Raw genomic sequence first — 114723 nt, forward strand, 5'->3', positions numbered from 1 at the left:
AGCGCAGCACCAGCGCGCTCATGATGCTCGCCTGCTGCCGGTACACGCGGCGCACATGCCGCAGATGGCGGTCGTAGCCGTCCTGACGCAAATAATCGGCGACCGCGACCTGGGGCACCGACGGCGTCGTCAGCGTATTGAGGAACTTGAGCTTCTCGACCTGCGCGCGATAGCGCCCCGGCAGTGCCCAGCCGATCCGGTATGACGCCGTCAGGCTTTTCGAAAACGACGCACAGTGCAGCACGAGCCCTTGGGTGTCAAAGGTCTTCAGCGTCGACGGCCGCGTGTCGCCGAAATACAGCTCCTGGTAGACATCGTTCTCGATCGCCGGAATCTCGTGCGCGGCCAGCAGTTCGACCAATTGCCGCTTGCGCTCGTCGGACATGCAGAAACCAAGCGGATTCTGGAAATTCGGCATCACCATGCACGCGGCGATCTTCTGCCGCGCGATCGCCTTTGCGAGCGCGTCGATGTCGATGCCGTGGACCGGATGCGTCGCCACCTCGATCGCGCGCATGCCGAGGCGCTCGATGGCGTGCAGCATCGCGTAGTAGGTCGGCGACTCGACCGCGACGGTGTCGCCCGGCTTGGCGACCGCCTGCAGGCTCAGGTTGATCGCCTCGGTCGCGCCGAGCGTGATCACGATTTCGCCCGGATCGACCGGCAGACCGTTTTCCGCATAGCGCCGCGCGATCTGCCGGATCAGCTCGGGGTTGCCCGGCGGCAGATCGTCGATCAGATTCCAGCTCGCGTGCCGCCGCGCGATCGCGTTGGCGTACTGGTTGATGCGCCGCCACGGGAACAGCGACGGATCGGGATACGGCGAGCCGAACGGCACGGCGTCGTGCGCGCGGATGCTGCGTAGGGTCGACAGCACGAGCCGGCTCACGTCGACCGTCGCGGGCACTGGCGGCAGCGCGGACTTGCGGCCCGCGCGGGCCGCGGCGGGCGCCGGCGCGAGCGCCCGCGCGGCTGCGTCGCGCACGAAATAGCCCGACTGCGGCCGGCTCTCGACGATGCCGCGGCTCTCCAGCAGCGCATACGCGTGCAGCACCGTCTTGATGCTGACGCCGTGCTGCTGGCTCGCCTGACGCACCGACGCAATCCGCTCGCCGGCCGCGAACACGCCGCGGCGCACGGTTTCGGTAATTTCGTCGGCGAGTTTTTCGTAGAGCTTCATGCGATTCGGGTAGATTCGGGCGGCTTCAGGCATCGTCGCGCAACTGTACTCCTATTCTTTCCGGTTTTCTGTATCCGATGCGGGTTGTGGAACACAGTAGGCTCCTCGGCATTGGTCTGCAAAGCCTGTCGAATCTATCCACTGCCACGTCATGAAGAAGAACGAAACACAAGCCGAAGCCCGCATCGAGCCGTACAAGCACCCCGCCGCTGGCTGGGGCGCGCTGAAGTATGTCGCCATCAACCTGCTCAAGGAAAAGGTCGCGGGCGGCAACTACCGCACGCTGCTCAGGCAGAACCAGCCTGACGGCTTCGACTGCCCCGGCTGCGCGTGGCCGGATCGCGAGCACGCGTCGACATTCGAGTTCTGCGAAAACGGCGTGAAGGCCGTGGCCGCCGAGGCGACCGGCAAGCGCGTGACGCCCGCGTTCTTCGAGCGGCACAGCGTCACGGAGCTGATGACGCAATCCGACTTCGAACTCGAGCAGCACGGCCGCCTGACCGATCCGCTCGTCTACGACGCCGCGCGCGACCGCTATGTGCCGATCGGCTGGGACGACGCGTTCGCGCTGATCGCGAGCCATCTGAAGCGTCTCGACGATCCTGACCGCGCCGCGTTCTATACCTCGGGCCGCGCGAGCAACGAAGCCGCGTTCCTGTACCAGCTGTTCGTGCGCATGTACGGCACCAACAATTTTCCCGATTGCTCGAACATGTGCCACGAGGCGACGAGCCGTGGCCTGCCGCACACGGTCGGTATCGGCAAGGGCACGGTCACGCTCGATGACTTCGAACACGCGGATACGCTGCTGATCTTCGGCCAGAATCCGGCCACCAACCATCCGCGCATGCTCGGCGAGCTGCGCGAATGCGCGAAGCGCGGCGCCACGATCGTGTCGATCAATCCGCTGAAGGAGCGCGGCCTCGAACGCTTCGCGAGCCCGCAGCATCCGGTCGAAATGCTGACGATGGGCAGCACGAAAATCAGCTCGGTGTTCATCCGTCCGAAGGTCGGCGGCGATTTCGCGCTGATCAAGGGCGTCGCCAAACGGGTGCTCGAACTGGATGACGAAGCGCTCGTGTCGGGCCTCGAGCGCGTGCTCGACGTCGGCTTCATCGCCCAGCACACAGTCGGCTTCGCTGCCTTCGCCGACGATCTGCGCGCCGAGCGCTGGGACACGATCGTCGCCGAGGCAGGCGTGCCGCTCGATGAGGTGCTGAAGCTCGCCGATATCTACGTGAAGGGCCGCGCGGTGATTTCGACCTGGGGCATGGGTCTCACGCAGCACAAGAACTCGGTCGCGACGGTACAGCTGCTGTCGAATCTGATGATGATGCGCGGCAATATCGGCCGGCGCGGCGCTGGGTTGTGCCCGGTGCGCGGCCACTCGAACGTGCAGGGCGACCGCACGGTCGGTATCGAGGAAAAGCCTACTGAAGCGTTTCTCGACAAGCTCGGCGCCGCCTACGACTTCGCGCCGCCGCGCGAGCACGGACTCGACGTCGTCAACACGATTCAGGCGATGCTCGACGGCAAGGTGAAGGTGTTCATCGGGCTGGGCGGCAATTTCTCGATCGCGACGCCGGACACGCCGCGCACGTGGGACGCGATGCGCGCATGCGGTCTGACCGTGCACGTGACGACGAAGCTCAATCGCAGCCACCTCGTGCATGGGCGCGACGCGCTGATCCTGCCGACGCTCGGACGCACCGAGATCGATCTACAGAACGGCGTGGCGCAAGGCGTCAGCGTCGAGGATTCGATGAGCATGGTGCACATCTCGTATGGGATGAACAAGCCGGCGTCGGACAATCTGCTTTCCGAAGTGGCGATCGTCGCGCGCATGGCGCATGCGACTTTGGGCAGCGGCAAGGTGGACTGGCTCGCCCATGCGGCCGACTACGCGCTGATTCGCCACGGCATCGCGAAGGTGATCGACGGTTTCGACGACTACAACGAGCGTCTGAAGAAGCCGGGCGGCTTCCATCTCGGCGTCGCATCGCGCGATCGCATCTGGAAAACGCCGAGCGGCAAGGCACAGTTCATCGTCCACGCGATCGCGCTCGACACGCCGATTCATCAGGCGAAGAAGCAACATGGCGAACGCCTGATGACACTGATGACCACCCGCTCGCATGATCAGTACAACACGACGATTTACGGTCTCGACGATCGCTATCGCGGCGTGTACGGACAGCGGCGCGTGCTGTTCGCCAACAAGGACGATCTCGCGATGCTCGGGTTCGCGGCTGGTCAGCGCGTCGATATCACGAGCGTGTGGGCCGATGGCATCGAGCGACGCGTGGACGGTTTTCTGCTCGTCGAGTACGACATTCCGCGCGGCTGCCTCGGCGCTTATTATCCGGAGACGAATCCGCTGGTGCCGCTCTCCTCGGTCGCGGATGGCGCGGGTACGCCGACGTCGAAGTCGATTCCGGTATTGTTGACCGCGTCGATGGTGGAGGACGCCGCGGAACTGGCGGCTTGAAGTCAGCTCCGTTTGTCGCGCCTGCCGCGCGACGTACCTCACACGGTCTTCTTCGCCAGATCGCGATGTGTCAGATACAGACGTAGATCGAATTCGACCTGGTGGTAACCCGGCTGCATGAACTCGCACAGACGATAGAACGCTTTGTTGTGATCGCTCTCCTTCAGATGAGCGAGTTCGTGCACGACGATCATCTTCAGAAACTCCGGCGCCGCGGCCTTGAATAACGACGCGATGCGGATTTCCTTCTTCGCTTTCAGCTTGCTGCCCTGCACGCGCGAAACGCTCGTGTGCAGGCCGAGCGCGTGACGCATCACGTCGAGTTTGCTGTCGTAAGTGACCTTGTCGATCTGCTCGGCGTTGCGCAGGTGTTCGCGTTTGAGTTCCGCGCAGTACTCATAGAGCGCGCGGTCGGTTTGCACCTCGTGCGTGCTCGGGTACTTCTGCGCGACGTAGGAGCCGAGCTGATCGGCGGCGATCAGCTTTCTCACCTTGTCTTGCAGAGGTGCGGGGTAGCCGGTGAGGTATTTGAGGGGGGACATGAAGGCGGAGTGAGGTTGGCGGGGGCGATGTTACGCATGGTCCGGCCTGGCGACAAGTTTGATTCTTTCCGGACGACCTAAGGCGCGTAGGCGTGCATGTTGTCGAGGATTTCACCGCCTGATTCAACGCCTACATCGTCGTGCAAGATGGCGAATGGTAGTTACCGAACTGATCGTTACAGTTCTTGCCTATATAGGCATCGTGAGACTATGGCGCAAACAGCGGAGGAGAAGTAAGCGCATAGATTGATGGCGCGACGTAGGCTACGCATGTCGTGCCCGAACTTGATGTGTTCGCGCTTCCAGCGTGGCGCGGATGCCTGATCCAGGGAATCGGCTCGATCGCACGCGGGCCGCTCATTTGTGTGGAACCGTCCACGCCCGTAATCCAATCAGGGCGCCGGCTTTGTGCTCACACTCGAGGCGGCGCAATAGCGCCGGCTAAACCCTTGTGAACTCTAGTGGTGCCGGGGACCGGACTTGAACCGGCAGGCCCGAAGGCGGCGGATTTTAAGTCCGCTATGTTTACCAATTTCATCACCCCGGCAGAGGTGGCAATCGCGCGTGGTCGCGAATTCTACCATCGCCTCGCGGCAGCCCCAAAAAAGCGCCCGACACCCGCATTCATCCACAAGTCACAAACGTTGCCGATAATCCGCTCACGAAAACGATTACAGCGGGCCGCAAACCGATGACCCCGACGATCAAGGATGTCGCCGCCCACGCGGGCTTTTCCATCGCCACGGTATCGCGCGCGATCAACGCGCCGCACACCGTGAACCCCGTCACGCTCGACAAGGTACGTCAGTCGATCGATGCGCTGAACTTCCGCCCCAGCCCGCTCGGCCGGCAATTGCGCGGCGAGCGCACGCGCCTCGTCGGCGTCGTCCTGCCGACGCTCGCGAACCCGGTGTTCGCCGAATGCCTGCAAGGCATCGACGATCTCGCGTCAGCGCAAGGCTATCGGCTGATGCTGATGACCACGCAGTACGACGTGGACCGTGAACGTCACGCAATCGAAACGCTGCGCGAGCATCGCGTCGAAGGACTGATCCTGACCGTCGCCGATGCCGACACCCATCCGCTGCTCGACGAGCTCGACCGCGACGGCCTGCTGTACGTGCTGATGCACAACGACACGGTGCGCCGCCCGTCGGTGTCGGTCGACAATCGCCTCGCCGCCTACGACGGCGTGCGCCGGCTCATCGCGCACGGCCATCGCCGCATTCTGATGCTGGCCGGGTCGTTCGCGGCGTCGGATCGCGCGCGTCAGCGGCATCTCGGCTACACGCAGGCGATGCAGCAGGCCGGCCTCACGGCCGCGCCCGCGCTCGAAGTCGATTTCAACGCCGACGAACTCGCGCCGTCCGTGCTCGCGCACCTGACGCACGGCGCAAACCGTCCGACCGCCCTGTTCTGCAGCAACGATCTGCTCGCGATGGTCGTGATGCGCGGCCTGCGCCGCGCGCGTCTGAGGATTCCGCAGGACATGTCGATTCTCGGCTTCGACGGCCTCGCAATGGGCGAACTGCTGTCGCCGGCGCTCGCGAGCATCTGCGCGCCGAATCGCGAAATCGGCTGTGCGGCGTGGCAGCGCTTGCTCGCACGCATCGGCGTTGCGCGCGACGCGCGCGCGTTCTGCGCAACCTCGCGCGCGTTGACGCTGCCGCACAGCTTGCGCGAAGGCGCGACGATCGCGGCGCTCGGGTCGCACGCGAATCTCGACGGAGCGTCGCCGACCCACGTCCCGAGCGCTGCGGCCGCCATCGAGAAGCCGCTCGCCTAAGAAGCTCAATGAAGGCACGCGCATACGCGCGCCCTGGCTGTTATCCCCAACCCGCGCAACCCATCCGACACAGGGAGACCCGCAGTGCCCCGCTCAACCTCACGCTTCGCATCCTCGCTCATACCGCTGTGGCAAAAACTCTCGCGCGCCGCCGCGACCGCACTGCCGGCGAGCCTGCTCGTCGCCGGCGCGGCGCTCGTCGCGCTCGCGCCGCAAGCCGCGCGCGCCGACGAAACCGCGATCTGCTACAACTGCCCGCCCGAATGGGCCGACTGGGCGAGCCAGATCAAGGCGATCCAGCAAAAGACCGGCATTCGCGTGCCGTTCGACAACAAGAACTCGGGACAATCGATCGCACAGCTGATGGCCGAGCAGAAAAGCCCGGTCGCCGACGTCGTGTATCTCGGCGTATCGTCGGCGTTCCAGGCCAAGGACAAGGGCGTGGTCCAGCCGTACAAGCCCGCGCACTGGGACGACATTCCCGCCGGCCTGAAAGACCCGCAAGGCTACTGGTTCACCATCCACTCGGGCACGCTCGGCTTCTTCGTCAACAAGGACGCGCTCGAAGGCAAGCCGGTGCCGCGCTCGTGGGCCGATCTGCTGAAGCCCGAATACAAAGGCATGATCGGTTATCTCGATCCGTCGAGCGCGTTCGTCGGCTATGCGGGCGCGGTCGCGGTGAACCAGGCGCTCGGCGGCACGCTCGACAACTTCGAGCCGGGTCTCGACTGGTTCAGAAAGCTCAAGGCGAACGCGCCGATCGTGCCGAAGCAAACCGCGTACGCGCGTGTGCTGTCCGGCGAAATTCCGATCCTGCTCGACTACGACTTCGACGCGTACCGCGCGAAGTACAAGGATCACGCGAACGTCGAGTTCGTGATTCCGCAGGAAGGCACGATTTCGGTGCCGTACGTGATGAGCCTCGTGAAGGGCGCCCCGCACGAAACGAACGGCAAGAAGGTGCTCGATTTCGTACTGTCCGACGAAGGCCAGAAGCTGTGGGCGCAGGCGTATCTGCGGCCGGTGCGCGCGAGTGCGATGAGCGCCCAGACGGCCGCGCAGTTCCTGCCCGCGAGCGAATACGCGCGCGCGAAGCCGGTCGACTTTGCGAAGATGGCCGACAAGCAGTCGAGCTTCGGCGAGCGCTATCTGCAGGTGATGCATTGAACGACGTCACGTTCCCGCTGCGCTGGCGCATCGCGTTGCTCGCGCCCGCGCTCGCGGTGTTCTTCGCGTTCTGGCTGCTGCCGATGGGCGCGCTCGCGCAGCTCTCCGGCGGCGGCCACGCGTTCGCGACCTATCGCGCGATGCTGACAAATCCGCGCTATATGTCGAGCCTTGGTGCGACCGTCGTGCTGTCGGCGGCGGTCACGGCGGCCACGCTGGTGCTGTCGGTGATCGCGGGGCTGCTGCTCGCGCGTCGAGAGTTCGACGGCAAGCGCACGCTGCTCGCGCTGCTGACGTTTCCGCTCGCGTTTCCGGGCGTCGTCGTAGGCTTCATGGTCATCATGCTCGCCGGACGTCAGGGGTTGATCGGCGCGCTATCGCTGAAACTCGCAGGCGATCGCTGGGTGTTCGCGTATTCGATGAGCGGCCTGTTTCTGGGCTATCTGTACTTCTCGATTCCGCGCGTGATCGTCACCGTGATGGCATCGGCGACCAAGCTCGATGCATCGCTCGAAGAGGCCGCGCGCTCGCTCGGCGCATCGCCGTGGCGCATCATGCGCGACATCGTGTTGCCGGCGCTGTCGCCCGGACTGATCGCGGCGGGCGCCGTGTGCTTCGCGACCGCGATGGGCGCGTTCGGCACGGCGTTCACGCTCGCCACCGACATCGACGTGCTGCCGATGACCATCTATACCGAGTTCACGCTGAACGCGAACATGGTGACGGCCGCGGGCCTGTCGATCGTGCTGGGCATCGTCACGTGGGCGGTGCTGGCGATCGCGCGCAGCGCGAGCGGTTCGGGCGTGGCGGCGAGCGCATGAACGGCGCGTCGCTTGAAGCCAGCATGAGCGCACACAACGACAACCTGTCCATGAACTCAGTCACGGCCCCTTCGCCCTCATCTCCGTCGCAACCGGCAGCGGGACCGCGCGCGCGACGCGCGTGGCCTTCCGCGCGAACATGGCTCGCCGGGGGTCAATGGTTCGTCACACTGCTGCTGTGCGCGTTCCTGATCGTGCCGGTCGTCATGTCGATCGTCGCGGGGCTCACGGTCAACTACTTCAAGGGCGTGTCGAGCGGACTCACGCTGCGCTGGCTCGTCGAAGTGTGGACCCAGTATCACGACTCGGTGTGGCTATCGCTCGAAGTGGCCGCGGCGACACTCGTCGTCACGCTACTGACCGGCGTGCCCGCGGGCTATGTGCTCGCGCGCAGCAAGACGCGCTTCGCACGCATCGTCGAGGAGTTTCTGGTGCTGCCGATCGCGCTGCCCGGCCTCGCATCGGCACTCGCGCTGCTGGTGATCTACGGCGGCTTCACGGCGTTTCGGATGAGCGCGGCATTCATCGTCGTCGGGCATGTGGTGTTCACGCTGCCGTTCATGGTGCGCGCGGTCGCGGCGGTCTGCGCGAGCAGCAATCTGCGTACGCTCGAAGAAGGCGCGGCGAGCCTGGGCGCGAGCTTCTTCACGCGCTTCGTCACCATCGTGCTGCCGAACGCGCGGCCTGGCATCGTCGCGGGCGCGCTCGCGGTGCTCACGCTGTCGATCGGCGAATTCAACCTCACGTGGATGCTGCACACGCCCGACACGAAGACGCTGCCGGTCGGCCTCGCCGACACCTACGCGTCGATGCGCATCGAGATCGGCAGCGCGTACACGATCCTGTTCTTCATCATGACGATGCCGCTGCTCGTCGCGATGCAATGGCTCGGCGTCGATGCGACCGGCCAGCGCAGCGCATCGAAAAAGCGCGGCGCCGCCTCTTCCGCGAAGCCCATCGACACGCCATGAAACTGACCTCGATTCCCATCACGCTCACGCAGTGCGCCAAAACGTTTCGCGGCACGCGCGTGCTCGAACCGCTCGACCTGACGATCGGCGCGGGCGAAACCCTCGTGCTGCTCGGACCGTCGGGCTGCGGCAAGACGACGACGCTGCGCCTGATCGCGGGCCTCGAAACACCTGACGCGGGCGGCCGCATCGCATTCGGCGACGACGACGTGACCACGCTGCCGATCGAAAAACGCGCGGTCGGCATGGTGTTCCAGAGCTACGCGCTGTTTCCGAATCTGACCGTGCGCGGCAACATCGGCTACGGTCTGAAGATCAAACGCGTGCCGGCCGCAGTCGCGCGACAACGCGTCGACGAACTGCTCGGCATGATGCGGCTCATCGCGCACGCCGACAAACCGATCGATCAATTGTCGGGCGGCCAGCGTCAACGTGTGGCGCTCGCGCGCGCACTCGCGGTGCAGCCGCGCGTGCTGCTGCTCGACGAACCGCTGACCGCGCTCGACGCGCGTCTGCGCGACGCATTGCGCAGCGAGATGAACGCGCTGTTGCGCGAACTCGGCATCACGACCGTCTACGTGACGCACGATCAGGCCGAAGCGATGGAGCTCGGCGATCGCATCGTCGTGATGAGCGCCGGCCGTATCGAGCAGATCGGTTCGCCGCGCGACATCTACTATCGTCCGGCCAATCGCACGGTCGCGCAGTTCGTCGGCACGATCAACCGTGTCGCGGGCGAGCCGCGCGACGGCATGCTGGCGACGAGCGGCGGCGCCGTGCCGTTGCCCGCGCATGCGTCGAACGCACCCGGCGCGCACGAAATCTTCTTTCGCCCCGAGGATGCCCGGCTCACCGACCCCGCGCTCGCGCAGCTGCGCGGCCAGATCGAAAGCACCGCGTTCCTCGGCGAACGCACGCGACTGACGATTGGCGGTGCCGCGCCCGAGCCGCTCTTCGTCGACGTCGCGGGCCGCATCGAGCTTGCGCGCGGCACGCCGGTCGGCATCTCGATCGAGCCGGACGCACTGATTGCGCTATCGTAGGTAAAAACAGCGCCGCATCCAGGCGCCCAACACGAAGCAACCCGAAGGACCTCTGTCATGCTGCTGGCTCAAATTAGCGACCTGCATATCAAGCAACCCGGCGCACTCGCGTATCGCCGCGTCGATACCGCCCCCTACCTCGCGCGCTGCGTCGACGCGCTCAATGCGCTCACACCGCGCCCCGACGCGGTGTTGATCACCGGCGACCTCGTCGATCAGGGCGACCCGCAGCAGTACGCACACCTGAAAACACTGCTCGCGCCGCTCGCGATTCCCTACTTCCTGATGGTCGGCAATCACGACGAACGCAACGCGCTGCGCGCGGCGTTTCCCGAGCGCGAGGAATTGCGGAGCGGCGGCGAGTTCGTGCAGTACGCGCTCGACGTCGGCCCGCTGCGCGTGATCGCGCTCGATTCGCTAGTGCCCGGTTCGAGCGCCGGCATGCTGTGCGACACGCGGCTCGCGTGGCTCGAGCGGCAGCTCGATGCGGCGCGCGGCAAGCCGGTCGTGGTCGCGCTGCATCACCCGCCGTTCGCGTGCGGCATCGGGCATATGGACGAGATCCGGCTCGACCGGGCGGCGTCGCACAAGCTCGCGGCGTTGATCGCTCAGCATCCCAACGTCGAGCGCGTGCTCTGCGGGCACGTGCATCGGTCGATGTTCGTGCGCTTCGGCGGCACGATCGCGAGCGCGATTCCAGCGCCCGCGCACCAGGTGGCGCTCGATTTTCGCGAGGACGGACCGTCGGCGTTCGTGATGGAGCCGCCCGCGTATGCGCTCCATTACTACGATCCGGCGACGGGCATCGTCACGCATCATGCGTATGTCGACGCGGCCGACGGCCCGTATCCGTTCTACGACGCTGGCGCGTTGATCGACTGAACCGCCGGACACACTTCGCAACCGCCTGACACCGGATGCGCGGGCGAGCCTCGCGCGCCCGTCAGCACGAACCCCGCCGCTCCGGTATGATCGGCACGCTTGAGGACCGCGCATGGGCCGGTCCGTCGATCCGCCCCTGTCATGTCCACTTCCGACGCTTCCACTTCCGCTTCCTCCGCCCGGTCGTTGCGCGGCGTCTTGCTGCTGCTAGCGACGATCGCCGGTATCTCGGTCGCGAACATCTATTTCAACCAGCCGTTGCTCGACAACTTCCGCCAGTCGTTTCCGGACAGCGCGTCATGGGTCGGCGCGGTGCCGGCCGTCACGCAGCTCGGCTACGCCGCTGGCATGCTGCTGCTCGCGCCGCTCGGCGATCGCTTCGACCGGCGTCTGTTGATCCTGCTGCAGATCGCCGGCATGTGCGTCGCGCTTATCGTCGCAGCGTCGGCGCCGACGCTCGCGGTGCTGATCGTCACGAGTCTCGCGATTGGCGTGCTCGCGACGATCGCGCAACAGGCGGTGCCGTTCGCGGCCGAACTCGCGCCGCCATCCGAACGCGGCCATGCGGTCGGCACCGTGATGAGCGGCCTGCTGCTTGGCATCCTGCTCGCGCGGACCGCGGCGGGCATCGTCGCCGAATACTTCGGCTGGCGCGCGGTGTTTGGCGCATCCGTCGTTGCGCTGCTCGCGCTCGCGGTCGTCATCATTTTGCGTTTGCCGAAGAGTCAGCCCACCTCGACGTTGCCGTACGGCAAGCTGCTCGTGTCGATGTGGCACCTGGTCACCGAGCATCGCGCGCTGCGCGAGGCGTCGCTGACCGGTGCGGCGTTGTTCGGCGCGTTCAGCATTTTCTGGTCGGTGCTCGCGCTGCTGCTCGCGGGCGCGCCGTTTCATCTCGGGCCGCAGGCCGCGGGGCTGTTCGGTATCGTCGGCGCGGCCGGCGCGCTGGCCGCGCCGCTCGCCGGCAAGTTCGCCGATCGGCGTGGACCGCGCGCCATCATTACCGTGTCGCTCGTGCTGGTCGTGATCGCGTTCGTGATTTTCGGCGCTTCGGCGAAGAGCATCGCGGGCCTCGTGGTCGGCGTGATCGTTCTCGACATCGGCGTGCAGGCCGCGCAGATTTCGAATCAGTCGCGCATCTACGCCTTGAAGCCCGATGCGCGCAGCCGCGTGAATACCGTGTACATGGTCGCGTATTTCATCGGCGGGGCGCTGGGTTCGGGTGTCGGCGCGATCGTGTGGCCGGTGTTCGGGTGGATCGGCGTGACTATCGCGGGGATCGCGTTTGCCGGGCTCGGCGCGTGGAATCATTTGCGGCTGCCGGCGCGGGCTTGGCATTGATATCAGGCTGACCAGAGCCATCTCGGCGTATTCGTCGGTCGAGCAACTCCCGCAGTGGGTGCATAGTCACCGCATCTGACGTGGCAATAATCGGCTGCAAGACGATTAATGCATATAACCGCCCGGTGAAACCGCAGGATCGTCTGCAATGAACGACACGTGGCTCGATCTCGCCCGGTTCATCCGCGAAATGCGCACTCCCGCCGGTCGAGTCGTTACACCCCGCCACCCCGCCCCAACGCATACTCATGCAGCGCATCGAGCACGCGATCGAACTCGAACGATTTGTCGTAAAAGTGCCGCACGCCATACTGCTCGCAGCGCTCGCGGTACGCGGGCAACGCGTGATTGGTCAGCACCGCCGCGAACATCGAATCGATCAGCCCCTCGCGCTGCAGATACGCGAGCACCGGCACGCCCGAGCCCTGCTTCAGCTGCAAATCGACGATCACCGCGTCGAACGCTTCGTCGCCGAGCAGCGCGATCGCCTGATCGGCGGAATCGGCATAGGCGGCCACGCGCAGCAGGCCCGACGCATCGATCGCCTCTACGAGGCTGCGGCGGATCAGCGGCGAATCCTCGATCAGCAGCACGCGCAACGGCGCGCGGCTGGCTGACTCGGTAGCGGGGTTCGGTTCGCTGTTCATCGGGATATCTCGATCGTCCGTCATTCGATCAGGCCATTCTTGATCGCGTAATACGTGAGGTCCGAGTTGTTCGCGAGACGCATCTTCTCGAGCACCCGCGCGCGATACGTGCTCACCGTTTTGACCGACAGATGCAGCTCTTCGGCAATCTCGGTGGGCAACTGGCCGGCCGCGAGCTTGCAGAAGATCTGGAATTCGCGCTCCGACAGCGCTTCATGCGGACGCCCCGCGGCGGGCTTGTCGAGATTGTCGGCAAGCGCGTCGGCGACCGCCTCCGACAGATAGCGATGCCCGCGCGCGACCGAGCGGATCGCGCGCACGATTTCCTCCGGCTCGCAGTCCTTGTTCAGATAGCCGTTCGCGCCCGCGCGCAGCAGATTGATCGCGTACTGGCTCTCCGGGTAGCCCGACAGGATCAGCACGCCCTGCTCGGGACGCACCTGCCTGATCACACGCAAGGTGTCGATGCCGTTCTTGTCCGGCATCGCGATGTCGAGCAGCACGACGTCGAATGCCTGCTCGCGCACGAGGCAGATCGCTTCCTCGCCGGTGGCGGCCTCGGCGGCGACGCACATGTCCGGCTCGTCGGCGACGAACTGTCTGAAACCACCTCGAACGATCGCATGATCGTCAACTATCAGCACTCGAATCATCGGTTGGGTTCCGTGCAAAGGGAGTCGCTCCGATGCGGACATTGAAATGATCCGGGGCCACGGCTGGACGCGGAACGCGAGGGCGGCTTCGCACCGCAGCCACCGGCATTCCCGAGTTCGCCCGCGACCCGGTCCGTCGACGCTTCCCTGTCGCCTGGTGCGCTACTCTCGCCCCGCGAGCAGATCCGCCATATCGTCGGCATGCTCTTCTTCGACCGCGAGAATCTCCTCGAACAGCCGGCGCGTGGTCACGTCCTTCTCGCCGAGATACCGTACGATCTCGCGGTACGTGTCGATCGCGATGCGCTCCGCGATCAGGTTCTCACGAATCATGTCGGTCAGATCGGTGCCTTCCTTGTATTCCGAATGCGCGCGTGCCTTGATGCCGTCCGGCGCGAAATCCGGTTCGCCGCCAAGCTGCACGATGCGCTCGGCAATGCGATCGGCGTGCTCCTGCTCCTCGGTTGCGTGCTCGGCGAATTCCCTCGCGACCGCTTCCGAATTGATGCCCTTCGCCATGAAGTAATGGCGCTTGTAGCGCAGCGTGCAGACGATCTCGGTGGCGAGCGCGTCGTTGAGCAGCTTGAGCACCGTCTCGCGATTCGCGCCATAGCTCTGCGTGACCGGACCATCCGACATATGCTTGCGCGCGTCCTCGCGGATCTTCTTGATGTCCATCACGAACGTGTCGCCAGATTGCTTCGCCATCGAACTTCTCCTTTATCCGGTATTGGGTGAATCGCGCATCAGCACGAATCGCGCCTGATGCGCCGAGGGTGGAATCACGGCGCGCTTCGAACGCGGGCGCCTAAATCGGGGATTCAAACGCCGCGCGTTCACGCGCCTTGTTGACTACCCGCTCCTACGTATTGCGTACTTCGCTGCCTACCTCATGTTGCGTTCATCCGGCTCGCGCGGCTAGGTTCGAAACACGCCGAGCAGCAACGTGACCACGAACACGACGAGGAAGATGTAGAACAGGATCTTCGCGATTTCGGCCGCGCCGGCCGCGATGCCGGAAAAGCCGAACACGGCTGCGATGATCGCAATCACGAAGAAGACGAGAGCATAGTGAAGCATGGCATTTCTCCCTTTTGTTGGCCTTCCAATCGACTACCAGCAAATCGCTCGCCTGCTGTGAGGGCGCGGCTTGCCGCCACGGCGATGGCCGCGCTAATCGATCGTTTTCTTCGTCACGACGAAGCCCAGTACGAGGAACACCATGCACAGCACGACAAAGACGAAGAACAGGAACTTCGCGATCGCCGCCGCGCCGGCCGCGATGCCGGTGAAGCCGAGAAGACCGGCGATCACAGCGACAATCGCGAAGAACAGTGCCCACTTCAACATGATGGCTTCCTCCCGAAACATTGCATGAACGATCGGGTCCATGCTATCGATGCGCGGCGCCGCGCGCATTCCGACGCTCGCCGTTTTTCGTGTGAGAATCCGCTTACATTGGATTACGACGACATTACGCGCGCGGCTTCGCGCGATGCTGAAGTCGATGCCGGAGTCGATGCCCTCTTTCTGGAGCCGGAAGTGTCGAATCTGCAGAACCCGCCGGAACAACCTGGCGCGCGCGCCACGGCGCGGCTTGCCGACTGGATGCGCAATCGCAGCTGGGCGATCGCGATGACGGTGGCGATCGTGATCACGGTGGGAGGCCTCGTGATTCTGGAGACCGCGCGTCAGCGCATCACCGCCGAGTATGAAACCGCGCTTGAAGCGCGCGACGTCACCGTGCGACTGAGCACACTCGCGAGCGATCTGTCGCGCCTCACCGCGCAACAAAACCAGTTTCTTCTGACGAAGGACGACGCATCCGCCCACGCGTTCTGCGCGAGCGCCGCGCGCATCCGCGACACCACGCAGCAGTTGGACCACTTCTATCGCGGCGGCCGCGCGGACAGCGCGGAACTCGCGAGCTTCACGCAGATTCTCGCGCTAATCGACGCGCGCATCGGTGCGGGCGCCGCCGCGATGCAGCACGCCGCGCCGCATCCGCTCGATCTCGGCGTATGCGGGCCCGCGAGCGACGTCAATCCGGCGGACGCGTCACTGATCGACAGTACGCTCACGCTGCTGCGCGACAACGAGGAGCGCCGCGCTCAGCACGCGCTGGCCGCGAGCCGCGCCGATCAGCGGCTGTCGACGCTGTGCGCGGCGGGTCTGTCGGCGCTGAACATCGTGCTGTTCATCCTGCTGTTTCGCAATCTCGGCATCCAGATCGACCGGCAGGCGCGCGCGCAGCGTCAGTTGATCACGCAGCAGGAGGAACTCGACCAGCTCGTCAACGAGCGCACGCGGCAGCTCGAAGCGCTCGGCTGGCATCTGCAGGCGGTCAGCGAAAACGAAAAGACCCAGCTCGCGCGCGAGTTGCACGACGAGCTCGGCGCGATTCTGACCGCATGCCGGATGGACGTCGCATGGGCGCGCCGCAAGCTGAAGGACAGCGAGCCGGACATCGCCGACAAGCTGCAGCGCGCGCTCGCCAATCTCGACCAGGGCATCGCGTTGAAGCGGCGCATCATCGAGGACATGCGGCCGACCGTGCTGGCCAATTTCGGGCTCGTTACCGCGCTGCGCACGCTCGCCGACGAAGCCGCGCAGCGCAACAACTGGACGCTCGATCTGCACCTGCCCGCCGACGATATCCAGCTCGACGAGCAGACCGAAATCGCGCTGTTTCGGGTCGCGCAGGAATCGCTGACGAACGCCGCCAAGTACGCGCGGGCCTCGAAGGTCGGAATCGCATTGCGGGTCGGCGACGGCGAGGTCGCGCTGCATATCGCGGACAACGGCATCGGCATCATGCCGGCCGACCTGAAGCGCACACATACGCACGGCCTGCTCGGCATGCGTCAGCGCGTGGCCGCGCATGGCGGGCGCTTCGACATCCGCCGTGGCGCGCAAAACGGCACCGACATCGACGTCGTGATGCCGAGCGCGAGCGCCGCGACGCCTTCGGTCGATCAGCCGCTGACGTCGCCGGCCACGCCGCCCACTTCGTCGCAAAGCCCCGTCTGACAGATGCTCGCCGCAGCGTCCCCAAGCCGTTGTAGGAGTGCGCCGACGCAAACACCGGAGCACGCCTACAACAAAATCGCGGCGCGGCCGACAGCGCCGCCCCCGCCCTTTTTTTACCATGCAATCAGGCCGGTTCGAAACCGGATCGAGACCTGATCGACTGGCATGGCCCCGGTCGGACGACATCAACCGATGCATTCTCGACAAGGAGAAGTTTCATGACTCGACTGATCGCTTTGCTTGTGCTTGCAGGAACCGCCATGCTTGTCACCGGCTGCAACACGATGGCGGGCGCCGGCGAAGATATTTCGAAGGGCGGCCACGCCATCACGAACGAGGCGGATAAGGCGAAATAAGCCGGCACATGGCAGCAGGATTTGCAAAGCCCGTCGCGGAATGCCGCGGCGGGCTTTTTTTTCGTGAATGATTGCGTGCTGGCTGGCACTCGACGCGACGCATTTTCAGAACGCGATGAAACGGCACGGCGGCCCGCGATTGCCGGTATCGGTTCGATGAGAACCGCGCCGCTATCAGGCGCTGCGCTTCTTCCGGTAATCGAACCAGAAAGACATGCCGACGCTGATCAGAATCACGATCGTCGCGATTACCGTGGAGCGGGTGACCGGCTCGCCGAGCAGCAGCGCGCCCAGCGCGACCGCGACGACCGGATTCACGTACATGCAGCTGCTCGCGATGATCGGGCTCGTGTGGCGAATCAGATAACCGTAGGCGACGTACGCGGCCATCGTGCCGATCAGCATCAGATACAGGAACGCGACGAGAGGCAGAAAATGCAGCTCGAGCATCCGCTCGCCCGACGCCCACGCGACCAGCGTCGAGATCGCGCCGCCGAGGCCGATCTGCAGCGAGGTCGACAGAAACAGGTCCGACGGCAGCTTCAGCTGTCCGGCCAGATGCGCGCCGCCGGCCCAGAACAGCGCGCCGCACAGAATCGCGAGACTGCCGCCCGTCGAGCCCGGCGTGCTGTCGCCGTGACTCAGAATCACGATGCCGGCGAGCCCTAGCCCGACCGCGAACCATTCGCCGCGGCCGATCTTGCGTCCGGCGACGGCCGCGATCACGGTCGCGAACAGCGGCACGGTCGCGACCATCACGGCCGCAGTGCCGGTGCCGACCGTGCGCATGCCGTAGGCGAGCATGCCGCTCGACAGACCCACCAGCATCGTGCCGACGAGGCCCGCGTTGCGGATTTCGGCGAAGCTCGGCCAGATTGGCTTGCGGCGCGCGGCGAACACGAACAGACCCATGCCGGCGAACAGGTTGCGCAAGCCCGACATCAGCAGCGGCGGGAACGAGCCGAGCGCGACGTGCACGCCGAGGTACGTCGAGCCCCACACCAGATAAACGACGGCAAGCGCGAGCGCGATCCGCCCGCTGCGCGATTGCGGCAGACGCAGCGGCCAGCCGCGCGGAGAAAAAACTGAACGTTGCAGCGACATGCTTCAGCCCGCCGTCGCCACTCGACCCGCGCGATGCGCTCGATGCCCGCAAGGCGCCGAGCCTGCGTCGATACCTTTCGGGCGGGATGGCGGGCACCGCATCGGCGATGCGGTCGGACGGGCGAGGCTGGCGGACATGTCGGTGGAACGGTAAGACGATGGGCGGCGCCGGAAGCGCCAGAAACGGCGGTGGCGGCCGCGCCGGTCAGAACGACACGATGGAACTCGGCCGCGCTGCGCGGCGGCGAGGTTGGCAAAGCCGCGGCGCGCACCGCATTATGCAGTAAGCGCCGAGAACGCCACGCGACAGAATCGTAACTTTTTGGTTTCCCGCAACAGAAAAACCGGGGACGCATCCCCGGCTTACGGTCAGTGTCGGATCCTTTCGATGCGCGGCCGCGCATCGGCAGGATCGCTAAGCGCCCTCGGCGCCGACTCAGTTGCCCATCGTGCCCGACGCCTCGTGCTTCATCGCGTCGCCGCCCTTTTTCATCGAGTCGTGCTTCATCGTGTCCTTTTTCGTGCCGTCCTTCGACATGCTGTCTTTGGACATCGAATCTTTCGACATCGCATTCTTCGACATCTCATCGTTGGACATCGCGCCGCTCGCCTGCGCGAAGGCCGTGCCGCCGCTTGCCAGCATCAACAACGCGATCGTGGTAACTGCAATCTTCTTCATGGGATGACTCCTTGGTGGTGGATGAATCGAAGCCGGCGAGAGCCGGCGTGCTTCCGAAGCCGCTGCCGCAAGCGCGCGTGCGCCCGCATGCGTCAGGAGCCTCCGAACCAGTTGTAGCCCTGGTCGACCCAATAGCCGCCGGGATACGTGTTGGTGACGAATATTTCGACGATGTGCTTCGGATTCTTGTAGCCGAGCTTGGTCGGCATGCGCAGCTTCATCGGGTAGCCGTATTTCGCGGGCAGCCGTTCGCCGTCGTAGGAAAACGTCAGCAGCGTTTGCGGATGCAAAGCGGTCGGCATGTCGATGCTTTCGTAGTAGTCGTCCGCGCATTTGAAGCCGACGTACTTCGCCGTCGTGTCCGCGCCGACGCGCCGCAGAAAATCGCGGAATGGCGTGCCGCCCCAGCGGCCGATCGCGCTCCAGCCTTCGACGCAGATGTGTCGCGTGATTTGCTCCGCGTGAGGCAGCGCGTATAGCTCGGGCAGCGTCCACACGCGCTGGCCGGTTACGAGACCGCTCAGCTTCAATTGATAATCTGAGCCGTCGACGTGCGGCACGTCGTCGATGCCGTAGTACGCGTTGAATGGAAACGGCCGCGTGATCTGCGCTTCGGTGTAGGTCGGCGCGAGCTGCTTCGGATCGAACAGCGCGGCCTGCGCGCGATCGTTCAGCCGCGACACGGCGGTCAGGAAACGGTTCACGGAAGCGTCGTCGGTCAGCGAGCAGCCGGTCAGCATCGACAGGCCGCCGAGCGTCAAGAGCTGCTTGCCGAACAGGCGCCGCGACGGCATCGCCAGTTCGCGCTTGGCATCGAGCAGGATCGATGCGCGGTCGAGCTTGTGACTAACACGATGTGTGGATGGGTCCGCTGGTTTCTCTATCGGCTTGTTCATGATTCGGTATCCGTTTGGAATTCGCGTTGCGTTTTCATGAGCGTGAGCATGAGCGTGGGTAGCCGCGGCTCAACGTCCGCGCAGCATCGCGAGCAGCGAGCGCGGCACGAGCGCGACCATCGCCAGATGCACCGCAAGAAACGCGGCCAGCAGCGACATCGCGCTGAAGTGCACGATGCGCGCGTTGTCGTAGCCGCCCATCAGTTCGCGCAGCAGCGGAAACTGCACCGACTTCCAGATCGCGAGCCCCGATAGCACGAGCACGATCAGATCGACGATCGCGAACAGGTAGGCAAATTTCTGCACCGCGTTGTAGACGCGCAGATCGTCGTGCGACAGCTTCCCGCGCAACGCGGCGACGAAATCGCGCAGTACCGCGCGCGGCGTCAGCGGCAGGAACTTGCGCACGAAACGCCCGCTCGCGAGATTCAGCGCGATATACATGAGACCGTTGAACACCAGCAGCCACATCGCCGCGAAGTGCCATTGCAGCGCGCCGCCGAGCCAGCCGCCCAGCGTGATCGCGGTCGGGAAGCTGAACGCCGGGAAGATCGGCGACGCGTCGTAGATGCGCCAGCCCGACAGCATCATCACGATCGCGGCGAGCGCGTTCAGCCAATGCGTGATGCGCAGCCACAGCGGATGAATGACGCCGCGCTTCGGCGCGGTGGGCGTGGCGGGTGCGCTGGGGCGCAAGGCGTGGGGTGTGGACATGGGGCTCTCCTCGAGCAGCGGTAGAGAATGCGGCGAGCGCGATGTCGATCAGCGGCACGCGGGAAGATCGGACGCTTGCAGCACGTCGCCGCTCGTGTCGCTTTCGACGAACGCTACCACGCCGAAGCGGCCGGCGGCGTTGGCGCTCGGATCGGCTTGCGCATCGACGCTCGCAGCGTGTACATCGATGTCCTGATGAATCCGCGCGTGACCGGAGACGAGCGGCACGGGCCCGAACCAGGCGCGCACGACGCGCTCGTGATGCAGCGTCGCGCCGCGGTTTTCGCCCGCGCCGACCTGCGTCGTCAGCGCGTTTTCATAGACCGCGAGATAGGCGCTCGACGCACCCGTGGCGGCGGCTGGCGTCGTGCTGAACTGCGCATCGACATCGAACGCGCCGGGCGCACGCGGGCTCAGCGCAAGTGCGACGCTCGCCTGGGCGGGTTCGGCGACGAGCTCGGCGATGCGGCGCTCGAAACTGTCGCGTTGCGACCAGTCGCGCAGCTCGCGGCCCGCGACGAACACTTCCGGCGTATAGAGCGTGTGCGCGCCCGCGAGACGCGTCAGCGTTTGCTGACGTTCGGTGAAGCGATGCTGGGAAAAGCGGTCGGTCCAGCCGAGGCTGTTCCAGTAGTCGACGTGCAGCGCGAGCGGCACGATGCCGTGCGCGGCACCGTCGCTTTTCCATTGACTGAGCCAGCGGTCGGCGGGCGGGCAGCTATCGCAGCCTTCGCTGCTGTACAGCTCGACGAGCGCGACGCGGTGCGCGGGGCTGTGCGTGGCGCATAGGGGCCCGGCCGCGTCGGCCGCATTGATGCCAGAACCGCTCAGCAGAAAAAGCGCGAGGCCGACGGCGGGCGTCGAAAAAGTCGTAAAGCGCTGAAGTATCGAGCGATTGTGCGCGGTCGACATGACGTGCTCCGATCGTAATCTGCACGTTTGTCGAACCGCGCGGCCGGTTATGACAAGCCTCTTTTAATTTTTTTCCGGCGTGGGATGAGCCAGCCAAAGCTCGCCCGTGACTCAGTCGTAACTGACCACCACCGTCACGCGCGTGTCCGTATCGGTGCGCTTCGCGTTCAACGACAGCACGCCGCCCGCGCGATCGACCGCGTAGTGGCCGTCGCGGGCCGTCGCGACGCGCCCGGTGCCATCGACGAAACGCGCCGCCACCAGATCGCGCGACTGCGTGCCGCCGTTCACTTCGAGCGCGACAACGGCCCTGCTGACGACGCCCGGCGGCGCGCTGAACGTCACCGTGCGCGAGAAGCGCTGACCCGCCACGCTCGCGCTACCGACGGCGACGCCAGTGGGCACCGTATCCACGCTGACCTGCAGCGGCGGTGCAACGACCATCCCCACGAACCGGATCACGCCGCCCGTCACCGTCGATGCCGCCGGCGCCGCCAGCGGCGCGGCAAGCAATGCCACCACTGCGACTGTGCGACCGAACGTTCGCCACCGCCTGCTTTCCGCTTTCATGTGCACCTCTCTGTCGATCGGCGCGAGTCGCCTCGCGCCATTCACGCGCCATCCCGCGAATCGCTTCGCTGGAGTGCGGCCTTCGCTGCACCTGTTTAACGGCAGTCCTCTGACTGGCTTGAACGCAATGCGGACCACACCGCTTTCTTCTCGCACCGCACAAAAACGGTCAATCGACGGGCGCGACGTCGCAAACGGAGCTGCGTGAGACAGCGTGCTAACATTAAGTTTTCGTCTCGCTGCTGCCGCGCGGCCTCACGCTTTGTCGCCCGGCACCTCTCGATCGCTCGTCCCCAACACCTGGTCGTTTTGCCCGTGACTTCTCTGCGTCGTCCGACTTTCCGTGCTCTCGCTCGCTTGCGCCCACGCCGCGCAGGCGAGTGCGCGCGCGCGGGCGTCGCGGCGCACGGCCCCGGCGAGACGCCCCGAACGCTCCCGCTTCACGCCGCCCGGCGCCCTCGCTGACGCAGCCCGCCAATACCCAGGGCCGCGTCGCCGGGCACCGGGCTCTCCCATTCGTCCACTCATCCGCCGACCACCCCATGGGTCGTTGCACGCGGCCATCCATGACCGCCTTATCCGGAGTCCTGATGATGAAGAAGATCAAAACCTGCTACCTGACCGAACTCGACGTGACCCGCCTCGAGAAATACGCGGCCGCCGACGCCAAGTTGCAGCACATGCTCGACGACGTGCTCGAACGCGCGGTGATCGTCGACTCGCACGACATCCCCGCCGACGTCGTGACGATGAACTCACAAGCGACGCTGATCGACACGGCGAGCGGCGAACAGATGACGTGGACCGTCGTCTATCCGCCCAACGCCGATTTCGCGCAAGGGCGCCTGAACGTGTTCTCGCCGGCTGGCCTCGCGCTGCTCGGCGCGCGCCGCGGCGAGAGCGTCCGCTTCACGCCACCCAGCGGCGACCAGAAAGTGCTCAAGCTCGACAAAATCCTGTATCAGCCTGAAGCTGCCGACGATTTTTCACTGTAAGCCGGCCGTTCCCTCGCTGTAAGTTGCCTTGTCTGATGCGGTCTCGAATCAAGCATAGGAGATGTCTGGTTTCATCCGGACCAGTTTTTTTGAGTCATTCAGACAGGTTGCCAAACCGCTGGCGGCCGGTGTATCGTGTGCGCTGCTAACGCGGGGGTCCTGCGTAGCGCGGAGCTGGAGGTCCGTGTTGCGTGGGTGAGAAATACCCTTTGAACCTGATCTGGATAATGCCAGCGCAGGGAAGCGTACGGATTTCGCTCCAGCCTCAAGGGCCTCACCTCTCCGCGATTTCCGACTACTTCCATCTCGGTCTCCTGCTTAGCCGCCCCACTTTGTACGGAGACTTACATGAACGCCAATCCGAAGTTTATTTCCGCCGAAGCCCACGTGGACGAGGCGGCCGTCGCGCCGTTGCCGAATTCGCGCAAGGTCTACGTAAGCGGCTCGCGCCCGGACATCCGCGTGCCGATGCGCGAAATCTCGCAGGCCGACACGCCCGACAGCTTCGGCGGCGAAAAGAATCCGCCGATCTACGTGTACGACACGTCGGGCCCCTACTCCGACCCGGACGCGGAGATCGACATCCGCGCGGGTCTGCCCGCGCTGCGCCAGACGTGGATCGAGGAGCGCGGCGACACCGAGCCGCTGACCGGTCTGTCGAGCAGCTTCAGCCGCGAGCGCGCCGCCGATCCGGCCACCGCGCAGCTGCGTTTTCCGGGACTGCATCGCACGCCGCGCCGCGCGATCGCCGGCAGGAACGTGACGCAGATGCACTACGCGAAGCAAGGCATCATCACGCCGGAAATGGAATACATCGCGATTCGCGAAAACCAGCGCCGTGCCGAGTACCTGGAGACCCTGAAGACGAGCGGCCCGGACGGCGCGAAGCTCGCCGCGATGATGGGCCGTCAGCACCCCGGCCAGGCATTCGGCGCGAGCGCGTTCGGTCCGAACGGCCTCACCGAAATCACCGCGGAATTCGTGCGCGAGGAAATCGCGCGCGGCCGCGCGATCATCCCGAACAACATCAATCACCCGGAAAGCGAGCCGATGATCATCGGCCGCAACTTCCTCGTGAAGGTCAATGCGAACATCGGCAACTCGGCGGTGACATCGTCGATCGGCGAGGAAGTCGACAAGATGACGTGGGCGATCCGCTGGGGCGGCGACACGGTGATGGATCTGTCGACCGGCAAGCACATTCATGAAACGCGCGAATGGATCATCCGCAACAGCCCGGTGCCGATCGGCACGGTGCCGATCTATCAGGCGCTCGAAAAGGTCAACGGCAAGGCTGAAGACCTCACCTGGGAAATCTTCCGCGACACGCTGATCGAGCAGGCCGAGCAAGGCGTCGACTACTTCACGATCCACGCGGGCGTGCGTCTGCAATATGTGCCGCTCACGGCGAACCGGATGACCGGCATCGTGTCGCGCGGCGGCTCGATCATGGCGAAGTGGTGTCTCGCGCATCACAAGGAAAGCTTCCTGTATGAGCATTTCGAAGAGATCTGCGAAATCATGAAGGCCTACGACGTGGCCTTCTCGCTCGGCGACGGCCTGCGTCCCGGCTCGATCTACGACGCGAACGACGAAGCGCAACTGGGCGAGCTGAAGACGCTCGGCGAACTCACGCAGATCGCGTGGAAGCACGACGTGCAGGTGATGATCGAAGGTCCGGGCCATGTGCCGATGCAGCTGATCAAGGAAAACATGGACCTGCAGCTCGACTGGTGCGACGAAGCGCCGTTCTACACGCTCGGGCCGCTGACCACCGACATCGCGCCGGGCTACGACCACATCACGTCGGGCATTGGCGCCGCGATGATCGGCTGGTTCGGCACCGCGATGCTGTGCTACGTGACGCCGAAGGAACACCTCGGTCTGCCGAACAAGGACGACGTGAAGACCGGCATCATCACGTACAAGCTCGCCGCACATGCCGCCGATCTCGCGAAGGGTCATCCGGGTGCGCAGGTGCGCGACAACGCCCTGTCGAAGGCACGCTTCGAATTCCGCTGGGAAGACCAGTTCAATCTCGGTCTCGACCCGGACAAGGCGCGCGAATTCCACGACGAAACACTGCCGAAGGATTCGGCCAAGGTCGCGCATTTCTGCTCGATGTGCGGCCCGCACTTCTGCTCGATGAAGATCACCCAGGACGTACGCGAGTTCGCCGCGCAACAAGGTGTCACCGACGACGAAGCGCTGAAGAAAGGCATGGAAGTAAAGTCGATCGAGTTCATGAAGCAAGGCGCGGAGATTTATCAGCGGCAATAAGCGGGTTGCGCGATTCGCGCGAACCAGCAGTGCAGTATCGAAGCCCGCCGGCATGGCGGGCTTTTCTTTTCCACCGCATCGAGCAGGCACGTTGCGTGCTGAGAAAAGGAAACATCTGTTTCCAACAACGAGCGGAGTCAGCATCATGGAATCGATCCGTCATCTCGGTACTCGTCTTGGTACGGTCGCAGCCGCCATTTCACTCGTCGCGGGCCTCGCGGCATGCGGCGACATGTCTCCACGTACACGCGACACCGCGATCGGCGCGGGTGTCGGCGGCGCTGCTGGCGCGGCGATCGGCGGCAATGGCTGGTCGACGCTGGGCGGCGCCGCGGTAGGCGGTGTCATCGGTAACCAGGTCGGCAAGTGAGCGGCAAGTGAGCGGCAAATGAGCGGCAAGTGAGCGTTGCGGCCGATGGGCATCTAACGGTTCGTACAGGACAGCAAACGATTTTTCGGACCACGATCCGGACTGCCGAGGGCGCCGGATGCGGTGCGCCCTCGTCCCGACAACGCGCGTGGAAATAGGCTGAAATATGCGGTTGCGGTTTTGCCACAGCGCTGCCGCGGCAAGAGCGTAAGCTCCTCATAACGACGTCGCGCAAGGCGGCATCGGTTCATCGAGGAGCACGCCATGAAGTCCCGCGTCGTCACCCATCTTTGCGTGGTGCGCCTCTCGACGCCACGCGATTCGTCCAGTTTTTCCGCGAGGTTCGCGCGGCCCGCCACCACGATTTGCGTGCTCGCCTCGAGTCTCTGTTTTGCAGGCTGCTATTACCCCGCCGGCTACTATCCCGCCGGCTATTACCCGTCGTACTATTCGACCGCGCCCGCGACCACAGCCGACCAAACCGCGCCGGCGACCGATCAACAGCAGCCGCCTCAAGCCCAGGCGCAAATGCAGGTCGCACCGCAAGACATGCCGCCCGGTTATGCGGTTCCCGCGCCCGTGTATGCGGCGCCGCCGGTTTATCCCGCCTACTATCCGCCGCCGACTTATCCTTATCCCGCTTATTACGGCTACCCCGCCTACTACGGACCGTCGATTGCGATCGGCATTGGCGGTTATTGGGGCGGCCATTGGGGCGGCCATGGGGGCGGCCACTGGCATTGAACCGTCCTCTTTCGTCGCGTAGCGTGCACGCGCCGGCACTTCAACTGCCGGCGCGCGCGCTTTTTCAAGAGTCGTTTTTCCGCGCGTATCGCCCTCCGCCGCGCATACCCCGCCCGTACTTTCCCGGCTTGACGCGCCGATATGGCGCTCTATCCTTAGAAGGTTTCATGCAGCACCCGCTTAAATCGGGCGACGCCGCTTTGTCGAGGCCACTTGTGAGCGTCCGCCGAATCAGAGCGACGCGCCGTCATGCGCAATCCCCCGCGTCGAATTACACAACAACGAAGGAGACGTGATGTTTCATCAACTACTCACTCCGGTTGGCAATTCGCTTTTTCCGTCGTTCATCGTCGCCGCGCTGCCGATCATCGCCGTGCTCGCGCTGCTCGGCTGGGCGCGTAGACCCGCGTGGCAAGCATCGCTCGCGGGACTGATCATCGGTTTGATCGTGGCGATTTTCGTCTGGCAGTTTCCGGTCGGGCTCGCGTTCAACTCGGTCGCGGCTGGCGTCGTGTTCGCGATCTGGCCAGTGATGTGGATCGTGTTCACCGCGATCCTGCTGTACAACATCGCGCAGCGCTCGGGACGCTTCGAGGCCTTCCGCCTGTGGATGATCGACAACCTGCCGAACGACCGGCGCATCGTGCTCGTCGTGGTCGGCTTTTCGTTCGGCGCGCTGCTCGAGGGCATTTCGGGTTTCGGCACGCCGGTCGCGATCACGAGTTCGCTGCTGATCATGCTCGGCTTTCCGACGCTCGAAGCGCTGACCTTCACGCTGATCTTCAACACCGCGCCAGTCGCATTCGGCGCGCTCGGCGTGCCGATCACGGTGCTCGGCGCGGTCACGCATCTGCCGTCCGACGTGCTCGCGAAAATGGTCGGGCGGCAATTGCCTTTCTTCGCGGTCCTGCTGCCCTTCTATGTGATCGGCGTGTACGCGGGTTTTCGCAACATGCTGCGGATCTGGCCGGTGCTGCTGGTCTCGGGCGTCAGCTTCGCGCTGACCCAGTTCGTCGTCTCGAACTTCGTGAACTACAGCCTGACCGACGTGCTGTCTTCGCTGGTTTCGCTGATCCTCACCGTTGCGTTCCTGCGCGTCTGGAAGCCCGTCGTCGATCCGAAATTCGCGGTCAACGTCGATCGCATCAGCGAGGTGCGCGGCAAGATCGGCGGCGCACAGGGCTGGTATCCGTGGATCATTGTGTCGGTCGTCGTGATCATCTGGACGATCGCGAGGATCTTCACGATCGGCGACATCAAGGTGTCGTGGCCCGGTCTCGACAAGGCCGTGTTCATCACGCTCTACAACACGCCGTACGGCGCGATCTGGGACTTCCAGCCGCTCGCGACCGGTACCGCGATCCTCGTCGCCGCGCTCATCACCGCGTTCGTCGTACGGCTCTCGCCCGCCGAGTTCGGCAAGGCGATCTCCGATACGTGGGTACAAACGCGCATCGCGATCCTGACCGTGGCAACGATCGTCGGCCTCGCTTTCCTGATGAACTACTCGGGACTCACCTACACGCTCGGTCTCGGCGTTGCGTCGGTCGGGCCGCTGTTTCCGCTCGTGTCGGCGTTCCTCGGCTGGGTGGCGGTCTTCCTGTCGGGCAGCGATACGTCGGGCAATGCGCTGTTCGGCAATCTGCAGGTGGTCGCGGCCAATCAGCTCAATCTGAATCCGGTGCTGATGGCGGCGACCAACTCGTCGGGCGGCGTGATGGGCAAGATGATCTCGCCGCAAAACATCGCGACCGGCGTCGCGACCACCGAGTTGAAAGGCAAGGAAGGCGACGTGTTCGCCAAGACCTTCAAACATTCGATTCTGCTGACGGTGCTGCTCGGCGTGCTCGTCTGGGCGCAGCAGAACGTCCTGCAATGGATGATTCCGCATTGAGGTCGCGCCAGTAACGGCGCAATGCAATTCACATCTTTTCGGACGGCCGCCCGCGCATCGCGGGCGCCGTTTCCGATCCGATCCCCACTTCCGTTCCGCCAATTTTTCTCACATATCGGCGAGAATTGCTCGTTTGGCGCGCGCCCTCGCAGCGCTTACCATCGACCTCATCGGACGCGGCTGTCTCCCGGATCTTGCCGTTTCATCCCGTACTGAAACGATTCGCGCGATCGCACTGTTACGATGAGCTGGCGTCCCGACTCAACTGCGCGCGGCGCCATTCCAATGAAAACCAGAAACCTGCTGCAACTGCTGATCCTCGCTGCCCTGTGGGGCGCATCGTTCCTGTTCATCCGCGTCGGCGTGACCGACTTCGGCGTCGCACCGCTGATGGCGCTGCGCGTCGGCATCGGCGCACTCTTTCTCGCGATCGTGCTGATCGCGCGACGGCCGCTGCAACAGTCCGCCACCGTGTTGCGCACGCGCGCAGTGCCGCTGCTCGTGGTCGGCATCCTCAATTCGGCGGCACCATTCTGCCTGTTCGCGTATGCCGAGCTGACGCTGTCGGCGGGCGTCACGTCGGTGATCAATGCGTGCGCGCCGCTGTGGGGCGCGCTGGTCGGCTTCCTGTGGCTGCGCGACCGGCTCAGCGCGTTGCGCACTCTCGGTCTCGTGGTCGGCTTTCTCGGCGTGCTGATGCTGGTGTGGGATCAGATCGCGGCGCCGGCCGGCTCGGCCGCCTCGCCGCTGAGCGTCGCGCTCGCGGCCGGCGCCGCGCTCGGCGCTACGCTGCTCTACGGCATCGCCGCCAACTACACGAAGCGTCATCTGACTGGCGTCGACGCGCTGACCGTCGCGACCGGCACGATGATCGGCGCGACGATCGTGCTGCTGCCGCTCGCGGTCGTCTACTGGCCCGCCGCGCCAATCTCGCTGCGCGCGTGGGGCGCGGTGATCGCGCTCGGCGTCGCCTGTACCGGCATCGCGTACATGCTTTTCTTCCATCTGATCGCGGTCGCCGGGCCGACGCGCGCGATCACCGTGACCTTCGTGATTCCGATCTTCGGCATTCTGTGGGGCGCGTTGTTTCTCGGCGAGACGGTGTCGCCCGGCATGCTCGAAGGGTGCGCGGTGATCCTGGTCGGCACCGCGTTGGCGACCGGCGTGGTCAAGCGCTTGCCGTGGATGGGGACGCGGCGCGCGGATACCTGAGCGCACGGTGTCAGTCGGCAACCGCGCCGCGTCGCGGCTTGCCGATCCGGTCACGTTACATCGGCTCACGCGCGCGCCCTTCGCGCGTCAAATGCATAGTCAAAAAAAACCGCCCGGATTTCTCCGGGCGGTCTCGTCGAACCGGCGGCGTCGGCCGCGAGGCTCTCGTATCAGTGCAACTGGTCGGCCATCAGGCTCATGATCTGCTTGGCCTGCGAGCTTTCGTCGAGTTGACCCTTGTCGTCGACCACGGCCACGCGGGTCTCGTTCGGCGTCACCGCGCGCACGTTCACGCGATACTGCCTGGCGACCTTCTCCTTCTTGCCGTGGAAGACCTGGCTCCAGAAGCCCTGCTCGGCCGACGACATATCCTTCGGATCGACGTAGCGCACGAAATAGAGGCCGCGGCTCAGGTCGCGATCGTCGACCGTGAAATTGCTGCGATCGAGCGCGAGGCCCACGCGCAGCCACGCGCGGTCATACGGCTCGGCGAGCGTGAGTTCGGTCGATGAGAGCTGCGCCGACGCGTTGTTGGCCGAATCCGCGTCCGGCATAGGTGGTTGCGCCGCGAGCACGACGTTCTGCGCGGCAACGGAGGCCGTCGCCGACTTCGCACCCGCCGTCGCCGCGTTCGGCGCGATCTGCGTGCCCGCGGGCAACAGCTCCGCGTTCTGCGTGCCACCCGCGTTGCTACCCGAATCGGCCCGCGCCAGCGAGACCATCAGGCGCTTCAGATATTCCTGCTCGAGCGCCGGGTCGTTCGGCTTGGGTTGCCACTGGGTCGACTCGTTGTTCGTACCGGTGATCGCCTCCCGCATGCCTTTCTGGCTGACGAACACATAGGTGCCGCCCTTCGGCGCCGCTTCGAGACGCGTGCGGAACTTGTTGCGCTCCGAACTCACGTAGCTGTTGCCCATCGCCTTCGACAGCGTGTTGCGGATAAAACCGTCGTTGATCTGCGCGTGGGTTTCGTTCCAGTCGGTTTCCATCACGCCCTTGTCGCGCTGGTCGACGACGAGCAGGAAGCCCTGCTCCTGCCAGAAGCGGCGGATTTGCGGCCAGGCCTGATCGGGCGTTTTATTGTCGATCACGAGCCAGCTCTCGGTGCCGTCGCGCTGGATGTGGATGCCCTGGACGGGCGGCACGACCGCGACCGCGTCGCCGGCCGGCGACTGTGCCTGGACCTGTTTCAGCGTGGACAGCGAGGTTTCGCCGCCCTGCGGCGGCAGCGAACGCTGATCGGCCGTCTCGTCGATCATGTTCGGCGGTACGGCAAGCGATACCTGCTTCGAACGGGAGTCGCTCCTATAGTCGATTTTGGTCGGCGACGAGGTGCCGCAGCCGGCGACCAGCCCGCCTGCCATGAGCATTACTGCAAACCGCTTGGTGAGACGAAAATCAGTCATGTTCGGGGAATCCTTCCGCTACGCCACGGCAAGTTTCCGTGGATCAACCCAACATTTTACCGGTCCCGGCGAGGCCTGTGCAAAAACTGGGGTTTGCCCGCGAATCGCCGCATGCCGCGGCTACGAAACGACCACGGGAAAAAAGTCCGCGCCCGTCATGATATTTGCCTTCTTAATGAGGTAAATTTAACACTCAATAACACTTTCGAGTTGACATTGGGAGTATTCCCAAGTCTTCGCCGGAGGCCCGCCGAATAAGGGCGTCCGGTCTGCATGCGGCTTGCTTTTAAACATGGCGCGCGGTCCTGTCCGCCGCGATGTGCAAAGACCAGAAAAAACCGGTGCTACGTTAATCGAGTTATCTCAATAAAAAATCCGGCGCCAAACGAGGAAGGCCTCATGTCCCAGTCCTGTCTCAATCCATCCGCGATCGCCTCGGCGATCGCGGTCGTCGCGTGCTGCGCGAGCTTCGGCGCGCATGCCGAATTGGGCGGCACGATGCCGAGCCAGGCGGTGTCGGGCGCGAGCGCGCCGCGCACGCTGCTCAATGGCGCACTGCGCGAGCGCACGTGGACCGACGCTGGCAATACGACCATCAACGAATACGCGACCAGCACCGGCCTGATCGTCGCCTACGCGTGGCAAGGCCCGACGATGCCGGATCTGCACGCGCTACTCGGCAAATACGGCGACTCGTACAAGACAGGCGCCGCGGCGGCGGCCGGCAGCGGCAATCTGCATTCGTCGCGGGTCACGCGCGCCGACGTGATCGTCGAGTCCGGCGGACCGATGCGCGGCTACGTCGGCCGCGCATGGCTGCCGGCGGCTTTGCCCGCCGGCGTCACCTCCGACGACATCCAGTAACGCGTGCGCCCCGCACGCGTCGCTCGCGCCCCCCTTCATGCCTGAGTTCCACCCGACGGATCGCCACGCCATGAAATCCGCCTTGCGTTTCCATGCCCTGCTTCTGATCGTCTGCGCGGCCCTCGTCGGCTGCGGCGGCGGAGGCGGCAGTTCCTCGTCCAGCTCGTCCGGCTCGGGCTCGACGCCGTCCGCGACCGCGCCGAGCTCGTCGACCAGTTCCACGAGCGCGTCGAACACGACGCAGAGCGCGAACGTGCCGCAATCGACCACGCCCAACGTGCAGCCGGTCACGGTCGGCGTATCGCCCGGCAATACGCGCAACATGCTGACGACGAGCGTCACCGTCTGCCAGGCTGGCACCAGCAACTGCGCGACGATCGACGACATCCAGGTCGACACCGGCTCGAACGGCTTGCGCATCCTCGCATCGGCGCTGCCGACGACCCTGTCGCTGCCGACCATCGCCGCGGGCGGCGGCGTGAGCGCCGAATGCGCGGTGTTCGGCAGCGGTTATGCGTGGGGCTCGATCCGCAACGCGGACGTGCGCATGGCTGGCCAACAGGCGTCATCGATTCCGATCCAGGTCATCGCCGACAGTGCGCTGCCCGTCGCACCCACCGACTGCGCGAACTCCGGCGCGTCGCTGCTGACGGTGTCGAGCCTGCACTCGAACGGGATCCTCGGCGTGGGCCTGTTCCCGGTCGACTGCGGCAACGGCTGCTCGAACTCCGCATTGCCGCGCTGGTACTACAGCTGCACGACGAGCGGCTGCACCGCAACCGCGCAGCCGCTCGCACAGCAGGTGACCAACCCGGTCAGCAGCTTCCCGCTCGACAACAACGGCGTCGTGATCGACCTGCCGGCCGTCGCCGATGCGGGCGCGGCCAGCGTGTCGGGCTCGTTGATCTTCGGCATCGGCACCCAGTCGAACAACACGCTGACGAGCCCGAACGTCCTGAAGGCGAACGCGGCGACCGGCTACGTGACGACGAACTCGGGCGGTCAGACCTATGCGGTGAGCTATCTCGACAGCGGCTCGAACGGTCTGTTCTTCCACTCGACGCAGTTCCCGTTGTGCGGCCTCTGGTACTGCCCGACTTCGACGCAGTCGGCGAGCGCGTCGATCACCGGCATCGATGGGGTGTCGAGCACGGTGTCGTTCGACATAGCCAATTCGAGCACGCTGTTCTCGTCGTCGAACAACGCGTTCGACAATCTCGCCGGCAATTCGAGTCAGGGCTTCGGCTGGGGCTTGCCGTTCTTTTACGGCAAACGCATTTACACGGCGATTGCGACGCGCAATACGTCGGCCGGCCAGGGGCCGTATTACGCGTTCTGAGATCGATTGGGTTGGATGCGCAGCGATGGCGCGGGACGCGGACGGGAACTCAGCCCGCCGCGCTGGCGGGTTGCGCGGCCGGCGCGGCCAGCTTTGCCGGCGCGAGCCAGCGGAAGACGTCCAGCTCTTCGCCGTGGAACGTGCACTCGGCGGCGGCCGGCGTGCTGACCCTCTTCGGCTCGGTCGGCTTCGCGGCGACGTTGACGTCCGTCGCCGCTTGCGATGCCGATGCTGCGAGCGGCGCGGAGACCGCCACCTCGGACGCGCTTACCCGATGCTCAATCGTCCCCTCCACCACGACGCGCGAGCCGCGAATCGCGGCCCCGCGATGCGTGATCCGCAGCGTATCCGACGACATCCCCGACGACGCCTCGGCCAGCTTGCTGCGCATCAATTGTTCGCATGCGCTCGAGTTGCGGGTAACGCTCGTGCAGGCCGCCAGCAGCGCCACGGCGCTCGCGACACAGGCGATAGAGAGAAGGCGAATATTCATCGATGTTCCGTTGTTCCAGGCCTCGATCATTGTAGCTTACGACCCCGTCGCCCGGCTTCGCGGCCGCCTGCCGCTTGACCTTGACGCGGCGCATCGGCATCGTGTTGAGCGGCCGGGCCCTCGGTGACGCGGCCGGCAGCCGGTTGCCCACAGGCGCGGCGAATTCAAAACGACTCTGCCCCCGGTAACGATCCCGGCTTCTTCATGCTCAGCCTCGTCCTGCTCGCGAGCGTCGCCTACGCCGCGACCAATATCGACAACCTGTTCGTGCTGCTCGGCTTTCTGACCGAAGCGGGCGTGGAGCGGCGCCGTGTGGTCGCGGGACAGTACGCGGGCTCTTTGATCCTCGTCGCCGCGGCGCTCGTGCTCGCGGCCTTTCTCACGCGCCTGCCGGCCGGTTATGTGGGCCTGCTCGGCTTACTGCCGATCGTCGTGGGCCTGCACAAGGCATGGCAGCGCTTCGGTCCCGGCCACGCGCGGCGCAACGCCAGCGAAGATAGCGAGGACAGCCGCGCAAGAGCTCTGCCATCCGTTCGCGGCTCATCGAGCTGGACCGTCGCGAGCGTCGCCATCGCCAACGGCTCGGACAACCTCGCCGTCTACGTGCCGCTGTACGCGAGTCGTACGCACGCCGAGAACGCGCTGGTTTCGCTCGTGTTCGTCGTGATGATCGGGCTCTGGTGCGCGGGCGCGGCATGGCTAGTCGACCACCCGTTGCTCGGCGCGCCGATCCGACGATACGGCTCGGCGCTGCTGCCGCTGATCCTGCTCGCGATAGGCGTATCGGTGATCGTGAACGGCGATACGTTGCGACTTTTGTCCGGCGCGTGATCAACGGGGGTCGACGAAGACTGCGCGGCGCGCAACGGCTTCAGCTTGCCGCCTTCTGCGTCGTAGTCTTCGTCTGCCGATCCTGCTTCGCCAGTCTCAATTCGCCGGCTGGGGCGGTTGCACGTACGTACGCACGCCCGCCAGCGGCGCGCCATAGCCGCCCGCGCTCGCGTTGTTCGGCAAGCCGTTGACCAGTTGCGCACGCGGATCGGTCGGATTCAGATTCAGCTCGCCCGCCTGCTGGTTGCCATGCGTCGGATACTCGCTGCCGCGCGCCGCCTGCGGCATCAGACGCGTACTGTTCTGCGGCGCGTTCATGTCGTTCTGCGCGCCGAGCCCCTGCGCGCCGGCCTGCCCGACGAACCCACATGCCAACGCCGCCCACGCGCAGATCCTCGCGAGGCCGGATATCTTCGCTACCCTTTTCATGTTCACCTCCTCCTCTGTGAATTGACGACGACTCGTGAGCTCACCCATGAATCGAGTGCCGCGCGAGCGTCCCACGGCACCTTCCCTGCGAGCGGCCGCTCGCTCCCTTCTGCAGCCGAGCAGGCCGCGGCCCACTCTACCTCGGCCCTTGACGCTTTCTCAATAATATGTTCCCATTGCGCACTATGTACCGCGCCCAGACCACCCTATCGCTACTACTAGCCCGCTCTACCGGGCTAGGTCTGCTGCTGCGCGCGTCCGCTTCTCTCTGATACACCGAAGCATCGCTTGAATCCCCAGTAACTGACCCAGCCCCGGTTTTCGACCGGCGGCCCAGTATCGCGTTTTCGTCGTCCGGTCGACACCCATTCCACGGTCTCTCCCCCGGATGATGAAAATGTTGAAAAACCCTGCTACCAAGTACCGTTCGTTCAAGCCGATCAATTTGACGGATCGCCAGTGGCCGTCGCGCACCATCACGCGCGCGCCGATCTGGATGAGCACCGATTTGCGCGACGGCAACCAGGCGCTGTTCGAGCCGATGAACGCCGAGCGCAAGATGCGCATGTTCAAGACGCTGGTGCAGATCGGCTTCAAGGAAATCGAAGTCGCGTTTCCGTCGGCGTCGCAGACCGACTTCAACTTCGTGCGCGAGCTGATCGAGGGCGGCCATATTCCCGACGACGTGACGATCGAAGTGCTCACGCAGGCACGCGACGATCTGATCGAGCGCACCTTCGAATCGTTGCGCGGCGCCCCGCGCGCGATCGTCCATCTGTACAACGCGACCGCGCCGGAATTCCGCAAGATCGTGTTCGGCCTCGAAAAGAGCGGCGTGATCGAACTCGCGCAGAAGGCCGCGCGCACGATGAAGCGCCTCGCCGACGCGCAATCGGACACGCACTTCACGCTGCAATACAGCCCGGAAGTATTCAGCGGCACCGAGCTCGAATTCGCGAAGGAAGTCTGCGACGCGGTGTTCGACATCTGGCAACCGACGCCCGAGCACAAGGCGATCGTCAATCTGCCGGCCACCGTCGAAATGGCCACGCCGAACGTCTACGCCGACCAGATCGAATGGATGCACCGCAATCTCGCGCGTCGCGACTCGCTGATCGTCTCCGTCCACCCGCATAACGACCGCGGCACCGCCGTCGCGGCCGCGGAGCTCGCGGTGATGGCGGGTGCGGATCGCGTCGAAGGTTGTCTGTTCGGCAACGGCGAGCGCACCGGCAACGTCGACCTCGTCACGCTCGCGTTGAACCTGTACACGCAGGGCGTCGACCCCGAGCTCGATTTCTCGAACATCAACGAAGTCGCGCGCACGGCCGAGGAATGCACGCAGTTGCCGGTGCATCCGCGTCACCCGTATGTCGGCGATCTCGTCTTCACCGCGTTCTCGGGCTCGCACCAGGACGCGATCAAGAAAGGCTTCGCCGCGCAGAAGCCGGACGCGATCTGGGAAGTGCCGTACATGCCGATCGATCCGAGCGACCTCGGCCGCACCTACGACTCCGTGATTCGCGTGAACAGCCAGTCGGGCAAGGGCGGCATCGCGTATCTGCTCGAGCAGAGCTACGGCGTCGTGTTGCCGCGCCGCCTGCAGGTCGACTTCAGCTCGGCCGTGCAGCGCTTCACCGACCAGAGCGGCCAGGAAGTCACGCCCGCGCAGATCTGGGAACTGTTCCAGCAGGAATACGTGCGCACGGCGGAGCCGGTCCGCTATATCAGCCACAGCCTGTCCGAGCATGACGGCCGCGAGCACATCAAACTCAACGTCGAAATCAACGGCACGCCGCGCGTGCTGAGCGGCGCCGGCAACGGCCCGCTCGACGCGCTGATGCACGCCTTCGACGTGCCCGTGCGCATCCAGCACTACGAGGAACGCGCGCTCACGCAGGGCGCCGATGCACGCGCGATCGCGATCGCGGAAATGGCCGGCGCCGATGTGGCCGGCAGCGCGTTCGGCGTCGGTGTCGATGCGAACCTGATCACCGCGTCGATCCGCGCGGTGATCAGCGGCGTGAACCGCTCGTATGCACGCGTGAACACGGATGCCCAGGAGCGCTTCTTCGACGCCGCACTGAGCGACGCGACGGTGTGAGGCCAGCGTCTGCCGCGTTGAACGTGCGGCACGCCGCTGGTTCGACGGGCTGACGACAACGAAGAAGGGGCGTTTCGACGCCCCTCCTTTTTTTAATGTGGATTTATCCGCGTCAACCTCGGCCGACGGTCAATGAAACACGTCCCGACCGAAGTACTTCAGCGAAATCCGCTGATACGTACCGTCCTTTCTCATGCCGGCGAGCGCGTCGTCGATCGCCAGGCGCAGCTTCGGATTGCCCTTGCGGATCAGTACGGCCGACTTGTCGCTGCTATCGGGCGACGTATCGACCGCGACGACCTTGATCCTCGCGCCGGGCTCGCGCTTCCTGTAGTCGAGAAACGACAATGAATCGTTGATGGTCGCATCGACGCGGCCCGCGACGAGCAGATCGATCGATTCGTCGAAGCCCTGCGCCGGAATCACCTGCGCGCCGTGCGCGGCCGCGATCCTGCCGACGTTGCTGGTCAGCGTATTGGCCGATTTGCGGCCCTTCAGATCATCGAAAGACCTGATCGTCGTGTTGTCCGATGCGACGATCAGCACCGCGTGCGACGTGATGTACGGGTCCGAGTAATCGTATTTGAGCTTGCGCTCGTCGGTGATCGCGACCTCGTTGATCACCGCGTCGTAGCGATTGACGTCGAGACCGGCGATCAGTCCTTCCCATTTGCCTTCGATGAATCGCGGCTTGACGCCGAGACGCCGCGCGATCGCGCTCCCAAGCTCGACGTCGAAGCCGGTCAGCTTGCCCGCGTCGTCGTGGTAGGTGAACGGAGCGTACGTACCTTCGGTGCCGATCCGGAACACGCCCGATGCCTTGATCCGCGCGAGATCGTCGGCACTAGCCGGATGCGCGAGTGCTGCCTGCAACAGCGCAATCATCGCAAGTGAACGAATCGGCTTCATCGGACGGCTCCGTCTGAGTGGCTGCGCAAGTGGCGGACTGCCGCGTTTGGCGGGGAGTGCCGGCGTGCGGCCGACTGTAGCAAACCGTCCGCGATTTTAAAAGCGCTTCGCGCGCGGTGCGTCGATCCGCACAGGTCAGCCGCGGCACTGTTCCGTCAGGCATATGGCGCAGACAAAAAGGCCCCGCAAGCGCTCATGCTTTCACGAGCCTTTGCGGAGCCTTTTCGCGGAGCTTTCGGTGTGGGTTGGCGTGTCGGCGCGCCGCTCAGTACGTCTCCAGATGCAGCCGCCCTTCCCGCTTCAGCTTCGCCCACAACGCTTCCCAATCGAGCTGATGCTGCTCGCCGATATCCTTGAGCGCCTGCAGCACACCGTCCTCCATGCCCTTGAGGCCGCACACGTAGATATAGGTGTTGTCGTCCTTCAGCAGGTTCGCGACGTCGGCCGAACGTTCGCGCATTGCGTCCTGCACGTAGCGCTTCGCATGTCCCGGCGTGCGCGAAAACGCGAGCGTGGTGTCGATGAAATCCTTCGGCAGATTCGTCAGCGGTCCAAAGTACGGCAGTTCCTCCTTCGTGCGCGCGCCGAAGAACAGCATCAGCTTGCCGGTCGCGCCTTTGAGGCGCTTGCGGCGGCGGTACTCGGTCATCGCGCGCATCGGCGCGGAACCGGTGCCCGTGCAGATCATCAGCAGATGCGAGTTCGGATGATTCGGCATCAGGAAGGCGCTGCCGAACGGACCGATCACGTTGACCACGTCGCCCTTCTTCAGATCGCACAGATAGTTCGAGCACACGCCGTCGATCGCGTCGCCGTGCTGCTGCGACACCCGCTTCACCGTCAACGACACGTTGTTATAGCCGGGCCGCTCGCCATCGCGCGGACTCGCGATCGAGTACTGGCGCGCGTGATGCACGCGGCCGTCGGCAGCAGCTCCCGGCGGCAGAATGCCGATCGACTGGCCTTCGAGCACCGGAAACGGCATCGAGCCGAAATCGAGCACGATGTGATGGATGTCGCTCGACGTCGCGCTGTCGGTGAGCCGGTAGTTGCCGACCACGGTCGCGGTGGTCGGCGCCTTGTGCGTGTAGAGATTCACGTACGGCTTCGCGGCAGACCACGGTGGCACGACAGCGCCGCGCACGGTATCGACTTCGAAGCCGTCCGCTTCGGCGGAGCTGTCGCCCGAAGCGGAAGCGGCCCTCGCTTCTTCAGCCGGCACCGCCATCGTGTTCTGCTCCGGCAACACGTCCCACGTAAACTGCTCGTCGATCGGATACGCGTCGGTCTTCAGCACCGTGCGCCAGTTGTCGATCGCGCCGGTCGGGCACGGCGGCACGCAGGCCATGCAGCCGTTGCAGACGTCGGCCTTCACGACGTAGTTGTTGGCGTCGTGCGTGATCGCATCGACCGGACAGGTCTCTTCGCAGGTATTGCAGCGAATGCAGATCTCCGGATCGATCAGATGCTGCCGCAGAACTTCGACCGATACTGGGCCGTTCATGACTTCCTCCACCTGGATACGGCGAGCGCGTAGCGCGCCTTTCGTGCTTCGCCTGCTTCAGTTGAAGCGCACGTATTCGAAATCGACTGGCTGACGGTTCACGCCCATCGCGGGCGGCGCGATCCAGTTCGCGAACTTGCCCGGCTCGGCGACGCGGCCCATCAGCGAAGCGACGAACGCGCGATCTTCCGGCGTGGCGAGCCAGTTCGCTTCGTTGGCGGCCCATTCGGCTTCGCTGAGCACGCGGCCGTCCGGCGACACCCGCGTGCCCGCGAACGTGCCGATCTGCCGGTTGAACGCCTTGTGCGGCACCGTCATGCGAAAGTCGATGCCGGCCTTCTCGAGCACCTTGTTCCAGCGCCCAACGCCCGCAATCGAGTCCTTGATGTAATCGTCGCGCAGCACTTCGTTCATCGCGTTGAGCATCGGCACTTCGCGCTCGACGAGCTTGCCGTCCTGCACGTCGAGCAGCTTGTAAGCATGCTCGTTCAGGCGATGATCGTCGTCGCGCTTGCCTTCCTCGTAGCGGCCCTTCAGGCCCGAGCTATAGAACGTCGCCGCGTTCGACGAATGATCAGCGCCGAACAGGTCGATCGTGACCGAGTAATGGAAGTTCAGATAGCGCTGGATGGTCGGCAGATCGATCACGCCGGCCGCGCGGATCTTCGCGACGTCGTCGGTACCGAGTTCGTTCATCACCTGCGCGGTACGCTGGATCACGCGCGACACGCCCGATTCGCCGACGAACATATGATGCGCTTCCTCGGTCAGCATGAACTTCGTCGTGCGCGCGAGCGGATCGAAGCCCGACTCCGCGAGCGCCGACAACTGGAACTTGCCGTCGCGGTCGGTGAAGTAGGTGAACATATAGAACGCGAGCCAGTCCGGCGTTTTCTCGTTGAACGCGCCGAGAATGCGCGGGTTGTCCTCGTCGCCCGAGCGACGGTCGAGCAAGGCTTCGGCTTCCTCACGACCGTCGCGGCCGAAGTAGCGATGCAGCAGATACACCATCGCCCACAGATGGCGGCCTTCCTCGACGTTGACCTGGAACAGGTTGCGAAGATCGTACAGCGACGGCGCGGTCAGACCGAGGTGACGCTGCTGCTCGACCGAGGCCGGTTCCGTATCGCCCTGCGTGACGATGATGCGGCGCAGGTTCGCGCGATGCTCGCCGGGCACGTCCTGCCACGCGGCTTCCCCCTTGTGTTCGCCGAAGCGGATCTTGCGATCCTGCTCGCCCGGCGTAAGGAAAATGCCCCAGCGGTACTCGGGCATCTTCACGTAGTCGAAGTGCGCCCAGCCGCCCGCATCGACGCTGACCGCGGTGCGCAGATACACGTCGTACCCGTGCGAGCCTTCCGGGCCCATGTCGCCCCACCATGACAGAAAGTTCGGCTGCCATTGTTCGAGCGCGCGTTGCAGCGCGCGGTCGTCGGCAAGGTTGACGTTGTTCGGAATCTTTTCGCTGTAGTTGATCGAGGACATGGTCGGTTCCCTGGGTCAATTCCCTGTTCGGAAGCTGCAGTGGCGAGAGGCGCGTATCGGCAGGCGGCGTCGTTCAGTCGGAGTGAGCGCGGCGCATCTCACACGCGCGACACATCGAATTGCGCCTTGCTGCCCTTGCCGTACACCTTGAGCGCACCCTTCTCGCCCACTGCGTTCGGCCGGTTGAAGATCCAGTTCTGCCAGGCGGTGAGACGGCCGAAAATGCGCGTCTCCATCGTCTCCGGCCCATTGAAGCGCAGATTCGCTTCGAGGCCGGTCAAGGCATCGGGCGACATTGCCGCGCGTTCTTCGAGCGCGATGCGGATTTCGTCACCCCAATCGATGTCGTCCGGCGACGCGGTGACGAGACCGAGGCGCTCCGCGTCGAGCGCCTTGACCGGCTGGCCGATCAGCGCGCGCGCCGCGTCGAGCGGCTCGGCTTCCTCGTAGAAGCGCCGCGCGAGCCGCGACTGATGCGTGACCATCGGATACAGGCCGAAATTGACGTCCGACAGCGTGATCGCCGGCTCCTCGTCCTCGTTGTCGGGCAGCGCGGCCATGTAGGTGCGATCGGCGGCGAACGCGAGTTCCGCGAACGTGCCGGCGAAGCATGAACCCGGCTCGATCAGCGTGAAGATGGAGCGCGACGACACGTCGAGGCGCGCGAGCGTGCGGCGCAGCATGCCGATCGTTTCGCGCACGAACCAGTGATCCTTGTGCTGCAGTAGCGTCGCGTCGACTGCGAGCAGGTGTCGCGCGTCGCCTTCGGTCTTGAACACCCAGGTGCCGATGTCGAGCGCGTTGGTGCGCATCGAGAGGATCGCGTCGTCGAGTTCGCGGGCGAATTGCAGCGGCCACCAGTTGGCGCCCGCCGCGACGATCGCGGCGAGGTCGGTCGGTTGCTCGGTGCGCGGCGCGCGCGCGGTGAAGGTCGCCATACGTTTCGCGCGATCGATCGTGACGTCGACCGTCTGATAGCTGAGGCCAGCTTGGCGATCCGTGCGTTCGATGCGCGTGAGCGCGACGCCGTGCCCATCGGCCGGACGATCGCTGTGCGCGCCGAGTTCGAGCGCGCGCGCCTGAATGGCCTGCTCGAACTGATTCGGCTTCACGACTTCGTCGACGAGGCGCCATGCCTTCGCGCGTTCGCCGCGCACGCCCTCCACCACCGTGCAGAAGATATCCGCGCGATCGTGGCGCACCTTGCGCTTATCGGTCACGCGCGTGAGTCCGCCGGTGCCGGGCAGCACACCGAGCAGCGGCACTTCCGGCAGCGACACCGAAGAGGAACGATCGTCGATCAGATAGATTTCATCGCAGGCGAGCGCGAGCTCATAACCGCCGCCCGCGCACGCGCCGTTCACCGCGGCGAGAAACTTGAGACCCGAATGGCGCGACGAATCTTCGAGCCCGTTGCGCGTTTCGTTCGTGAACTTGCAGAAGTTGACCTTCCACGCGTGCGACGACAGCCCCAGCATGAAGATATTCGCGCCCGAGCAGAACACCCGGTCCTTCAGGCTCGTCACCACCACCGTGCGGACTTCCGGATGCTCGAAGCGAATGCGCTGAATCGCGTCGTGCAGCTCGATATCGACGCCGAGATCATACGAATTGAGCTTCAGCTTGTAGCCGTCGCGAATGCCGCCGTCCTCGGCGATGTCGATGCCGAGCGTCGCGACTGGACCATTGAAACTGAGCTTCCAATGCCTGTACTGCGACGGGTCGGTGCGATAGTCGACCGGCGCGGCCTGAGCGACGGCAGTGGGTACTGTGGACATGGGGCGTCTCCTGACTGGACGATGCAAACTGTTTTTTGAACAATAGTGCATCGTCATACCAGCGTAAAGCACTTTAGTGCATTTTTACGGGGAAACCCTGGCGCCCACGATCGGTCAGTTCACGCGGGCCTCGTCGGGGGCTTCCGCCGCGAGACGCGCGGCGAGACGGTCGCGCAACTGCAGGTACGCATCGGCGAGCGTCTTTTCGCTGGTGTCGAACGTCATGTCAGCGCGCCCGTACAGCTCGGCGCGCCCGGCGAGGATGCGCTTCAGGTCGTCCATCGCCTCGCGGTTGCCGGACATCGGCCGCAGATCGCCTTGCGCGACGACGCGGCGCATATGTTCCTCGGGCGTCGCCTGCAACCACACCGTGAAGCAGTGCGACAGCAGCATGTTGAACGTGCCCGATTCCGACACGAGCCCACCCGGCGACGCGATCACCGCGCGCGGATGCTCGTGGATCACCGCCTCGAGCGCGCGATGCTCGTAGCGTCGATACGCGCTCGCGCCGTACAGCGAATGGATCTCCGACGGCGGACAGCCCGCGAGCTGTTCGATCACCCGCGTGAGCTCGATGAACGGCACCTTGCGCTCCTGCGCGAGCATGCGCCCGAGCGTCGACTTACCCGCGCCGCGCAGGCCGATCAGCGCGATGCGGTCTCTGCGGTGCGGATCGCGCGGCGCCTGCGCGAACATCTCGGCGAGCGCGATGCGCGCGCGCTGCAGTGCCGCCTGGTCGCGCCCCTGCAGCAGCTCGCGGATCAGCAGCCATTCGGCCGACGCGGTGGTTTCGTCGCCGATCACTTCGGCGAGCGGGCAGTTCAGCGTGGCCGCGAGCTGCCGCAGCACCAGCACCGACGCATTGCCGACGCCCGATTCGAGGTTCGCGAGATGGCGCTCCGACAAACCGGTTTCGGCCGCCAGCGTCTTGCGTGTCATGCCGCGGCGCGCGCGCAGCAAACGCACACGCTCGCCCATCGCGGTCAGGAACGGATCGCGTTCTTCGCGCTCGCCGCCACGTTCGGCCGTGCGTTGACCCGCGGGCTCGGTGCGTTCGGCGCGGGCCGCGTCGTCGGTTTCGTCCAACGGTGCGGGAGGGTACTTTTGATTCATGTTTTGCGACCTCGTGATTACGATACATGTACTATAGTGCTTGACATGCACCCGGTGAACGGTTTAATTTTCGCCAAAAGCTGATCCAATCACAAACACAGTCGCGCGCCGCCTTGGCATTCCGGCCGCGTCACGGAGACGGCGCCGCAATACGCATGCACCAAAGTTCCGGCGGCCGGCGATCCGGCGGCCGGCCTTCCGGACATCCGGCCTGCGTGAGCGCGCTTCTGGAGGCTCGCATGTCCCCACAGGAATTCCAGCGTCTGATCGCAGGCGTCACTGCGCAACTCGCCGGGCGGCCGCTCGACGCCGCGCTCGCGGACTGGCTGAACGACACCTGGCCTGCCGGCAGTCCCACCTTTCACGAACTCGCGAACGCATGCCGCAGCGGCGTCGCCGAAGGCTGGCTGTGCAACCGCGAGGCCGGCGGCATCCGCTACGGCCGCATCTTCAAGGCGCTCCCCGACACGCACGGCTTTTCCGTCGACGTCGTCGACATGCAGGACATTGCCGGTCCGCACCACGCCCATCCGCACGGCGAGATCGATCTCATCATGCCCCTCACCGACGGCGCGACGTTCGACGGACATCCGGCCGGCTGGTGCGTGTACGGCCCCGGCTCGGCGCATCGTCCGACCGTCGCGAACGGCCAGGCGCTGGTGCTGTATCTGCTGCCGCAAGGGGCGATCGAATTCACGCGCGCGTGAGCCGCGAGCGGATCACGATCACACAAGAGCCGGACCGTGTCCACGGATGGAGGAGACATATGGAAGCCCTGCTGGAAACTAGCGCGCGCGAGCCGGTTGCGCCGCCGCCCCCACTGTTCAACTTCGCGAGGCATCTGTTCCAGTTGAACGAAGCGCGCGCGAGCAAAGTCGCCTATATCGACGACTACGGCACGATGACCTACGGCGAACTCGAACAGCGCGCGCGGCGTTGCGCCAGCGCACTGCGTGCGCTCGGCGTGCATCCCGAGGAACGCGTGCTGCTCGTGATGCTCGACACCGTATCGCTGCCGGTCGCATTTCTCGGCGCGCTTTACGCCGGCATCGTGCCGGTCGTCGCGAACACCTTGCTGAGCGCCGCCGACTATACGTACATGCTGACGCACAGCCACGCGCGAGCGGTGATCGTATCGGAACCGTTGCTACCTAACGTGACGGAGGCGCTGCGCAGCATCGACGACGGCTGCCAACCGATCGTCTCCCAGACTCACGCCTCCACCGAAGCGCCGCTCGCGGCGCCCCGCTTCGAAACGCTGGTCGACACAGCGCTACCTGCCGTCAAAGGCTGTGCAAGCAACGCGGACGACATCGCGTTCTGGCTCTATTCGTCGGGCTCGACCGGCAAGCCGAAAGGCACCGTCCATACGCACGCGAATCTGTACTGGACCGCCGAGCTGTATGCGAAGCCAGTGCTCGGCATCGTCGAGAGCGACGTGGTGTTTTCGGCGGCGAAACTGTTCTTTGCATATGGGCTCGGCAACGCGCTGACGTTTCCGCTGTCGGTCGGCGCGACCGCGATCCTGATGGCCGAGCGCCCGACCGCCGACGCGATTTTCGCGCGCCTCGTCCAGCATCGCCCGACCGTGTTCTACGGCGTGCCGACCTTGTACGCGAACATGCTGGTGTCGCTCAACCTGCCCGCGCGCGCCGACGTCGCGATCCGCGTGTGTGCGTCGGCCGGCGAGGCGTTGCCACGCGACGTCGGCGAACGCTTCACCGCGCATTTCGGCGCCGAGATTCTCGATGGCATCGGCTCGACGGAAATGCTGCATATCTTCCTGTCGAATCGCGCTGGCGAAGTCGAATACGGCACGACCGGGCGCCCCGTGCCGGGCTACGAAGTCGAGTTGCGCGACGAGGCCGGGCGGCCGGTGCCCGATGGCGAAGTCGGCGATCTGTTCATCAAGGGGCCGAGCGCGGCGCTGATGTACTGGAGCAATCGCGAGAAAACGCGCGCGACGTTTCTCGGCGAATGGATCAGAAGCGGCGACAAATATCGGCGTCTCACGAACGGCTGCTATGTTTACGCGGGCCGCAGCGACGACATGCTGAAGGTGAGCGGCCAATATGTGTCGCCGGTCGAGGTCGAGATGGTGCTCGTCGCGCATCCGGCGGTGCTCGAAGCGGCGGTGGTCGGCGTCGATCATGGCGGGCTCGTGAAAACGCGCGCGTTCGTCGTGCTCAAGCGCGACTTCATGCCGTCCGACCTGCTCGCCGAGGAACTGAAGACCTTCGTCAAGGAACGGCTCGCGCCGCACAAGTACCCGCGCGATATCGTGTTCACCGACGATCTGCCGAAGACCGCCACCGGCAAGATTCAACGCTTCAAGCTACGCGAACAGTCATAGGTGATTCATTGATGCAGAACCGAGGTACCGCCCCTGCCACGTCCTCCGCGAGTGCCGCCAGTTGCTTTGCCGAACTGCCGGCGAGCGCGTCGCATGGATCGCTGCGCATCGAGTACCGCTGGGTCAACGAGCAGGCGAATGCTCAGCAGGACGATTCGCCGATCGCGGTATTCCTGCACGAAGGTCTCGGCTCGATCGCGATGTGGCGCGACTGGCCGCAGACGTTGTGCGCGCGACTCGGCATGCGCGGGCTCGTCTATTCGCGGCCAGGCTACGGACTCTCGACAGCACGTGTGCCTGACGACAAATGGCCGGTCGATTTCATGACCGCACAGGCGCGCGACATCCTCCCCACCCTGCTCGACGCGCTCGATATCGACCTGCGCCAACGCCAACGCATGTGGGTGATCGGTCATAGCGACGGCGGCTCGATCGCGCTGCTGTATGCGGCGCTGTACCCCGATGCGCTCGCGGGCGCGGTCGTGATCGCGCCGCACGTATTCGTCGAAGACATCTCGGTGCAAAGCATCGCCCAAACGAAGCAGCTTTACGAAACCACCGATCTTCGCGCGAAGCTCACCCGCTATCACGCGGACGTCGATTCCGCGTTCTACGGCTGGAACGATATCTGGCTCGACCCTGCGTTCAGGCGGTGGTCGATCGTCGAGGCGCTCGCGCCGATCCGTCGACCGCTGCTAGCGATCCAGGGCCACGACGACAACTACGGCACGATGGCGCAGATCGACACGATCGCCGCGCGCGTGCCGCACGCGCAACTCGTGAAGCTCGACGCATGCGGACACTCGCCGCATCGCGACGCGCCCGCCGCGCTCGACGACGCCATCGCGGCATTCGTGCGCGCACAACGATAGGCGGCGTCCGTCTGTTACCGATACTTCATAAAAATTACACGGATCGGCGATTATGCTGCTGCATCGCTGACCTCGGCACCTCGATGGCGAGGCATCCCTTCCCCGTCCGGAGACAGTGCCATGCCCTTCGTGTCGAAGCCGATTCGTGCGCCCCGTCGCAAACGTTTGACGGGCGCCATCGCGGTGATCACGCTGTGCGCGCTAGCGGGAGCGTGCAGCGACGACGCCCCGCCCGCCAACACGAATACCATCAGTTCAACCGAGCATTCCGCCGCTAACCCCGGCGACCCATCGATCGCCCCGCCGCCGCCGGACTCCGCGCCGCCGACGCTGACGATACAGACACCGGCGGCACCCGCATCCGAAGCCGGCACGGCGCTGTCCGCCATCTCGCCGCCGCTGGCCAGCCCCGTCATTCATACCGTCGATTGAGAATCGCGCCGCGCGCGGCGGCTAGCCCGCCTTCGCACGTCCGACGCAGCATCGCCGTTTCAGTACCGCAATTCGTCGTTCCCGTGCCTTTTCCTCCACCGAAGATCAAAGCCACCACCGCCCCAACCATGACTTCAAACAATCGTCGTGATTTTCTGCGCTCGGCCGCGCAAGCCGCCGGTTCCTTCACCGCATTGAGCATGCTGCCGCCGGGCATCCGCAATGCGCTCGCGATTCCGGCCAACAACCGGACCGGCACGATCCGCGACGTCGAGCACATCGTCGTGCTGATGCAGGAGAACCGTTCGTTCGACCACTACTTCGGCACGCTCAAAGGCGTGCGCGGCTTCGGCGACACGCGCGCGATCAACCTCGCGAACGGCCAGCCGGTGTGGTATCAGCCGCAGACCGCCGATGCCAGCGGTGCCAGCTACGTGCTGCCGTTCCATCCGGGCGCGCCGAACCTCGGCCTGCAATTCCTGCAGGATCTCGCGCACGACTGGGGCTCCACGCACGCCGCATGGAACGGCGGCCGCAACGATCAGTGGGTACCGTCGAAAGGCGCGACCACGATGGCCTACCTGACGCGCGACGACATCCCGTTCCACTATCAGCTCGCCGACGCATTCACGATCTGCGACGCCTACCACTGCTCGCTGATGGGCCCGACCGATCCGAATCGCTACTACATGTGGAGTGGCTGGGTCGGCAACGACAGCAGCGGCGGCGGTCCGGTAATCGACAATTCGGAACTCGGCTACGGCTGGTCGACCTACCCCGAAGTGCTGCAGAACGCGGGTATCTCGTGGAAGATCTATCAGGACATCGGCACCGGGCTCGACGCGAACGGCTCGTGGGGCTGGACGCAGAACGCGTACATCGGCAACTACGGCGACAACTCGCTGCTGTATTTCAATCAGTACCGCACCGCGCAGCCGGGCAACCCGCTATACGACAACGCGCGGACCGGCACCAACGCGGCCAACGGCGACGGCTACTTCGACATTCTGAAGCGCGACGTGCAGAACGGCACGCTGCCGCAGGTGTCGTGGATCGTCGCGCCCGAAGCATACAGCGAGCATCCGAACTGGCCGACCAACTACGGCGCGTGGTACATCGATCAGGTGCTGCAGATCCTCACGTCGAACCCGGACGTGTGGAGCAAGACCGTGCTGCTGATCAATTACGACGAAAACGACGGCTTCTTCGATCACATCGCGGCACCGTTCGCGGCCGCGTCGAGCGCGAACGGTCTGTCGACCGTCGATATCACGCACGAAATCTATGCGGGCGATCCGAAGAACGTCGCCGGGCCCTACGGGCTCGGACCGCGCGTGCCGATGCTGGTAGTCTCGCCGTGGTCCAAAGGCGGCTACGTGTGCTCGGAAGTGTTCGACCATACGTCGGTGATCCGCTTCATCGAAAAACGCTTCGGCCAGCAGCACAATCTCGGCGAATCGAACATCACGCCGTGGCGTCGCGCGGTGTGTGGCGATCTGACCTCCGCGTTCGACTTCGCGAATCCGAACGCGTCGGTGCCGTCGCTGCCGGGCACGAGCGGCTACGTGCCGCCCGACCAGAACCGTCACCCGGACTACGTGCCGCAACCGCCGACGGTGCAGACGGTGCCGAAGCAGGAAGCGGGCGTGCGCCCGGCGCGCGCGTTGCCGTACGAACTGTTCGTGCGCGTCGACGAAGGCTCGAACGGCAAGCTGACGATGCGCTTCGTCAACACGGGCCGCGCGGGCGCGGTGTGCCTCGTGTACGCGGCCAATAGCGCCGACGCGCCGCGCAGCTATACCGTCGAAGCGGGCAAGCATCTGCAGGACGCGCTGCTGCTCAACGCCGACGGCAGCTACGACTTCAGCGTGCACGGGCCGAACGGCTTCCTGCGCCGCTTCGCGGGCAAGGTGGTCGCACGGAACTGGTGGAAGGGTTCGGACACCGCACGGCCGGCCGTCGCCGAAGGCTACGATGTCGCGAACGGCAATCTGCAACTGCGGCTCGAGAACGTCGGCAGCGCGCGTTGCCAGTTCACGATCGTCAACGCGTACGACGCGAGTCATGTGATCAAGCATTCGGTACGCGGCGGCGACACCGACAATCTGTACCTCGATCTGCGCAAAGCATACGGCTGGTACGATCTCACGATCACCGTCGATACGGACCCGACGTTCGCGCGCCGCATCGCCGGTCATGTCGAGACGGGAAACAACAGCACGAGCGATCCGGCGCTGGGCGGCTGAGCGTCGCTGTAACCCAACGCTGTAAAAGCAACGGCCGCTGGCTCTTCGAGCACAGCGGCCGTTTTTTATCCGGCTCTCGAACGCGAACCCGCAAACGCGCGCGCGCGTCTACGATTCGAAATCGAGCCCGCCGATCAACGTAACCGGCTCACCCTGCGTGTGCGTGGAGAAATCGAGTTCGCGCGCCTGGGTCCACGCATTGAGCTTGCGCGGCAGCGCGGCCAGATATCTGGCGAAACGCGTCGCGCCCTGCTCGCCCATCAGCCTTTCTATTTCGTCGCTGTCCCAGGTCAGATACAGGTTCAACGGATGCGGGTAATGACCGAGCTCATCGAGCGGCGTGGCGTGAATCCGCACGCGGGTGGGCTGACCCTGTTCGCCATGCGGCAACACGTCGGTGTGCACGGTCTTTGCGATACACGCGGCGATCGCCTCGGCAATGCGCGGCGCGAACTCCTGGTCGAAACGCATTGCACTCTCGGGGCGCATCCAATCTCTCCGCTGTGATTCCCATCGTGGGTTGGTCATCGTAGCAGACTCAGTTTTTCGCCGGTGAAATCGCGTCCGGGCCGTGCGTCACCGCCTCGCGCAGCGTCTTGCGGATCACCTTGCCGGTGGCCGTCATCGGCAGGCTTTCGACGAAGCGAATCTCGCGCGGGTATTCGTGCGCGGCCAGACGCGTCTTCACGTGCTGCTGGATCTCGCGCACGAGCGCATCGTCGCCGACGAAACCCGCTTTCAGCACGACGAACGCCATCACGATTTCGGTGCGCTCGCGATCGGGGGCGCCGACCACGGCCGCCATCGCGACGGCCGGATGACGCAGCAGCGAATCCTCGATCGATGCCGGCCCAATCCGGTAACCCGCGCTCGTGATCACGTCGTCGCCACGGCCGACGAAGCGAATGAAGCCGTCCGCGTCGCGCGTGCCGAGATCGCCGGTCAGCAGAAACCTGCCGCGGAATTTGTCGTTGGTGGCCGCAACGTTGCGCCAGTAGCCGAGAAACATCACCGGATCGGGCGCCGCCACCGCGATTTCGCCGATCGCGCCGGGCGGCAGTTCGTGGCCGGCGGCATCGACGATCGCGACATGGTGCCCCGGCACCGCGCGCCCGATCGCGCCGAAGCGCGGCTCGAACAGCGCCGCGCACGACGACACCACGACGTTGCACTCGGTCTGCCCGTAGAACTCGTTGATCGTCACGCCGAGCGCGTCGCGCCCCCAGCCGATCAGTTCCTCGCCCAGCGATTCGCCGCCGCTCGCGACCGATTGCAACGCGAGACGCAAATGAGCGGGCCGCTCGACACCGCGCATCATCTTCAGCGCGGTCGGCGGTAGAAACGCATGGGAGACCGCGTGACGCGCGAGCAGATCGAATGCGGCGTGGCCGTCGAATTTCGCAAAACGGCGCGCCAGCACCGCGACGCCGTGATGCCACGATGGCAGCAGCACGTCGAACAGCCCGCCGATCCACGCCCAGTCAGCGGGCGTCCACATCAGCGTCGCGCGCGCGGGAAAGCCCTGCTGCGACATCTCCACGCCGGGCAGATGCCCGAGCAACACGCGATGCCCGTGCAACGCGCCCTTCGGTTTTCCGGTCGTGCCCGACGTATAGATGATGATCGCCGGATCGTCCGCGGCGGTATCGACCGGCGTGAACTCAGCGCAAGCGCTATTCAACGCCTGCCAGAACGACCGCACGGGCGCATCCGATGCTTCGTCATCCCGCTCGATATCGACACTGAACACGTGTCGCAACTCGGGCAGCGCGCCGCGAATTTCGTCGATCTTTTGCACGCCGGCGTGATCGGTGATCAGCGCGACCGCAGCGCTGTCGCCGAGCCGATGCTCGATCGCGTCCACGCCGAACAGCGCGAACAGCGGCACCGCGACCATGCCGGCCTTGTAGGCCGCGAGATGCGCGACGGCCGTTTCGATCGACTGCGACAGGAAGATGCCGATGCGCTCGCCGCGCCCTGCGCCCGCCGCGAGCAGCGCATTGGCGACGCGGTCGGACAGGGCTTTCAGTTCGTCGAACGTATAGCGGGTCGCGCGGCCGTCGGCGTCTTCATAGATCAGTGCAAGACGCCCCGAGCCATCGGCCCACTTGTCGCATGTGTCGACGCCGATGTTGTAGCGCGGTGGAATGCGCCACGCGAATCGGGCCGTGAGCGAATCGTAAGTCTCGCCGTCGAGGTTCATCGTGTCTCCTGGATATCGCCGTTGTCGCTGCATGGCATGATGCATGGTCCTTCGCTTGCTGCCTCTGCGCGCATGGCCGGTGTTCCGCAGTCTAGCCCACGACCTTGCGCACTCAGTTGATGCATTGCCGTGCGCAACTGAATTCGCCAGATACGACATAGTCCCGCTCATAATCGCCGACTCGATGCGCTGAACTCAACGTTTTGCGACAACTCCTGTGCGATTCAAGCCCTTTACATCTGACCTGTGCCGTGCCCGTCTAGGATCGTTACACAGGTTCGGCGCGCATGTTGCGCCGCACGATCGCTACCTGGATGACATATGCGCAAGGCAAGATTTGCATCGTTCTGGCATGGCCCGGAACTTTCTCCCTACGAGATCGCCTGTCTGAATTCGTTCACGCTGTATGGCAGCGAGGTCGCGCTCTATAGCTACGAGCCGATCGACGCTCTGCCGCCCGGCGTGATCGCGAAGGACGCGACCACGATACTGCCGCGCGACTCGCTGAACGACTTCCCGATTCACGGCGTGCCGTCGATGCAGCATTTCACCGACTATTTCCGCTTCGTGATGTTCACGAAGACCGATGAGATATGGGTCGATACCGACATGCTGCTGCTACGCGATTTCGATCTCAACGCCAAGGGCGATCTGATCGGCCGGGAATCCCAGTCGAGCATCTGTAATGCGATTCTGAGGCTCGATCCGAATCAGCCGCGCTTGCACGAGGCCATCGAACGGGTCGAAGCGATGAAAGGCACGGCACTGAAGTGGGGCGACACGGGCCCGCGTCTGTTGACCGCCGTCTACGGCGTGAAGGCCGGTCTTCCCGAAAGCCTGTTCTATCCGGTGCACTTCAACGATTACTACAAGGTATTCCTGCCGCGCTATTTCGACGAGTGCGCGGCGCTCTGTTCCAATGCGTACACGCTGCATCTGTGGAACAACCGGGTGGTCAAGATGGGCCTGTTCAAGCGCATCGGCCCCCCCGTTGGGTCGTTCCTGCACCATGTGTTCGAGCAAACCGGCGCCAACGCGCTGTTTCGCGAGTTTTATCCGGCGAGCGTGATGCAGGCGATGATCGACAACGCGGTGGGCAAAGTCGGTAGCGACGAAGGTGTGCGCAAGCTGCTGCGCGTCGGCGTGCCGATGGTCACGACGGCCATCGCGCGCAGACTCGGCGCCTGAGTTCGCAGCTTCAGTTCGCGCCGCCCCTGTCCGAGCCCTGCGCCTGCTCCAGCACGAAGTCGATGAACGTCGCCGCCGCGCGCGTGTGATGCCGGTTCGGCATGTACAGCATGTACATGTGCGTGCCGAAGATGCTGAGCCGCCAGGCATCGAGCGCGGTCAGCACGGCGCCGAGCTTCAGATCGTCCTGCACCACGTAGTCGGGCACGAGTCCGACACCGAGACCGGCCAGCACCGCCTGGCGCAAAAATAGAAAGTTTTCCGAAATAATCGTCGGTTCGAGCAGGACTTCATGACGCTCGTCGCGCAGATACGCGGCGAGCCGCAACTGCTTGCCGATCACGGCCGCGGTAATCAGCGGCGCGGTGCGCAGGTCGTCGAGCGTCGCGGGCAGGCCGTGTGTCCGCGCGAATTCGGCGGATGCGCAGGCCACGTACCGGACTGGCCCCATGTCCCGCGCGACGAGGTTTTGCGGCGGCTCCGACATCACGCGCACCGCGATGTCGATCTCGTCGCGCATCAGATCCTCGACGCGGTTCTCGAACATCACATCGAGCACGATCCCCGGAAACAGCCGCTTGAACGCGATCAGCCAGTCGGACATCACGAGCTGGCCATAGCCGCTCGGCACGCTGAGCCGCACGCGCCCCTGCAGGCTCTGGCCTAGTGTCGTCACCGACTCGCGCGCGGCCAGCAGCGCGTTGCGGATCGTGCGGCCGTGCTCGTAGAGCCGCAGACCGATCTCGGTCGGCTCGACGCGACGCGTGGTGCGTCGCACCAATTGCAGGCCGATCGAGCGCTCGAGCTGATTCAGGTGATAGCTGACGTTCGCGCGGCTCATCTTGAGCCGGCGTGCCGCTTCGCTCAGATTGCCGGCGTCGAGGGTGTCGACGAGCAGGGTCAGCGAGTTGACGTCCATCGTCCAGTCTTTGTCAAAATAATTTTGACAGTCTGTCAATCGACGATGTAATTGTCAATGAACGTTGACCACTCCAGAATGGGACGATCCGGCGCGCCTAGCCATCCTCAATCGGAGACACCTACGATGACCCTTTCTTCCTCAGCCGACGTCGTCACGCGCGAATTGCACGGCAAGGTCCTGCTCGTCACGATCGACCACGCGCCGGTCAACGCGCTATCCGCCGACGTGCGGCGCGGCCTGCTGGCCGCGATCGAAGCCGCCGACGCCGACCGCGCGGTCGAAGCCGTGCTGATCGTCGGCGCGGGGCGCAACTTCATCGCCGGTGCCGATATTCGCGAGTTCGGCAAGCCGCCGGTGCCGCCTTCGCTGCCGGACGTGTGCAACAGCATCGAGGCATGTACGAAACCCGTGATTGCCGCGCTGCATGGCGCCGCGCTCGGCGGCGGGCTCGAAGTGGCGCTCGCCGCGCATTACCGGATCGCCGTCGACGGCGCGAAGCTCGGCCTGCCCGAAGTGCAGCTGGGCCTGCTGCCTGGCGCGGGCGGCACGCAACGCACGCCGCGTCTGATCGGCGCGCCGGCGGCGCTCGATCTGATGCTGAGCGGCCGTCACGCGAGCGCGAAGGAGGCGCTCGCGCTCGGCCTCGTCGACCGTCTCGGCGACAGCGGCGACATCCTCGCCGAAGGGCTCGCCTACGCGCACGAGCTGCTCGCCGCGCGCGCGCCGGTACGCCGCACGCGCGACGCCGCCGCATTGAACGATCGCGCGGCGAGCCGCGCCGCCGCCGCGAAAGCGCGTGACGAAACCGCGAAGAAAGCGTGCGGCCTGTTCTCGCCGCTGAAAATCGTCGATGCCGTCGAAGCCGCGATCGAACAGCCCTTCGAGGAGGGCTTGATGCTCGAACGCAAGCTGTTCCTGCAATGCCTCGACAGCCCGCAGCGCGCCGGCCTGGTTCACGCGTTCTTCGCCGAGCGCGAAGTGCTGAAGGCGCCCGAAACGCGCCACGCGAAAGCGCGCGCGCTCGAGGCGATCGGCGTGATCGGTGGCGGGACGATGGGCGCGGGCATTGCGGTCGCAGTGCTCGACGCGGGGCTGCCCGTCGTGCTGATCGAACGCGACGAAGCGGCGCTCGCGCGTGGCCGCGCGCACATCGACAAGGTCTACGACGGGCTGATCGCCAGGGGCCGCCTCACCGCTGAGAAGAAAGCCGCGACCATGGCGCGCTGGAGCGGCAGCACGTCGTACGATGCGCTTGCTCACGCCGACCTCGTAATCGAAGCCGTGTTCGAGGACCTCGACGTCAAAAAGGCCGTATTCGCCGAGCTCGATCGCGTCTGCAAGTCCGGTGCGGTGCTCGCGACCAACACGTCGTATCTGGACATCGACGCGATCGCAGCCAGCATCTCGCGCCCCGCCGACGTAATCGGCCTGCACTTCTTCTCGCCCGCCAACATCATGAAGCTGCTCGAAGTCGTGGTGCCGAAGCAGGTCAGCGCCGACGTCGTCGCGACCGCGTTCGAGTTCGCGAAGAAGCTGCGCAAGACGCCGGTGCGCGCCGGCGTGTGCGACGGCTTCATCGGCAATCGCCTGCTTGCCGTGTACCGCGCCGCCGCGGACGCGCTGATGGAAGACGGTGCGTCGCCGTATCAGATCGACGCGGCGGTGCGCGCGTTCGGCTTGCCGATGGGCCCGTTTCAGGTGGTCGACCTCGCGGGCGGCGACATCGGCTGGGCGGCGCGCAAACGCCGCGCGGCCACGCGCGACCCGAACGCGCGCTACGTGCAGATCGCCGACCGCCTGTGCGAGCGCGGCTGGTTCGGCCAGAAGACCGGCCGCGGATTCTATCTGTACCCCGAAGGATCGCGCGGCGGCATGTCCGATCCTGAAGTCGAGACGATCATCGACGCCGAGCGTGCGCGCGCGGGCATCACGCCGCGCAGCTTCACCGACGAGCAGATCATGCGCCGCTATCTGGCCGCGATGATCAACGAAGGCGCGAACGTCGTCCACGAAGGTATCGCGCTGCGCCCGCTCGACGTCGACGTGACCCTGCTGTACGGCTATGGCTTTCCGCGCTACCGCGGCGGTCCGATGAAATACGCGGATAGCGTCGGCCTGCCGATGCTTCTCGCCGACATCCGCGAGTTCGCGAAGGAAGACCCGCTGTTCTGGCGGCCGTCGCCGCTGCTCGTCGATCTGGTCGAGCGCGGCGCGGATTTCGCGAGCCTGAACACGACGGCCTGAACCACCACGAACACTGACGGAACGACTGCGATGGATCTGAACTACACCTCCGATGAAGAAGCGTTTCGCGCCAGCGTGCTGGCGTTTCTGCGCGACAAGCTCGCGCGACGTCTCGCCGGCAAGGTGCACGGTGGGCAACGTCTGACGCGCGACGACATGGCCGGATGGCACGCGATTCTGAACGCGCAAGGCTGGCTCGCGAATCACTGGCCGAAAGAGTACGGCGGCCCGGGCTGGAGCGCAGTGCAGAAATTCATCTTCGAAAACGAATGCGCACTCGCCGGCGCGCCACGCGTCGTGCCGTTCGGCGTCAACATGCTCGGGCCGGTGCTGATCAAGTACGGCAGCGAGGCGCAGAAGCGTCACTGGCTGCCGCGCATTCTCGATGGTTCCGACTGGTGGTGCCAGGGCTATTCGGAGCCGGGCGCGGGCTCCGATCTCGCGTCGGTCAAGACGACGGCACTGCGAGGCAAGGACGCGCAGGGCGAGCACTACCTCGTCAATGGCCAGAAGACGTGGACCACACTCGGTCATTACGCGAACATGATCTTCTGCCTCGTGCGCACCGCGACCGACGTGCGCAAACAGGAAGGCATCAGCTTTCTGCTGATCGACATGAATACGCCGGGCGTCGAAGTCCGGCCGATCATCACGCTCGACGGCGAGCACGAGGTCAATGAAGTGTTCTTCACCGACGTGCGCGTGCCGGTCGGAAATCTCGTCGGCGAAGAAAACAAGGGCTGGACCTACGCGAAATATCTGCTTACGTACGAGCGCACCAATATCGCCGGCGTCGGCTTTTCCGTCGCCGCCTTCAACCGTCTGTGCAAGATCGCCGCGACACAGCTGCGCAATGGCCGGCCGCTCGCCGAGGATCCGGCGTTCGCGGCGCGCATGGCGCGCGTCGAGATCGATCTCGAGAACATGAAGACGACCAATCTTCGGGTGATCGCCGCCGTGGCGGGCGGCGGCGTGCCCGGTGCCGAGAGTTCGATGCTGAAGATTCGCGGCACGGAGATCCGTCAGGAGATCTCGTCGCTGACGCGGCGTGCGATGGGCGCTTATGCGCAGCCATTCGTCGAGGAAGCGCTGCACGAAGGCTTCGACGGCGTGCCGGTCGGCCCCGACGAAGCCGCGAGTGCCGCGTCGCAGTACTTCAATAATCGCAAGCTGTCGATCTTCGGCGGCTCGAACGAAATCCAGAAGAACATCATTTCCAAAATGATCCTCGGACTGTAAGAGGCGCACGTCATGAATTTCCAGCACACTGAAGAGCGCCGCATGCTGGCGGATACGCTGAATCGGTTTATCAGCGAGCAGTACGGCTTCGCGACGCGCGATGAAATCGCACGCTCGAAGCAAGGCTTCAGCACCGAATTGTGGGTACGCTTCGCGGAGCTTGGCGTGATCGGCGCACTGTTCGACGAAGCGAGCGGCGGTTTTGGCGGCGGCGGGTTCGATATTTCGGTGGTGTTCGAGAGTATCGGCCGCGGGCTCGTCGTCGAGCCGTTTCTCGATACGCTGATCGTCGGCCGGGCGATCGCTCGCAGCGGCAGCGACCTGCAGAATGCGGCGCTGGGTTCGTTGATCGACGGCTCGCGGATCGTTGCGCTCGCGCATGGCGAACCGGACAGTCATTACGAACTCGCTCGGGTCGCGACGACGCGCGCGTGCCGCAGCGTAAATGGCAACGGCGGCGTGTGGACGTTGCACGGCGCAAAGGCCGTCGTTCAGCATGGCGAGCATGCTCAGGTGTTCCTCGTCTCGGCACGCACGAGCGGCGAGGACGATGCCGAAGCCGGCATCACGCTGTTTCTGGTGCCGAGGGACGCGACAGGTGTGAGCGTGCGCGGCTACCGCAAGATCGACGGAGGACGCGCGGCCGAAGTGACGTTCGACGACGTCACGCTCGGCGACGACACCGTGCTCGGCTCAGTGGATCAGGGCTTTGCGACGCTCGAATATGCGGTGAGTTGCGGCGTGCTCGCGCTGTGCGCGGAAGCGGTCGGCGCAATGGACGTCGCGAAAGACTACACGCTCGACTATCTGCGCACGCGCAAGCAGTTCGGCGTGCCGATCGGCAGCTTCCAGGCGTTGCAGCATCGCATGGCCGATTTGCTGCTCGAAATCGAGCAGGCGCGCTCGGCGGTGATCAACGCGGCGGCGGCGCTCGACGGTGAACGAAACGCGCGCGAGCGCGCGGTGTCGGCGGCGAAGTACAGCATCGGCCGGATCGGCACGCGAGTCGCGGAGGAATGCATCCAGTTGCACGGCGGGATCGGTATGACGTGGGAACTGCCGCTCGCGCATTACGCGAAGCGGCTCGTGATGATCGATCATCAGCTTGGGGATGAGGATCATCATCTGGAGCGGTTTGTGGCGTTGGGGGCTCAAGGGCGGTGATTCGTGTGCGCTTGCGAATGCGAACGCGTGCCGGTGACAAGTCCGCTAGATTGCACTCGCCTGTTCTTGAGGAGCTGAACGTGCCAAGCGAATCAAAAAAGTTGAGCGATGCCGGATGGACTGCATTGCGGATGCGCGAGGGCGCTGTCCTTCGCTACGACAACGACGTAGCGAACAATTGCACCTCCGGGATAGGCGCGCTTGCGCATTTTGGCCGATGCACCAATGACGAAATGCGGCGACCGGTGACCTTGGCAGAGGTCAACGCTTAACTCGCAACAAGGGTTCGTGCCGCGGAAGGTGCCGTATCAAAAGCTGAGTTACGGATCATGAGCTAACGCAGCAGCGGTTCGACGCTCTCGTGAGCTATACCTATAGCACAGGCGCAACCGGCGCCCGACAGGCATTAGCGGTAGCAAATCGTGGGCAAAACGATGAAGTCGCAATCGAGATGGCACGCAACGTCTATGTACATCCTCACGATTGCGCGTGGCTCGATCAGATCGTCGCGGAGCAGAAGCTGGAGCAGGTCGTCAAGGGAGGGCAAGGCCGCGGTGTCGGCGAGTTGCAAAGCGGCGATCGAGAAGAGGCTCACCGCGTGGAAAACGCGCCGTGACGCCAACTGCAAAAAATCGGCTTCGCGAGAATGGGGCGGCGGGTCGATGCTGCCCACGGCGGTCGCGATGTGCAAGACAGCCGAAACCGAGCGCATGAGCAAAGCAATCGAGGCTTCGGGATGCCGATGAGCGTGGGCGAAGCGTTGACGGTTGGAAACGCTGCCCCGCGCGACGGGCAAGAAAAAAGGACTTACGGCTTTCACCGTAAGTCCTTGATTTCTTTGGTCGGGGCGAGAGGATTTGAACCTCCGACCACCTGCACCCCATGCAGGTACGCTACCAGGCTGCGCTACGCCCCGAACAGAAAAAAATTATAACAGACACTTCATTCGATTAGAACCGTCCGACCCGAACAAAGCGAACAAGTCCATGAATTAGTGGCCCAGCAGATCGATTACGATTTGCAGTTCCTTGCGCAACTTCTCGACATCGAGCGCAACCGTTGCCGCCGATGCCTGCACCTGACCCGCGACTCCGGCGGCAGCCTCACCCTCTTCGACCACCGCATCCGGCCCACCGCCGCCATGCGAATCGAGCCGGTTGCGCGCCCCGTTGATCGTAAAACCCTGCTCGTACAGCAACTCTCGAATCCGCCGGATCAGCAGCACCTCGTGATGCTGATAATACCGACGATTGCCGCGCCGCTTGACCGGCCTCAACTGGGTAAACTCCTGCTCCCAGTAACGCAGCACGTGAGGCTTTACACCGCAAAGTTCGCTGACCTCACCAATCGTGAAGTACCGCTTCGCCGGAATCGGAGGCAAGACGACTTTTTCGATCGTCGCTGTCATCGTCAGTTAGCCGTGATGGGTTGCCCGAAAGCGCGCCAGTCAATCAGCGCGCGAAGCTCGCTTCGGCGCCGTTTTCGACGAGCGCCTTCAGCTTTTGACTTGCATGAAACGTCACCACGCGACGTGCCGCAATCGGAATCGCCTCGCCCGTCTTCGGATTTCTGCCGGGACGCTGCGGCTTGTCGCGCAACTGGAAGTTGCCGAAGCCCGACAGCTTCACGCTGTCGCCGCTCTCGAGCGCATCGCGGATCACCTCGAAGAACGCCTCGACCATGTCCTTCGCTTCCCGCTTGTTGAGCCCGACATTGTCGAACAGCAACTCGGCAAGTTCCGCCTTGGTGAGTGTCGGCGTTTCATTGGAAACGACGGCGGATGATGTCGGAATATCTCGAATCATGGCGCTGCGTTGCGCCGTAAGAAGGGCTTCGAAATCACTCGAGTTCATTTCATTCATATCTATCAAATGGCGCGCCAAGCGTAAAACAATGGATGCGGAAACAGCCGTGCAATTGTTGAATGCGGGTTATCCGCGCAACCGTGCGCCATATACTCGAGCTAGACGTTCCACCAGAGTTTGAATAGCCAGATCGACCGTTTCATCCTGAAGGGTTCCGCCAGTATCTTGCAAGGTCACCCGGAACGCAAGGCTTTTCTCGTGCGCGGCCAGACCACCGGAAGTGTTTGATTTTGGACGAAATTCGTCGAAAAGTGCAACCTTCTGGACAGCCTTGCAGGCCGGTTCGGACTGGGCCTTCTGAAGCTCGTCGAGCAGCGCCTGAACCTCGATTTTCTGATCGACGACCACCGCAATATCACGTCGTACCGGCGGGAATTTTGAAACTTCCGACGGAATCGGCAATACCCGTTGCATTAATGCTTCCGCTTCGATTTCAAACAGAATCGGCGCATGCGGCAAATCATATTTTTGCATCCAGCGCGGATGCAATTCGCCAATCCAGCCCACTGCGCGACCATTCAATTCGATAGTCGCGCTGCGTCCCGGATGCAGCGCCGGATGCTCGGCCTGTACGAACCGCGCGATCGCCGGTGCGACCAGCGCTTCGAGGTCACCTTTCACGTCGAAGAAGTCGACGGCACGCGTCGGTGCGCCCCACTGCTCGTCGAGCGCGGGCCCATAGGCGAGCGCGCCGATCATCTTCGGCTGCGCGAAACCTTCGACGGTCAACTCGCCGGCCTTGATCGACGGATCGTGCAGGAACACCCGACCTGCTTCAAACACGCGCACGCGGTCCGCCGCGCGACGGTTCAGATTCGTGCGCAACACATGAATCAGACTGCCGAACAGCGTCGTGCGCATCACCGACAGCTGGCTCGCGATCGGGTTGATCAGACGCACGGGGTTGCTGTTGCCTGCGAAGTCCTGCTCCCACTCCGCGTCGACGAAGCTGAAGTTCACCGTTTCCCCGTAGTCGCGCGCGGCGAGCGCATGACGGATCGCGTGGATGGAGCGTTGCGTTTCGTTGGTCGCGCGCATTTCGCTGGTCGCGACCGGCGGGCGCGCCGGAATCTTTTCGAAGCCGTGGATACGCGCGACTTCTTCGATCAGGTCCTCTTCGATTTCGATATCGAAGCGGTACGACGGCGGCATCACCGAGAACGTATCGCCGTCACGCTCGAACGAGAGGCCAAGGCGCGTGAAGATCTGCGCGATTTCATCGACACCGATCGCGACGCCGATGATGCGGTTCGCGCGCGAAACGCGCATCTTCACGGGCGCGCGCTTCGGCACGTTGACGATCTGATCGTCAACCGGACCCGCTTCGCCGCCGCAGATGTCGAGGATCAGCTGCGTGATGCGCTCGATATGATCGACGGTCGTCGCGTAGTCGACGCCGCGCTCGAAGCGATGGCCTGCATCGGTCGAGAAGTTGTACTTGCGCGAGCGACCACGAATGCTGTCGGGCCACCAGAACGCGGCCTCGAGATAGATGTTGGTGGTGTCGAGCGTGACCGCGGTGCTGTCGCCGCCCATGATGCCCGCGAGGCTTTCGATATGCTGCTCGTCGGCGATCACGCCGACCGTTTCGTCGAGCTCGACCGTGTTTCCGTTCAACAGCTTCAGCGTTTCGCCCTTACGGCCCCAGCGTACGTCCATGCCGCCGTGGATCTTGTCGAGATCGAACACGTGCGACGGACGCCCCAGCTCGAGCATCACATAGTTCGAGATGTCGACGAGCGCGGAAATGCTGCGCTGGCCGGAGCGCTCGAGACGCTCGACCATCCATTGCGGCGACTTCGCGCGCGCATTGACGCCGCGGATCACGCGGCCCGAGAAACGGCCGCACAGATCGGGCGCCGAGATTTTCACGGGCAGCGTTTCGTTGAGTGTGACCGGAGCCGGCGTGATTTCGAGCGGACGCAGCGGCGCTCCGGTAATCGCCGACGTTTCTCGCGCGACGCCGAATACCGACAGACAGTCGGCCTTGTTCGGCGTCAGCTTGATTTCAAAAACGGTGTCGTCGAGATTGAGTGTCTCGCGGATGTCCTGGCCGATCGGCGTTTCTTCCGGCAGGATCATCAGACCGCTGTGGTCTTCGGAGAGCTTCAGCTCGCGCGCCGAGCACAGCATGCCCTGGCTTTCCACGCCGCGCAGCTTCGACAGCTTGATCGCGAACGGTGCGCCACCCTCTTCGGCCGGCGGCAGTTGCGCGCCGACCAGCGCCACCGGCACCTTGATGCCGGGCGCAACATTCGGCGCGCCGCACACGATGTTCAGCGTCGCGCCGGTGCCAGCGTCGACCTGACACACGTTGAGCTTGTCCGCATCCGGGTGCTTGACGACTTCCAGCACCTGGCCGACGACGATCTTCGAGGTCGGCGGTGCGGCCGGCCGCAGGTCTTCGACTTCGAGACCCGCCATCGTCAACGCGTGCGACAACTCGTCCGTGGTCAGTTGCGGATCGACAAAAGTTCTGAGCCAGGATTCCGGAAATTGCATGGTTCTGTGTACGTTGTGATCAGGTTAGGTCCACGTCCGGCAGATGCTTCGTAAAGCCCGGTGGTCTTGCGCCGGTTCAGCGAGCTCTGCCGGGGACGCTCGCGGCGCGCACCAGATGCGCTGCCGCGATTTATGCTTCGTCGCGCTCGCGCGCGCCGGGTCACGCGAATTGACGCAGGAAACGCAGGTCGTTTTCGAAGAACAGGCGCAGGTCCTGCACGCCGTAACGCAGCATCGTGAGACGCTCGAGGCCGCTGCCGAAAGCGAAGCCGATGTAGCGCTCCGGGTCGAGACCCATGTTGCGGATCACGGTCGGATGCACCTGGCCGGAGCCCGAAATTTCGAGCCACTTGCCCGCGTTCTTGCCCGTTTCGAACTGCATGTCGATCTCGGCCGACGGTTCGGTGAACGGGAAATACGACGGACGGAAGCGCACGAGAATATCGTCGCGCTCGAAGAACTTCTTCAGAAAGTCTGTATAGACACCCTTCAGGTCCGCAAAGCTGATGTTCTCGTCAATCCACAGGCCTTCGACCTGGTTGAACATCGGCGAATGCGTCGCGTCGCTATCCACGCGATACGTGCGGCCCGGCACGATCACCTTGATCGGCGGCGTGTTGGTGCGCGCGTAGCGCACCTGCATCGGGCTCGTATGCGTGCGCAGCAGCAGCGGGCGGCCGTCGGCATCCTTGCCGTCGACGTAGAAGGTGTCCTGCATCGAACGCGCCGGATGGTTTTCCGGGCTGTTCAGCGAGGTGAAGTTGTACCAGTCGGTTTCGATCTCGGGGCCGTCGGCCACGTCGAATCCGATCGTACGAAAAATCTGTTCGACGCGCTCCCAGGTGCGCATCACCGGGTGCAGGCTACCTGCATTGGCGCCGCGGCCCGGCAGCGTGACGTCAATCGCTTCAGCAGCGAGACGCTGGTTCAGAAGTGCGTCGGCGAGCGCCTGACGACGTGCCGTCAGCGCGGCTTCAACCTGTTGCTTGACGAGGTTGATCCGTGCGCCTTCGGTCTTGCGCGCTTCGGGATCGAGTTTGCCAAGGCCCTTCAACAGTTCGGTCAGCGCACCCGCCTTACCGAGAAAGCGCGCTTTCTCGTTCTCGAGGGTGGTGACGTCGGGGGCTTCTGCGAAGGCTTTTTGCGCGTCGGCGACAATCTGGTCCAGATCCATTGATCCCATCATTTCAACGTCAGTGTTCTATCGAAACAAAACTGGTTCTACCAACAAAAACGGGGCTCGGTGAGGAGCCCCGTTTTTGTTGCAGCGTCACCGAGACTACCGGATGTTCGCTGCAACGAACCACGCAGTTTTAATTGCCAGAAGCGCAATCAGGCTGCAACGGCGGCTTTCACCTGCTGAACGATCGCAGCAAAAGCAGCCTTGTCGAACACAGCCATGTCGGCCAGCACCTTGCGGTCCAGTTCGATCGACGCCTTCTTCAGGCCGTTGATGAACACGCTGTACGTCATGTCGTGCTGACGCACCGCCGCGTTGATACGCGTGATCCACAATGCGCGGAACACACGCTTCTTATTGCGGCGATCGCGGTAGGCATACTGGCCTGCGCGCATGACCGCCTGCTTGGCGATGCGATAGACGTTATTGCGACGGCCGCGGTAACCCTTGGCTAGCTTGATGATCTTCTTGTGACGGGCCCGTGCGGTAACCCCACGTTTTACTCGAGGCATGTTTCGCTCCTATGAGTGTCGGTTAAGGGTTAAGCGAACGGCAGCATTGCGCGAACGGAGTTCAGATCGGAATCATGAACTGCCGTGGAGCCGCGCAGATGGCGTTTGTTCTTGGTGGTCTTCTTGGTAAGAATGTGACGCTTGAAGGCCTGACCGCGCTTGACGGTCCCGCCCGGACGCACCACGAAGCGCTTTGCAGCGCTCTTCTTGGTCTTCATCTTCGGCATGACAACTCCATTATTAGATGGACATGGGTGTGCGATCGGCCAGATGGCCATTTCCCGCCCTTCGAAACCCATTCCACTTGGTATGCAGACCGCCGAAACCGCCAGCGGCCGCTTTTCGGGAACCACTGCGCACTTGCATGCGCGACGTTCCGAAACCTTCCGACACCAGGCCGGACACCCAGCACAGCATCAAACAACCTTGCGCCACCAGAGCGCGCGCCACATGGCACGCTGCCGCTCCGGCCAACTGCTTCGCGCTTATTTCTTTTTCTTCGGAGCGAGCACCATGATCATCTGGCGCCCTTCCATTTTCGGCATCTGCTCGACCTGACCCACTTCGTCGAGGTCGGTGCGCAGGCGTTCGAGCATGCGCATGCCGATTTCCTGGTGAGCCATTTCGCGGCCACGGAAACGCAGCGTGATTTTCGTCTTGTCGCCGTCTTCGAGGAAGCGGACGAGGTTGCGCAGCTTGACGTTGTAATCACCGTCGTCGGTACCCGGGCGGAATTTGACTTCCTTGACCTGGATGACCTTCTGCTTGAGCTTAGCCTCGTGTTGCTTCTTCGCTTCCTGGTACTTGAACTTGCCGTAGTCCATCAAGCGGCAAACTGGCGGAACCGCTTGCGGAGCGATTTCGACCAGATCTACGTCCTGCTGTTCCGACATGCGGAACGCATCAGCAAGTTTCACGATGCCGAGCGGTTCGTTCTCGACGCCGACCAGTCGCACCTCGGGTGCTGTAATTTCACCGTTGATGCGGTGCGCAGACTTATCAGTAGCGATGTTACGTTTCCTCTAAAAATTAAAAAAAACGAGCCGGGTACCAAGTGGCTCAGTTGAACGACTGCACGTCCTGGCGCAGACGCTCAATGAAGGCGTCAACAGGCATTACACCCATATCGACACCACCACGGGCACGCACGGCTACCGTTTGCGCTTCACGCTCCTTGTCGCCGACCACCAACAGGTACGGGACCTTTTCCAGCGTGTGCTCGCGTATTTTATAGCTAATCTTCTCGTTGCGCAAATCGGCCTCGACTCTAACCCCTTGTTTTTGCAACGATTGGGCTAGCGCGTGTACGTATTCGGCCTGACTTTCCGCAATATTCATCACAACGACCTGCATCGGCGCGAGCCAAGCGGGCATTGCACCAGCATGGTGCTCGATCAGAATCCCGAGGAAACGCTCCATCGATCCGACGATCGCCCGGTGCAGCATGATCGGGCGACGGCGACTGTTGTCTTCGGCGACGTATTCGGCACCCAGCCGTTCCGGCAACACCATGTCGAGCTGCAGCGTACCGCACTGCCACGAGCGGCCGAGCGCGTCCTTGATGTGATACTCGACCTTCGGGCCGTAGAATGCACCCTCGCCGGGCAACTCTTCCCACGTGACGCCGCAGGCCGTCAGCGCCTCGCGCAGTCCCTGCTCCGCGCGTTCCCAAGTTTCGTCGGTGCCAGCGCGCGCATCCGGGCGCAGCGACAGCTTGATCTCGACGTTATCGAAGCCGAAGTCGCGGTAGACGCTCATGGCCAGCGTGTTGAACGCGATCGATTCACTGATGAACTGATCTTCTGTACAGAAAATATGCGCGTCGTCCTGCACGAAGCCGCGCACGCGCATCAGTCCATGCAGCGCGCCCGACGATTCGTTGCGATGGCACGAACCGAACTCCGCGTAACGCAGCGGCAGATCGCGATACGAGCGCAGACCGTGATTGAACACCTGCACGTGACCGGGGCAGTTCATCGGCTTGATCGCGTAGTCGCGCTTTTCCGATTCCGTCGTGAACATGTTTTCACGATAGTTCTGCCAGTGGCCCGACGCTTCCCACAGCGAGCGGTCCATGATCAACGGCGTCTTGATTTCCAGGTAGCCGGCGTCGTTCACGCGACGGCGCATGTACTGCTCGACTTGCTGCCACAGCGTCCAGCCGCGCGGATGCCAGAACACCATGCCCGGCGACTCGTCCTGCATGTGGAACAGGTCGAGCTGCTTACCAAGCTTGCGATGGTCGCGCTTCTCGGCTTCTTCGAGCATGTGGAGATACGCTTCCTGGTCTTCCTTCTTCGTCCAGGCCGTGCCGTAAATGCGCTGCAGTTGCTCGTTCTTCGAGTCGCCACGCCAGTACGCGCCCGCGACTTTCATCAGCTTGAAGACCTTCAGCTTGCCGGTGGACGGCACGTGCGGGCCGCGGCACAGGTCCGTGAAGCCGCCATGCGAGTACAGTTTGATTTCGTCGCTAGCGGGGATCGATTCGATGATCTCGGCCTTGTACTTTTCACCGATGCTCTTGAAGTACTCGACCGCTTCGTCGCGGGACACCACGCGACGCGACACCGGCTCGTCCCTCTTCGAGAGTTCTTGCATGCGCTTTTCGATCTTTTCGAGATCTTCCGGCGTGAAAGGACGGTTGTAGGAGAAGTCGTAATAGAAGCCGTTGTCGATGACTGGGCCGATCGTGACCTGCGCTTCCGGGTACAGATCCTTCACCGCGTACGCGAGCAGGTGCGCCGTCGAGTGGCGGATGATATCGAGACCGTCTGCGTCCTTTTCCGTGACGATGGCGAGCGCCACGTCGTGATCGATCAGCGCGGACGTATCGACCAACTCCCCGTCGATCTTGCCGCCGAGCGCGGCTTTCGAGAGACCCGGCCCGATCGAGGCGGCCACTTCGGCGACGGTCACCGGATGCTCGTACTGTCGAACAGAACCGTCAGGCAAACGTATCGAAACCATTGCGTTCTCCGTGGTGCCGACCGGCGGCGGCACATACAACCAGGGTCAAAAAGATAAAAAAAATGCGGCCCCGCTTTCGAGGGGCCGCATTCACATTTTATGCAAATTTCACTGGCGAAAGTGGTCCTCGACTAGCGTCGCTCCGAAGTGGTTTCGGTCAACGTTCGCGGTGTCATAACCGTATTCGCCTTTTTGCGCTCAAAGCGCTTACTGCAGCTTGCGAAACCCCGGCGAGGCCGGAATTTCATTTTCGTTGGTAGGCTCGATTGGACTCGAACCAACGACCCCCACCATGTCAAGGTGGTGCTCTAACCAGCTGAGCTACGAGCCTGAAGAAACGAGAGTATATGGAGTATAGCGCAGCTTGGCAAGTGCTTTTATGCAGCGACTTTAATTCGTCGCGCCACTAGCGAGTCTTTTTCCAACTGCCCGCGCCTCAGTTCTTGCGCGTCGCCCGCACCACACCCGTGATCTCGCCCAGCAGCGTGCACGCGCGCTGAATCTGCGCGGAGCTCGACACCTCGACGGTAAATTGCATGAACGCGGCATTGCCGCGCGATTGCGTCTTTACGCCGATCACGTTCATCTTTTCCCGCGCGAATACTTCGGAGATATCGCGCAGCAGACCTTGCCGGTCCGTCGCCTCGATGCTGAGGTCAACCGGGTAGACGGACTGGCCGCGGCCGCTCATCACGTCCGCCGACCATGCGGTCTGCAACACGCGCTCCGGCGTGCGCTCTGCCATGCGGCGGAACGTCGCGCAGTCGCTGCGGTGAACCGACATCCCCTTGCCGCGCGTGACAAAGCCGCAAATGTCGTCGGGCGGCGCGGGCCGGCAGCAGCGCGCGAGCTGGGTGAGCAATGCATCGACGCCGACCACCAGCACGCCCGTGGACGCGCCGCGCGCGACACTCGCGCCGCTGCTGCGTTTCTCGAATTTCTCCGGTGCATCGACTTCGGGCTCGGGCGGCGGCGCATCCTGCAGCGCCTGCTCGACGAGCCGCAGGCTGAACTCCTCCTTACCGACTACGGAAAACAGGTCGTCGGTGGTCTTGAAACCGAGCCGTGCGGCCAGCTGATCGAGATTGACCGAGGTCTTGCCTTCGCGCTGCAGGGTTTTTTCAACCATCGCGCGACCGTTCGCGATGTGCTCCTGTAACTCCACTGCGTTGAACCACGCGCGCACCTTCTGCCGCGCGCGCGGGCTTTGCAGATAGCCAAGCTGCGAATTAAGCCAGTCGCGCGACGGACCGCCCTCCTTTACCGCCACGATCTCGACCGTCTGGCCGTTCTGCAGCGGCGTGTTGAGCGGCACCATCGCGCCGTCGACGCGCGCGCCGCGGCAACGATGCCCCAGCTCGCTGTGCAGGTGATACGCGAAGTCGATCGGCGTCGCGCCGTGCGGCAACGGAATCACGCGCGCCTGCGGCGTCAGCACGTAGATGTGATCGTCGTCGAGCGTGGCCCGGCGCAACTGCTCCCACGGCTGCGCCGAGCCCGCTTCGCCATGCTCGCCCTCGGAGACCTCGTCCTTCCACGCGAGCAATTGCCGCAGCCAGGCGATCTTCTCGTCGTATTTCTCGCTCGCGGTGAACGTGCCGCCATAGCCGCGCGCGCCCGCTTCCTTGTAGCGCCAGTGCGCGGCCACCCCGTATTCGGCGAAGCGATGCATTTCCCGCGTCCGGATCTGCACTTCGAACGCGCGGCCGTCGTCACCGATCACGACCGTGTGCAGCGACTTGTAGCCGTTCGGCTTCGGCCGGGAGATGTAATCGTCGAACTCCTTCGGCACCGGCTGCCACAGGTTGTGCACGATGCCGAGCACGGTGTAGCAGTCCTTGATGTCCGGCACGATCACGCGAAACGCGCGCACGTCGTACAGCTCGGCGAAGTCCAGTTCCTTGCCGCGCATCTTGCGCCAGATGCTGTAGATATGCTTCGGCCGACCGCTCACTTCCGCGCGGATATGCGCGGCGGCCAGCTCCTGCTGCAGGCGTTCGATCGCCTGCGCGACATAGCTCTCGCGCTCGACGCGCTTCTCGTCGAGCAGTTTCGCGATGCGCTTGTAGGTGTCCGGCTCCTCGAAACGGAATGCGAGGTCCTCGAGCTCCCACTTCAATTGCCAGATACCGAGGCGGTTCGCGAGCGGCGCGTAGATATCGAGCGTTTCGCGTGCGACGTCGGGCGACGGCGTGAGCTTCGCGGCCGCGTAATAACGCAGCGTTTGCAGCCGCGACGCGAGGCGGATCAGCACGACGCGAATGTCCTGGGCGAACGCGAGCAGCATTTTGCGCAGCGCCTCGACCTGCACGCGGCGCGCAGCCTGCGCGTCACGCCCGGCCTCGGGCATCGCGTTTTGCGCCGCGCGCAAACTGACCGTGCCGAGCCGCAGCAGCTTGCGTACGTCGCCGACCAGTTGGGCGACTTCTTCGCCGAAGTTGTCGGCGATCACGCGCTCCGGATCGCGCAGATGCGGTGTCAGCGCAAACAGCGCAGCGGCCAGCACCGCCGGCGGATCGACGTTGAGCTTGCGCATGATCGACGCGGTGCCCGCCGCGTGATCCGCGAGCGATTCGCCCGACGACAGCCGCACCTCGCCCGCATGTTCGCGCACGAACGCCATCGCTTCGTCGAAGGAACGATGGGGATGAGGCGCGCTCGGAACGGTATCGGTGTTCATGGTGCGACGGCCCGCCGGGCCAGACGATTCAACGGAAAATCAACCACGGTGCTGCCGGACGGCCGCGACTCAGTTGCGCTGCGCCGCGATCACGACGATTTCGACGAGGCACTTCGGATTCGCAAGCTTTGCCTCGACGGTCGCGCGCGGCGGCGTGTCGCCCTGCGCGACCCACTCGTCCCACACGGCGTTCATGCCGGCGAAATGCGCCATGTCCGAGATATAGATCTGCACCGACAGCAATAGCGACTTGTCGCTGTTCGCTTCGGCGAGCAGACGGTCGATGTGGCCGAGCACTTCGCGCGTCTGGCCGGTGATGTCCTGACCGTCGTCTTCGGCGATCTGACCCGCGAGGTACACGGTGCCGTTGTGCACGGCCATTTCCGAGAGACGCTTGCCGACGTGATAACGAATGACTGCCATGAAAAGTCCTGGGCTGAGGGGTTAATCGAACTACGTCCCGCACGACACTGCCGATGAAGACGTCATGCGGAACTCAATATTATGACGCGTTCGCGGCCTGACCGATGAAGAACTCCCTCGCAAGCGCGATCTGGTCCGCCGCCAGGAACGCCGGCGCATGCCCGACGCCGGCGATCTCCACGCTCGATGCGGCACGCCCGGTCGACACCATCTTCGCGACCGTTTCACGCGACAGCAAATCCGACTGCTCGCCGCGCACCACCAGCACCGGCCCCTGGAACGACGCGAGCGAATGCCACAGCGCCGCCGCGCCGAGCTTCGCCGCTTCCTCGGTGACCGCAGCGAACGGCTGGGCGATGCGCGGGTCATAGCGCAGCACCCATGCGCCGTCCTCTTCGCGCAGCAACGGCGTATTGATTTCGCGCCATTCGTCCGGAGTCAGCGGTCCGAAGCTCTGCGCGAGCTGCGCGGCATAATCAACGCCCTGCTGCAGCGTTTCGAAGCGCGCGGGCTTGCCAAGGTAATCGCCGATGCGCTTGACCGCGACCGGCTCCAGATGCGGCCCGACGTCGTTCAGCAGCAGCTTGCGGATCGGCGTGTCCGGCAGGCCGGCGAGCCCCATGCCGATCAGGCCGCCCATCGAGGTGCCGAACCAGTCGACGGTGTCGACGTCGAGCCGCGCGATCAGTGTGACCATGTCGGCGACGTACTGCGGCACCGCGTATAAGTTGGGGTTCGCGAGCCACGACGACAAGCCCCGGCCAACCACGTCCGGGCACACCACGCGATAGGTGTCCGCGAAGTTGGCGGCGAGGCGGTCGAAATCGCGCCCCGATCGCGTGAGTCCGTGCACGCACAGCAACACGCGCGGATTGTCCGGGTCGCCCCACTCGGTATAGGCGACGCGATGCAGGCCGGCAGCGCTCGCGCACCGCACGTAACGTTGACGCGGCGCGGGCCGCCCGGTGGTGGAAGCGGAAGTCGTTGCGGTCATCTGGTGTCCTTGCAAAGACGCTGCGGATTGGGCTGCGAACGATTGTAAACCGCTTCGTCGCGCGGCAAGCATCGGCCAGAAGGCTTAGGGTGGTCGATCCAACCGTCCGGCGCATCAGCCGCCGTGCGCCAAAAACACAACGGGCAAGACTCACGTCTCGCCCGTCCGGAACACACCCTTGCCGCCGCGCGGTCGCGTCGACGCGCGCAGCGGCGCTTCAACCAGCGTCAGCTCACCGCGCTCACATCGAGCGGCGCGCCGGTTTTCGCCTTGATTTCGTCGACGCTCACACCCGGCGCGAGTTCGGTCACTTTCAAGCCGTTTTCGGTCACTTCGATCACGCCGAGATCGGTGATGATCTCGTCGACCACACCCACGCCGGTCAGCGGCAGCGTGCATTCTTCGAGGATCTTGTGCTGGTCGCCCTTCGCGACATGCTCCATCAGCACGACCACTCGCTTGACGCCTGCGACCAGGTCCATCGCGCCGCCCATGCCCTTGATCATCTTGCCCGGGATCATCCAGTTCGCGAGATCGCCCTTCCTGCTGATCTGCATCGCACCGAGAATCGCGAGATTGATGTGGCCGCCGCGAATCATCGCGAACGAATCCGCCGAAGAGAAAATCGACGAACCGGGCAGCGTCGTCACCGTTTGCTTGCCGGCGTTGATCAGGTCGGCGTCGACTTCGTCTTCGGTCGGCGACGGGCCGATACCGAGCAGACCGTTCTCCGACTGCAGCCACACTTCGGCGCCCGCCGGCACGTGGTTCGCGACCAGCGTCGGCAAGCCGATGCCGAGGTTCACGTAAAAGCCGTCCTGCAGTTCCTTCGCCGCGCGCGCGGCCATTTCGTCACGAGTCCATGCCATGATCAGTCTCCTTTCGCGCGGACGACGCGTTGTTCGATGCGTTTTTCCGGATGCGCATTCAGCACGATGCGCTGCACGAAGATGCCAGGCGTATGGATCGCGTCCGGATCGAGCTCGCCCACTTCGACGATCTCTTCGACTTCCGCGACGGTGATGCGGCCCGCCATCGCGCACATCGGATTGAAGTTGCGCGCGGTGCGGCGATAGATCAGGTTGCCGGCCTTGTCGGCCTTCCATGCCTTGACGAGCGCGACATCGGCGGTCAGCGAATGTTCGAGCACGTAGTGGTTCTCGCCGAACTGGCGGGTTTCCTTGCCCTCGGCGATCTGCGTGCCGAAGCCGGTGTTCGTGAAAAACGCCGGGATGCCCGAGCCGCCCGCACGCAGCTTCTCGGCGAGCGTGCCTTGCGGCGTGAATTCGAGCTCGAGTTCGCCGGCCAGGTACTGGCGCTCGAACTCCTTGTTTTCGCCGACGTACGACGAGATCATCTTTTTGATCTGACGCGTCTCGAGCAGCAGGCCGAGGCCGAAACCGTCGACGCCCGCGTTGTTGCTGATGCAGGTGATGCCCTGCACCTTCGAATCGCGCAGCGCAGCGATCAGCGCCTCAGGAATGCCGCACAGCCCGAAGCCGCCGACGGCGAACGTCTGCCCGTTCTTGACGATGTCCTTCAGCGCCTCGGCGGCGCCTGGATAGACCTTGTTCATCTGTATGTCCCTTCCTCTATGGAAACCCGAAACCTGTACGTAGTCCGCCGGATCATTGCGGCTGATATCGCAACGGGCGAACTTCACGTCGCCTCACGATACCGCTACGTCATTCTAGTCATCCGCGGCTTGAGCCGCGTTGTCAATCTGCCCGAAAGAGTACGCTGGGCCCGCCATGCGGCACAATACGCAAAAATACATAAGTACTTGCCTCCCGCCCATGCCCGCCCTGGATTACCGCACTGCGTTTCACCTCGCGCCGATCGGACTCGTGCTGTCCCGCGAGCGGACCATCGAAGACTGCAACGACGAGCTAGCGTCGATATTCGGCTACGCGCGCGACGCGCTGATCGGTCAGTCGTTCCAGGTGTTGTATCCATCGGCGGATGAGTTCGAGCGGATCGGCGCGCGCATTCCGCCGATCATGACCGCGCAAGGCAGCTACGCGGACGACCGGATCATGAAGCGCGCGGACGGCGAGCTGTTCTGGTGTCACGTGACGGGCCGCGCGCAGCAGCGCACCGACCCGCACGCGGCGGGTGTCTGGACCTTCGAGGATTTGAGCGCAACCCGGCGGGTCGCGGTGGAACTGACGCCACGCGAGCGCGAAATCGCCGCGCAACTGGTGACGGGCAAGACCAGCAAGCAGATCGGCCGCGTGCTCGACATCAGCCCGCGCACGGTCGACGTCTACCGCGCGCGGCTCATGCGCAAATACGATACGGGCAATGCGACCGAGCTGTTGCAGCGGCTGCTCGGGGATTGAGAGAGGGCGTTTGAAGCGCGCGACAGCGCTGTCAAGCCGCGCGCTCAGGCCGCCTTGACGAGCGCCGCGCTCTCGATGGCCGCGCGCAGTACGTCAGGCACCGGCACCGACTTGCCCGCCGCGTAGTCGATCCACACGCATCGCGCGGCGCCTCGCGCATAGAACGTATCCGGCTCATCGGCGCGCAGGAGCTCGAAAGCCGTATCGAAGCTGCTGCGCCCCGGTGTCGCCACCGACATCCGGCCGATCACGTCGCCCGGATAGTGCAGCTGCTTCAGAAACTCCATCGACGCATTGACGATCACCGGCCCCTGCCCGTCCGCGCGCTGGCCGACAAAGTCCATGTGCTCGAACCAGGAAATCCGCACCTGCTCCATGTAGCGGAAGTAAACCGTGTTGTTGACGTGACCGAAGGCGTCCATGTCGCCCCAGCGGATCGGCATCGTCATTTCGAAAACTGCGTGAAAATCGCTCATTCTGTACTTCCGTTCTTCCTTTTTCTGCCTGGCTTTTGAAACTTTGGACGACCCGCTCACGCGAGTCCGAAGCCGTCGTCGGCGACGATCACCGAGCCGTTGATGAACTGCGATTCATCCGCCGCGAGCAGCAGGAGCAGCCCGTCGAGATCCTCCGGCTTGCCGACCCGATGACGCGGCAGCATCGCCACGAGTTTCTGCCCCTGATCGGTCGACCAGTGGTGATGGTTGATCTCGGTGTCGATATACCCGGGGCAGATCGCGTTCACATTGATGCCGTGTTTGCCCCACTCGAGCGCCATCGCCTTCGTCATGTGGACCACCGCGGCCTTGCTCATCGAATACAGGCCGATTTGCGGCAGCACGCGCAGGCCCGCCATCGACGCGATGTTGATGATCCGGTACGACGGCTTCTGCGCGTTGTTGCCGCGCATGATCATGCGCTTGGCGACTTCCTGCGCCACGAAAAACGCGCCGCGCGTATTCGTGTCGAACACGTATTCGAAGTCCGCCGGCGTGACTTCGGACAGCTTCTGCGTGGTCGACACGCCCGAGTTGTTGACGAGGATATCGATGGTGCCGGCCTCGGTCTCCGCGTGCGCGACCGCCGACTTGATGCTCTGATAGTCGGTCACGTCGAGCGACACGACGTGCGCGGCGCCGCCGGACGCCTCGATTTCCGCGCGCAGCTCCTTGAGCCGCTCGGTACGTCGGCTCGCCAGCACGACCTTCGCGCCCGCCTGCGACAGCACCTGCGCGAAGCGCTTGCCCAGCCCGCTCGAGGCGCCCGTAATCAGCGCGACCTTGCCTTCCAGATTGATCGAACGGCCCATTGTCTTTCCTTGTTCGGTTGTGGTGACAACTGCGGTTGACGGGTTCGGTAGGATCCGACTAAGGGTCTTTACCGTATCATGAAATAGTACGCTCGTGCTAATCTGTGGCTTTTCAGGTTGCGGCGCGGGGATCGATCGCCCACAATACGAACCCGAAAAAAGCATTCTAACGGTAAGAGGAGCATCAATGACCCCCGCAAGTCTCATTGAGCAGTACGGCCCGCGCGAGTCGATGGAGTATGACGTCGTCATCGTCGGCGGCGGCCCTGCGGGCCTGTCGGCGGCCATTCGCCTGAAGCAGCGCGCCGCCGAACAAGGCGCTGACATTGGCGTATGCGTACTCGAAAAAGGCTCTGAGATCGGGGCGCATATTCTGTCGGGCGCGGTGATGGATCCGCGCGCGCTGACCGAATTGATCCCGGACTGGAAGGAGAAAGGCGCGCCGCTGACGGTCGACGTGACCGAAGACCGCTTCCTGTTCCTGTCGGAGACGGGCGCGAAGAGCGTGCCGAACTGGGCGTTACCGGACAATTTCAAGAATCACGGCAACTACGTGATCAGCCTCGCGAACGTGACGCGCTGGCTGGGTCAGCAGGCCGAGGCGCTCGGCGTCGAGATTTTCCCGGGCTTTCCGGCGGCTGAAGTGCTGTACAACGACGACGGCTCGGTCAAGGGCGTCGCGACGGGCAACCTCGGCATCGGCAAGGACGGCCAGCCGACCGAGAACTTCCAGCTCGGCATGGAACTGCACGCGAAGTACACGCTGTTCTGCGAAGGCGCGCGCGGCCACCTCGGCCGCCAGCTGAACGAGAAGTTCAAGCTGCGCGACGGCGTCGATCCACAGGTGTACGGCATCGGTATCAAGGAACTGTGGGAGATCGAGCCCGCCAGACACAAGCCGGGTCTGGTGATGCACACGGCCGGCTGGCCGCTCGAAAACGACACGTACGGCGGCTCGTTCCTCTACCACATGGACAACAACCAGGTCGTGGTCGGCTTCGTGGTCGGCCTCGGCTATTCGAATCCGTATCTGTCGCCGTTCGAGGAATTCCAGCGCTACAAGACGCATCCGGCGATCCGCGCGATTCTCGAAGGCGGCAAGCGCGTGTCCTACGGCGCGCGCGCGATCACCGCGGGCGGCCTGATGTCGCTGCCGAAGCTGGTGTTCCCGGGCGGTGCGCTGGTCGGCGACGACGCGGGCTTCCTGAACGCGTCGCGCATCAAGGGTTCGCACGCTGCGATCAAGACCGGCATGCTCGCCGCCGATGCCGCGTTCGACGCCGTCCAGGCGGGCCGTCAATCAGATGAATTGAGCGCCTACCCGGAAGCGTTCAAGACGTCGTGGCTCCACACCGAGCTGTATCGCGCGCGTAACTTCAAGCAGTGGATGAGCAAGGGTCTCTACCTCGGCACGCTGATGGTCGGTCTCGAGCAGAAGCTGCTCGGCGGCAACGTGCCGTGGACGCTGCACCATCAGCATTCCGATCATGAAATGCTGAAGCCGGCTTCGCAGTGCAAGCCGATCACGTATCCGAAGCCGGACGGCAAGCTGACGTTCGATCGGCTGTCCTCGGTGTTCATCTCGAACACGAATCACGAGGAAAATCAGCCGGCGCACCTGACGCTGAAGGATCCGACCGTGCCGGTCAACGTGAACTGGCAGACCTACGCGGGACCGGAGGCGCGTTATTGCCCGGCCGCAGTGTACGAGTTCGTGAAGAACGACGATGGCAGCGAGCGACTCGTCATCAATGCGCAGAACTGCGTGCACTGCAAGACCTGCGATATCAAGGACCCGACGCAGAATATCGTGTGGGTCACGCCGGAAGGCGGTGGCGGTCCGAACTATCCGAATATGTGATTGATGTGCCGTCTGCCTGTGCGGCGCTGCGCGATAACCGGCAGCGTCGCGCAGGCAAATTCCGATAGCGCGCTCGCGCTTTCGTCTGCGCGCCTTCTTGCGCGTTTCGTTGGTCCCCTTCCCGATTCTTTTTTATGGCGGCTCGTTCGCCGCCAATCGCGAGACCGCGTCAGGGTTACGGCGCGCTGGCCGCGATCTTCGGCGTGCTCACGGCCACATCGCCGCATTGCGCGCGATGGCGCAACGCGTGATCGATCAGCACGAGCGCAAGCATCGACTCGGCAATCGGCGTCGCACGAATGCCGACGCAGGGGTCGTGCCGCCCGAAGGTCTCGACGATCGCGGGGTTCCCCGCCTTGTCGATCGAACGGCGCGGCGTGCGAATGCTCGACGTCGGCTTGATCGCGATCGACACCGTGATGTCCTGCCCCGTCGAAATACCGCCGAGCACGCCGCCCGCGTGATTGCCGACGAAACCTTCCGGCGTCAGCTCGTCGCCATGCACCGAGCCGCGTTGCGCGACGCTCGCGAAGCCCGCGCCGATCTCGACGCCCTTCACCGCGTTGATGCCCATCATCGCGTGCGCGATGTCGGCGTCGAGGCGGTCGAACAGCGGCTCGCCGAGGCCGACCGGCACACCGGAGGCAACCACGTTGATGCGCGCGCCGATCGAATCACCGTCCTTGCGCAGCGCGTCCATATACGCCTCGAGCTGCGGAACGATCTCCGCATTCGGCACGAAAAACGGGTTTTCGCGCACCTGCGCCCAATCGACGAACGGCACGTCAATCTCGCCGAGCGCGGCCATATAGCCGCGAATTTCGGTGCCGAACTTCTCGTGCAGCCACTTCTTCGCGACCGCGCCCGCCGCGACCGCCGGCGCCGTCAGCCGTGCCGACGAGCGGCCGCCACCGCGGTAATCGCGAATGCCGTACTTTTGCCAGTATGTGTAGTCGGCGTGGCCGGGGCGGAACGTTTCCGCGATGTTGCCGTAGTCCTTGCTGCGCTGGTCGGTATTGCGGATCAGCAGCGCAATTGGCGCGCCGGTGGTTTGACCTTCGAACACGCCCGAGAGGATCTCGACCTTGTCTTCTTCCTGGCGCTGCGTCACGTGGCGCGACGTGCCCGGCTTGCGGCGATCGAGTTCGAACTGGATATCGGCTTCGTTGAGCGCCATGCCCGGCGGGCAGCCGTCGATCACGCAGCCGATAGCGGGGCCGTGCGATTCGCCGAAGGTCGTGACAGTGAAAAGCGTACCGAGCGTGTTGCCGGACATGAGCGTCGTCCAAAGAAATACGGGGAGACCGCTATTATGCCAGCCCGCTCGCCTCGAAGCCGGGCCTGGCGACGGCGATGGCCGATCGGCCGGGGCGCACTCGGCCGAAAGCGGGTGATGGCGGGCGAGCTCGCCATCTCGGCGTCCGCGCATCGGCCCACGGCTATTTGCGGGCGCCGCGCAGCTCGGTCACGATCCGCTGCAGCGTCTCCGGCGTCGCGAGCGCCGGGTCGATCGGCTCGCCGACGGCGAGGCTCAGCCGGCTCATCACACCCTTGCTGATCGGCCGCGGCCAGGTTGCGTCCACCGCGCGCGAAAACACGCTGCCCCACAGCCCGCGCAACGCCATCGGAATGACGGGCGCCGGCGTCCGCCTGACGATCTCGGCGACGCCGTGGCGAAACGGATTCAGCTCGCCGGTACGCGTCAGCTTCCCTTCGGGAAAGATACAGACGAGCTCGCCGTCCGCGAGCGCCTGCGCGCACTGGTCGTACGCACGCGCGAGCAGCGCCGCGTCCTGATGCGCGGACGCGATCGGAATCGCCTTCGCGTGCCGGAACAGCCAGCCGACGAACGGCGAGCGGAAGATCCGGTGGTCCATCACGAAGCGGATCGGCCGCGGGCTTTCGGCCATGATGACGATCGCATCGACAAAACTGACGTGGTTGCACACGAGCACCGCCGCGCCCTGCTCCGGAATCCGCTCCGCGTGCACGAGCCGGATCCGGTAGAACGTATGCACGAGCAGCCACGCGATGAAGCGCAGCAGGAACTCGGGCACGAGCGAATAGATGTAGCCCGCGACGACCACATTCAGAAGCGCGGTGACGAGGAAGATCGCCGGAATACTGAAGCCCGCGGCGGTCAGGCCCACCGCCATCAACGCCGACACGATCATGAACAGCGAATTGAGGATGTTGTTCGCGGCGATGATGCGCGCGCGATGGCTCGGCTGACTACGACTCTGGATCAGCGCATACAGCGGCACGCTGTAAAAGCCGCCGAACATCGCGAGCAGGAACAGATCGGCGAGCACGCGCCAATGCGCTAGCCGCGCGAGAAATTCGCCAACGCTGAGCAGATGCCCCGCCGGCGACAGCGCGTGGCTCGCGAAAAAAAGATCGATCGCGAACACGCTCATGCCGATCGAGCCGAGCGGCACGAGGCCGACTTCGATTCGCCGCTTCGAGAGCCGTTCGCACAACAGCGAGCCGATGCCGATGCCGATCGAAAACGTGGCGAGCAGCACGGTCACGACGTCGGGATCGGCGGACAGCACGTCCTTCGCGAAGTTGAAGAACGACGCGAGGAACGTCGCGCCGACGAACCACAGCCACGAAATGCCGAGCAGACCAAGAAACACCGTGCGGTTTTCGTGCGCGAGCTTCAGATTGCGCCACGTTTCGCTCACCGGGTTCCAGTTGATGCGCAATCCGGGCTGCGGTGCGGGCGTAAGCGGCACGAAGCCCGACACGGCGCGCCCGATCAGCGCGATCGCGATACACGCGCAAGCGAGCACCACCGCGCCATGCTCGGCGAACCCCGCGCCCGCGCCGCCGACGATCGTGCCGATCAGGATCGCGACGAAGGTGCCCATCTCGACCATGCCATTGCCGCCGACCAGCTCCGCCTGCGACAGATGCTGCGGCAGATACGAGTACTTGACCGGCCCGAATACCGTCGAATGCACGCCCATCAGGAACGTGCACAGGTACAGCAACGGCGCGCTATGCAGCCAGAATCCCGCGCCGCCGACCAGCATCACCGCGATCTCGAAAGTCTTGACGAGGCGCGTGAGCAACGCCTTGTCGTACTTGTCCGCGATCTGGCCGGAAGTGGCCGAAAACAGCACGAATGGCAGAATGAAAATCGCGGAGATCAGGAACGCCGCGGTTTTCGGGTCGACGCCCGAAAACCGCGCCGCCTGATACGTGACGAGCGACGTGAAGCCGATCTTGAACACGTTGTCGTTCATCGCGCCGAGAAACTGTGTCCAGAAGAACGGCGCGAAGCGGCGCTGGCCGAGCAGGCGGAACTGGGATTCGTGCGCTTCGTGCGCGCGAGCGGCGCGGCGGGCGGCGGGCAACGGACGATCGTTCATGAAGTCAGGAGAACGGCGCGGAAAAATGGCGATGAAGCGGGCGGCACAGCCGGCAAGCGGATCGCCGCGACTCGCGCACGCGGCTCCCGCAATCCGCCCGCACCAGCTCCAGACACAAAAAAAGCGCCCGCTTGCGCGCGCGCCCTGTCGGCGGATTCGCGCTCGCGGCGACGGCCGGAGCGCAACCTTCGAGCCACGCGCATCAGCGCGCCGGCTGCTGGTCCTGTCCTTCCTGCTCTTCCGGCCAGTCGCGGATATAGGCCTTCAGCATGCGGTTCTCGAACCCCTGCTCCTCGACCACCGCCTTCGCGACGTCGTAAAACGAGATGACGCCCATCAGCGTGCGGCTTTCCATGACGGGCAGATAACGCACGTGATGCTCGAGCATCATGCGGCGCACTTCGTTGACGTCGGTTTCGGGCGTGCAGGTGAGCGGATGGTCGTCCATCACCTTGCGGATCGTCGAGGTGCCGACGCTGCCGCCGTTCTCGCTCAAGGTCAGAATGATTTCGCGAAACGTCAGCATGCCGACGAGGTCGCCGTACTCCATCACGACGAGCGAGCCGATGTCGTGCTCGGCCATGGTATTGACGGCGTCATGCAGCGTGGTATCCGGCGTGACCGTAAAAAGGGTATTGCCCTTGACTTTAAGAATGTCGCTGACTCGCATGATCTATCTCCTGATACCGCCAATCTTGCAGTGCATGAAATGTTTTTTCGATCCTATCGGAAAGGCCCATAAAAGGAAAGCGGCCCGCCAGCCAAGGCGCGGCGGGCTTGGGAGACTCGAATTCATCTGACTTCCAGATTGCGAGCATGCCGCGCTCCCGGCACGAGCCGCACGAACCCGCGGGAAAACCGCGCTTGAAGCGGCGCGTGCCAATGATAGGATGGCCGCCCACCCCGATCTTTCGCGAGGCCGCCCGCGGCCCGCCGCCCACGATGTCCGCCAACCGTTTCGATACGCTTGCGCTGCACGCCGGCGCAGCCCCCGACCCTGCCACCGGCGCACGCGCGACGCCGATCTACCAGACCACGTCGTTTTCGTTCCGCGACTCGGATCACGCCGCCGCGCTGTTCAACATGGAGCGCGCCGGCCACGTCTACTCGCGCATCTCGAATCCGACCGTCGCCGTGTTCGAGGAGCGCGTCGCCGCGCTCGAAAACGGCGCCGGCGCGATCGGCACTGCGAGCGGCCAGGCCGCGCTGCATCTGGCGATCGCGACGCTGATGGGCGCGGGTTCGCACATCGTCGCGTCGAGCGCGCTGTACGGCGGCTCGCACAATCTGCTGCATTACACGCTGCGACGCTTCGGTATCGAGACGAGCTTCGTCAAGCCCGGCGACCTCGACGCGTGGCGCGCCGCGCTGCGCCCCAACACGCGCCTGCTATTCGGCGAAACGCTCGGCAATCCGGGCCTCGACGTGCTTGACATCGCCGCGCTCGCACAGATCGCGCACGCGCACCGCGTGCCGTTGCTGGTCGACTCGACCTTCACGACGCCCTACCTGCTGCGCCCCTTCGAGCACGGCGCCGACCTCGTCTACCACTCGGCGACCAAGTTTCTCGGCGGCCACGGCACGACGATCGGCGGGGTGCTGGTCGACGGCGGCACGTTCGACTTCGAAGCTTCCGGCCGCTTTCCCGAATTCACCGAGCCGTACGACGGTTTCCATGGCATGGTATTCGCCGAGGAAAGCACCGTCGCGCCGTTCCTGCTGCGCGCGCGTCGGGAAGGCTTGCGCGACTTCGGCGCGTGCCTGCATCCGCAGGCCGCGTGGCAGCTGCTGCAAGGCATCGAGACACTGCCGTTGCGCATGGAGCGTCACGTCGTCAACACACGGCGCGTGGTCGAGTTTCTCGCCGGTCATGCGGCGGTCGAATCGGTCGCCTATCCCGAGTTGCCGACGCATCCCGACCACGCGCTCGCCAGGCGGCTGCTACCGCGCGGCGTGGGCGCCGTGTTCAGCTTCAACCTGCGCGGCGACCGCGCGGCCGGGCGAGCCTTCATCGAAGCGCTCACGCTCTTCTCGCACCTCGCGAACGTCGGCGACGCGCGCTCGCTGGTGATCCACCCGGCATCGACGACGCACTTCCGCATGGATGCCGCCGCGCTCGCCGCGGCCGGTATCACCGAAGGCACGATCCGTCTGTCGATCGGGCTCGAAGATCCGGATGACCTGATCGACGATCTCAAGCGCGCGCTGAAGGCCGTGCAAAGAACCGCGCAACCGGCGAGCGGCGGTCGTACCGCAACGCCGAACGGCAGCGCCTCACAACAGACCGCCACTGCCGCGCCCGCCGCCACGAGCACCCCCGCCCGCCCGGAGTCCGCATGATCGTCACCGTTCAAGGCAAACCGGCCTACGCCTACACCGGCGGCAAACCCTTCGACGCGAGCCTGCCAACCGCCGTGTTCATCCACGGTGCCGAGCACGATCACAGCGTGTGGGCGCTGCAAAGCCGCTACTTCGCGCATCACGGCTTCGGCGTGCTCGCGGTCGATCTGCCGGGCCACCGACGCAGCGCCGGCCCCGCGCTCGCCAGCATCGCCGCGCTGGCCGACTGGCTCGCCGCGCTGCTCGATGCCGTGGGCGTCACGCGTGCGTTCGTCGCCGGTCACAGCATGGGCTCGCTGATCGCGCTCGACTTCGCCGGCCGCTATCCGCAGCGCGCGACGCATCTTGCGCTGCTCGCCACCGCGCTGCCGATGACGGTCTCCGACGCGCTGCTCGACGCCGCGCTCAATCGCGAGCCCGAGGCAATCGGCATGGTCAACCAGTGGTCGCATTCGACGCTCGCCGCGAAGCCCTCGTGCCCCGGCCCCGGTTTCTGGCTGCACGGCATGAACCAGCGGCTGATGGAGCACGTGTCCGCCAGCGGCGAGCCGCATCTGTTCCACACCGACTTCACCGCCTGCCATACCTATGCGGACGGCCACGCTCGTGCGGCGCAGGTGCGTTGCGCCGTGCGCCTGATCGTTGGTCGGTGCGATGCGATGACGCCGCCGCGCGCGGCGAAAGCGCTTGCCGATGCGTTCGCGCAGGCGGGCACGCCGGTCGACACCGTCACGCTCGAAGCGGGCCACGCGTTGATGACCGAGCAACCCGACGCGACGCTCGATGCGCTGTACGGCTTCGCTTCGCGGCCGCCGCACGAAGCGCGCTGAAGGGACGCGCGTTGGCGGCTCGTCGCGCGCCTCGGTGCTCCGCGGGCGGCCGTCGGGAATGCCGTTGCGAATCGCCACCGAATCACTACCGAACGACCACGATACCCACGCCGAACCCGCCGCGCCATCTGCCGAATGGCCAGGTTGCGCCAGGCAGGCGATCGCCGGAGAATGATTGAAGCTGTCTTTCTCAGCCTCCGGAGGCCGTCATGGCTCATACAGCGCATACCGATCACTTCGCGAACTTCGCGGAGTTTTATCCGTACTACCTGAGCGAGCATCGCAACCTCGTGTCGCGGCGGCTGCATTTCGTCGGCTCGCTCGGCGTCATTGGCTGCCTCGCGATGGCGCTCGCCACCGGCGACTGGCTATGGTTGCCGGCGGCCGTGGTGTGCGGCTACGGCTTCGCGTGGGTCGGCCATTTCTTCTTCGAAAAGAACCGGCCTGCCACCTTCCGTCATCCGTTTTACAGCCTGATGGGCGACTGGGTGATGTTCAAGGACATCTGCGTGGGGAAGATTTCGTTGTAGTTTTATCGGGGCGGCTCGAAGTCTGGCCGCCCTATCATGCTGCCTGGTGCGGCATCGAAGCCGCCGCGCGCTCGCCATCGCCGGGTCGCGCCGCCCGTGCCGCCGCGCGCGAGGCGAGCAACGCGGCGAGCGTCACCTTCAGCTGGTCGTTGTCGAGCGCGGCGAGCAGCATGCCGCCGTCCACGCGCGTGGAGTCGAGTTCGAGCTGATACGCAAGCTCCGCGCGGTCGATCACGAACAGGTCGTACAGCCGCTGCACTGTGACCTGCGCCGGGTTCGCGAGCAGCACGAAGTGCGGGCCGGTATGGTCCTCCTCCAGCCGCGCGATCCACTCGATCTCCTCGAGACGCTGCAACAGCATCAGCGCCGTATCCTTGTCGCGGCGAAGCATCCGGGCAAGCTCCGGCATCGTGTAGCCGCGTCTGCCGCCCTCACGCGCCTCGCACAGCCGCGCGAGCAATTCGAGCGAATCGAACAGATTGCTGCCATAGAACACGGGGCGGTGAAACTGACCGATGCGAATCGCCGGCAACGCCGATGCGATCATCGCGCCGGTCAGCGTGATAAACCAGCACAGGTACATCCACACCAGGAACAGCGGCACCGCGGCGAACGCGCCGTACACCGCCGTATAGGTCGGAATACGGCGCACGTAGTAGCCGAAGCCGCGCTTGGCGAGCTCGAAAGCGACCGCGGCGATCACGCCGCCGACCACCGCGTCGCGCCATTCGACACGGCAGTTCGGCAGATAAACGTAAAGGATCGTGAACGCGAGCATCGTGAACGGCAGCGAGGCGCTCGCGAGCGCCCATTCGATCAGCGGTGTGATGCGCTGCGCGGCGCTAAACGACATCGATTGCGTGAACAGATACGACGAGATGGACAGGCTCACGCCGATCAGGATCGGACCGAGCGTGATGATCGCCCAGTACACGAGAATGCGCTGCGCGACGGGCCGCGCCTTGCGCACGCGCCAGATCACATTGAACGCGGACTCGACGGTCATCATCGTCATCACCGCGGTGACGAACAGGATGATCATGCCGATCGTGGTCAGCCCTTTGGCCTTCGATGCGAACTGGTTCAGATACTTGAAGATCTGATCGTTCAGTTGCGCGGGCATCAGGTGGTCGGCAAGAAAAAACTGCAGCGACGCCTGGAACGAGCTGAAGATCGGAAACGCGGTGAACAACGCAAACGCGACGGTGGCGAGCGGCACGAGCGCGAGCATCGTCGTGAACGTCAGGCTGCCCGCGACTTGCGGAATCCGGTCCTCGCCGATGCGTTGCGCCGCGAATTGCGCGAGCCGTTTGAGCGTGTCGAGATCGAAACGCACCCTAACCAACAAACCTGCCTCCTTGCTTGCTGAACCGTCAGACCGGGACTGCGGGAACTCCGCGCGGCGTTTGGCCGAAGCTCCTGGCCGAACGGCTATGAGCGGTCTGTGCAACTGACCGAACCCCTATAATACCCGTTCAATGATGAGGCCTATGAAAGACATTCTCGTGCTTTATTACAGCCGTCACGGCGCCACCCGCGAGCTCGCGCTGGCGATCGCGCACGGCGTCGACAGCGTCCCCGGCATGCAGGCGCGCGTGCGCACCGTACCGGCGGTCTCCACGGTTTGCGAGGCGAGCGAGCCGGACATTCCCACCGAAGGACCACCGTACGTCGAGCTACGCGACCTCGAAGAATGCGCGGGCCTCGCGCTCGGCTCGCCGACCCGCTTCGGCAATATGGCGGCCGCGCTCAAATACTTTCTCGACGGCACCACGCCGCAGTGGCTATCCGGTGCACTGTCGGGCAAGCCGGCCTGCGTGTTCACGTCGACCGGCAGCCTGCACGGCGGCCAGGAATCCACGCTGTTGTCGATGATGCTGCCGCTGCTCCATCACGGCATGCTGATCGTCGGCATTCCCTACACGGAGAGCGCGCTGTCCACCACGCAGACCGGCGGCACGCCGTACGGCGCCTCGCATTACGCGCGCGCGGGCACGACCGGCCATGGCATCTCCGCCGACGAACGGACGCTGGCGATTGCGCTTGGTGCGCGCGTTGCGCGCACGGCGGCGTCGATGTCCGAAAGGCCGTGAGCGTAAAGCCGTGAACGAACCGGATCCGCAACCCTCCGAACGCGACGACGCCCGTCGTGACGCGGGTGGCGCTGGACTCGCGGCCACGACCTCCGGGGGCCACGCGAACGCGGCGCCCGCAAGCCTCGCGGCGAACGCGTCGGCATCTGCAACCGTCGTGCCCGTGCAACCCAAAGCTGCCGCCGCGCTCGTCGCCGCTTTCACACTGGTCTCGATGATCGTGCTTGCCGTCGCATGGGAATGGTGGCTCGCGCCGTTGCGCTCTGGCGGCTCGCTGCTCGTGCTGAAAGCGTTGCCGCTACTCTCCGCGTTGCCGGGCGTGTGGCGACGTCGGCTTTACACGATGCAATGGGCGTCGATGCTGATCCTGCTGTATTTCGCCGAAGGCGTCGTGCGTGGCTGGAGCGATCATGGCTTGAGCGCGCGGCTCGGCTGGCTTCAGGCGGCGCTCGCCATGATCTTCTTCACCTGCGCACTCGCGTATGTCGGACCGTTCAAGCGCGCGGCGAAACGAGCCGCGAAGCAGGCTGTAAAGTAGGCTGCAAAGCAGGCCGCAAGCGAACCGATCCCGCCCGCCTGAGGCCCAAGCCCCAACACCGTCAACCGATCCACATGACCCACACCGCTTTTCTCGCCGCCTGCCGCGACGCCATCGGCGCGACTCACGTACTGACCGATCCGCACGACACCGCTCCATTTCTGACCGACTGGCGCCGCCGCTACACCGGCGCGGCCTGCGCGGTGCTGTGCCCGGCCACGTCCGCGGAAGCCGCCGCGCTCGTCAGGCTCGCGGTCGAACATTGCGTCGCGCTGGTGCCGCAGGGCGGCAACACCGGCCTCGCGGGCGGCGCGACACCCGACGCAAGCGGCGCGCAGGCGGTCATCAGCCTGCGCCGCCTGAATCGCGTGCGCGACATCGATCCGCACAACAACACGATCACGGTCGAAGCCGGCGTGATCCTCGCCGACGTGCAGAAGCATGCCGAAGCGGCCGGGCGTCTGTTTCCGCTGAGCCTCGCCGCCGAAGGCAGCTGCACGATCGGCGGCAATCTGTCGACCAATGCGGGCGGCACCGGCGTGCTGCGCTATGGCAACACGCGCGAGCTATGCCTCGGCCTCGAAGTGGTGACGCCGCAAGGCGAACTGTGGGACGGCCTGCGCGGGCTGCGCAAGGACAACACCGGCTACGATCTGCGCGACCTGTTCATCGGCGCGGAAGGCACGCTCGGCCTGATCACCGCGGCGGTGCTCAAGCTGCATCCGCAGCCGGCCGCGCGCGTCACCGCGCTCGCCGCGCTCGCGTCGCCGCATGCGGCGCTCGATTTTCTCGCGCTCACGCAACGCGTCGCCGGGCCGCTCCTGACCGGCTTCGAACTGATGTCGGATTTCTGCCTGCGCCTCGTCGGCCGGCATTTCGAGCAGATGCGTTATCCGTTCGCCGAACCGCATGCGCAGGTCGTGCTGCTCGAACTGTCGGACAGCGAAAGCGAAGTGCACGCGCGCACTCTGTTCGAGGGGCTGATGGAAACTGCGCTCGAACAAGGTCTCGTGGAAGACGCCGTGGTGGCGGAAAACCTCGCGCAGTCTCGGGCGTTCTGGAATCTGCGCGAGCACATTCCGCTCGCCCAGGCCGAGGAGGGCCTGAACATCAAGCACGACATCGCGGTGCCGATTTCACGCATCGGCCACTTCATCGAAACCACCGATGCGGCAATCGCGCAAGCCGCGCCGGGGGCACGCATGGTCACGTTCGGCCATCTCGGCGACGGCAATCTCCACTACAACGTGCAGGCGCCCGAGGGCGTCGATGCGAAGGCGTTTCTGCGGCAGTACCAGAGCCCGATCAACCGGATCGTCTACGACAGCGTCGATGCGCATCGCGGCAGCATCAGCGCGGAACACGGACTCGGCCAGCAGTTGAAGATCGACGAAGCCGCCCGCTACAAGCAGGACGTCGAGGTGCGGATGATGCGCGCGATCAAGCAGGCGCTCGATCCGCTGAACCTGATGAATCCTGGCAAGGTGCTACGCTAATGTCTGAAGCCTGCGCGATCCGGCGCGCAGGCGTTTTGCAGGAGTCGCGTCCGTGAAGATTCGCGTGCTGTCCGATCTGCATCTGGAAAACGACGAGCCTGAACTGATCCCGCATGCGCAGGCGGATCTCGTGGTGCTGGCGGGCGACATCCACAATCATGCGGCCGGCCCGCGCTGGGCAGCGCAGGCGTTCGACGACGCGGTGCCGGTCGTCTACGTGCCGGGCAATCACGAGTACTACGACGGTGAATTCGGCGCGCTGGAGAGCGCGATGCTCGACGCGGCCGCGCAGGTCGATAACGTGCATATGCTGAACAACGCCGCGCTGGTCGACAGCCAGGGCCGCTGGCGCGTGCTCGGCACGACGTTGTGGACAGACTTCGCGCTGTACGGCGCGACGCCGGATGCAATCGAGGAATCGATCGTCGCCGCGCGCCGGGTCATGCTCGACTATCGCGGGCTGATCCAGATGAACTGGCCGCACGACCCGCGCGACGCCGCGCGCGACTTCACGCCCGCCGATTCGCTCGCGCTGCACCAGCATGCGCGCGCGTGGCTCGAAAGCGAGCTTGCCAAACCGTTCGCCGGCCAAACGATCGTGGTCACGCATCACGCGCCGCATCGGCTGAGCCTGGCCGGGCGTTTTGCCGAAGACCGCGTGTCGGCCGGCTTCGTCAACCATCTGCCCGAGCTCGTGCGCGCGCCTGTCGCGTTGTGGATTCATGGCCACACGCATACGTCGTTCGACTACGTGGTGGACGGCACGCGCGTCGCGTGCAATCCGCGCGGCTATTTCGACCGGCGCACGCGCCAGTGGGAAAATCCACTGTTTGCGTGGGACAAGGTCGTCGAGATCTAGCGGGTACTAGCGGGCCTCTTGCATCGGATCAACCCGCCGCCGCTCACCGCTCGCGCCGCTGCGCATCCTGTGACTCGACCTCGACCGGCACGAGCTGCGGCTGCTGTTCGCGCATGCGGCGCAGCAGATCGCGCGACGCGGCGACGCCGATCAGTCCAAACATGACGGCCAAGCCGATCATCAGGTGCGTATCCATGGATGTGTCGTCCTTCAGTGGTTACGAGGCGCCGAACGGCGGCGAATCCAGCGCGTCCGGCCAGAGCGACGACGCGTGAACGACACGTTAACAAATCGGCTGCGCGGGAGAAGTAAAGAAATGTTGCGACGCGGCGCGTGTGTAACAGCTGTCACGCCGCGTGCCCACTCCGCGTGCCGCACTCCGCGTGTCGCTCGAACGTCAATGCATGACGAGCAGACCGTTCAGGTCCGCACGAACTGCCGCAACTCCTCCTGATCCGCCGCCAGCGTCGAAGGCAACTCGTCGCGCAGGAATTCGACCCACGTGCGGATCTTCGCATCGAGATACTGCCGCGACGGATACAGCGCATACAGATTCATCTGCTGCGACGTGTACTCGGGCATCAGCCACACCAGTTCGCCGCTGCGCAAACGGCTGATCGCCGAGTAGATCGGAATCAGCGCTACGCCCATGCCCTGGGCGACGGCCACGACCATCGCCTCGGCCACGTTCACCTGAAACGTCGCCGCGCCGAGCGAGACGGTTTCCTCGCCGTGCGGGCCGTCGAAGGTCCATTTGTCCGGCGGATTCACCGGCGTCACCATCTGCAGGCAGGCGTGCTGCGCGAGGTCCGCAGGCGTTTGCGGCACGCCGCGCCGTTCGAGGTACGCCGGCGACGCGCACGCGATGCTGAACGCGCTGCCAAGGCGCTGCGACACGAGCCCCGAATCCGGCAGGCCGGTCGCGAGCGTCAGCGACACGTCGAAGCCTTCGTCGAGCAGATCGGGCATGCGCTGCGCGAGCGTCAGTTCGATATGCACGTCCGGGTAGCGCTGCTGATAACGGCCCACGGCCGGCACCACGTAGTGCTGGCCGAAGCTCGTCATCGCGTGAACCTTGAGCTTGCCGGACGGACGCGCGTGCGCGTCGCTCGCCTCGGCCTCCGCCTGATCCACGTACGCGAGAATCTGCTCGCAGCGCTGCAGATAGCGCTCGCCAGCTTCGGTCAGCGCAATGCGGCGCGTGGTCCGGTTCAAAAGCCGTGTGCGCAGATGCGCTTCCAGATCCGAAACCGCGCGCGACGCGTAGGCCGTCGTCGTATTCAGATGCTGCGCGGCGCCCGTGAAGCTGCCCGCTTCGACGACGCGGACGAAAACGCGCATGTTTTGAAGCGTGTCCATACCTATCCTCAGAAATCGGCAGCGATTGTTACACGATCAGCAATGGCGATTATCTCATCTCTGGCAAAAATGCCTTGCATCTTTACCGGTTATTCCGCAATCGATCGAAAAATATAATTGCGCACAAGCTTCTATAGTCAAATTTGGAGGAAATCGTGCAGTCTCCGGTACCCAAAGGGATCGCCGCAGTCGCGGTTCTTACGATCCTATTAACAATCGCCGGATGCGCAAGTACCGGAGGCGTCGCGCCGCAAACGCACACGATCAATCCTGCGTCGCTCGATGCGGGCAACGCAATCCGCGCCGCCAACGCCGATGCGCAGTGGCCCGCCGCCGACTGGTGGCGCGCTTATAACGATCCGCAGCTGGACCGGTGGATCGCGGACGCGCAAGCCGGCAATCCCAGTCTCGCGGTCGCCCAGGCGCGCGTGCGTGAGGCGGCGTCGATGGCCGGCGTCGCGCGCGCGGCGCTCGCGCCGCAAGTCAACGGCAGCCTGTCGATCCAGCGCCAGCAGTGGGCCGACAACGTGTTCTACGGTCCGGGTCCGCTCGCCGGCGAGCAGTCGTGGAACAACACCGGCACGCTCGGCCTCGCGTATCACCTCGACTTCTGGGGCAAGGACAAGAACGCCGCAGAGCGCGCGCTCGACCTCGCGCACGCCAGCGCCGCCGATGCGCGCGCCGCGCAGCTCGAACTGCAGGCGAACGTCGTGCGCACCTATATCGAGATGTCGCTGAACTACGCGTTGCTCGACATCGCGAAGTCCACGCTGCAGCAACAGCAGCACATCGTCGACCTCGCGAACCGGCGCCTGAAGGGCGGCATCGGCACGCAGCTCGAAGTGAGCCAGGCCGAGACGCCGATGCCCGAGTACGAGCGCCAGATCGAAGCGATCGACGAGAAGATCGCGCTCGGCCGCAATCAGTTGGCCGCGCTCGCGGGCAAGGGTCCGGGCGCCGGCGACGCGATCCAGCGCCCGACGCTGTCGCTCGCCGCGCCCGCCGGCCTGCCGGCCGCGCTGCCCGCGGATCTGATCGGCCACCGGCCGGACGTGGTCGCGGCACGCTGGACGGTCGCCGCGCAGGCGCGCGGCATCGACGTCGCCAAGGCCGGGTTCTATCCGGACATCAACCTGCTCGCGTCGATCGGAGGCTATGCGGCGATGGGGCCGCTGTTCCAGTTCCTGAAGAGTCCGTCGCATAGCTGGAGCGTGGGTCCCGCGCTGACGCTGCCGATCTTCGACGGCGGCCGGCTGCGCTCGCAGCTCGGCGCGGCGTCGGCGGGCTACGACGAGGCCGTCGAGCGCTACAACCAGTCGATCGTAGGCGCGCTGAAGGACATCTCCGACCAGGTGATCCGCATCCGTTCGCTGACCACCCAGGCCGACGACGCCGAGCGCTCGGTCGCCGCCGCGCGCAGGAACTACGAGCTGTCGCGCGAAGGCTACCGGCGCGGCTTGACCGACTATCTGAACGTGCTGGTCGCACAAAACCAGTTGCTGCGCGCCCAGGAAGGCGTCGCCAAAGTGCAGGCCGAGCGGCTCGGCGCGCATGCGTCGTTGATGACGGCGCTCGGCGGCGGTCTCGACGATCCGGCCAACGGTCCGCGGGATAACGAAACGTTGCCGGCGCATGGCAAGGGCAGCGGCGAGAGCAAGAGCGGCGCGGTGAGTAGCGACACGGCAACAGCGGATGCGGATGCCAACGCCAACGCAAAGACCAACGCGGCCATCACCACCGCCTCGCACGCCCCGAACGCGCGCGCGTCCGACTAAGGAAGACCATGTCCTCCTCGCCCTCCCCGTCGAGCGCGCGCCCCGCCTCGTTCGCCGCGCTCTACGAAGCCGCCGCCCACTGGGCGCGCACCGACGGCCTCGTATGGATCTATCTGTTCAAGTCGCTCGCCGCGTGCTTCCTCGCGCTCGGCATCGCGATGAAGCTCGATCTGCCGCAGCCGCGCACCGCGATGACCACCGTGTTCATCGTGATGCAGCCGCAAAGCGGCGCAGTGTTCGCGAAGAGCTTCTATCGGATCTGCGGCACGCTGGTCGGTCTCGTCGTGATGCTCGCGCTGATCGGACTGTTCGCACAGCAGCCGGAGCTGTTCCTCGTCACGACCGCGATCTGGGTCGGCATCTGCACCGCCGGCGCCGCGCGCAATCGCAACTTCCGTTCGTACGGCTTCGTGCTGGCGGGCTATACGGCCGCGCTGATCGGCATCCCCGCTTCGCAGCATCCGGACGGCGCGTTCCTGAGCGCGCTCACGCGGGTTGCGGAAGTGGTGATCGGCATCATCTGCGCGGGCGCGGTCAGCGGCCTCGTGTTTCCGCAGTTCGCCGGCCTGCAGATGCGCGGCACCGTGCGCGCGCGCTTCTCGGCGTTCGTCGAGTACGTGTCGGCGTCGCTTGCCGGGCGCAACGACCGCGCGCAGATCGAGGCGACCAATGCACGCTTCGTCGCCGACATCGTCGGCTTCGAGGCCGCGCGCAGCATCGCCGTGTTCGAAGGCCCCGATTCGCGGATGCGCGGCGGGCGCCTCGCGCGTCTGAACAGCGAGTTCATGACCGCGTCGACGCGCTTTCACGCGCTGCATCAGCTGATGAACCGTCTGCGCGACAGCGGCACGCACGGCGCGGCGATCGCGATCGCCGCGCTCGAACCGTACTTCAAGGAGATCGCGCCGTTGCTCGCGAAGTCGGGCGAGCCGGTGCTGAGCGCGGCCGACGCCGCGCACGCCGCGGCCCAGCTCGACACCTACAGGAGCGAGTTGCCCAAACGCGTGCGCGCGACGCGCGACGAGCTCGAAACACACCCCGACGCGCCGTTGCTCGATTTCGACACGGGCGCCGAGCTGCTGTACCGCTTCATCGACGACCTGCACGCGTACGCGGCGACCTACGCGTCGCTCGCCGTCGACAAGCACGCGCGCGAACGCTGGATCGAGCGCTACGAGCCGAAAACCAACGCGATCGCGGCCGGCGTCGCGGGCCTGCGCGCGGCCATCGTGATGATGGTGCTCGGGGCGTTCTGGATCGCCACCGCTTGGCCGAGCGGCTCGACGTTGACGCTGGTCGCAGCGACCGTGTGCGCGCTCGCGTCGGCCTCGCCGGATCCGAAGCGCACCGCGTTCAAGATGGCCGGCGGCACGGTGCTCGCGACGCTGATGGGCATGATCGCGGTGTTCGGCGTGTATCCGCACATCGACGGCTTCGTGCTGCTGTGCGTCGCGCTCACGCCGTTCCTGCTGCTCGGCGTGTTGATGACCACGCGTCCGACGCTCGCGGGCTACGGCGTCGGCTACTGCATCTTCTTCTGCTTCCTCGCCGGCCCAGACAACGTGATTCACTACGACCCGAGCGCGTTCATGAACGACGCGCTCGCGCTGGTCCTGTCGATGCTGGTGTCGTCGATCGCGTTCGCGGTGCTGCTGCCGCCGTCGACGCCGTGGCTGCGCAACCGCCTGCTCGTCGACCTGCGCCGCCAGGTGCTGCTGGCCGGCCGCGCGGGTCTGGCACGCGTGCGCTCGCGTTTCGAAAGCGGCGCGCGCGATCTGATGTTCCAGATCGACGCGCTGTCGCAGAACGAGCCCGAAACGAAGCGCGACACGCTGCGCTGGCTGTTTTCGGTGTTGGAGGTCGGCAACGCGGTGATCGACCTGCGCCGCGAAATCGCGACGCTGCCCAACGAGCCGCGCTACCACAAAGCGGCACCGTGGCGCGTCGCGCTGCGCGCGCTGCGCGATGCGCTCGCGGCGCTGTTCGAGCGGCCGCGGCAGCAGCACTTCGCGCGCGCGCTCGCGGCGACCGCCGATGCGATCGCGCAAGTGCAGCAGCTGATGGCAGGCTTCACGCCATCGCGTGAAGAACGCCATCAGCTGTTGCGCATCCTCAGTCAACTGCATTTCATCCGTACCGCGCTGCTCGATCCGCAGTCGCCGCTTGCCTCGGCGATCGGCGCGCGCGCGGACGCATCAGAAGAAGAAGGAGTTCCTCATGCCGCGTGATATCGCCGTGCTCGATGCCTATGTGCCGGCCATTGTGCTGCTGTTCATCGCGGGCGCCGCGCTGACCTGGCTCGTCGACCGCTTGATCGCCTATACGGGCCTCTATCGCGTGGTGTGGCACCCCTCCCTGTTCCGGGCCAGCTTGCTCGTGTCCGTGTGCGGCCTTCTCGGCCTCGCCGTTTATCGTTGATCAGAGTCGAAACATGACCATCCGAAATCTTGTGGGCTTCATCGCGACAGCCGTCATTTTCATCGTCGCGATCGTGATTGGCCGCGTGCTGTGGGTCCATTACATGGACGAACCGTGGACCCGCGACGGCCGCGTGCGCGCCGAGATCGTCAACGTCGCGCCCGACGTGTCGGGCGCGATCGTCGATCTGCCGGTCAAGGACAACCAGTTCGTGAAGAAGGGCGACCTGCTGATGCAGATCGATCCGTCGCATTACCAGATCGCGGTCGAGCAGGCGCAGGCCGCCGTTGCCGCGCGCAAGGCCGAGTTGCAGATGAAGCGCGACGACGCGCAACGGCGCGCCGACATGGATTCGCAGGTGGTGTCGAAGGAAAGCCGCGAAAACGCGACGCACACCGCGTCCGCCGCCGATGCCGCCTATCAGCAGGCACTCGCCGCGCTCGACGCCGCGAAGCTGAACCTCGAGCGCACGCGCGTGGTGTCGCCGGTCGACGGTTACGTGACGAACCTGTCCGTGTTCCGCGGCGACTATGCGACTGCCGGCGCCGCGAAGCTCGCGATCGTCGACAGTCACTCGTTCTGGGTGTATGGCTACTTCGAGGAAACCAAGCTGCCGCACGTGCGCGTCGGCGATCGGGCCGAAGTGCGGCTGATGAGCGGCGGCACGCTGCAAGGCCATGTGGAGAGCATCTCGCGCGGCATCTACGACCGCGACAATCCGCAAAGCCACGAGCTGCTCGCGGACGTGAATCCGACCTTCAACTGGGTGCGCCTCGCGCAGCGCGTGCCGGTGCGCGTGCAGATCGACTCGGTGCCGCCCGACGTGATGCTGGCGGCGGGCACGACCTGCACGGTGGTCGTGCGGCCGGGGACGGGCTCCGGCTCCTCGTTGGCCAACGCGAGCTGACGCCCGCGCCGCCTTTTATAGCCTGAACTGCCCCACCATCGCCTTCAGCCCGCGTGCCTGATCGTCGAGCGAGCGGGCCGCGGCGGTGGCCTCCTCCACCAGCGCGGCGTTCTGCTGCGTGCCCGAGTCCATCTGCGTGACCGCGAGATTGATCGCCTCGATACCGGCGCTCTGCTCGGACGACGCCGCCGAAATCTCGCCCATGATGTCGGTCACGCGCTTCACGGCCTTGACGACTTCGTCCATCGTCTGACCGGCGTCCGCGGCGAGCGTCGAGCCGTTGCCGACGCGCTCGACCGAAGTCTGGATCAAGCCCTTGATCTCCTTCGCGGCCGCCGCGCTGCGTTGCGCGAGGTTGCGCACTTCCGCCGCGACGACCGAAAAGCCGCGCCCCTCCTCGCCCGCGCGCGCCGCCTCGACGGCCGCGTTCAACGCGAGGATGTTGGTCTGGAACGCGATCCCCTCGATCACGCCGATGATGTCGCCGATGCTGCGCGCGCTGTCGTTGATGTCGTTCATCGTCGCGACCACGCGGCTCACGACTGCGCCGCCCTGCTCGGCGATCGCCGACGCGTTGTTCGCGAGCGTGCTCGCCTGCTTTGCGTTGTCGGCGTTCTGACGCACCGTCGAGGTCAGCTGCTCCATGCTGCTCGCGGTGCGCTCGAGCGCGAGCGCCTGCTGCTCGGTACGCTGCGACAGATCGAGATTGCCCATCGAAATCTGCCCGGACGCGGTCGCGATCGCATCGGCGCTCGACGCGATGTCGGCAACCGTCGTCGCGAGTCCGCTTTGCATGTCGGACAGCGCGAACAGCATGCTCGCACGGTCCTTGCCGCCGAGCACGATGCGGTTCGACAGATCGCCCGCGGCGATGCGGCGCGCGATCTCCTTCGCGTACGCGGGCTCGCCGCCGAGCTGCGCGGTGAGCCGCCGCACGACCCACGCGGCGATGCCGACCGCGAGCACGATCAGTGCGAGCGTCATCGCCGCGATCATCACGAACGACGAGTGATAGATGAAGCCGGACGCGTCGATCGTCGCCTTCGCGGCGGTGCCGCGCTGCGCGACGAGTTCGTCGACGAGCTTTTCGAGCTTGCCGGTTTCGACGAGCAGCGACACGTCCTGCGTGCCGACCTGCCAGTTCATCTGCGACAGATCGAGCGGCTGCGCTTTCACGAGCGTGACGAAGTCGCGCAGATGACCGCTCCATGCCGCGACCGCCGCGGCGAATGCCTTCTGCGCGCCGACCGCCTTCGCGTCCGACTTATCGACGTACTGCTGGAGCGTGCGCAGTTGCTCGTCGAGACCCGCGAGGCCGCGCTCGATATCGGCCCCGAGTTCGTCGCGCTCCTTCGCGGTGGTCGCGGTTAGCAGCATCTTTTGCGCGCGGCTCGCGCGCAGCATGTGGCCGCGCGCTTCCTCGGCGGCGCGGCTCGCGACGTGGCCCTGGTCGTAGATCGATTGCGTGGACGCGTTCAGCCGGCCGATCTGCAGCAGCGAAAACACGCCGATCAGCAGCGTGCCGGCGAGCAGAATCGCAAACGCAATCCGTAGCGTCGCCTTGACCGACAGGCCCTTGAACTTCGTTGCCGCTGCGCTGTGTGCCACTGCATCCATAGTCTCCGTCCCCACATGTCGACGCGCCGGAAGGTCGGTTCCGGCATCACCACTTATCTCTCCGGGTCTACGGCAGACCGTCCCGCGATCTTGAATTTCGCTTGCGCAAGCCGCGGCGGGTCGTGCGCCGCTTGCCATTCCCGGTTCCATGTTCGACGCGCTGCTTCGTGAGCCGCGCAATCGCGAGCGCTTTATACCGTGGCCAAAAACTCGCCAAAAGAAGTTTCTTCAGGTCAGGGCTGACGATTCATCCTTCAGTGCCGAATGAAAAGTCATCCGCCCCCTTGTCCGATTCGCGACAAAACTTGTCCTTACAATTCGCTCCGGCCACATTAAACTTCGGCTAAATATTCAAAACGCCGGTTGCCGCGACGAAACGCCGCAGTGCTTCGCGGAACGCGCCTCGCAGGCGTGTGCTGCCCGCACCGGTTTTCGGTGCCGATTTTTCATTCCACCGTTTTCCCCGATCTTTTTCTAGCGTATGGAAACGAGCCTCGATAAAAACGCCCTTGCCGGCGCATCCGCCACGGGGGCGAGCGCGTCCCCGGCCGCCGCCGCTCCGGCGGCCGCCAAGGTCCAGCGCACGGTGTATTCCGTGCTCGGTGCGATCAGCTTTTCGCACTTGCTCAACGACATGATCCAGTCGCTGATCCTCGCCATCTACCCGATGTTCAAGGACAACTTCTCGTTGTCGTTCGGGCAGATCGGTCTGATCACGCTGACCTACCAGATCACCGCGTCGCTGCTGCAGCCGCTCGTCGGCAGCTATACCGACAAACATCCGAAGCCGTACTCGCTGCCGGTCGGCATGGGCTTCACGCTGACCGGGCTGCTGCTGATGTCGGTCGCGCCGAACTTCGGCGTGCTGCTGGTCGCCGCGGCGCTGGTCGGCTGCGGGTCGTCGGTGTTCCATCCGGAATCGTCGCGGGTCGCGCGGATGGCCTCGGGTGGCCGTCACGGTCTCGCGCAGTCGTTGTTCCAGGTCGGCGGCAATGCGGGTTCGTCGCTCGGGCCGCTGCTCGCCGCGCTGATCGTGATTCCGCACGGGCAACGCAGCATCGCGTGGTTCTCGGCGGCGGCGCTCGTCGCGATCGTCGTGCTCACGCAGATCGGCCGCTGGTACAAGCGTCATCCGTCGGTCAGGAAGGCGCGCGGCCAGGGCGCGCATGTGACGCTGCCGCGTAACAAGATCATCCTGGCGATGAGCGTGCTGGTGTTGCTGGTGTTCTCCAAGTACTTCTATCTCGCCAGCATCAATAGCTATTTCACGTTCTATCTGATCGACAGGTTCCATCTGTCGGTGCAGGCCGCGCAGATCCATCTGTTCGTGTTCCTCGCGGCGGTCGCGGCGGGTACGGTGATCGGCGGGCCGATCGGCGACAAGATCGGGCGCAAGTACGTGATCTGGGTGTCGATTCTCGGCGTCGCACCTTTTACGCTGCTGTTGCCGTATGCGAATCTGTTCTGGACTGGTGTGCTGACGGTTGTTATTGGGGTGGTGCTCGCCTCGGCGTTCTCGGCGATTCTTGTTTATGCGCAGGAGTTGATCCCTGGGAAGGTCGGGATGGTGGCTGGGTTGTTCTTTGGTTTTGCCTTTGGGCTTGGCGGCGTGGGCGCCGCAGTGCTTGGGGAACTCGCCGACGCTACCAGTATTGCGTTTGTTTATAAGGTTTGTTCGTTTTTGCCGTTGATTGGGGTGCTGACTGTGTTGTTGCCGGATGTTGAGGGGAAGCGGGTTAAAGGGTGAGCGCGTGCCGCGGGGTTGGGGGCTTTTTTCCTTATCGTGCGGTGTTGGCCTTTCCTTGCTGGCTTGTCGGTCTATTGGCGTTGCCCCTGTGCGGGGCGGCACCTACTTTCTTTGCTGCTGCAAAGAAAGTAGGCAAAGAAGACAGCTCAAACCGCCAACTCTTAAGCGGGTCCCTCGGTCTGCATCAGGCAGTGGTGCATCTGGAATCCGTGCCCTCGCACATTCCGCGCTTGTGACAAGGCAGTCATTCTTCCGGCGGCGCTACGCGCGCCGAAACCCCGTTCCAAAACCACCGGTTGTTTCGGCGCATCGCCGAGGCGCAGCCGAGGGTTCCCGCTGCGCGGGCAAAACCATTGGTTTGCCAGGCAGACCCGTCCGCGACGCACGTAGTGCGGAGCGGGAGGGATGACGGCCTTGTCACGAACGGGGAATGTGCGGGGGCCCGGATTCCAGATGCACCACTACCCCTTCCAAGCCAGGGGACCCGCTTATGGGCTGGCGGTTTTAGCTGTCTTCTTTGCCTACTTTCTTTGCAGCAGCAAAGAAAGTAGGTGCCGCCCCGCACAGGGGCAACGCTAATAGACCGATAACAAAGCAAGGAAAGGCCAACCAAGCCAGAACAACGACTTCCTTCTGTCGCCCTTCGCCCTTACGGCGAACCCGCTTGCCCCTCCTCCCGCCCGTGGCTATGCTTGTGCGCATAACCAGCGCCGCACCGGGCGCGCAATTTGCGATTCCGTTTCATCCAACCCCGTCCACTCCCGCCGCACGAGGATCGCCGCCGATGACCCGCTACCGCGATTTCCACCGCCGCTCGATCGACCACCCCGAAGCCTTCTGGCGCGAAGAAGCCCGGCGCATTCACTGGCACACGCCATTCGGCACCGTGCTCGACCGCTCGAAGCCGCCGTTCGCGCGCTGGTTCGTCGGCGGTCGCACGAACCTCTGCCATAACGCGGTCGACCGGCATCTGGCCGAACGCGCGCAGCAAAACGCGCTCGTCTACGTATCGACCGAAACCGGCATCGAGCGGCACTACACGTATGCCGATCTGTACGCCGAAATCAACCGGATGGCCGCCGTCATGCGCTCGCTCGGCGTGAAGCGCGGCGACGTCGTGCTGATCTATCTGCCGATGATCCCCGAGGCGCTCTTCGCGATGCTCGCGTGCGCGCGGCTCGGCGCGATCCACTCGGTCGTGTTCGGCGGCTTCGCGGCGCCGAACCTCGCCACGCGTATCGACGACGCGAAGCCCGTGCTGATTGTCACTGCCGACGCCGGCGCACGCGGCGGCAAGGTGGTCGACTACACGCCGCTCGTCGACGAAGCGCTCGCGCGCGCCATGCACAAGACACCGCATGTGCTGCTGATCGACCGGCAACTCGCGCCCGCCCGACTGAACGCACCCTACCTCGTCGCCTACGAGCCGCTGCGCGAACAGTTCTTCGACGCCCACGTCCCGTGCGAATGGCTCGAATCGAACGAGCCGTCGTACGTGCTGTACACGTCGGGCACGACCGGCAAACCGAAGGGCGTGCAGCGCGATGTCGGCGGCTATGCGGTCGCGCTCGCGGCATCGATGGAGTACATCTTCGAGGGCAAGCCCGGCGACACCATGTTCACCGCGTCCGACGTCGGCTGGGTGGTCGGCCACAGCTACATCGTGTACGCGCCGCTGATCGCGGGGCTGACCACCGTGATGTACGAAGGCACGCCGATTCGCCCGGACGGCGGCATCTGGTGGCGGCTCGTCGAACAGCACAAGATCAACCTGATGTTCACCGCGCCGACCGCGATACGCGTGCTGAAGAAGCAGGACCCGGCGCTGATGAAGGCGGCCGATCTGTCGAGCCTGCGCACGCTGTTTCTCGCCGGCGAACCACTCGACGAACCGACCGCCGAATGGATCTCCAACGCGTTGAACAAGCCGGTGATCGACAACTACTGGCAGACGGAAACCGGCTGGCCGATGCTCGCGATTCCGCGCGGCATCGAGGCACTGCCGACCAAGCTCGGTTCGCCGGGCGTGCCCTCGATCGGTTATAGCCTGACCGTGCGCGACGAGCTGACCGGCGCGCCCTGCGCGCCCGGCGAGAAAGGCGTGCTGACGCTCGACTATCCGCTGCCGCCGGGCTGCATGTCGACGGTATGGGGCGACGACAGGCGCTTCGTCGGCACCTACTGGTCGAGCGTGCCGAACCAGCAGGTCTATTCGACGTTCGACTGGGGCGTGCAGGACGAGGACGGCTACGTGACGATCCTCGGCCGCACCGACGACGTCATCAACGTCGCGGGCCATCGCCTCGGCACGCGCGAGATCGAGGAGGCGCTGTCGAGCCATGCGGCTGTCGCGGAAGTCGCGGTGGTCGGTGTGACCGATCCGGTCAAGGGTCAGGCGGCCATGGCCTTCGTCGTGCTGCGCGGCGTGCATGGAGAAGGCGACCCGAGCGAGCGCGCGCGGCTCGAAGCCGAGCTGGCGATGACGGTCGACCGCCATCTCGGCTCGATTGCGCGGCCCGCGCGCGTGGTGATGGTATCGATGCTGCCGAAGACGCGCTCCGGCAAGCTATTGCGCCGCGCTATCGCGGCGCTCGCCGAAGGGCGCGAGCCGGGCGATTTGCCGACGATCGAAGATCCGGCCGCGCTGCAGCAGGTGCGCGACGCGCTCGGCGACGGCAGGAAGAAATAAGCGGGCCGATCAGCGGACGAACAAGCGGGCGCTCAGCCCGCGGTGTCCCGCGTGCCGAGAAAGCGCGCGAGAATCGCGTTCGAATACGTGCCCGCGATCCCGGTCAGGAACGACATGAACGATCCGGGCGCGTGGTCGTCGGCGGTATCGGAGATCGTGCGCACGACCGCGCACGGCACGCCGTACTCGTAACAGACCTGCGCGATCGCCGCGCCTTCCATCTCGACCGCGAGCGCGTCGGGCAGCGCGTCGCGCAACGCCGCGACGGCCGCCGCGCTCGCGACGAACTGATCGCCGCTGACGATCAAGCCGCGATGCACGCGCGGCGCGCGCGTGCCGAAGCGCGCCGCGCAGGCCGCGCCTTCCTCGGCGACGAACTGCTCGCATGCGGCGGTTAGACGGTCGGCGAGCGCCGCATCGGTGGTGAAGCGCGACATGCCGAGCAGCGGCACCTCGAAGCGCGGAAAAAGCGGCGACGCGTCGACATCGTGCTGCATCAGCGCGCTCGCAACGACGATGTCGCCGACATGCACGTCGCCGCCGACACCGCCCGCGACACCGGTGAACACGATCGCCTCGACATCGAACGCGTGGATCAGCGCGCTGACCGTCGCGGCCGCCGCGACCTTGCCGACGCGCGCGAGCGTGACGACGCACGGCGTGCCGTGCACGGTGCCGACGTGGTAGTCACGCTGGCCGTGCGTGACCGTGCGCACGCCGGACTCGGCGCGCATCGCTTCGATCAGGTCGCCGAGTTCCTGCGGCAACGCGGCCAGAACGCCGAGCGGCCGCCGCGCATCGTGGCTGAGATTCAAGGGCGTGCTCATTCGACCGCCTGCAATTTAGCCACCGCCAGCGCCAGCCACTTTTCGCCGTGCCGCTTGAAGCGGACCTGCGCTTTCGCGTCGGTGCCGTTGCCTTCGAGTGCGGTGATCGTGCCTTCGCCGAACTTCGTATGGAACACCTGCTGGCCGACGCGGAAGCCCGCTTCGGCCGCGCGTTGCTCGTTCGCGAACGCGGGCGCCGGCGCGGCGGTCACCGCCGCCGTCGACGCCGAACCGCCGCCGTACCCAGGCCGTGCGAACCAGTCGCGCCCGTAGCCGGCGTTGTCCGAGCGGCCGCCCCAGCGCGAGCCCGCCTCGACCTTCGGCGTCAGCCACTTCAGCGTTTCGTGCGGCAATTCGTCGAAGAAACGCGAGCGGATGTTGTAGCGGGTCTGGCCGTGCAGCATCCGGCTCTGCGCGAAAGACAGGTACAGCCGCTCCTTCGCGCGCGTGATCGCGACGTACATCAAACGCCGCTCTTCTTCGAGGCCGTCGGCCTCCATTGCGCTGTTCTCGTGCGGGAACAGCCCCTCTTCGAGGCCGGTGATGAACACCGCGGTGAATTCGAGCCCCTTTGCCGCGTGCACCGTCATCAGCTGCACCGCTTCCTGGCCGGCCTGCGCCTGGTTGTCGCCCGCTTCGAGCGATGCGTGCGACAGAAAGCCCGCGAGCGGCGTCATCGTGTCGGGGTTTTGCGCCGGATCGGCGATGCCCGGTGCGTCGAGGACCACCGTGGTCGGATCGTCGGTCGCGACCGCGAGTTCGGGCGCGGCGCTGGCTCCTGGGCGCAGCGGAATCGAGCGCGCGGGCGTATCGAGCCCGTAGCCTTCTTCGCTGACGAACGCGGCGGCCGCGTTGACGAGTTCCTGCAAGTTCTCGAGCCGCTCCTGACCTTCGCGCTCGTTCTGATAGAAGTCGGCGAGACCGCTCGCGCGGACCACGTACTCGACGGTCTCCGGCAAGCTCATCTGCTGCGTGTCGGCGCGCATCTTGCCGACGAGGTTCGCGAAAGCGGCGAGGCTCGAGCCGGCCTTGCCGGCGACGTAGGGAATCGCCGCGGCCATCGAGCAGTTGTACAGACGCGCCGCGTCGGCGAGCTGTTCGATCGAACGCGCGCCGATGCCGCGAGTCGGGAAATTGACGACGCGGCCGAACGCGGTGTCGTCGTTCGGGTTGTCGATCAGGCGCAGGTATGCGAGCGCGTGCTTGACTTCCTGACGTTCGAAAAAGCGCAGGCCGCCATACACGCGATACGCGATGCCCGCGTTGACGAGCGTGTGCTCGATCGTGCGCGACTGCGCGTTGCTGCGGTAGAGCACCGCGATTTCGCTGCGCGACAGGCCGGTGTTGATCAGCGCGCGGATCTCTTCGACGATCCAGCCGGCCTCCTGCGAATCGGTCGCCGATTCGTAGACGCGCACCGGTTCGCCGTGGCCCGCATCGGTACGCAGATTCTTGCCGAGGCGTCGCGAGTTGTTCGCGATCAGCTGGTTGGCGGCATCGAGAATATGGCCGTGCGAACGATAGTTTTGCTCGAGCTTGATCAGATTGCGCACGTTGAACTCGTGCTCGAAGTCGCGCATGTTGCCGACGTTCGCGCCGCGGAACGCGTAGATCGACTGGTCGTCGTCGCCGACCGCGAAGATTGCGTTGTGCTGGCCCGCGAGCAGCTTTAGCCACGCGTATTGCAGCTTGTTGGTGTCCTGAAACTCGTCGACGAGGATGTGCCTGAAGCGCGCCTGGTAATGCGCGCGCAGCGGCGGATTGTGCGCGAGCAGTTCGTAGCAGCGCAGCAGCAGTTCGGGGAAGTCGACGACGCCTTCGCGCTGGCATTGCTGATCGTAGGCTTCGTAGAGTTCGACGAACTTGCGGTTGAAGTTGTCGGTGGCGTCGACGTCTTTGGGGCGCAGGCCCTGCTCTTTCGCGTTGTTGATGAAGTACTGGAGATTTTTCGCGGGGTACTTTTCGTCGTCGATGTTGAGGCCCTTCATCAGGCGCTTGATCGCCGACAGCTGATCCGCGGTATCGAGAATCTGGAACGTGGCGGGCAGCCCGGCGTCGCGGTGATGCGCGCGCAGCATCCGGTTGCACAGGCCGTGGAACGTGCCGATCCACATGCCGCGTGTGTCGATCGGCAATAGCGCCGAGAGGCGCGCCATCATTTCGCGGGCGGCTTTGTTCGTGAAGGTCACCGCGAGGACGGTCGCGGGGGACGCGAGGCCTTGCTGAATCAGCCACGCGATGCGGGTGATCAGGACGCGGGTTTTGCCGCTCCCCGCGCCCGCCAGGATCAGGGCGGGCTCATTCGGGAGCGTTACGGCGGCGTGTTGTTCGGGGTTTAGATTCGAGAGGAGGTCGGGCATTTTTTTGCTGAGGCGCAGTTCGGGGGACATTATATGCCCCGGCGGGGGCAGCGCTTTTTTTGGTTTTTTTGTTCTTCTGGATATGGGTTGGGGTTTTTTCGTTGTTCTGGCGGTGTTGGCCTTTCCTTGTTGTCTTATCGGTCTATTAGCGTTGCCCCTGTGCGGGGCGGCACCTACTTTCTTTGCTGCTGCAAAGAAAGTAGGCAAAGAAGACAGCTAAAACCGCAAACTCTTAAGCGGGTCCCCTGGCTTGGAAGCGGTAGTGGTGCATCTGGAATCCGGGCCCCCGCACATTCCCCGTTCGTGACAAAGCCATCATCCCTCCCACTCCGCACTACGTGCGTCGCGGACGGGTCTGCCAGGGAACCCAATGGTTTTGCCCGCGCAGCGGGGACCCTCGGCTGCGCCTCGGCGATGCGCCGAAACAACCGGTGGTTTTGGAACGGGGTTTCGGCGCGCGTAGCGCCGCCGGAAGAATGACTGCCTTGTCACTGGCGCCGAATGTGCGGGGGCACGGATTCCAGATGCACCACTACCTCATGCAGACCGAGGGACCCGCTTAAGAGTTGGCGGTTTGAGCTGTCTTCTTTGCCTACTTTCTTTGCAGCAGCAAAGAAAGTAGGTGCCGCCCCGCACAGGGGCAACGCTAATAGACCGATAAGTCAGCAAGGAAAGGCCAACAAAGCCAGAACAACAAAAAAAGCATAACCCCTGTCCACACCGGCCGCCAGCCGGCAAAAAACCTCGTCCAGCTATAATCAACCCTTCCCCGCCTCCAAAATCCTGCCTTTAACAGAAACATGAGCGACACCCCGAGCGACCCGACCTCGACGCTTGCAAAAAGCTTCGAACCCCACACCATCGAAGCCCACTGGGGCCCTGAATGGGAAAAGCGCGCCTACGCCGCGCCCTCCTTCGACGCGAACCGCAAGGATTTCTCGATCCAGTTGCCGCCGCCGAACGTCACGGGCACGCTGCACATGGGCCACGCGTTCAACCAGACCATCATGGACGGCCTGACCCGCTATCACCGCATGCTCGGCGAGAACACGCTGTGGGTGCCGGGCACCGACCACGCGGGCATCGCCACGCAGATCGTCGTCGAACGCCAGCTCGACGCGCAGGGCGTGTCGCGCCACGACCTCGGCCGCGAGAAGTTCGTCGAGCGCGTGTGGGAGTGGAAGCAGCAATCCGGCTCGACGATCACGAATCAGGTGCGTCGTCTCGGTGCATCGATCGACTGGTCGCGCGAATACTTCACGATGGACGACAAGACATCGGCCACCGTGCGCGACGTGTTCGTGCGTCTGTATGAACAGGGCCTGATCTATCGCGGCAAGCGCCTCGTGAACTGGGACCCGGTGCTGCTCACCGCCGTGTCCGACCTCGAAGTGGTCAGCGAAGAAGAAAACGGCCACCTGTGGCACATCCACTATCCGTTGACCGACGGCTCGGGCCATCTGACCGTCGCCACGACCCGTCCGGAAACCATGCTCGGCGACACCGCCGTCATGGTGCACCCGGAAGACGAGCGCTACGCCCACCTGATCGGCCAGACCATTACGCTGCCGCTGTCGAACCGCGAAGTGCCGATCATCGCCGACGATTACGTCGACCGCGAATTCGGCACGGGCGTCGTCAAGGTCACGCCCGCGCATGATTTCAACGATTATCAGGTCGGCCTGCGCCACAAGCTGCCTCAAATCGAAATCCTCACGCTCGACGCGAAGATCAACGACAACGCGCCCGAAAAATACCGCGGCCTCGACCGTTTCGAAGCCCGCAAGCTGGTGGTCGCCGATCTCGAGGCGCTCGGCGCGCTCGAATCGGTCAAGCCGCACAAGCTGATGGTGCCGCGCGGCGACCGCACCGGCGTCGTGATCGAGCCGATGCTGACCGACCAATGGTTCGTCGCGATGAGCAAGCCGGCGCCCGAAGGCACGTTCAATCCGGGCAAGTCGATCACCGAGACTGCGCTCGACGTCGTGCGCAACGGCCAGATCAGGTTCGTGCCGGAAAACTGGACCACCACGTACTACCAGTGGCTCGAAAACATCCAGGACTGGTGCATCTCGCGTCAGCTGTGGTGGGGTCATCAGATTCCGGCGTGGTACGGCGAGAACGGCGAAGTGTTCGTCGCCAGTACCGAGGAAGGCGCGCGCGCGAAGGCCGTCGCGGCCGGCTACACCGGCGCATTGAAGCGCGACGAAGACGTGCTCGACACGTGGTTCTCGTCGGCTCTGGTGCCGTTTTCGTCGCTCGGCTGGCCGAACCAGACGGAAGAGCTGAAGCACTTCATGCCGTCGTCGGTGCTCGTCACCGGCTTCGACATCATCTTCTTCTGGGTCGCGCGCATGGTCATGATGACCACGCACTTCACGGGCAAGGTGCCGTTCGAAACGGTCTATATGCACGGTCTGGTGCGCGACGCCGAAGGCCAGAAGATGTCGAAGAGCAAGGGCAACACGCTCGACCCGATCGACATCGTCGATGGCATCGACCTCGACGCGCTCGTCGCGAAGCGCACCACCGGCCTGATGAATCCGAAGCTGGCCGCGTCGATCGAGAGGAAGACCCGCAAGGAGTTTCCGGACGGCATTGCGGCGTTCGGCACCGACGCGCTGCGCTTCACGATGGCGTCGATGGCCACGCTCGGCCGCAACGTCAATTTCGACCTCGCGCGCTGCGAAGGCTATCGCAATTTCTGCAACAAGCTGTGGAACGCCACGCGCTTCGTGCTGATGAACTGCGAAGGCCACGACTGCGGTTTCGGCCAGCCGGCGCAGTGTGGCGAATGCGGGCCAGAAGGCAATCTGCATTTCTCGCAGGCCGACCGCTGGATCGTGTCGCAACTGCAGCGCGTGGAAGCGGAAGTCGTCAAGGGTTTTTCCGACTATCGTTTTGATAATGTGGCCAACGCCATATACAAGTTCGTATGGGACGAATATTGTGACTGGTACGTCGAACTCGCCAAAGTGCAGATCCAGACGGGGCAGCCGAACCAGCAGCGTGCCACCCGGCGCACGCTTTTGCGTGTGCTCGAAACGGTGCTGCGCCTCGCGCATCCGGTGATCCCGTTCATCACCGAAGCGCTGTGGCAGAAAGTGGCGCCGCTCGCGGGACGCTACCCGGAAGGCAAGGCCGAGGGCGAGGCGTCCATCATGGTGCAGCAGTACCCCGCCGCGGAGCCGTCGAAGCTCGATGAAGACGCCGAGCGATGGGCGACCGACCTCAAAGCGGTGATCGATGCATGCCGGAATCTGCGCGGTGAAATGAACCTGTCGCCGGCGGTGAAGGTGCCGTTGCTCGCCACCGGTAACGCGGAGCGTCTTCGTACTTTCGCGCCTTACGCTCAGGCACTTGCGCGTCTGTCGGAGGTGCAGATCATCGCCGACGAGGCCGCGCTCGATGCCCAGGCGGATGGCGCGCCAATTGCTATCGTAGGAACGGACAAGCTCGTGTTGAAGGTCGAAATCGACGCAGCGGTCGAACGCGAACGCCTGTCGAAAGAGATCACGCGGTTGAGCGCCGAAATCGTCAAGTGCAACGGTAAGCTGCAGAACCAGGCCTTCGTTGCGAAGGCACCGGCGGCGGTCGTGGAACAGGAGCAGAAGCGGCTGGCCGATTTCGAAGCCACCGTCGGCAAGCTGAAAGCCCAACTGGCCCGCTTGCCGGCCTGACCGACGCGCCCGCCCCCCTCAACGGCGGGCAAGGATTTAACCAGAGGACTCAGGGTATTCACATGCTAAAAGTTACGAAGGCGGTCTTTCCGGTAGCAGGTCTTGGCACCCGCTTCCTCCCCGCCACGAAGGCTAGCCCGAAGGAGATGCTGCCGATCGTCGACAAGCCGCTGATTCAGTACGCGGTCGAAGAGGCGATGGCGGCCGGCATCACCGAAATGATCTTCGTCACGGGCCGCAGCAAGCGCGCGATCGAAGACCATTTCGACAAGTCCTATGAGATCGAGGCCGAGCTCGAGGCGCGCGGCAAGGACAAGCTGCTCGAACTCGTGCGCAGCATCAAACCGAGTCACGTCGACTGCTTTTACGTGCGCCAGGCCGAGGCGCTGGGCCTCGGCCACGCCGTGCTGTGCGCCGAGAAGCTGGTCGGCGACAATCCTTTCGCCGTGATTCTCGCGGACGACCTGTTGTACGGCACGCCGCCCGTGATGACGCAGATGATCGAGGTGTTCGATCACTATCACAGCTCGGTGATCGGCGTCGAAGAGATCCCGCCGCAAGATACAAAATCGTACGGCATCGTCGACGGCAAGGAATGGGAAGACTCGATCATCAAGATGTCGGGCATCGTCGAAAAGCCGGAGCCCAGCGTGGCGCCGTCGAACCTCGGCGTGGTGGGCCGTTATGTGCTGAAGCCGCGTATCTTCGATCACCTGCGCTCCATCAAGCCGGGCGCGGGCGGTGAATTGCAACTGACGGACGCGATCCAGTCGCTGCTCGCCGACGAACAGGTGCTCGCGTACAAGTATCACGGCACACGTTTCGACTGTGGCAGCAAGCTGGGCTACCTGAAGGCGACCGTCGAGTTCGCCCTGCGTCACCCGGAAGTAGCCGCCGATTTCGAAGAATATCTGCGTACCCGCTCGCCTGTTCTCGAAGGCTGACGTCGAAAGTCCGGCTGAAACGAAGAAGGCGCTGTACCCCGAATAATGGGGGACAGCGCCTTCTTTTTTACATCGAACGGACAGTCTTACCGAACGCGGCTCAACGACGCCGCATCAGAAACGTAAACACCTTGTCATGCGCCGAGCTTTCGACGATCTCGTTGCCGGTCTGCTTCGCGAACGCGGCGAAATCGCGCTGCGAGCCGGGATCGGTGGCGAGCACCTTGAGAATCTGGCCGCTTTCCATGTCGGCGAGCGCCTTTTTGGCGCGCAGGATGGGCAGCGGGCACATGAGCCCGCGCGCATCGACTTCCTTGTGAATCTGAATTTGCATCGACGATGACCTTCGGGACGGGGCGTCGCTGACGACGCCGGACAGAGGGTCAAATTCTACAGCAGGCGGAGCGGCGGCGCCGGGCATCGCCACGACGCCCACTTCCACGCGCGAGCCGTGCCGCGCGCCGTTACAGCGTCACCGCCTCACCGCTTTGCAGCGACTCGCGCAATGCCACGCCGATACGCGTCGCTTCGAGCGCATCGGCGAGCGTCGCGCCACTCTGTGCCGCATCGCCCCTCCCCGGCCCTTTTTGCACCGATGCGACGAACGCGCGTGCCTCGTGCAGAAACGCGTCCTCGAACCGGTCGAAAAAGTTCGGCGTGCACTCGTTGCGAATGCCGGTCGCGTCGTAGATCTCGACGCGGTTCGCGCGCGGATTGCGGCCGATCGTCAGCGCGCCCGCCGTGCCGATCACTTCGCTATGCGTATCGTTGCCGTGCGCCTGGGTGCGCGACGCGTAGAACATCGTGAGCTTGCCGCCCTCGAATTCGCAGATCGCGACACCGTTGTCGACGTCGCCGAATTCGCGCAGACCCTCGTGCAGCGCGATCGTGCCCGCCGCGAACACGCGCGTCGCGCGCGGCTTGCCGAGCAGCCAGCGGGCGACGTCGATGTCGTGCACCGTGCAGTCGAGAAAGATGCCGCCCGAGGTCGCCGCGAAGCGCACGAAGAAACCGTCGTCGTCGTTTTTATCGGTGGTTTGCGAGCGCACGAGGAACGGCCGGCCGATCTGGCCGGCGGCGATTCTATCGAACGCGTCGCGGTAGCTCGGATCGAAGCGGCGCATGAAGCCGATCGTCGCCTGCAGGTGCGGATAGTGCGCCGCTTCGGCCAGCACGCGCTCGCATTCGGCGACGTCGAGCGACAGCGGCTTTTCGCAGAACACATGCTTGCCGGCGCGCAACGCGTCGACGATCTGCTGCGCGTGCAGCGACGACGGCGTGACGAGCCATACCGCGTCGACGTGCGGATCGGCGAGCAGGTCCGCGTAATCGGCGTAGAGACGCGGTTCGGGTAGTGCATCGCGCGCCCATGCGAGTTCATCTTCGAGCGGGCTGCATGCGGCCGTAAGCGTCGCGCCCGGCACGCGATACGCGAGATTCTCCGCATGCCGCTTGCCGAGCCGCCCAAGGCCGACCACGCCGAGCCGCAAGCGTGCCGTGGCGGGCTTCATCACGCTGCCTCGCCGAGTTTGACCGCGCGGCCCTCGCGCCACGAACGCGTCGCGGCTTCCGCGAGTTCGAGCGCTTTCAGGCCATCCGCGACGGTCGTGCGCACCGGCTTGCCGTGCGTGACCGCGTCGAAGAAATGCGCGATTTCGAGCGCGTACGCCGCGCGATAGCGTTCGAGAAAAAACGCCTCGGGCACGTCGGTCGACACTTCCGTCTTCGAGTAAGCGGTGACCTCGGTCGGCCGCACGTTGCCCGCCTGCAGCATGCCGGTGCTGCCGAGCACTTCGAAGCGCTGGTCGTAGCCGTAGGCAGCGCGCCGCGCGGTGTTGATCTGGCACAGCCGCCCGCGCTTCGTGCGGATCGTCACCGCGGTCGAATCGATGTCGCCCGCGTCGGCGATCGCGGGGTCGGTGAGGCAACTGCCGGTGGCGTGCAGCGTGTCGGCTTCGTCGTCGAGAATCCAGCGACAGATGTCGAAGTCGTGAATCAGCATGTCCTTGAAGATGCCGCCCGAGTGCCGGATGTACTCGACCGGCGGCGCGCCCGGATCGCGGCTCGTGACGACGAGCATTTCCGGCGTGCCGATCTCGCCCGCGTCGAGACGCGTTTTCAACGCCGAAAACGTCGGATCGAAGCGCCGCTGAAAACCGATCATGCACACGACACCGGCGCGCTCCACCGCTTCTGCGCACATCCGCGCGCGCTCCAACGTGAGATCGACCGGCTTCTCGCAGAACACGTGCTTGTTCTGCGCGGCCGATTTGACGATCAGGTCCGCATGCGTGTCGGTGCTCGAACAGATCACGGTCGCACCGATCGATGCATCGCCGATCGCGCCGTCGCTATCCGCAACCTGCGCGCCATGCTGCGCGGCGAGCGCGGCGGCCGCCTCGCGATTCACGTCGACCACGTATTTGAGCCGCACGCCGGGCTGCCGCGCGAGATTCGCCGCATGGATCTTGCCGATGCGCCCCGCGCCGAATACGGCGACGTCGATCGTGTTTACCGCGTCAGTCATCGTAGCCTCCAGTGTCGTTGGATTCTTCAACGTTCAGTTCGAGCTTGTACGCGAGCGCGATGAAGAGCGCCTGGCACAGGCAGATCGTGCTGGTCAGCGAGCGGAACGCGAACGCGCTGCCCTCTTTCACGTACAGCTGCGTGCTGGCGTAGCGTGCGAGCGGCGATAATTGGCTATCCGTAATGACGAGCGTCTTCGCCTGAAGATGATGCGCGACGCGCAGACAGTACTGCGTCTCCTTGCCGTACGGCGCGAAGCTGATCGCAATCACCACGTCGCCCTTCCTGACACTGCGGATCTGCTCGCGATACATGCCGCCGAAGCCAGACACCAGATGCACGCGCTTATGCGTGTGCTGCAACGCATAGACGATGTAGCTCGCGACCGGAAACGAGCGCCGCACGCCGATTACGTAGATGTTGTCGGCCTGCTGCAGCATCTTCACGGCGGCGTCGAACTGCTTGTCGTCGAGGCCCGCTTCGAGTTCTTCGAGGCCGCCGCGCGACGCGGCGATGAACTCGCGCGCGACCGCGCCGCCCGACAACGTGCCGGGCTTCTCGTCGATCAGCTTGCGAATGCGCTGCTGATAGCTCGACGACGACACGCCCTGCCCCGTATACGCCTGACGAAACACAGCCTGCAGATCCGAAAACCCGGAAAAGCCGAAGCGCTGCGCAAAGCGCACGACCGCCGACGGATGCACGCCGCAGCTCGCGGCGATATCGCTCGTGCGATCCATCATCACGCTCGAGCGATGCTGCTCGATGTACGTCGCGACGCTTTTCAACTGCCGCGGCAGCGACTCGTAGGTATTCGCGATGCGCTGCATCAATTCGTCGACGCTCGGCAACGCTTCTTCGGTGATCTGTTCCGCCATGACTGCCTCTCAGGGTTTCCTGCAATGCGGCAGACGCGCCCGCGGCCCGCCGCAACGTGCATCCGACGTTGCCGAGTATAGGCGGCCGCCTCATTAAATGGAACGTATTTTCCATTTTTATTTCTCATGAAATTTTCTTTGCAAGGCTTCGGAAGATGACCTACTCTTGGTCGTGAGCGATGGCGCTTCGGCCTCGTTGTGTGGGTCATCGGAATCGAAAGCCGCCCGCCAGTCGCTCCCTCAATAACGAACGACAGACCGAGAAAGGTGGAGACAATGAGACTTTGCAGAGGCAAGGCAACGCTCAGGATTCTGGTGACGGCGTTGACGTTGGCGACGGGATTCGGCGCGGCCTCGGCCGCCCGCGCGGCGGACGCCCACTTCGTGCTGATCAGCCACGCGCCGGATTCGGACTCGTGGTGGAACACGATCAAGAACGCGATCAAGCAGGCTGACGAGGACTTCAACGTTCAGACCGACTACCGCAACCCGCCGAACGGCGACATCGCCGACATGGCGCGTCTCGTCGAGCAGGCGGCCGCGCGCAACTACGACGGCGTGATCGTGTCGATCGCCGACTTCGACGTGCTGAAGAGCTCGATCGCGAAGGTCACCGAGAAGCACATTCCGCTCGTCACGATCAATTCGGGCACCGAGGAGCAAAGCGCGAAGCTCGGCGCGATCATGCACGTCGGCCAGCCCGAGTTCGCGGCCGGCAAAGCCGCCGGAGAAAAGGCCAAGGCCGCCGGCATCAAGTCGTTCCTGTGCGTGAACCACTACGCGACGAACCCGGCTTCGTTCGAACGCTGCCGCGGTTTCGCCGAAGCGATCGGCGCCAACTTCAAAACCTCGACGCTCGACACGGGTCAGGACCCGACCGGCGTGCAGTCGAAGGTCAGCGCGTTCCTGCGCAATCATCCGGATACCCAGGCGGTGCTGACGCTCGGTCCGCTGTCGGCCGATCCGACGCTGAAGGCGCTGCAGCAGATGGGCCTCGCCGGCAAGATCTGGTTCGCGACGTTCGACTTCGACAGCGACATCGCGAAGGGCATCCAGGACGGCACGATCCAGTTCGCGATCGACCAGCAACCGTACTTGCAGGGCTATATCCCGGTTGCCGTGCTCGCGATCGTGAAGAAGAACAACACCACCGATCCGGCCAAAATCCGCGAAATCCTGCAGGCGAATCCGAAGTTCAAGGAGCGTCTTGCCACTTATGGGCTCGCGCCGTCGTACGGGCCGCGCAATATCGGCTCGGGCCCCGGCTTCATCACGAAGGCCAACGTCGACAAGGTGCTGAAGTACGCCGGCCAGTACCGCTGAACGCACGGCAACGCATCGCATCGTGCGCCTAAGCCGCCGCGCCGGCGGCAAGGTTAACAGGCAGTGACCGGCGGGGCGCATGGCGTCTTGCCGGCGCTCGCCCCCTCAGCGGATTCGCAAACGCCCACGGCATTGCGCCGACCCGCCGGTCGCGGGCGTATCAAGGAGAGCTTCAATGGGTGTCGCCGACCTGTTTCATCCCCATCACCGCAAGCAACCGCCGCCTGATCCGCAGGACCCGGCGAACTCTGCTGCGACGACCGCCTCGCAATCCGCTGCCGTCGACGAACGCGTGCGCGAGGAATCCTGGTTCCGCCATCTGCTCGGCCGACCGGAATTCGCGGCGCTCGCCGGCACCGTGATGGTGTTCATCGTGTTCGGCGTGGCGGCCGGCAACTCGGGGATGTTCAACCTCGACGGTGTGATGAACTGGTCGCAGGTCGCCGCCTATCTCGGTCTGATCTCGGTCGGCGCGTGCCTGCTGATGATCGCCGGCGAGTTCGATCTGTCGATCGGTTCGATGATCGGCTTTGCCGGCATGATGGTCGCGCTGCCGACCATGTACTTCCACTGGCCGATC

Annotated in this window: 101 protein-coding genes, 3 tRNA genes and 1 riboswitch (2 of these 105 cut by a window edge); of the genes, 49 read left to right on the forward strand and 55 right to left on the reverse strand. The window is 64.6% G+C overall.

Going from position 1 to position 114723, the window contains the following annotated elements; genetic code table 11:
- Nucleotides 1–1180, reverse strand: partial view of an aminotransferase-like domain-containing protein gene (locus HDG39_RS11730; protein WP_184006089.1) — the 5' portion only. The gene continues 254 nt to the left of window position 1, outside the view; the window shows 1180 of its 1434 coding nt (coding positions 1–1180); the start codon lies at nucleotides 1178–1180; the stop codon falls past the left edge of the window.
- Nucleotides 1181–1331: 151 nt separating this feature from the next.
- Here HDG39_RS11730 and HDG39_RS11735 point away from each other — a divergent pair, with 151 nt between their 5' ends.
- A complete protein-coding gene (locus HDG39_RS11735; protein ID WP_184006091.1) occupies nucleotides 1332–3668 on the forward strand; it encodes an FdhF/YdeP family oxidoreductase in 2337 nt (778 codons plus the stop codon).
- Nucleotides 3669–3706: 38 nt separating this feature from the next.
- On the opposite strand, the gene HDG39_RS11740 is transcribed toward HDG39_RS11735, so the two are convergent.
- Nucleotides 3707–4210 carry a M48 metallopeptidase family protein gene (locus HDG39_RS11740; protein ID WP_184006092.1) on the reverse strand — a complete coding sequence of 168 codons (504 nt, stop codon included), beginning with the start codon at nucleotides 4208–4210 and terminating at the stop codon, nucleotides 3707–3709.
- Between the two features lie 462 nt (nucleotides 4211–4672).
- A tRNA-Leu gene (locus HDG39_RS11745) sits at nucleotides 4673–4757 on the reverse strand.
- 144 nt (nucleotides 4758–4901) lie between these two features.
- Here HDG39_RS11745 and HDG39_RS11750 point away from each other — a divergent pair.
- The 7 genes from HDG39_RS11750 (at nucleotide 4902) to HDG39_RS11780 (ending at nucleotide 12221) form a co-directional block, all read left to right on the forward strand.
- On the forward strand, nucleotides 4902–5996 hold the full coding sequence (locus HDG39_RS11750) for a substrate-binding domain-containing protein (RefSeq protein ID WP_184006094.1): 1095 nt from the start codon (nucleotides 4902–4904) through the stop codon (nucleotides 5994–5996).
- An 84-nt stretch (nucleotides 5997–6080) separates the two neighbouring features.
- A complete protein-coding gene (locus HDG39_RS11755; RefSeq protein ID WP_184006096.1) occupies nucleotides 6081–7163 on the forward strand; it encodes an ABC transporter substrate-binding protein in 1083 nt (360 codons plus the stop codon).
- Entirely contained in the window at nucleotides 7160–7984 is an 825-nt protein-coding gene (locus HDG39_RS11760) for an ABC transporter permease (RefSeq protein ID WP_184006098.1), read from the forward strand. Before HDG39_RS11755 ends, HDG39_RS11760 begins: the two co-directional genes overlap by 4 nt.
- A 50-nt stretch (nucleotides 7985–8034) precedes the next feature.
- A complete protein-coding gene (locus HDG39_RS11765; RefSeq protein WP_260327810.1) occupies nucleotides 8035–8955 on the forward strand; it encodes an ABC transporter permease in 921 nt (306 codons plus the stop codon).
- Complete coding sequence (locus HDG39_RS11770; RefSeq protein ID WP_184006102.1) at nucleotides 8952–9998, forward strand: ABC transporter ATP-binding protein; 1047 nt, start codon at nucleotides 8952–8954, stop codon at nucleotides 9996–9998. The genes HDG39_RS11765 and HDG39_RS11770 overlap by 4 nt, the downstream gene beginning before the upstream one ends.
- Nucleotides 9999–10055: 57 nt before the next feature.
- Complete coding sequence (locus HDG39_RS11775; RefSeq protein ID WP_184006104.1) at nucleotides 10056–10880, forward strand: phosphodiesterase; 825 nt, start codon at nucleotides 10056–10058, stop codon at nucleotides 10878–10880.
- Between the two features lie 141 nt (nucleotides 10881–11021).
- Nucleotides 11022–12221, forward strand: coding sequence for an MFS transporter (locus HDG39_RS11780; RefSeq protein ID WP_184006106.1), 1200 nt, complete (start codon nucleotides 11022–11024; stop codon nucleotides 12219–12221).
- A gap of 215 nt (nucleotides 12222–12436) precedes the next feature.
- On the opposite strand, the gene HDG39_RS11785 is transcribed toward HDG39_RS11780, so the two are convergent.
- The 5 genes from HDG39_RS11785 to HDG39_RS11805 form a co-directional block, all read right to left on the reverse strand.
- Complete coding sequence (locus HDG39_RS11785) at nucleotides 12437–12868, reverse strand: response regulator (protein ID WP_018421103.1); 432 nt, start codon at nucleotides 12866–12868, stop codon at nucleotides 12437–12439.
- Nucleotides 12869–12888: 20 nt separating this feature from the next.
- Entirely contained in the window at nucleotides 12889–13521 is a 633-nt protein-coding gene (locus HDG39_RS11790; RefSeq protein ID WP_184006108.1) for a response regulator, read from the reverse strand.
- Nucleotides 13522–13683: 162 nt separating this feature from the next.
- Entirely contained in the window at nucleotides 13684–14229 is a 546-nt protein-coding gene (locus HDG39_RS11795) for a ferritin-like domain-containing protein (protein ID WP_184006110.1), read from the reverse strand.
- Between the two features lie 210 nt (nucleotides 14230–14439).
- Nucleotides 14440–14601 carry a DUF1328 domain-containing protein gene (locus HDG39_RS11800; protein ID WP_184006112.1) on the reverse strand — a complete coding sequence of 54 codons (162 nt, stop codon included), beginning with the start codon at nucleotides 14599–14601 and terminating at the stop codon, nucleotides 14440–14442.
- Between the two features lie 93 nt (nucleotides 14602–14694).
- Nucleotides 14695–14871 carry a DUF1328 domain-containing protein gene (locus HDG39_RS11805; protein WP_184006114.1) on the reverse strand — a complete coding sequence of 59 codons (177 nt, stop codon included), beginning with the start codon at nucleotides 14869–14871 and terminating at the stop codon, nucleotides 14695–14697.
- A 24-nt stretch (nucleotides 14872–14895) separates the two neighbouring features.
- On the opposite strand from HDG39_RS11805, the gene HDG39_RS11810 reads away from it, so the two are divergent.
- Nucleotides 14896–16551: a sensor histidine kinase gene (locus HDG39_RS11810; RefSeq protein ID WP_260327747.1), complete on the forward strand. Its 1656-nt coding sequence runs from the start codon at nucleotides 14896–14898 to the stop codon at nucleotides 16549–16551.
- A 218-nt stretch (nucleotides 16552–16769) separates the two neighbouring features.
- Nucleotides 16770–16907, forward strand: coding sequence for an entericidin A/B family lipoprotein (locus HDG39_RS11815; protein ID WP_018421109.1), 138 nt, complete (start codon nucleotides 16770–16772; stop codon nucleotides 16905–16907).
- Between the two features lie 174 nt (nucleotides 16908–17081).
- Here HDG39_RS11815 and HDG39_RS11820 read toward each other — a convergent pair whose 3' ends face one another.
- The 6 genes from HDG39_RS11820 to HDG39_RS11845 form a co-directional block, all read right to left on the reverse strand.
- Nucleotides 17082–18011 (reverse strand): EamA family transporter, encoded by a 930-nt coding sequence (locus HDG39_RS11820; RefSeq protein WP_184006116.1) that lies wholly within the window; start codon nucleotides 18009–18011, stop codon nucleotides 17082–17084.
- 436 nt (nucleotides 18012–18447) lie between these two features.
- Entirely contained in the window at nucleotides 18448–18690 is a 243-nt protein-coding gene (locus HDG39_RS11825) for a pentapeptide MXKDX repeat protein (RefSeq protein WP_018421112.1), read from the reverse strand.
- A 92-nt stretch (nucleotides 18691–18782) separates the two neighbouring features.
- A complete protein-coding gene (locus HDG39_RS11830; protein WP_184006118.1) occupies nucleotides 18783–19586 on the reverse strand; it encodes a molybdopterin-dependent oxidoreductase in 804 nt (267 codons plus the stop codon).
- 69 nt (nucleotides 19587–19655) lie between these two features.
- The gene (locus tag HDG39_RS11835) at nucleotides 19656–20300 is read right to left on the reverse strand and encodes a cytochrome b/b6 domain-containing protein (protein WP_184006120.1); all 645 of its coding nucleotides are present in this window, start codon (nucleotides 20298–20300) and stop codon (nucleotides 19656–19658) included.
- 48 nt (nucleotides 20301–20348) lie between these two features.
- Nucleotides 20349–21212 (reverse strand): DUF1223 domain-containing protein, encoded by an 864-nt coding sequence (locus tag HDG39_RS11840; RefSeq protein ID WP_184006122.1) that lies wholly within the window; start codon nucleotides 21210–21212, stop codon nucleotides 20349–20351.
- Between the two features lie 111 nt (nucleotides 21213–21323).
- The gene (locus HDG39_RS11845; protein ID WP_311666162.1) at nucleotides 21324–21734 is read right to left on the reverse strand and encodes a hypothetical protein; all 411 of its coding nucleotides are present in this window, start codon (nucleotides 21732–21734) and stop codon (nucleotides 21324–21326) included.
- A gap of 638 nt (nucleotides 21735–22372) precedes the next feature.
- Between HDG39_RS11845 and HDG39_RS11850 the strand changes: the two genes are divergently transcribed.
- The 6 genes from HDG39_RS11850 (at nucleotide 22373) to HDG39_RS11875 (ending at nucleotide 29277) form a co-directional block, all read left to right on the forward strand.
- Entirely contained in the window at nucleotides 22373–22777 is a 405-nt protein-coding gene (locus HDG39_RS11850; RefSeq protein ID WP_260327751.1) for a GreA/GreB family elongation factor, read from the forward strand.
- 142 nt (nucleotides 22778–22919) lie between these two features.
- Nucleotides 22920–23037: riboswitch (TPP riboswitch) on the forward strand.
- Between the two features lie 88 nt (nucleotides 23038–23125).
- Nucleotides 23126–25057, forward strand: coding sequence for a phosphomethylpyrimidine synthase ThiC (gene thiC / locus HDG39_RS11855; protein WP_184006125.1), 1932 nt, complete (start codon nucleotides 23126–23128; stop codon nucleotides 25055–25057).
- A 145-nt stretch (nucleotides 25058–25202) separates the two neighbouring features.
- A complete protein-coding gene (locus HDG39_RS11860; protein ID WP_184006127.1) occupies nucleotides 25203–25427 on the forward strand; it encodes a YMGG-like glycine zipper-containing protein in 225 nt (74 codons plus the stop codon).
- Nucleotides 25428–25691: 264 nt separating this feature from the next.
- Entirely contained in the window at nucleotides 25692–26171 is a 480-nt protein-coding gene (locus HDG39_RS11865; protein WP_184006129.1) for a hypothetical protein, read from the forward strand.
- 295 nt (nucleotides 26172–26466) lie between these two features.
- The gene (locus HDG39_RS11870; protein ID WP_184006131.1) at nucleotides 26467–28065 is read left to right on the forward strand and encodes an L-lactate permease; all 1599 of its coding nucleotides are present in this window, start codon (nucleotides 26467–26469) and stop codon (nucleotides 28063–28065) included.
- 285 nt (nucleotides 28066–28350) lie between these two features.
- The gene (locus tag HDG39_RS11875; protein WP_260327752.1) at nucleotides 28351–29277 is read left to right on the forward strand and encodes a DMT family transporter; all 927 of its coding nucleotides are present in this window, start codon (nucleotides 28351–28353) and stop codon (nucleotides 29275–29277) included.
- 170 nt (nucleotides 29278–29447) lie between these two features.
- On the opposite strand, the gene bamC is transcribed toward HDG39_RS11875, so the two are convergent.
- Nucleotides 29448–30683 carry an NlpB/DapX family lipoprotein gene (gene bamC / locus HDG39_RS11880; RefSeq protein ID WP_184006135.1) on the reverse strand — a complete coding sequence of 412 codons (1236 nt, stop codon included), beginning with the start codon at nucleotides 30681–30683 and terminating at the stop codon, nucleotides 29448–29450.
- 399 nt (nucleotides 30684–31082) lie between these two features.
- Here bamC and HDG39_RS11885 point away from each other — a divergent pair, with 399 nt between their 5' ends.
- Complete coding sequence (locus tag HDG39_RS11885; RefSeq protein ID WP_018421123.1) at nucleotides 31083–31547, forward strand: DUF2844 domain-containing protein; 465 nt, start codon at nucleotides 31083–31085, stop codon at nucleotides 31545–31547.
- Nucleotides 31548–31617: 70 nt separating this feature from the next.
- On the forward strand, nucleotides 31618–32886 hold the full coding sequence (locus HDG39_RS11890) for a DUF3443 domain-containing protein (protein WP_184006137.1): 1269 nt from the start codon (nucleotides 31618–31620) through the stop codon (nucleotides 32884–32886).
- Between the two features lie 49 nt (nucleotides 32887–32935).
- Here the strand turns inward: HDG39_RS11890 and HDG39_RS11895 are convergent, their stop codons facing one another.
- On the reverse strand, nucleotides 32936–33379 hold the full coding sequence (locus tag HDG39_RS11895) for a hypothetical protein (protein ID WP_184006339.1): 444 nt from the start codon (nucleotides 33377–33379) through the stop codon (nucleotides 32936–32938).
- Between the two features lie 204 nt (nucleotides 33380–33583).
- On the opposite strand from HDG39_RS11895, the gene HDG39_RS11900 reads away from it, so the two are divergent.
- On the forward strand, nucleotides 33584–34210 hold the full coding sequence (locus HDG39_RS11900; protein WP_184006139.1) for a cadmium resistance transporter: 627 nt from the start codon (nucleotides 33584–33586) through the stop codon (nucleotides 34208–34210).
- Nucleotides 34211–34306: 96 nt separating this feature from the next.
- Here HDG39_RS11900 and HDG39_RS11905 read toward each other — a convergent pair whose 3' ends face one another.
- Nucleotides 34307–34639 (reverse strand): hypothetical protein, encoded by a 333-nt coding sequence (locus HDG39_RS11905; protein ID WP_184006141.1) that lies wholly within the window; start codon nucleotides 34637–34639, stop codon nucleotides 34307–34309.
- A gap of 397 nt (nucleotides 34640–35036) precedes the next feature.
- Between HDG39_RS11905 and leuA the strand changes: the two genes are divergently transcribed.
- Nucleotides 35037–36743 carry a 2-isopropylmalate synthase gene (leuA, locus tag HDG39_RS11910; RefSeq protein ID WP_018421128.1) on the forward strand — a complete coding sequence of 569 codons (1707 nt, stop codon included), beginning with the start codon at nucleotides 35037–35039 and terminating at the stop codon, nucleotides 36741–36743.
- Between the two features lie 129 nt (nucleotides 36744–36872).
- On the opposite strand, the gene HDG39_RS11915 is transcribed toward leuA, so the two are convergent.
- The 5 genes from HDG39_RS11915 to HDG39_RS11935 form a co-directional block, all read right to left on the reverse strand.
- A complete protein-coding gene (locus tag HDG39_RS11915; protein ID WP_184006143.1) occupies nucleotides 36873–37652 on the reverse strand; it encodes an amino acid ABC transporter substrate-binding protein in 780 nt (259 codons plus the stop codon).
- A gap of 265 nt (nucleotides 37653–37917) precedes the next feature.
- Nucleotides 37918–39156 (reverse strand): benzoyl-CoA 2,3-epoxidase subunit BoxA, encoded by a 1239-nt coding sequence (boxA, locus tag HDG39_RS11920; RefSeq protein ID WP_184006145.1) that lies wholly within the window; start codon nucleotides 39154–39156, stop codon nucleotides 37918–37920.
- A 57-nt stretch (nucleotides 39157–39213) separates the two neighbouring features.
- Nucleotides 39214–40641, reverse strand: coding sequence for a benzoyl-CoA 2,3-epoxidase subunit BoxB (gene boxB, locus HDG39_RS11925; protein ID WP_184006147.1), 1428 nt, complete (start codon nucleotides 40639–40641; stop codon nucleotides 39214–39216).
- A gap of 98 nt (nucleotides 40642–40739) precedes the next feature.
- The gene (boxC, locus tag HDG39_RS11930) at nucleotides 40740–42419 is read right to left on the reverse strand and encodes a 2,3-epoxybenzoyl-CoA dihydrolase (protein ID WP_184006149.1); all 1680 of its coding nucleotides are present in this window, start codon (nucleotides 42417–42419) and stop codon (nucleotides 40740–40742) included.
- Between the two features lie 114 nt (nucleotides 42420–42533).
- A complete protein-coding gene (locus HDG39_RS11935) occupies nucleotides 42534–43532 on the reverse strand; it encodes a helix-turn-helix transcriptional regulator (protein ID WP_184006151.1) in 999 nt (332 codons plus the stop codon).
- A gap of 239 nt (nucleotides 43533–43771) precedes the next feature.
- Between HDG39_RS11935 and HDG39_RS11940 the strand changes: the two genes are divergently transcribed.
- From HDG39_RS11940 to HDG39_RS11960, 5 genes are all read left to right on the forward strand, one after another.
- Complete coding sequence (locus tag HDG39_RS11940) at nucleotides 43772–44239, forward strand: DUF4863 family protein (protein ID WP_184006153.1); 468 nt, start codon at nucleotides 43772–43774, stop codon at nucleotides 44237–44239.
- A gap of 59 nt (nucleotides 44240–44298) precedes the next feature.
- Nucleotides 44299–45885 (forward strand): benzoate-CoA ligase family protein, encoded by a 1587-nt coding sequence (locus HDG39_RS11945; protein ID WP_184006155.1) that lies wholly within the window; start codon nucleotides 44299–44301, stop codon nucleotides 45883–45885.
- A gap of 11 nt (nucleotides 45886–45896) precedes the next feature.
- Nucleotides 45897–46757, forward strand: coding sequence for an alpha/beta fold hydrolase (locus HDG39_RS11950; protein ID WP_184006157.1), 861 nt, complete (start codon nucleotides 45897–45899; stop codon nucleotides 46755–46757).
- Between the two features lie 120 nt (nucleotides 46758–46877).
- Nucleotides 46878–47189: a hypothetical protein gene (locus HDG39_RS11955; RefSeq protein WP_184006159.1), complete on the forward strand. Its 312-nt coding sequence runs from the start codon at nucleotides 46878–46880 to the stop codon at nucleotides 47187–47189.
- 128 nt (nucleotides 47190–47317) lie between these two features.
- Nucleotides 47318–49435 carry a phosphocholine-specific phospholipase C gene (locus HDG39_RS11960; RefSeq protein ID WP_184006161.1) on the forward strand — a complete coding sequence of 706 codons (2118 nt, stop codon included), beginning with the start codon at nucleotides 47318–47320 and terminating at the stop codon, nucleotides 49433–49435.
- Nucleotides 49436–49543: 108 nt separating this feature from the next.
- Here HDG39_RS11960 and HDG39_RS11965 read toward each other — a convergent pair whose 3' ends face one another.
- Together HDG39_RS11965 and HDG39_RS11970 are read right to left on the reverse strand one after the other, a co-directional pair.
- Entirely contained in the window at nucleotides 49544–49924 is a 381-nt protein-coding gene (locus HDG39_RS11965; RefSeq protein ID WP_090800962.1) for a DUF5594 family protein, read from the reverse strand.
- Between the two features lie 49 nt (nucleotides 49925–49973).
- Nucleotides 49974–51638 (reverse strand): acyl-CoA synthetase, encoded by a 1665-nt coding sequence (locus HDG39_RS11970; protein ID WP_184006162.1) that lies wholly within the window; start codon nucleotides 51636–51638, stop codon nucleotides 49974–49976.
- A 321-nt stretch (nucleotides 51639–51959) separates the two neighbouring features.
- Here HDG39_RS11970 and HDG39_RS11975 point away from each other — a divergent pair, with 321 nt between their 5' ends.
- Nucleotides 51960–52826 carry a hypothetical protein gene (locus tag HDG39_RS11975; protein ID WP_184006163.1) on the forward strand — a complete coding sequence of 289 codons (867 nt, stop codon included), beginning with the start codon at nucleotides 51960–51962 and terminating at the stop codon, nucleotides 52824–52826.
- A gap of 10 nt (nucleotides 52827–52836) precedes the next feature.
- On the opposite strand, the gene HDG39_RS11980 is transcribed toward HDG39_RS11975, so the two are convergent.
- A complete protein-coding gene (locus tag HDG39_RS11980; protein ID WP_184006164.1) occupies nucleotides 52837–53745 on the reverse strand; it encodes a LysR family transcriptional regulator in 909 nt (302 codons plus the stop codon).
- Nucleotides 53746–53871: 126 nt separating this feature from the next.
- On the opposite strand from HDG39_RS11980, the gene HDG39_RS11985 reads away from it, so the two are divergent.
- The 4 genes from HDG39_RS11985 to HDG39_RS35830 all read left to right on the forward strand — a co-directional run bounded on the left by HDG39_RS11985 (nucleotide 53872) and on the right by HDG39_RS35830 (nucleotide 59011).
- The gene (locus HDG39_RS11985) at nucleotides 53872–55992 is read left to right on the forward strand and encodes a 3-hydroxyacyl-CoA dehydrogenase NAD-binding domain-containing protein (protein ID WP_184006165.1); all 2121 of its coding nucleotides are present in this window, start codon (nucleotides 53872–53874) and stop codon (nucleotides 55990–55992) included.
- A gap of 30 nt (nucleotides 55993–56022) precedes the next feature.
- Nucleotides 56023–57231 (forward strand): acyl-CoA dehydrogenase family protein, encoded by a 1209-nt coding sequence (locus HDG39_RS11990; protein WP_184006166.1) that lies wholly within the window; start codon nucleotides 56023–56025, stop codon nucleotides 57229–57231.
- A gap of 12 nt (nucleotides 57232–57243) precedes the next feature.
- Nucleotides 57244–58395, forward strand: coding sequence for an acyl-CoA dehydrogenase family protein (locus tag HDG39_RS11995; protein WP_184006167.1), 1152 nt, complete (start codon nucleotides 57244–57246; stop codon nucleotides 58393–58395).
- A gap of 361 nt (nucleotides 58396–58756) precedes the next feature.
- Nucleotides 58757–59011 carry a hypothetical protein gene (locus tag HDG39_RS35830; protein WP_409259165.1) on the forward strand — a complete coding sequence of 85 codons (255 nt, stop codon included), beginning with the start codon at nucleotides 58757–58759 and terminating at the stop codon, nucleotides 59009–59011.
- Between the two features lie 223 nt (nucleotides 59012–59234).
- On the opposite strand, the gene HDG39_RS12005 is transcribed toward HDG39_RS35830, so the two are convergent.
- From HDG39_RS12005 to HDG39_RS12075, 15 genes are all read right to left on the reverse strand, one after another.
- Nucleotides 59235–59311: transfer RNA gene (locus HDG39_RS12005), tRNA-Pro, on the reverse strand.
- Between the two features lie 75 nt (nucleotides 59312–59386).
- The gene (locus HDG39_RS12010) at nucleotides 59387–59803 is read right to left on the reverse strand and encodes a MerR family transcriptional regulator (protein ID WP_184006169.1); all 417 of its coding nucleotides are present in this window, start codon (nucleotides 59801–59803) and stop codon (nucleotides 59387–59389) included.
- 43 nt (nucleotides 59804–59846) lie between these two features.
- Entirely contained in the window at nucleotides 59847–60257 is a 411-nt protein-coding gene (locus tag HDG39_RS12015) for an integration host factor subunit alpha (RefSeq protein ID WP_026225933.1), read from the reverse strand.
- Between the two features lie 69 nt (nucleotides 60258–60326).
- Nucleotides 60327–62762: a phenylalanine--tRNA ligase subunit beta gene (gene pheT / locus HDG39_RS12020; protein ID WP_184006170.1), complete on the reverse strand. Its 2436-nt coding sequence runs from the start codon at nucleotides 62760–62762 to the stop codon at nucleotides 60327–60329.
- Between the two features lie 160 nt (nucleotides 62763–62922).
- Nucleotides 62923–63936, reverse strand: a complete 1014-nt coding sequence (pheS, locus tag HDG39_RS12025; RefSeq protein WP_184006171.1) for a phenylalanine--tRNA ligase subunit alpha — start codon at nucleotides 63934–63936, stop codon at nucleotides 62923–62925.
- A 158-nt stretch (nucleotides 63937–64094) separates the two neighbouring features.
- The gene (gene rplT / locus HDG39_RS12030) at nucleotides 64095–64454 is read right to left on the reverse strand and encodes a 50S ribosomal protein L20 (RefSeq protein WP_006052502.1); all 360 of its coding nucleotides are present in this window, start codon (nucleotides 64452–64454) and stop codon (nucleotides 64095–64097) included.
- A gap of 29 nt (nucleotides 64455–64483) precedes the next feature.
- Nucleotides 64484–64681 carry a 50S ribosomal protein L35 gene (gene rpmI, locus HDG39_RS12035; RefSeq protein WP_006052501.1) on the reverse strand — a complete coding sequence of 66 codons (198 nt, stop codon included), beginning with the start codon at nucleotides 64679–64681 and terminating at the stop codon, nucleotides 64484–64486.
- A 258-nt stretch (nucleotides 64682–64939) separates the two neighbouring features.
- Nucleotides 64940–65464 (reverse strand): translation initiation factor IF-3, encoded by a 525-nt coding sequence (infC, locus tag HDG39_RS12040; RefSeq protein WP_075643713.1) that lies wholly within the window; start codon nucleotides 65462–65464, stop codon nucleotides 64940–64942.
- 49 nt (nucleotides 65465–65513) lie between these two features.
- On the reverse strand, nucleotides 65514–67421 hold the full coding sequence (gene thrS / locus HDG39_RS12045; RefSeq protein ID WP_184006172.1) for a threonine--tRNA ligase: 1908 nt from the start codon (nucleotides 67419–67421) through the stop codon (nucleotides 65514–65516).
- Between the two features lie 254 nt (nucleotides 67422–67675).
- Nucleotides 67676–67752 (reverse strand) — tRNA-Val (locus HDG39_RS12050).
- Nucleotides 67753–67857: 105 nt separating this feature from the next.
- Nucleotides 67858–70101, reverse strand: a complete 2244-nt coding sequence (locus HDG39_RS12055) for a RelA/SpoT family protein (RefSeq protein ID WP_184006173.1) — start codon at nucleotides 70099–70101, stop codon at nucleotides 67858–67860.
- 69 nt (nucleotides 70102–70170) lie between these two features.
- Nucleotides 70171–70524: a RidA family protein gene (locus HDG39_RS12060; RefSeq protein WP_184006174.1), complete on the reverse strand. Its 354-nt coding sequence runs from the start codon at nucleotides 70522–70524 to the stop codon at nucleotides 70171–70173.
- A 79-nt stretch (nucleotides 70525–70603) separates the two neighbouring features.
- Nucleotides 70604–71518: an alpha/beta fold hydrolase gene (locus HDG39_RS12065; RefSeq protein ID WP_184006175.1), complete on the reverse strand. Its 915-nt coding sequence runs from the start codon at nucleotides 71516–71518 to the stop codon at nucleotides 70604–70606.
- A 227-nt stretch (nucleotides 71519–71745) separates the two neighbouring features.
- Nucleotides 71746–72387 carry a CoA transferase subunit B gene (locus HDG39_RS12070; RefSeq protein ID WP_026225934.1) on the reverse strand — a complete coding sequence of 214 codons (642 nt, stop codon included), beginning with the start codon at nucleotides 72385–72387 and terminating at the stop codon, nucleotides 71746–71748.
- Between the two features lie 2 nt (nucleotides 72388–72389).
- Nucleotides 72390–73094: a CoA transferase subunit A gene (locus HDG39_RS12075; protein WP_018421156.1), complete on the reverse strand. Its 705-nt coding sequence runs from the start codon at nucleotides 73092–73094 to the stop codon at nucleotides 72390–72392.
- Between the two features lie 220 nt (nucleotides 73095–73314).
- Between HDG39_RS12075 and HDG39_RS12080 the strand changes: the two genes are divergently transcribed.
- A complete protein-coding gene (locus HDG39_RS12080) occupies nucleotides 73315–73860 on the forward strand; it encodes a LuxR C-terminal-related transcriptional regulator (RefSeq protein WP_184006176.1) in 546 nt (181 codons plus the stop codon).
- A 44-nt stretch (nucleotides 73861–73904) separates the two neighbouring features.
- On the opposite strand, the gene HDG39_RS12085 is transcribed toward HDG39_RS12080, so the two are convergent.
- Nucleotides 73905–74336 (reverse strand): acyl-CoA thioesterase, encoded by a 432-nt coding sequence (locus HDG39_RS12085; protein ID WP_184006177.1) that lies wholly within the window; start codon nucleotides 74334–74336, stop codon nucleotides 73905–73907.
- Between the two features lie 56 nt (nucleotides 74337–74392).
- Complete coding sequence (locus tag HDG39_RS12090; protein WP_018421159.1) at nucleotides 74393–75169, reverse strand: SDR family oxidoreductase; 777 nt, start codon at nucleotides 75167–75169, stop codon at nucleotides 74393–74395.
- Between the two features lie 187 nt (nucleotides 75170–75356).
- On the opposite strand from HDG39_RS12090, the gene HDG39_RS12095 reads away from it, so the two are divergent.
- Nucleotides 75357–77030 carry an electron transfer flavoprotein-ubiquinone oxidoreductase gene (locus tag HDG39_RS12095; RefSeq protein WP_184006178.1) on the forward strand — a complete coding sequence of 558 codons (1674 nt, stop codon included), beginning with the start codon at nucleotides 75357–75359 and terminating at the stop codon, nucleotides 77028–77030.
- Nucleotides 77031–77205: 175 nt separating this feature from the next.
- Here HDG39_RS12095 and aroC read toward each other — a convergent pair whose 3' ends face one another.
- The 3 genes from aroC to HDG39_RS12110 all read right to left on the reverse strand — a co-directional run bounded on the left by aroC (nucleotide 77206) and on the right by HDG39_RS12110 (nucleotide 81077).
- Complete coding sequence (aroC, locus tag HDG39_RS12100; protein ID WP_184006179.1) at nucleotides 77206–78306, reverse strand: chorismate synthase; 1101 nt, start codon at nucleotides 78304–78306, stop codon at nucleotides 77206–77208.
- Between the two features lie 163 nt (nucleotides 78307–78469).
- The gene (locus HDG39_RS12105; protein WP_184006180.1) at nucleotides 78470–80407 is read right to left on the reverse strand and encodes an MFS transporter; all 1938 of its coding nucleotides are present in this window, start codon (nucleotides 80405–80407) and stop codon (nucleotides 78470–78472) included.
- 202 nt (nucleotides 80408–80609) lie between these two features.
- Nucleotides 80610–81077 carry a CBS domain-containing protein gene (locus tag HDG39_RS12110; RefSeq protein ID WP_018421164.1) on the reverse strand — a complete coding sequence of 156 codons (468 nt, stop codon included), beginning with the start codon at nucleotides 81075–81077 and terminating at the stop codon, nucleotides 80610–80612.
- A 272-nt stretch (nucleotides 81078–81349) separates the two neighbouring features.
- On the opposite strand from HDG39_RS12110, the gene HDG39_RS12115 reads away from it, so the two are divergent.
- The 3 genes from HDG39_RS12115 (at nucleotide 81350) to HDG39_RS12125 (ending at nucleotide 84107) form a co-directional block, all read left to right on the forward strand.
- A complete protein-coding gene (locus HDG39_RS12115) occupies nucleotides 81350–82747 on the forward strand; it encodes an O-acetylhomoserine aminocarboxypropyltransferase (protein ID WP_184006181.1) in 1398 nt (465 codons plus the stop codon).
- The gene (locus tag HDG39_RS12120; protein ID WP_184006182.1) at nucleotides 82744–83577 is read left to right on the forward strand and encodes an alpha/beta fold hydrolase; all 834 of its coding nucleotides are present in this window, start codon (nucleotides 82744–82746) and stop codon (nucleotides 83575–83577) included. Before HDG39_RS12115 ends, HDG39_RS12120 begins: the two co-directional genes overlap by 4 nt.
- 209 nt (nucleotides 83578–83786) lie before the next feature.
- A complete protein-coding gene (locus HDG39_RS12125) occupies nucleotides 83787–84107 on the forward strand; it encodes an Mpo1-like protein (RefSeq protein ID WP_184006183.1) in 321 nt (106 codons plus the stop codon).
- A gap of 34 nt (nucleotides 84108–84141) precedes the next feature.
- Here the strand turns inward: HDG39_RS12125 and HDG39_RS12130 are convergent, their stop codons facing one another.
- Nucleotides 84142–85455, reverse strand: coding sequence for a YihY family inner membrane protein (locus HDG39_RS12130; protein ID WP_184006184.1), 1314 nt, complete (start codon nucleotides 85453–85455; stop codon nucleotides 84142–84144).
- Between the two features lie 142 nt (nucleotides 85456–85597).
- Here HDG39_RS12130 and wrbA point away from each other — a divergent pair, with 142 nt between their 5' ends.
- From wrbA to HDG39_RS12150, 4 genes are all read left to right on the forward strand, one after another.
- Entirely contained in the window at nucleotides 85598–86200 is a 603-nt protein-coding gene (wrbA, locus tag HDG39_RS12135) for an NAD(P)H:quinone oxidoreductase (protein WP_184006185.1), read from the forward strand.
- A gap of 10 nt (nucleotides 86201–86210) precedes the next feature.
- Nucleotides 86211–86738 carry a DUF2069 domain-containing protein gene (locus tag HDG39_RS35065; RefSeq protein ID WP_184006186.1) on the forward strand — a complete coding sequence of 176 codons (528 nt, stop codon included), beginning with the start codon at nucleotides 86211–86213 and terminating at the stop codon, nucleotides 86736–86738.
- A gap of 74 nt (nucleotides 86739–86812) precedes the next feature.
- Entirely contained in the window at nucleotides 86813–88234 is a 1422-nt protein-coding gene (locus HDG39_RS12145; RefSeq protein WP_184006187.1) for an FAD-binding oxidoreductase, read from the forward strand.
- A gap of 52 nt (nucleotides 88235–88286) precedes the next feature.
- Complete coding sequence (locus tag HDG39_RS12150; protein WP_184006188.1) at nucleotides 88287–89093, forward strand: metallophosphoesterase; 807 nt, start codon at nucleotides 88287–88289, stop codon at nucleotides 89091–89093.
- Nucleotides 89094–89136: 43 nt separating this feature from the next.
- Here the strand turns inward: HDG39_RS12150 and HDG39_RS12155 are convergent, their stop codons facing one another.
- Both HDG39_RS12155 and HDG39_RS12160 read right to left on the reverse strand, forming a co-directional pair.
- Entirely contained in the window at nucleotides 89137–89289 is a 153-nt protein-coding gene (locus HDG39_RS12155; RefSeq protein ID WP_184006189.1) for a hypothetical protein, read from the reverse strand.
- Between the two features lie 224 nt (nucleotides 89290–89513).
- Nucleotides 89514–90452 carry a LysR family transcriptional regulator gene (locus HDG39_RS12160; RefSeq protein WP_184006190.1) on the reverse strand — a complete coding sequence of 313 codons (939 nt, stop codon included), beginning with the start codon at nucleotides 90450–90452 and terminating at the stop codon, nucleotides 89514–89516.
- A gap of 155 nt (nucleotides 90453–90607) precedes the next feature.
- Here HDG39_RS12160 and HDG39_RS12165 point away from each other — a divergent pair, with 155 nt between their 5' ends.
- Genes HDG39_RS12165 through HDG39_RS12180 form a run of 4 tightly spaced genes read left to right on the forward strand, consistent with a single transcriptional unit; the run spans nucleotide 90608 to nucleotide 95552 of the window.
- Nucleotides 90608–92227, forward strand: coding sequence for an efflux transporter outer membrane subunit (locus tag HDG39_RS12165; RefSeq protein ID WP_184006191.1), 1620 nt, complete (start codon nucleotides 90608–90610; stop codon nucleotides 92225–92227).
- Nucleotides 92228–92235: 8 nt separating this feature from the next.
- Nucleotides 92236–94455, forward strand: a complete 2220-nt coding sequence (locus HDG39_RS12170; RefSeq protein WP_184006192.1) for an FUSC family protein — start codon at nucleotides 92236–92238, stop codon at nucleotides 94453–94455.
- The gene (locus HDG39_RS12175; RefSeq protein WP_184006193.1) at nucleotides 94445–94645 is read left to right on the forward strand and encodes a DUF1656 domain-containing protein; all 201 of its coding nucleotides are present in this window, start codon (nucleotides 94445–94447) and stop codon (nucleotides 94643–94645) included. Before HDG39_RS12170 ends, HDG39_RS12175 begins: the two co-directional genes overlap by 11 nt.
- A 13-nt stretch (nucleotides 94646–94658) precedes the next feature.
- Entirely contained in the window at nucleotides 94659–95552 is an 894-nt protein-coding gene (locus HDG39_RS12180) for an efflux RND transporter periplasmic adaptor subunit (protein WP_184006194.1), read from the forward strand.
- Nucleotides 95553–95567: 15 nt separating this feature from the next.
- Here the strand turns inward: HDG39_RS12180 and HDG39_RS12185 are convergent, their stop codons facing one another.
- On the reverse strand, nucleotides 95568–97169 hold the full coding sequence (locus tag HDG39_RS12185) for a methyl-accepting chemotaxis protein (RefSeq protein WP_184006195.1): 1602 nt from the start codon (nucleotides 97167–97169) through the stop codon (nucleotides 95568–95570).
- Between the two features lie 481 nt (nucleotides 97170–97650).
- On the opposite strand from HDG39_RS12185, the gene HDG39_RS12190 reads away from it, so the two are divergent.
- Nucleotides 97651–98916 carry an MFS transporter gene (locus tag HDG39_RS12190; protein WP_184006196.1) on the forward strand — a complete coding sequence of 422 codons (1266 nt, stop codon included), beginning with the start codon at nucleotides 97651–97653 and terminating at the stop codon, nucleotides 98914–98916.
- A 784-nt stretch (nucleotides 98917–99700) separates the two neighbouring features.
- Nucleotides 99701–101605 (forward strand): propionate--CoA ligase, encoded by a 1905-nt coding sequence (locus HDG39_RS12195; RefSeq protein WP_184006197.1) that lies wholly within the window; start codon nucleotides 99701–99703, stop codon nucleotides 101603–101605.
- A 32-nt stretch (nucleotides 101606–101637) separates the two neighbouring features.
- Here HDG39_RS12195 and HDG39_RS12200 read toward each other — a convergent pair whose 3' ends face one another.
- The gene (locus HDG39_RS12200; protein ID WP_018421182.1) at nucleotides 101638–102432 is read right to left on the reverse strand and encodes a 5'-methylthioadenosine/adenosylhomocysteine nucleosidase; all 795 of its coding nucleotides are present in this window, start codon (nucleotides 102430–102432) and stop codon (nucleotides 101638–101640) included.
- Nucleotides 102429–104792 carry a UvrD-helicase domain-containing protein gene (locus HDG39_RS12205; protein WP_184006198.1) on the reverse strand — a complete coding sequence of 788 codons (2364 nt, stop codon included), beginning with the start codon at nucleotides 104790–104792 and terminating at the stop codon, nucleotides 102429–102431. Before HDG39_RS12205 ends, HDG39_RS12200 begins: the two co-directional genes overlap by 4 nt.
- Before the next feature lie 800 nt (nucleotides 104793–105592).
- On the opposite strand from HDG39_RS12205, the gene HDG39_RS12210 reads away from it, so the two are divergent.
- Both HDG39_RS12210 and galU read left to right on the forward strand, forming a co-directional pair.
- Nucleotides 105593–108472 (forward strand): valine--tRNA ligase, encoded by a 2880-nt coding sequence (locus HDG39_RS12210; protein ID WP_184006199.1) that lies wholly within the window; start codon nucleotides 105593–105595, stop codon nucleotides 108470–108472.
- 62 nt (nucleotides 108473–108534) lie between these two features.
- Nucleotides 108535–109416: a UTP--glucose-1-phosphate uridylyltransferase GalU gene (gene galU / locus HDG39_RS12215; protein ID WP_008921346.1), complete on the forward strand. Its 882-nt coding sequence runs from the start codon at nucleotides 108535–108537 to the stop codon at nucleotides 109414–109416.
- Nucleotides 109417–109516: 100 nt separating this feature from the next.
- On the opposite strand, the gene HDG39_RS12220 is transcribed toward galU, so the two are convergent.
- The 4 genes from HDG39_RS12220 to HDG39_RS12235 form a co-directional block, all read right to left on the reverse strand.
- Nucleotides 109517–109744 (reverse strand): sulfurtransferase TusA family protein, encoded by a 228-nt coding sequence (locus HDG39_RS12220; RefSeq protein WP_026225937.1) that lies wholly within the window; start codon nucleotides 109742–109744, stop codon nucleotides 109517–109519.
- A 136-nt stretch (nucleotides 109745–109880) separates the two neighbouring features.
- Nucleotides 109881–110927, reverse strand: coding sequence for a Gfo/Idh/MocA family oxidoreductase (locus HDG39_RS12225; RefSeq protein ID WP_184006200.1), 1047 nt, complete (start codon nucleotides 110925–110927; stop codon nucleotides 109881–109883).
- Nucleotides 110927–111943, reverse strand: a complete 1017-nt coding sequence (gene iolG / locus HDG39_RS12230) for an inositol 2-dehydrogenase (RefSeq protein ID WP_184006201.1) — start codon at nucleotides 111941–111943, stop codon at nucleotides 110927–110929. Before iolG ends, HDG39_RS12225 begins: the two co-directional genes overlap by 1 nt.
- A complete protein-coding gene (locus HDG39_RS12235) occupies nucleotides 111936–112820 on the reverse strand; it encodes a MurR/RpiR family transcriptional regulator (protein WP_184006202.1) in 885 nt (294 codons plus the stop codon). The genes iolG and HDG39_RS12235 overlap by 8 nt, the downstream gene beginning before the upstream one ends.
- 276 nt (nucleotides 112821–113096) lie before the next feature.
- Here HDG39_RS12235 and HDG39_RS12240 point away from each other — a divergent pair, with 276 nt between their 5' ends.
- Complete coding sequence (locus HDG39_RS12240) at nucleotides 113097–114143, forward strand: sugar ABC transporter substrate-binding protein (RefSeq protein WP_184006203.1); 1047 nt, start codon at nucleotides 113097–113099, stop codon at nucleotides 114141–114143.
- 175 nt (nucleotides 114144–114318) lie between these two features.
- Nucleotides 114319–114723: the 5' end (the start) of an ABC transporter permease gene (locus HDG39_RS12245; RefSeq protein ID WP_184006204.1), read on the forward strand. 786 nt of this gene lie beyond the right edge of the window; only the first 405 of its 1191 coding nucleotides appear in the window; its start codon is at nucleotides 114319–114321; its stop codon lies off the right edge, out of view.

The sequence above is a fragment of the Paraburkholderia lebeckiae genome (assembly GCF_014201005.1).
Taxonomy (GTDB): Bacteria; Pseudomonadota; Gammaproteobacteria; order Burkholderiales; family Burkholderiaceae; genus Paraburkholderia; species Paraburkholderia tuberum.

Bases quoted from the DNA above. Each gene is read 5' to 3' on its own strand.
- HDG39_RS12105 (WP_184006180.1), bottom strand. From the start codon at position 80,407: ATGAACGATCGTCCGTTGCCCGCCGCCCGCCGCGCCGCTCGCGCGCAC.
- HDG39_RS11905 (WP_184006141.1), bottom strand. From the start codon at position 34,639: ATGAAAAGGGTAGCGAAGATATCCGGCCTCGCGAGGATCTGCGCGTGG.
- HDG39_RS11810 (WP_260327747.1), top strand. From the start codon at position 14,896: ATGAACGATCGGGTCCATGCTATCGATGCGCGGCGCCGCGCGCATTCC.
- HDG39_RS12115 (WP_184006181.1), top strand. From the start codon at position 81,350: ATGTCCGCCAACCGTTTCGATACGCTTGCGCTGCACGCCGGCGCAGCC.
- HDG39_RS11765 (WP_260327810.1), top strand. From the start codon at position 8,035: ATGAACTCAGTCACGGCCCCTTCGCCCTCATCTCCGTCGCAACCGGCA.
- thrS (WP_184006172.1), bottom strand. From the start codon at position 67,421: ATGGTTTCGATACGTTTGCCTGACGGTTCTGTTCGACAGTACGAGCAT.
- HDG39_RS12120 (WP_184006182.1), top strand. From the start codon at position 82,744: ATGATCGTCACCGTTCAAGGCAAACCGGCCTACGCCTACACCGGCGGC.
- HDG39_RS11800 (WP_184006112.1), bottom strand. From the start codon at position 14,601: ATGCTTCACTATGCTCTCGTCTTCTTCGTGATTGCGATCATCGCAGCC.
- HDG39_RS12160 (WP_184006190.1), bottom strand. From the start codon at position 90,452: ATGGACACGCTTCAAAACATGCGCGTTTTCGTCCGCGTCGTCGAAGCG.
- HDG39_RS12225 (WP_184006200.1), bottom strand. From the start codon at position 110,927: ATGAAGCCCGCCACGGCACGCTTGCGGCTCGGCGTGGTCGGCCTTGGG.
- HDG39_RS11870 (WP_184006131.1), top strand. From the start codon at position 26,467: ATGTTTCATCAACTACTCACTCCGGTTGGCAATTCGCTTTTTCCGTCG.
- HDG39_RS12195 (WP_184006197.1), top strand. From the start codon at position 99,701: ATGACCCGCTACCGCGATTTCCACCGCCGCTCGATCGACCACCCCGAA.
- HDG39_RS11980 (WP_184006164.1), bottom strand. From the start codon at position 53,745: ATGGACGTCAACTCGCTGACCCTGCTCGTCGACACCCTCGACGCCGGC.
- HDG39_RS12085 (WP_184006177.1), bottom strand. From the start codon at position 74,336: ATGAGCGATTTTCACGCAGTTTTCGAAATGACGATGCCGATCCGCTGG.
- HDG39_RS11860 (WP_184006127.1), top strand. From the start codon at position 25,203: ATGGAATCGATCCGTCATCTCGGTACTCGTCTTGGTACGGTCGCAGCC.
- HDG39_RS12110 (WP_018421164.1), bottom strand. From the start codon at position 81,077: ATGCGAGTCAGCGACATTCTTAAAGTCAAGGGCAATACCCTTTTTACG.
- rpmI (WP_006052501.1), bottom strand. From the start codon at position 64,681: ATGCCGAAGATGAAGACCAAGAAGAGCGCTGCAAAGCGCTTCGTGGTG.
- HDG39_RS11735 (WP_184006091.1), top strand. From the start codon at position 1,332: ATGAAGAAGAACGAAACACAAGCCGAAGCCCGCATCGAGCCGTACAAG.
- HDG39_RS11915 (WP_184006143.1), bottom strand. From the start codon at position 37,652: ATGAAGCCGATTCGTTCACTTGCGATGATTGCGCTGTTGCAGGCAGCA.
- HDG39_RS12080 (WP_184006176.1), top strand. From the start codon at position 73,315: ATGCCCGCCCTGGATTACCGCACTGCGTTTCACCTCGCGCCGATCGGA.
- HDG39_RS12065 (WP_184006175.1), bottom strand. From the start codon at position 71,518: ATGACCGCAACGACTTCCGCTTCCACCACCGGGCGGCCCGCGCCGCGT.
- pheS (WP_184006171.1), bottom strand. From the start codon at position 63,936: ATGGATCTGGACCAGATTGTCGCCGACGCGCAAAAAGCCTTCGCAGAA.
- leuA (WP_018421128.1), top strand. From the start codon at position 35,037: ATGTTGAAAAACCCTGCTACCAAGTACCGTTCGTTCAAGCCGATCAAT.
- HDG39_RS11895 (WP_184006339.1), bottom strand. From the start codon at position 33,379: ATGAATATTCGCCTTCTCTCTATCGCCTGTGTCGCGAGCGCCGTGGCG.
- HDG39_RS12170 (WP_184006192.1), top strand. From the start codon at position 92,236: ATGTCCTCCTCGCCCTCCCCGTCGAGCGCGCGCCCCGCCTCGTTCGCC.
- HDG39_RS12095 (WP_184006178.1), top strand. From the start codon at position 75,357: ATGACCCCCGCAAGTCTCATTGAGCAGTACGGCCCGCGCGAGTCGATG.
- HDG39_RS11990 (WP_184006166.1), top strand. From the start codon at position 56,023: ATGGATCTGAACTACACCTCCGATGAAGAAGCGTTTCGCGCCAGCGTG.
- HDG39_RS12060 (WP_184006174.1), bottom strand. From the start codon at position 70,524: ATGGCAGTCATTCGTTATCACGTCGGCAAGCGTCTCTCGGAAATGGCC.
- HDG39_RS11995 (WP_184006167.1), top strand. From the start codon at position 57,244: ATGAATTTCCAGCACACTGAAGAGCGCCGCATGCTGGCGGATACGCTG.
- HDG39_RS11970 (WP_184006162.1), bottom strand. From the start codon at position 51,638: ATGAACCTCGACGGCGAGACTTACGATTCGCTCACGGCCCGATTCGCG.
- HDG39_RS11740 (WP_184006092.1), bottom strand. From the start codon at position 4,210: ATGTCCCCCCTCAAATACCTCACCGGCTACCCCGCACCTCTGCAAGAC.
- HDG39_RS12145 (WP_184006187.1), top strand. From the start codon at position 86,813: ATGACCCACACCGCTTTTCTCGCCGCCTGCCGCGACGCCATCGGCGCG.
- HDG39_RS11985 (WP_184006165.1), top strand. From the start codon at position 53,872: ATGACCCTTTCTTCCTCAGCCGACGTCGTCACGCGCGAATTGCACGGC.
- HDG39_RS11750 (WP_184006094.1), top strand. From the start codon at position 4,902: ATGACCCCGACGATCAAGGATGTCGCCGCCCACGCGGGCTTTTCCATC.
- HDG39_RS11950 (WP_184006157.1), top strand. From the start codon at position 45,897: ATGCAGAACCGAGGTACCGCCCCTGCCACGTCCTCCGCGAGTGCCGCC.
- HDG39_RS11840 (WP_184006122.1), bottom strand. From the start codon at position 21,212: ATGTCGACCGCGCACAATCGCTCGATACTTCAGCGCTTTACGACTTTT.
- HDG39_RS11945 (WP_184006155.1), top strand. From the start codon at position 44,299: ATGGAAGCCCTGCTGGAAACTAGCGCGCGCGAGCCGGTTGCGCCGCCG.
- HDG39_RS12125 (WP_184006183.1), top strand. From the start codon at position 83,787: ATGGCTCATACAGCGCATACCGATCACTTCGCGAACTTCGCGGAGTTT.
- HDG39_RS12210 (WP_184006199.1), top strand. From the start codon at position 105,593: ATGAGCGACACCCCGAGCGACCCGACCTCGACGCTTGCAAAAAGCTTC.
- HDG39_RS11940 (WP_184006153.1), top strand. From the start codon at position 43,772: ATGTCCCCACAGGAATTCCAGCGTCTGATCGCAGGCGTCACTGCGCAA.
- HDG39_RS11790 (WP_184006108.1), bottom strand. From the start codon at position 13,521: ATGATTCGAGTGCTGATAGTTGACGATCATGCGATCGTTCGAGGTGGT.
- HDG39_RS12180 (WP_184006194.1), top strand. From the start codon at position 94,659: ATGACCATCCGAAATCTTGTGGGCTTCATCGCGACAGCCGTCATTTTC.
- pheT (WP_184006170.1), bottom strand. From the start codon at position 62,762: ATGCAATTTCCGGAATCCTGGCTCAGAACTTTTGTCGATCCGCAACTG.
- boxC (WP_184006149.1), bottom strand. From the start codon at position 42,419: ATGTCCACAGTACCCACTGCCGTCGCTCAGGCCGCGCCGGTCGACTAT.
- HDG39_RS11935 (WP_184006151.1), bottom strand. From the start codon at position 43,532: ATGAATCAAAAGTACCCTCCCGCACCGTTGGACGAAACCGACGACGCG.
- HDG39_RS12200 (WP_018421182.1), bottom strand. From the start codon at position 102,432: ATGAGCACGCCCTTGAATCTCAGCCACGATGCGCGGCGGCCGCTCGGC.
- HDG39_RS12055 (WP_184006173.1), bottom strand. From the start codon at position 70,101: ATGAACACCGATACCGTTCCGAGCGCGCCTCATCCCCATCGTTCCTTC.
- HDG39_RS11780 (WP_184006106.1), top strand. From the start codon at position 11,022: ATGTCCACTTCCGACGCTTCCACTTCCGCTTCCTCCGCCCGGTCGTTG.
- HDG39_RS11835 (WP_184006120.1), bottom strand. From the start codon at position 20,300: ATGTCCACACCCCACGCCTTGCGCCCCAGCGCACCCGCCACGCCCACC.
- HDG39_RS12205 (WP_184006198.1), bottom strand. From the start codon at position 104,792: ATGCCCGACCTCCTCTCGAATCTAAACCCCGAACAACACGCCGCCGTA.
- HDG39_RS11830 (WP_184006118.1), bottom strand. From the start codon at position 19,586: ATGAACAAGCCGATAGAGAAACCAGCGGACCCATCCACACATCGTGTT.
- HDG39_RS12235 (WP_184006202.1), bottom strand. From the start codon at position 112,820: ATGGCGGAACAGATCACCGAAGAAGCGTTGCCGAGCGTCGACGAATTG.
- HDG39_RS12015 (WP_026225933.1), bottom strand. From the start codon at position 60,257: ATGAATGAAATGAACTCGAGTGATTTCGAAGCCCTTCTTACGGCGCAA.
- HDG39_RS11885 (WP_018421123.1), top strand. From the start codon at position 31,083: ATGTCCCAGTCCTGTCTCAATCCATCCGCGATCGCCTCGGCGATCGCG.
- HDG39_RS11890 (WP_184006137.1), top strand. From the start codon at position 31,618: ATGAAATCCGCCTTGCGTTTCCATGCCCTGCTTCTGATCGTCTGCGCG.
- HDG39_RS11785 (WP_018421103.1), bottom strand. From the start codon at position 12,868: ATGAACAGCGAACCGAACCCCGCTACCGAGTCAGCCAGCCGCGCGCCG.
- HDG39_RS12155 (WP_184006189.1), bottom strand. From the start codon at position 89,289: ATGGATACGCACCTGATGATCGGCTTGGCCGTCATGTTTGGACTGATC.
- HDG39_RS12185 (WP_184006195.1), bottom strand. From the start codon at position 97,169: ATGGATGCAGTGGCACACAGCGCAGCGGCAACGAAGTTCAAGGGCCTG.
- HDG39_RS11865 (WP_184006129.1), top strand. From the start codon at position 25,692: ATGAAGTCCCGCGTCGTCACCCATCTTTGCGTGGTGCGCCTCTCGACG.
- wrbA (WP_184006185.1), top strand. From the start codon at position 85,598: ATGAAAGACATTCTCGTGCTTTATTACAGCCGTCACGGCGCCACCCGC.
- HDG39_RS11965 (WP_090800962.1), bottom strand. From the start codon at position 49,924: ATGCGCCCCGAGAGTGCAATGCGTTTCGACCAGGAGTTCGCGCCGCGC.
- HDG39_RS11815 (WP_018421109.1), top strand. From the start codon at position 16,770: ATGACTCGACTGATCGCTTTGCTTGTGCTTGCAGGAACCGCCATGCTT.
- HDG39_RS11820 (WP_184006116.1), bottom strand. From the start codon at position 18,011: ATGTCGCTGCAACGTTCAGTTTTTTCTCCGCGCGGCTGGCCGCTGCGT.
- HDG39_RS11960 (WP_184006161.1), top strand. From the start codon at position 47,318: ATGACTTCAAACAATCGTCGTGATTTTCTGCGCTCGGCCGCGCAAGCC.
- thiC (WP_184006125.1), top strand. From the start codon at position 23,126: ATGAACGCCAATCCGAAGTTTATTTCCGCCGAAGCCCACGTGGACGAG.
- HDG39_RS12075 (WP_018421156.1), bottom strand. From the start codon at position 73,094: ATGAACAAGGTCTATCCAGGCGCCGCCGAGGCGCTGAAGGACATCGTC.
- rplT (WP_006052502.1), bottom strand. From the start codon at position 64,454: ATGCCTCGAGTAAAACGTGGGGTTACCGCACGGGCCCGTCACAAGAAG.
- HDG39_RS11955 (WP_184006159.1), top strand. From the start codon at position 46,878: ATGCCCTTCGTGTCGAAGCCGATTCGTGCGCCCCGTCGCAAACGTTTG.
- aroC (WP_184006179.1), bottom strand. From the start codon at position 78,306: ATGTCCGGCAACACGCTCGGTACGCTTTTCACTGTCACGACCTTCGGC.
- HDG39_RS11875 (WP_260327752.1), top strand. From the start codon at position 28,351: ATGAAAACCAGAAACCTGCTGCAACTGCTGATCCTCGCTGCCCTGTGG.
- HDG39_RS12090 (WP_018421159.1), bottom strand. From the start codon at position 75,169: ATGGGCCGTTCGATCAATCTGGAAGGCAAGGTCGCGCTGATTACGGGC.
- boxB (WP_184006147.1), bottom strand. From the start codon at position 40,641: ATGTCCTCGATCAACTACAGCGAAAAGATTCCGAACAACGTCAACCTT.
- HDG39_RS11900 (WP_184006139.1), top strand. From the start codon at position 33,584: ATGCTCAGCCTCGTCCTGCTCGCGAGCGTCGCCTACGCCGCGACCAAT.
- HDG39_RS11850 (WP_260327751.1), top strand. From the start codon at position 22,373: ATGATGAAGAAGATCAAAACCTGCTACCTGACCGAACTCGACGTGACC.
- HDG39_RS11775 (WP_184006104.1), top strand. From the start codon at position 10,056: ATGCTGCTGGCTCAAATTAGCGACCTGCATATCAAGCAACCCGGCGCA.
- HDG39_RS11795 (WP_184006110.1), bottom strand. From the start codon at position 14,229: ATGGCGAAGCAATCTGGCGACACGTTCGTGATGGACATCAAGAAGATC.
- HDG39_RS12010 (WP_184006169.1), bottom strand. From the start codon at position 59,803: ATGACAGCGACGATCGAAAAAGTCGTCTTGCCTCCGATTCCGGCGAAG.
- iolG (WP_184006201.1), bottom strand. From the start codon at position 111,943: ATGACTGACGCGGTAAACACGATCGACGTCGCCGTATTCGGCGCGGGG.
- HDG39_RS12175 (WP_184006193.1), top strand. From the start codon at position 94,445: ATGCCGCGTGATATCGCCGTGCTCGATGCCTATGTGCCGGCCATTGTG.
- HDG39_RS11770 (WP_184006102.1), top strand. From the start codon at position 8,952: ATGAAACTGACCTCGATTCCCATCACGCTCACGCAGTGCGCCAAAACG.
- bamC (WP_184006135.1), bottom strand. From the start codon at position 30,683: ATGACTGATTTTCGTCTCACCAAGCGGTTTGCAGTAATGCTCATGGCA.
- HDG39_RS11805 (WP_184006114.1), bottom strand. From the start codon at position 14,871: ATGTTGAAGTGGGCACTGTTCTTCGCGATTGTCGCTGTGATCGCCGGT.
- HDG39_RS12190 (WP_184006196.1), top strand. From the start codon at position 97,651: ATGGAAACGAGCCTCGATAAAAACGCCCTTGCCGGCGCATCCGCCACG.
- boxA (WP_184006145.1), bottom strand. From the start codon at position 39,156: ATGAACGGCCCAGTATCGGTCGAAGTTCTGCGGCAGCATCTGATCGAT.
- HDG39_RS12070 (WP_026225934.1), bottom strand. From the start codon at position 72,387: ATGGCATGGACTCGTGACGAAATGGCCGCGCGCGCGGCGAAGGAACTG.
- galU (WP_008921346.1), top strand. From the start codon at position 108,535: ATGCTAAAAGTTACGAAGGCGGTCTTTCCGGTAGCAGGTCTTGGCACC.
- HDG39_RS11825 (WP_018421112.1), bottom strand. From the start codon at position 18,690: ATGAAGAAGATTGCAGTTACCACGATCGCGTTGTTGATGCTGGCAAGC.
- HDG39_RS11975 (WP_184006163.1), top strand. From the start codon at position 51,960: ATGCGCAAGGCAAGATTTGCATCGTTCTGGCATGGCCCGGAACTTTCT.
- HDG39_RS12240 (WP_184006203.1), top strand. From the start codon at position 113,097: ATGAGACTTTGCAGAGGCAAGGCAACGCTCAGGATTCTGGTGACGGCG.